This window comes from Jeotgalibacillus proteolyticus (genome assembly GCF_002926065.1).
Classification (GTDB): Bacteria; Bacillota; Bacilli; order Bacillales; family Jeotgalibacillaceae; genus Jeotgalibacillus; species Jeotgalibacillus proteolyticus.
This window is the reverse complement of sequence record NZ_PREZ01000001.1, coordinates 346,030-461,372: the sequence shown is the minus strand read 5'-3', so window position 1 is coordinate 461,372 and position 115,343 is coordinate 346,030. Positions and strand designations below refer to the sequence as shown.

The window sequence follows — 115,343 nt, the reverse complement described above, 5'->3', positions numbered from 1 at the left end:
CGATAAAGTCAACATTGGTTAAACGATTCAGCCAGTAAGGAACATCATAAGAGACTTCGGGCCCACCTAAAATAATTTTTGTGTCCGGTGAAATTTTTTTAAAGAGATCTATGACTTTTATTGTCTCTTCTATATTCCATATATAACAGCTGAACCCCAGAATATCAGGTTTTTTTGCAAATAAATCAGCAACAATATTCATTTCGGGATCTTTAATCGTATATTCACTAAGTTCAATGGAAAATTCCGGTTCAGCATACGACTTTAGGCATCGAATAGCTAGGTTCGTATGAATAAACTTTGCATTAAGCGTTGATAAAACAACATTCATTTATAAAACTCCTTCATTAAGGCTATCTTTTTTATTTTACATGAGGGATACTTAAGACACAACTGAATTAAAAAAACAGGAAACAGTCCCGATTAAGAAAAAATAAAGATCACGCAAAGCGTATTAAAGACCTGATAGGATTCTTCTGAATAATGTGTAAAAATTAGAAAAGTAGTTTCCTTCTTTCTTATTAAATGTTAAAATTGGGAAAAGAAAAACAGCCCGAATTGGACTGTTTTGTACGAGAGGGTATTTTTAATCAAAGTTTTTTTAAACGGTTTGCTTTTAACTCAATTAACGGCTGAGCAACAGCTGTAATCCAGTTGGTTGAAAGGATGATTGTTAATACCCATGATGCAGCCATTATCAGCACGAGGGAAACATAAGGATGAATAACAATATCTATCAGATTTTCCCTGAAAAGCTGAATAATAAAGCCGTGGAGCAGATAAACATAGAGCGTATTTTTACCCCATTTAGTATAAAAATATTTTTTGTCTGGCACAAGGGAGAAAAACGAAGCGACAAGCCAAACATTAATCGCATAAATGGTCATTCGAATAAATGGGCTGATCTCAACTGCCGCTCCAATGTTTTCATAGGAATGAGAGCCAAGAAGCCATTGTGTGCTCCAATTTGGTAGGAGCATCATGAACAGCAAAACCACGGTTAAAGAAAAAAAGGCTGCTAACCGAAATGGTTTTCTTTTTAATGCATAAATATGATTTCTTTTTGCATAGTATCCTAAAAGAAAGAATGGAAAAAAGACAAATGTTCTGGAGATACTTAAAATTTGCGAAAAATCATTTACGAATCCGATTAAGAGCCCCAACGCAATACTGAGTGGCAGGGCTGTTTTCCAGGATAACTTCAAAACATCCACGAATAAAATCAAAAGCAGACTCCAGAAAAACATACTTACTAAAAACCACAAAGACCATTGGGGATTAAAAGGGTCGACCACCAAGGATTGTTCGTTCCTCAAGAAATAATAGTAAATAGTATAAATGGTTTGAAAAATCAAATATGGTATGATCAGCTTTTTAACTAACTTCCGGATGTGGCCTTTTTCGTGAATACCCTTGGCAAAATAACCTGCAACAAGTATAAAAGCAGGCATATGGAAAAAGTAAATTGTCTTGTAAAGTGAAAGAAGTAAAGGGTCTTCAGCAATATAAGGCTGGATTGCATGACCAAATACTACTAAAAATATTAATATGAATTTAGCATTATCAAAGAAATAATCCCTTTTAGACATAATACACCTACTTTTCTGATTAGATCTTACCAAAGCTATTACCCATTTTATCAGGAATCGAACCTGGTTGTAGCAAACGGGTTTGAATGTGTTTTAACTGTAAAAATGCTTACATATGGAAGTTGAGGTGATGACTTTGCAACAATTTGGAAAGCTTCAGGAAAATTGGTCCATAAAAGATACTCTTCAGCCGTTTGTAATGGAGGAAGTAACACTCCAGATTCTAATGAATATGAGCGAAGGAGTTATCTTGTTTAATGACAAAGGAAAAATCCTGCTATATAACTCAACTGCAAATCATTATCTGCAAATAGACACACCATCACATATGATCCAATCCATAACAGACTTAATGCCGGGAGAAGACCATGCCGGGTTTTACCGGAAGCTATTATCTCTTCTTAAAGTTAAAAAAATGACCGATCACTTTATCTTCCAGGTAGATGATCAAAAGAGACTTAGCTGCACCTGTGATCTGGTACTGATTGAAGGTGGCTCTGTTGTTCTGTTAATCATCCGTGAATTCAAAGAACTACTTGAAGATTCTTTAAATTTAACTGGAATGATCGAACAGGTTTTTACAAAATCTCTTCATGGCCTTCTGCTATCCGATGCATCTGGTAATATCATTAAAATGAACGAGCAGGCTGGCCAATTTTTGTCAATGAATTTACCTTCTGAAAATGTTCATCTTAACATTTTTAAGGAAAATGAGAGCACCTTAACAATGAATAAGGATTTTCAAGAAAAATTATCTCCCTACTTGAAGCAGGAGCATGTGCAGGCAACTATATGCAAGTTTAAGGATCAGTTCTATGAAGTAGTAACAGAACCAAATATAGCAGAGGGTTACTCCTTGACTGTCATGCGAGATGTTACTGAAATGGTTAAAATGATGGAGCAGTTAAATAAGCACGATACTTTAAAGATCGTCGGGCAGCTTGCTGCAGGTATAGCCCACGAAATACGCAACCCAATGACTGCCTTAAAAGGTTTTATTCAGCTGCTTGAATCCAGTGTGAAAGAAGATCACAGCATGTACTTTTCCGTCATCATGTCTGAGCTTCAGCGAATCGAGACCATTATGACCGAATTTCTCATGCTTGCAAAACCAAAAGCAAGCGCTTTAGAATATATCAGCCTGCCAAGTATTATAAAAGAAACGGCAGATCTAATGCAAGCCCAAGCTACATTATACGACATCGAACTCACCGTTGAATGCTGCGATCAGGGAGCCAGGCTATTTGGTGATGCCAATCGGTTAAAACAGGTGTTTATTAATCTGATTAAAAACTCGATTGAAGCCACATCTGATGGCGGTAAAATAACGTTACGCTATCATTCTGATTCAAGTGCACAGCATATTACTGTAAAAGACTCAGGCTGCGGTATTTCTGAAGAACAGCTTGAAAAAATAAACCAGCCCTTCTACACGACAAAAGAAAATGGAACAGGACTGGGGTTAGTGGTAAGCTTAAAGATAGTAGAAGAGCATGGAGGAAGGGTAGAGGTCAGCAGTCAAAAAGGGCTTGGCACCACATTCCATTTGCTTTTTCCTAATAAAGAAGGTGAAGAAAATGTATCAGAAAACAGTTAATAGTCCACTTGGAAATCTTAACATTATCACCGATGAGGAAGTGCTTCTTAAAATCGTCTTTGAAGAAGACAATGGCAACTGGACCAATGATTTCCATCCGCTTCTTGTAAAGGCTGAGAGACAGCTGAATGAATACTTTTCAGGTAAAAGAAAAACCTTTGATCTGCCAATAGCATATGAAGGAACAATTTTTCAAAAAGAAGTATGGACTGCTTTAAAAGACATTCCTTATGGAACGACATTGTCGTATCAGGAACTCGCAGGAAACATAAAACGGGTGCGGGCTGTTAGAGCTGTTGGGCAGGCAAATAGAAGAAACCCTCTGCCTATCATCATCCCTTGTCATAGGGTAGTAGGGAAAAATGGCTCCATGACCGGCTATGCAGGCTCTCAAACTGATAAAAAAGAAATCTTATTAAATCTTGAAAAACAATTTATGTAAACATTAGTCCTGAGAATGAGATGGAAATCTCTTAATCAGGGCTTTTTTGATTTGACAGAACTAATCTAATTTGATATAAATCTAATTAGATAAATATAAAAGGAGTGAAGAGATGCAGCTGGAAAAACAAATCGCTTTTTTAAAAGCACTTGGTGATCCAACACGGATGAAAATTGTTCATCTGTTATCGGGCTCCACCCTCCACGGTCAGGCGATCGCAGGAAAACTCGGCTTAACACCGCCTACCATTTCACACCACTTAACAAAGCTTAAAGAAAGCGGCGTAATTATATCGAGAAGAAATAAAAATACTATCTATTTTGAGCTCAATAAAAAGATGGTCAAGCAGCATTTAATGAGCATACTTTCCCTAATAGAGCAGGAGGAGCGTGAGGAAGTGGAGGAAAAAGAAAAGATATTAGGTAATTTTATTGATCAAAATGGGCGGTTGAAGACGATTCCTTCTCAAAGAAAAAAGAAGCTGATCGTACTCGAATATTTTGCTGCAAAATTAGAGCTGGGGAGAAAATATGAGGAAAAAGAAATTAATGAGTTTATAAAACAGTTTCATGAAGATTTTGCTACGATCAGAAGAGAATTCATAAATCACCAATTTATGTACCGGGATCAGGGGATCTATGAACTAAATCCTCGGGAGATGTGGTTAAATTAACGTATTTCATGAAACAGGCTCCCTGCCAAGCAAAAGGGAGCCTGTGTTTCTCCTAGGAATAAAAGGAGGTTCTACGGTCTTGAAAAACAGGAATTCTTGAACGTATTTCTTTAACGCGGGCTATATCAATTGTGGCAGTAACCATCTCTTCCTGAGTAGTGCCCTGAGCAAGTGTTTCTCCCCATGGATCAATGATGATAGAGTTGCCGCCAAAAGCATTATTCGGATCAGCGCCAATTCTGTTGCAGGCAAAGACATAGCTTTGATTTTCTATCGCTCTTGCTTTTAAAAGAGTCAGCCAATGATCGACTCTGGCCTCAGGCCATTCTGCAACGACTACGATTGCTTCAGCTCCTTCAAGAACCGGCTTTCTGATCCATTCAGGAAAGCGAATATCATAGCAGATGAATCCTCCAAAATGGATTCCCTCCAATAGAAAGGATGGGCTGTCCTCCCCAGGGGATAAATATTTATGTTCATCCATCAGCTTAAATAGGTGAAGCTTGCTGTACTGATGAACCAGATCCCCGTTTCGATCAACGACAATCATGGTATTATAGACAGAGTCACCTTTTTTATTAGCAACAGAACCTCCAATAATATTAACATTGTAGGTTTTGGCAAGCTCCTGGAGAAACTGGATCGACTCCTGTGCGTTTTCATCACCTATATCATCAAGCCTGGTGAGATCATACCCGGTGCTCCACAGCTCCGGTAGAATAATAAGGTCATAGCTATCATCAGCCGCCTTTAAAAACTGATCTTTTACATATTCTCTATTAGCCATAGGCTCGCCAAATTTAATATCAATTTGCAATAAGCCGATTTTCATATTATTACCTCCAGGTTTTAAAAGATTCTTTACAACCTTTTTTTTTCGTTATACCATGTGTTACAACTATTTGAAAGGAAAGTGTAGGTGTTTTGATGAAAAAGTTTGAAAAATCAGTTCGTTTAACTCAATTACCAGAGCAATTTTTTGCATCGCTTGCTAAAAAAGTAACAGAAAGAGTAATAGAAGGACACGACGTTATTAATCTTGGACAGGGAAATCCTGATCTCCCAACTCCTGATCATATCGTACAAAGACTGAAAAAAGCAGCTGAAAATCCGGTTAATCACAAATATTCTCCATTTAGAGGGATGGACTACCTGAAAAGAGCAGTCGCATCCTTTTACAAAAGAGAATACGATGTCGATATTAACCCGGAAACGGAGGTTTCCATTCTGCTGGGAGGAAAAGCAGGACTTGTTGAAATCCCGCAGTGTCTTGCGAATCCGGGGGATATCGTGTTAGTGCCGGACCCGGGCTATCCCGATTATTGGTCTGGTGTCTCACTGGCTGAAGCGGAAATGCATATGATGCCACTCCTTGAGGAAAACAATTATTTGCCGGACTACAGCAAAATCCCGGAGGAAACGGCACAAAAAGCAAAGGTAATGTTTTTAAATTACCCCAACAATCCTACCGGCGGAGTGGCTGATGAATCATTCTTTAAGAAAACGATTGAATTTGCAGATAAATATGATATCTGTATTGTACATGATTTCGCCTATGGCTCTATAGGCTTCGACGGAGTTAAGCCAACAAGCTTTCTTCAAGCTGATCGAGCAAAGGCAAATGGAATTGAAATTTATACGCTGTCAAAAACATTTAATATGGCAGGGTGGCGCATAGGATTTGCTGTAGGAAATGCTTCCGTTATTGAAGGACTTGACCTTCTTCAGGATCATTTGCATGTCAGTTTGTTCGGAGGAATCCAGGAGGCGGCTGAGGAAGCGCTGATTGCTTCATATGATGCTGCGGTTGAGCTGAAGGATACATATGAGAAAAGAAGAAATGTGCTGGTTGAAGAGCTGCAGGCAATAGGGTGGGATGTAAAGGCTCCTAAAGGCTCGTTTTTTGCCTGGTTTAAGGTGCCTGAAGGATTTACATCGACTTCTTTCTCAGACTACCTTTTGGAACATGCCAATGTAGTCATGGCTCCCGGGATCGGATTTGGCAAGTATGGGGAAGGGTATGTACGCGTAGGCATGCTTACAACAGAAGAGAGAATAAGAGAAGCTGCTCAGCGGATTAAAAAGCTGAATCTGTTTTAAATTTAATTTCTTATGTAAGCATGTAAGTAATCAGTGAAATAAGTGTTTCGTTAAACACACCTTCCCGTAATATTTAAATTTTGAAGAATAAACTCATCCTTACAAGTTGATTGGAATGGAAGGGGCTGACTCCTGCGGGAAGAAGCGGGAGCTTGAGATCCACTTGCGCAGCAAGTTAGCTCAAGCCCCGCCCCGCGGAAAGCATGCCCCTGCAATAAAAATCAACACGCTATTAAAAATGGTATTCACACATAGCATACTAATTACAAATCCTGAGTGTTTCGTTAAGCATATCCTCCTTTTAAATTAAAGGAGAAAATCAAAATATATAACTGTTAAAATATGAGATGTATTTGACTTCCTTTTATCCCAATCGCTATACTATTCAGTAGAGGAAAACGAAAAAGGACTGAGTAATATGACAAAATCCACGGATCATGAACAATCACTAAAATTATTTATCGTACTCTCAAGAGCCTATAAGGCAATGAATGAAATGAGTAATCGGTTTATTCAGGAGCAGGGGCTGAATCCCACTGAATTCGCTGTACTTGAATTGCTTTATCATAAGGGCAAGCAGCCGCTTCAGAAAATCGGAGGAAAAATCCTTCTAGCAAGCGGCAGCATCACTTACGTAGTAGATAAGCTTGAGAAAAAAGGATACATAAAACGCATTGCCTCTCCGGACGACAGAAGAGTTACCTACGCTGAAACCACAGAGAAAGGCAATGAGTTCATGGCGAGTATTTTTCCTAACCATGAAAAAAATCTTCATGACATGATGGCTGTATTAACTTCCGAGGAACAGAAGCAGGCTATTGAACTATTAAAGAAACTCGGTTTGTCGATAAGAGATCTTTCCTATTAATAATATTTTACGCTGTACCCATTTTAGGGACAGCTTTTTTTTTGAGGAATGATTTTGAAAAAGTAAATTAAATTAAAAAAGAGGAAATATGCTTTTTGAAGAGAATTACAAGTGGATGGGAATTATACGCAAACCAGGGGGAGTCATTGATGAAAACATTTGAGCACTATACATATAATCGGCCGATCTTTAAGGAAGAAAAAGAACGCTTTAATAGTCTGTTAGATAACTTTAAACATGCAGCCACAGTTGAGGAACAAACAGAAGCGATTAACGAAATTAATAAGTTTCGAAATCATATATCAACCCAGTTTAACCTTGCTTATATTAGAGCCTCAATTGATACCAATGATGAGTATTATCAAAAGGAACGGGATTATTTCGATGAAGTAGAGCCTCAGTTGACTGAACTGGTGAACGAGTATTATAAGGCGCTTTTACAATCTCCATGGCGTTCAGAGCTTGAAAAGAAATGGGGAAAACAGCTTTTTGGACTTGCTGATAAATCAATTAAAGCATCTTCTCCGGAAGTGATTTCGCTGCTTCAAAAAGAAAACAAGCTGACCTCTGAATATTCAAAGCTGGTTGCTTCAGCTGAAGTGGAGTTTAACGGAGAAAAGCTTACGCTCGCCCAGCTTTATCCCTATTCAGAATCAACAGACAGAGATATCCGCAAGAAAGCTACTTTTGCTAATTATGATTTCTTCAAAGGCCATGAGGAGAAATTTGATAATCTTTACGACCAGCTTGTGAAGGTTCGTCATGAAATCGCAGTTTCCCTCGGCTACAAAAATTTCGTGGAATTAGGGTACGTTAGAATGCACCGCTTGGATTACGATGCAAAAATGGTAAAGAACTTCCGGGACCAGGTACGTGATTTTATCGTGCCGCTTGCTGCCAAGCTTCGCAAGCGCCAGGCAGAAAGAATTGGAGTAGAGGATCTCATGTTTTGGGATGAGCCGCTTTCTTTTTTAACTGGCAATGCTATACCTAAAGGATCTCCAGAATGGATTATTGACAACGGTAGAACAATGTATGAAGAATTATCACCTGAAACTCATGAGTTTTTTTCCTATATGACTGACCGAAAGCTTATGGACCTTGAAGCGAAAAAAGGAAAAGAAGCGGGGGGCTATTGTACCTTTATAGAAGATTATCAGTCCCCTTTTATTTTCTCGAATTTTAATGGGACCTCTGGTGATATTGATGTGTTGACCCATGAAGCTGGACATGCCTTTCAGGTATTTTCAAGTCGTCACATCGAAGTCCCCGAATATTTATGGCCGACACATGAGGGTGCAGAAATTCATTCGATGAGTATGGAGTTTTTTACATGGCCATGGATGGAGAAGTTTTTCGAAGAACAGACAGAAAAATATAAGTTCGCACACCTAAGCAGCGGCATTTTATTTCTTCCTTATGGGGTTGCTGTTGATGAATTTCAGCATGTGATTTATGAAAATCCTCAAATGACTCCGGCTGAAAGAAAATCAGCGTGGAAAAAGATCGAGGAAATTTATCTTCCACACCGAAAATATGGTGGTCATTCTTATTTGGAAGCGGGGGGAGTATGGCAGCGCCAAGGTCATATTTATGAAGTCCCATTTTACTATATTGACTATACACTTGCTCAAATCTGTGCATTTCAATTTTGGAAGCGTTCAAGAGAAGACTTTCAGAAAGCCTGGGATGATTATCTTCACCTATGTAAAGTAGGTGGATCAAAGTCATTTACTGAACTAGTAAAAGAAGCAAATCTCATTTCTCCTTTTGAGGATGGATGTGTTGAATTTGTGATCGGTTCAATAGAAGAATGGCTTAATTCTGTTGAAGATGGTTCATTATAAAAAAAGAAGGTATTTGTCTTAAGACAAATACCTTCTTTACTTTTTATGCTTTTTTAATGACGATGTGGTCATTTTCAACTATAGCTTTTACCGATTTTATTTCAGGATAATCAAACATAAAGTCGGTAAGCCCGTCTTCAATATGCTCCTGAATGGCTCTTCTTAGCGGGCGTGCACCAAAGGAAGGGTGGTAGCCTAATTCAGCGAGCTTCGCTTTTACCTCATGTGTAACCTCTAAGCTCATTTCCTGTTCAGAAATAGAAACGGCCATTTCATTAATCATTAGATCAACAATACGCAGCAAGTCTTCTTTTGCAAGTGCTGAAAATTCAATAATGCTGTCAAAACGGTTAAGGAACTCCGGTTTAAAGAAGTCGCTCAATGAATCAAGAAGATTGGCTTCATTTAAGGCTTCGTTGGAACCAAAGCCAACTGCTTGTTTTTTCATGCCAACTCCTGCGTTACTTGTCATTATGATCACGGTGTCCTTAAAATTAACCGTGCGGCCCTGACTGTCGGTTAAACGGCCGTCCTCCATAATTTGAAGGAACATATGAAGAACGTCAGGATGGGCTTTTTCAATCTCATCAAGCAAGATGATGCTGTAAGGTGAACGTCTTACTTTTTCGGTCAGCTGACCGGCTTCATCGTGTCCAACGTATCCTGGAGGGGAACCGATTAATTTAGCTACGCTATGTTTTTCCATATACTCACTCATATCAAGACGAATCATATGATCTTTAGATCCAAATAGCTCTGAAGCGAGTGTTTTTGAAAGCTCTGTTTTACCTACACCCGTAGGTCCAACAAATAAGAAGGATCCGGTAGGGCGGTTTTTAGATTTAAGGCCGGCTCTGCTGCGGCGCACCGCTTTAGCCACTTTTCTTACAGCTTCTTTTTGTCCGATAACCCTATCATTCAGGCTTGACTCAAGACGCTGCATTTTCAGCTGCTCATCTTCTTCAAGCTTACCGATTGGAATACCGGTTTTTTGTTCAATAAGCTGCTGAATAATTTCTTTGGTAACAACCGGTCTAACTAATGATTCTTCGTTATTCAGCTGTTTTTCAAGCTGTTCTTCTTCATCACGAAGCTGTGCAGCAAGCTCATAATTTTCTTTTTCAAGTGCATCTTTTTTCTCTTTATTAATTTCTTTAAGGCGCAGGTTAATGGAATCTTTATCTTCAATATCGATTGTCAGATTTAGCTTAGAACCAGCTTCATCCAAAAGGTCAATTGCTTTATCCGGAAGGAAACGGTCCTGAATGTACCGATGTGAAAGCGTAACTGCTGCTTGGAGTGCTTCATCACTGTATCCGACCTCATGGAAGTTTTCATAATGAGAAGCAAGACCGTTTAAGATAGTTTGAGCTTCTTCCACAGAAGGTTCATTTACCTGTATCGGTTGGAATCTCCGTTCAAGTGCTGCGTCTTTTTCAATTTTGCGGTATTCCTTTAAAGTCGTTGCGCCTACAAGCTGCAATTCACCGCGTGCTAGTGCCGGTTTTAAGATATTACCTGCATCCATGGAGCCTTCTGCAGAACCTGCTCCTACGATCTGATGAATTTCGTCTATAAAGAGAATAACGTTTTTACGTGATTGTAATTCGGAAATTAGCTGCTTCATCCGTTCTTCAAATTGACCGCGTATTCCTGTGTTAGAAACGAGTGATGCAACGTCAAGAAGGATCACTTCTTTAGATTTAAGCTTAGCCGGTACTTTACCTTCAGAAATCCGCGTAGCTAAACCTTCAGCCACGGCTGTTTTACCGACTCCAGGCTCCCCGATTAGAACAGGGTTATTTTTATTACGGCGATTTAATACTTCAATCATCCGGTCAATTTCTTTATCCCGGCCAATTACCGGATCAATAAGACCGGCTTTTGAAAGATGTGAAATATTGCGGCCGTATTGTTCTAAAAGCCCTTCCTGCTGTTTGGGACGTACTGATTTATTGGCAGAAGAAGCTTTCCCCTGATTAAATGAAGAAAGAAAATCATCAAGCGGTGATTCATTATTCGGTTTGCTTGATCCATTCATGGCAGAATGAAGCTTTGCTCTTTCTTCTCTATAGCAGGCGGAGCACAAGTTGAAATCCTGCTGTTGACTATTTATTTGTAGACGTAGCTGAACATTCGCTTGATTCGATTGGCATTTTTCACAAATCATTGTAACTCCTCCTTAGAATCATTATTATTTATTAAATGTTTTGTCATTGTATAAGATCAGTCCCAGACTGTCTAATAATATGTTTGTTTGACTATTATTGACCTTATATACATAGTATAATTTGACCTTTTTTGACTTTCAAGTATTTTGCTTATTATTACTACCCATTATTTTATGAGATTCTCTTTTCTTACCCGAATGAGAAGCAGCCAAACAAAAAAAGCTCTGCACGTTTAATGCAAAGCTTTATAAGTTTTTATACTATTCAATTGTTTCAGCCATCTTAAGAAATGCATCGGTTGAGCCAAAGTCTTTTGTTATCGTTATGGAAATGGCCATTACTTTATTGTTCTTTTCAAAGTAAAAAGAAAGTGTTTCTTCAGAATCAGAGGACGATTGGTAGCCTGCAGTATTGTCTGGAAAAGAATATTCTTCAGAGGGCTCCCATGCTTCCGGTATTTCTGAAGAGGAAGCTTCAGCGTAAGAATAAGCCAGGCTGTCAAGCTCTTCCTCCTCTGCTGTATCAGCAGGGTAAGATTGTATTTGCATCATCTGTGAAGCATCCTGATCATATACGATCTGATCAGTTCCCAGCTCAGAACCAGTAAAGGTAAAGCCGTCAATTACATAAAGACTATAATTATTTTCTCTGCTTTCTTGAAGAAAAGCTGTTTTTTCTATTTCTTCACCGTGAAGCTCAAATTGCACTAACTGCTCGAGCAGCCTGATTATGGAATCTTCCTCTATTTCCTGCCCGGCATCTTCTGTTTCTTCCTGTTGCCCGTTTTCTTCCTGATTTTCAGAACCCCTATCAGCGCTGCTTTGATTGTCTGTTCCGCAGGCGGTTAAACAAAGCAGCAGGAGAACAGCTGCAATATGAAACAGGTGATGTTTTATCATCTAATCCCTCCAATATAAATAGCTTAGTTACTGGATTAGACGGCTAACTGCATCGTTGGTTTCATTATTACAGAAAAGCGAAACTGAAAAATAGGAAGTCGAATGTCAGGTGAGAAAGAATGACCATTGGCACACTGCGTTTCCATGCATACAGAATACCCCAGAAAACAGAACCGAAAAATGCTGCTGCAACCCATATCCATTCTCCTGAATAATAAAAGACTGAACCGGCAAGGAGGGCAGTTATAAGAATTGTCACTGCTTGAGAAAAATGCTTATGAAGGATTCTTTGAACAAACCCTCTCCAAAATATTTCTTCTGCGGGTATGATAATGAGAATTAATAAAAGCCATTTCCACGTATTATCCGGATGCAGCTGATTAAACAGGGAATCCGCTGACCGGTCTAAATTTCCAGGTAATATAGAAAGAAGCTGATAGCCTAAAAAGAATAAGCCGTACAAGACAATTCCGGATACAATGCCCGCCAGAAAATAACGGCGTTGAGGGAGTGGCTCATCAAGTCCTGATTTTGTAATGCTCAGAGCAATCATCACTAGAGCAGTACCGGAATACAAATACCAGAATATATTTTTATCAAAAAAAGTTATGAACATTAAAAGCTGAATGATCAGCATACTAGTGATCAGCCACCAAAGTTGTTTATTCAAAATGGAAACCTCCTATAAGTCTGAAGCCATCAGGTAATCTCAAGAACGTGAAAGCATAAGGTCCATTCTATCAAAAATAGATAAAATTATATAGTGTAAATAGTATTGTAATGCATAGTACCTCTAAATAGTAGAAGTTACTTTACTTGTTGCGTGTAAAACGAACGATTATAGTGTAAATAAATAGATATTTAGAGGAGGTTTTTATTTTGGAATCACAAGAAATTGAGAGCCTTTTAAGTAAGCTCAGAAGCGGGGATATTACCCGGCTGGAGGTCGCTAAGGAGGATTTTTTAGCCTTTCGGGAACAGTTAGTGAATGCAGAAGATTTTAAGCATTTTCGCGGAATTGCACAGCGTAATGGCGGCGTTACATACGAATACCTGGAAAAGCCAAGAAGCTAAGGAGCTGATTAGTTTGAATGAACCAAGAATAGTAATTGTAACCGGAGCAGCAATGGGTATCGGGCTTTCCATTTCAAAAGCTTTCCTATCTAAAGGCGACCATGTTTATTTGGTTGACAGAGAGGAAAAAGAGCTTTCAGAGCAGGTACACCGGCTTAAAGAAGAAGGCTATACCGCCTTTGGAAAAACCTGTGATGTAGGGAGGCTTGAAAGTGTTTCTGAACTGATTGAAGGGGTGATACAGCAATCCGGCAAAATTGATGTCTTAATCAATAATGCGGGGATGTCCGCTTTTAAGTCTATTTGGGAGGTCACAGAAAGTGATTGGCTTGAGATATTAAACAGCAATCTTTCAAGTGTTTTTTACTGCTCCAGAGAAGCAGCCAGGCATATGAATGGAGGTGCCATTGTCAACCTCTGTTCAACGCGTGCGTTTATGTCAGAAGAAAACACCGAGGCATATTCCGCTTCTAAAGGAGGGATCCATGCCTTAACCCATGCACTGGCGGTATCCTTAAGTGAGAAAAATATTAATGTAAATGCAATAAGCCCCGGTTGGATTGCAACAGAAAATTATGAGGATTTAAGAGATGTCGACCATAGTCAGCATCTTTCTAACAGAGTAGGAAAGCCTGAGGACATTGCCCGGGCATGCCTTTTCCTTACCGATCCGGAGAATTCATTTATTACAGGAGGAAACCTGGTCATTGATGGCGGGATGACAAGAAAAATGATTTATAAACATTAAATTGAAGGATTAGTTTTAAAATAAAGCAGATTTAGCAATAGACATGATGAAAAATAATGAATTATTTTTAACAATTGCTTCAAAATTTTCCTGCGGCATGTCATGTCTTATAGCAAAATCGTTGTGATTCAAGGGTTTACATGCTATTCTTAAATCTTAGAAAGATAAATTAAAATTCATCGTATTAAACAAACAATATTATTTTATTGACGGAGTGTATCTTATTCGTTAATTTAATATGGTGATGTTTAAATACAAGATAAAAGGAGAAGATTTATCATGGCACAAAAGCAGTTTACAGTAAAAGCAGAAACAGGAATCCACGCACGTCCGGCAACCATTTTAGTTCAAACAGCAAGCAAGTTTGACTCAGATGTTCAATTGGAGTACAAAGGCAAAAAAGTAAATCTTAAATCAATCATGGGCGTTATGTCTCTTGGCGTAGGTAAAGATGCAGAAATCGTTATCCATGCTGATGGCAGTGACGAGCAGGAAGCAATTAATAGCCTTGAAGAAACTTTGAAAAACGAAGGTTTGGCGTAAAATGTCTTCTATTTTAAAAGGAATTGCAGCGTCAAGCGGCATTGCAATTGCTAAGGCTTACCGGCTTGTAGAGCCGGATTTGTCTTTTGAAGAGACAAAAGTAGAAAATTCCGGAATGGAAGTTGAACGCTTTCAGGAAGCGCTGTCAGTTTCACGTTCAGAGCTGGAAGCAATTCGGGATCGCGCCAAGGTAGACCTTGGTGAAGACAAGGCTGCGATCTTTGAAGCACATCTTCTTGTTTTGAGCGATCCGGAATTAACAGGTCCGATCGAAGATAAAATTAAGCTGGAATCAGTAAATGCTGAAGCTGCTTTGAAAGAAACAGCGGATATGTTTATTACCATGTTTGAACAAATGGATAATGAATACATGAAGGAAAGAGCAGCTGATATCCGTGATGTAACCAAGCGTGTGCTTTCTCATCTTTTAGGTGTGAAAATTATTAATCCAAGCATGATTTCTGAAGAAGTAATCATTATTGCCGAGGATTTGACTCCATCAGACACGGCCCAGTTAAATCGTCAATATGTGAAGGGATTCACAACGAATATTGGCGGACGTACTTCCCATTCAGCAATCATGGCCCGCTCGATGGAAATTCCTGCTGTTGTTGGAACTAAGGAAGCAACAGTTGAAATTGAAAACGGCGATTTAGTCATTGTAGATGGATTGAACGGTGAAGTACATGTAAACCCTACAGAGGAAGTTATTGAGCAATATAAAAAGGAACAGGCTGGATTTGCTGAGCAAAAAGCTGAGTGGGCAAAGCTTGTAAATGAAGAAACTGTAACGAGTGATGGACAGCATGTAGAGCTGGCTGCAAATATTGGAACTCCTGCTGATCTAGAAGGAGTTCGTAATAATGGAGCAGAAGGCATCGGTCTTTACCGTACTGAGTTTCTTTATATGGGCAGAAACGAACTTCCAACCGAGGACGAGCAGTTCGAATCCTATAAAGCTGTACTCGAAGGAATGGAAGGAAAGCCGGTTGTCGTGCGAACGCTCGATATCGGTGGAGATAAGGAGCTTCCTTATTTAAACCTGCCTCATGAAATGAATCCATTTTTGGGCTTTAGAGCGATTCGTCTTTGCTTAGAAGAGACAGATCTATTTAAAGTGCAGCTGCGGGCCCTTCTCCGCGCAAGTGTATATGGCAACTTGAAAATCATGTTCCCGATGATCTCAACCTTAACTGAATTCCGTAATGCGAAAGCTCTTTTACTTGAAGTAAAAGAAGAGCTCGTTCAGGAAGGCGTTTCTGTTTCTGATGACATTGAAATTGGAATAATGGTTGAAATTCCATCTACTGCTGTCATGGCGGATCAATTCGCCAAAGAAGTGGACTTCTTCAGCATTGGAACAAATGACTTAATTCAATACACTATGGCAGCTGACCGGATGAATGAGAGAGTTTCTTATTTGTATCAGCCGTATAATCCTGCCATTTTACGCCTGGTTAAAATGGTTATTGATGCTTCACATAAAGAAGGCAAGTGGACTGGTATGTGCGGTGAAATGGCTGGAGATGAAATCGCAATTCCACTACTTTTAGGTCTTGGACTTGATGAATTTTCGATGAGTGCAACTTCTGTACTTCCTGCCCGTTCTCAGCTGGCAAAGCTTTCTAAAACAGAAATGGAATCACTTGCGCAGGAAGCGCTTGGGCTTTCAACCAACGAAGAAGTTATTTCTATTGTAAAAAACGCAATTAATTTGTAATACAACTGTTACAAAAAATGAGAATAATTTCGCAGAATGCGGGAAGTATAAGTAGTAGTACAAGCATACTTTTTCATTCTGATTTCCCTTTTTTGGACCGGATAACCCCCATTATCCGGTTCCTTTTTTTATTTAAACGGGTTTTTCCACTCCATAAGAACTGCATGGTCTGCTGATTCTTTATCCTCTATATACCCGGGCAAAAGACCGACCGGAACTCTTCCTGCTCCTATTAAAAAACTAAAAACTGAATCCCGCAGTTTTCCTTTTTTTAATTTTTCATAGTATTCTTCTGGAGATAATTCATGTGAGTATTTATAGTAGCCCGGTATTCTGCATCCGCCTGCAAGCCGGTCCGCATTCAAATTAACCACCGTTTCATAGGCAGCATTCATTAACTCCTTCCCAAGCCCAAGACCCCGGAAATCAGGGTCTACACATAAGTCAACTACATAAAGAGTGGACCCTTCAGGAGTGTGATTTCTAATAAAACCCGAATTGGTTATTTCATCCCATGTATGAAGTTCACCAGGTTTCAGGTCAACAAGGAGCGTTGTCATAGATCCTGCCATTGCCCCATCAACTTCAACACAAAAGGCACCTTCAGGAAACCGCGTTACATGTTCAGCTATTTGTTCTTTAGACCATAATAATTCCTCAGGGAAAGGAGGGGGAAAGGCATTTTGCTGAATATGGATGAGCTTATTAGTATCCTCAATTGTATAATTTCTTACTGTAATTGGCTTAAGCTCATTTTTTACATAAGCTAAAAAATCTTTTCTCATAGTCTTCACCTCTGACGTTATTATTATCTATTATCCTATCACAGGCAGTATAACTGTTTGCAATTTTCTAATTAAAAAGGGAAGATAAAAAGGAGGAGGGATTTGAATGGCAGAGTATAAAATTGGATTTATTGGAACTGGTGTCATGGGGAGAGGGATACTATCTCACTTACTTGAGGCTTCATTTGAGGTATATGTTTATACCCGAACGAAGTCTAAGGCAGAGTCGCTGCTTGAGCATGGAGCGAAGTGGCTTGATTCCCCTTTAGAGATAGCCCAAACATGCAACTTGATTTTTACAATGGTGGGATATCCCGAGGATGTTGAGGAGGTCTACCTGGGAGAAAATGGCCTGATTAGCAATGCTGAAAAAGGAACAATTCTTGTTGATCTGACAACCTCGACGCCAAGCCTGGCTGAAAAAATTGCAGCCAGTGCAAAAGAGCATGATGTAACAGCTCTTGATGCCCCTGTATCCGGCGGAGATATCGGTGCCAGAAATGGCACATTATCCATCATGGCAGGAGGGTCCAAAGAGGAATTTGACAAGGTAGAAGAGGTGTTTGGCTATTTTGGTGAAAATATTGTGTATCATGGGCCTGCAGGCTCCGGTCAGCATGCAAAAATGAGTAATCAAATCGTTATTGCCTCTACCATGATCGGAGTGTGTGAATCATTAGCCTATGCAAAAAAAGCGGGATTGGATCTAGACCTCGTCTTAAAAAGCATCTCAAAAGGGGCTGCCGGAAGCTGGTCTCTTTCCAACCTTGCACCGAGGATGCTTAAAGGAGACTATGAGCCGGGGTTTTATGTTCGCCATTTTATTAAGGATCTTAAAATCGCGCTTGAAGAGTCTGAGAAAATGAATTTAAGATTGCCTGGTCTTAATCTTGCGAAGGAATTATATGATGACATCGCAGGGGAGGGTCATGACGGAAGCGGCACTCAGGCATTAATAACCTTTTATACTTAAATTGAAAGAGGCTGGGACACATGTGAGAAGCTCCCTTTAAGGTAGACAGATTAAAAAATAAAAATCTGTTTACCTTGGGGGAATTTTTTTATGTCTACAAAAACATATTCTTATGAGTTCAAAAAGGACATTATCGAAGCTTTTGAAAAAAGAGAGTGCACCATAAGCGAGTTCTGCCTACAATACGATATCACTGAGATCTCATTAAGAAAATGGATTGAAAAATATGAGCGCTATGGGGTGGAAAGCTTACAGCGTTCAACCACCTGGAAACCCTACTCAAAAGCGTTAAAAGAAGCAGTTGTATTAGATTATCTTTCAGGCAAACATTCTCAGTATGAGATTGTCGAAAAATATGAAATCTCCAGTAGAGGTGTACTTCAGAAATGGATAAACAAGTATAATCATCATAGAGAATTAAAGGATACCTCAAAAGGGAGGACGAACTCTATGACGAGTAAAAGGAACACTACGTGGGAGGAACGGATCGACATTGCGCTGGATTGCTTGAAGAATGGAAAAAATTATCAGGAAACAGCGACGGTTCATCAGGTTTCGTATCAACAGGTTTATCAGTGGGTGAAGAAGTATGAGGACGGTGGGGAGGAAGCGCTGAAGGATCGACGCGGGAAGAAGAAACAAGAAGAGGAACTCACGCCAGAAGAGATAGTCAGCCGTCAAATGAAGAAGCTAGAAGAAGAAAATGAACGGTTACGTGCAGAGAATTTGTTTTTAAAAAAGTTAGAGGAGATCGAAAGGAGGCGAAAATAAGCCAAATCCGATTTGAGGATAAGTATATCGCCATTCAAGAGCTACACCACAATGAAAGGCTAAGCATTCGTTTACTTTGTGGCATTGCCGGTATTGCACGATCTGCCTACTATAAATGGCTAAACCGTACTCCTTCATCAAGCGAAACGCTGAATCAGGCCATCATCGAAAAGATGGAAGAGCTCTATGAAAAAGTGGACGGTATATTTGGTTATCGCCAAATGACCCTGCATCTGAATAAAGAGTTTACAGAGAACCTGAATCATAAAAGAATCTATCGATTGATGAAAGTGGCTGGATTACGCTCGGTTATTCGGATCAAAAAGAAGCAGTATAAACCTTCTTCCCCTCAACATGTGGCTGAGAATGTATTAAATCGTAAATTCACTGCCGAAAACCGAATGAAAAATGGGTAACGGACGTCACAGAGTTTAAATACGGTCAATCAAAAAAGGCCTATCTAAGCGCGATTCGTGATCTTTACGACGGTTCTATCATTAGTTATGTTCTGGGCCACTTCAATAACAATGACCTCGTTTTCAAGACATTCGATCAGGCTGTTTTACAGTTGATGGGTGAACAGCCTCTAATCCACAGCGACAGAGGGTTCCAATACACGTCTAAAGTGTTCAAACGTAAAATCGATGAAGCAGGCATGACACAGAGTATGTCACGGGTTGGACGGTGTATTGATAATGCGCCAATGGAGTCTTTTTTTGGCACAGTAAAATGTGAAAAGTATTATTTACATAAATATAGGACATATGAGGAGCTCATCACTGCGATAAAGGGCCTTAGCCCTATGGAATATAGAGCTAAAGCCGCTTGAATCCTTTTTATTATTTCCACTGTCTACTTGAGGGAGCAGTTCATGTTGTCTCAGCCTCTTTCCCCGGTTCATTGGGCTTCAGGGGGATGCTTTCCGCGGGACGGGGCTTGAGCTAACTTGCTTCGCAAGTGGATCTCAAGCTCCCGCTTCCTCCCGCAGGAGTCACCCCCTTACGCTCCATTCACCTCACGTTTCTAAAATTATTGTTAGGTCCCACCCTCTTTGATTTATTAATCTGATTCACTTAAATAACGTTCAATGCGCTTAAATGCCTCATGGATTTGGTCTTCGCTGCAGGCGTATGAAATTCGTACATACCCCTCGCCGTTCGGATCAAATGCAGTACCCGGTATTACACCTACCCCCGCTTTTTCAGCAAGCTCTACTGCAAAATCAAAAGAAGCTATCTCTATTGGAATTCCTGCCAGAAAATAAAAAGCACCATCGGGTTCAATTGTTTTAAAACCGAGTTTTCTTAAATAACTGCTGGTTAATTCCTTTCTTTTTTTATACGCTTCACGCATAGGAATAGCATCATCAATTCCTGCAGTGAACGCTTCTAAAGCGGCCATTTGTGAGATGGAGGAAGCACAGGAAACATTATATTGATGAACCTTTAGACATTGTGAAGCAAGCCATGCAGGAGCCATGAGGACACCAATACGCCATCCGGTCATGGAATGGGATTTTGAAAGCCCGTTTATCACAATGGTTCTGTCTTTTGCTATGGTGCCAATTGAGAAATGGTCCCGCCCGTAGGTCAGTTCACTATAAATTTCATCTGCAATAATCAGGAGGTCATGCTCCGATGCAACCCCGGCTATTTCTTCAAGCTCTTCCCCAGTAAGACTTACTCCGGTTGGGTTCGAAGGGTAAGGAAGAACAATACATTTAGTTTTCCCTGTAATGGACTTTTCAATTAAAGAAGCACTCAGCTTAAAGTTTTCAGTTGTAGTATCAATAAAAACAGGAGAACCTCCGCATTGATTAATAATCGGAGTATATCCGGGATAGACAGGGCTGGGCAAAATAACCTCATCTCCTGGGGACAGTATGGTTCTCAGGGCAGTATCAATTGCCTGGGAAGCCCCATTTGTCACGATAATTTCAGAGTCAGGAGTATAGTCAAGCTTATATTTTTTATTCATATACGTACTGATTGCTTGTCTTAGTTCGATGTATCCTGCGTTATGGGTGTAGGATGTATGATTTTCTTCTATTGCTCGTATCGCTGCACTTTTAATATGTAGGGGTGTCTCGAAATCCGGCTGGCCAATTGTAAGTGAAATCATTCCCTCTATATGCTGAATCCGGTTAAAAAATTGTCTGATTCCTGAAATCTGCATGTTTTGAACGTTTAGATTAATTTTAGAATTCAAGAAATGTACCTCCTTTTTATGCTACTAAGCTAGTTTATCATAGTTTATTCACTGTAAAAGTCATCGGGGTGCCAGTCACTAAATGAATGGTCAGGATTAAAAAAATGTATTAAGGCTATATCATATTATAGAAGTTTTTTGAAAGGAAGAATAGTATGATAAGAGCCATTGGTGTACAGCAGGACGGAACATTTCGAAGTAATTTGTCTATTGAGGAAATTAAACAGCATGAATTTCGGTGGTTTTGGGCTGATTTTAGTGAGCCAACGAGTGAAGAAAAAGATTTGTTTTCCACTACTTTTCATTTTCACCCTCTAGCGATAGAAGACTGCCTGGAAAAAGGCCATCAGCGTCCGAAAATGGATGATTATAATGACTATCTGTTTTTGTTGATTCATAGTCTTGCAAAAAAATCTTATGATGCAAGAAAGCTGAATTTATTTATGAATGAAAAAATGCTCGTCACTTTTCATTATGAACATCTTCAAAGTGTGGAAGATGTTTTTCAATCTAATGCTAATGGACTATTCTCAGAAGATCATGTTCCACTTAGATTCATGCATGCAATTCTCGACCGGATTGTGGATGAGTATTTCCCTTATGTATATGGAATAGAAGACCATTTGAATAATATAGAAGAAAGGACCGACGAGAACGCTACATATGATGTTATGGACAGATTATTTGATGTAAGGCATGATATGCAGAAGATAAGACGTTCACTAATTCCTCAACGGGATGTATTATACCGCCTATTGAACTCAGTTAATATCTCGCTTGACAAGGAGCAGCAATTTTATTTTCAGGATATTTATGACCATGTAATTAAGCTTGTTGAAATGCTGGAGTCTTACAGGGAATTTTCTTCGGATATCCGGGATAATTATATATCCGTTAGCTCGGATAAAATGAATAATATTATGATGACATTGACGGTTATTACGACTATTTTTATGCCTCTTACTTTCATTGCAGGGCTATATGGTATGAATTTTATTAATATTCCTGAATTAGAATTTCAAAACGGGTATTTCGTAGTATTAGGCGTGATGGGATTTATTGCGATTGTGATGTTTCTTGTTTTTCGAAAAATCGGCTGGCTTAGATTTTCACGGTCCCACAAAAAAAGAAGAAGACGTATTTTCTTACGGTGAACAGATCCTTCGATAGGGTCTGTTCTTTTTGTTTTCATTAAAAAATATCTTATGTAAAAAAGGTGTAAATAAGCAGGGAAATGGACTGGGTTAATGGAATAGGTAGAGCAGATGAATGGAGGGAGTTTATGTCAATAAACAGTCGAACTGCAACACAACCGCCAAGAAGCGGCTGGCAGCTTTATTTCTCACTGCCGATCTTATCATGGGCTTTATATGATTTTGCCAATACTATTTTTTCCTCCAATATTAATACCATTTTCTTTCCGTTTTATTTGGATGCCGTTATAGGTACGAATGCAGAAATGAGCCAGGTGGCAAGTACATTTATCTCTTATGCTAATGCTCTTGCCAGCTTTTTTTTAGTTGTGTTCTCTCCTTTATATGGGGTATGGATCGACCGGACGGGTCAGAAAAAAAGCTACATCGTCTGGTTTACTGCTATATCGATTGCAGCTACCTTCTTAATGGGTGCGTTTGCCCTCGCTAATAACAACCAGGAGTGGTTTGGACTTCCTGCTGTGCTGTTTTTAGTCGTCATCATGTTTGTAATAGCAAAATTCTTTTTTAACTCCTCTTTAGTATTTTATGATACGATGCTGAGCGATCTCGGCTCTAAAGAAGAAATTCCACTTATTTCAGGTTATGGTGTGGCAGTGGGCTATTTAGGGACGGTTGTCGGGCTGTCGGTCTATTTGTTTGTTCAGGAAGGAAGCCCTGAACAGGCATTTATCCCAACAGCGGCTTTGTACCTTATCTTCTCGCTTCCATTGTTTTTTTTCCTGAAGGATCCTCCTAAGAAGCAAACGCAGAAAAAGTCTTTTTTATCAGGGTATAAAGAGATTTATACTACATTTAAAGAAATGAGGCAGTACAAAAATATTTTCACCTTTATGGCTGCTTATTTTTTTCTTAACGATGCTATCGCAACGACTATCGCCATTATGGCTATTTACGCTACTGCTGTCGTAGGTTTTAACGGAGGTCAATTTATTATTCTTTATTTAGGCTCTACAATTGCTGCTATTATCGGTTCTTTTATATTCGGATACATTACAAAGAAAATCGGATCTAAAAAAGCAATCATTGCTGTTGCTATTATCCTTATTACAGCGCTGACCATTGCTGCTGCTGCTGTTGCTCAGTGGATGTTTTGGATTGCTGGAAGTTTGATTGGCATAGCCCTGGGTTCCATGTGGGTGACCTCAAGAACACTCATCGTAGAATTAACTCCGGAGGAAAAGAGAGGACAGTTTTTTGGACTGTTTGCGTTTTCCGGTAAGGTCTCTTCTATTATAGGACCTTTAGTATATGGAACCATTACGCTAACATTAAGAGAATATGGTGAATTTGCAAGCAGAGTTGCCATCTCTTCGTTAATCGTTATGGCATTAATAGGTCTGATTATCTTATTTAAAGTAAAATCCCCTCAACGGGCATACTAAGTGTTCAGCAAATTACTTGACTAACCCTGGAAGCCATTACTATAATGTAAATTGTGTTTTTTAATAATTATTTTAATCTGAGGTTGAAGATTACTCTCATTAATAAACTTGAGGGATTTTTATTTTGTAATGCTTAGGGAGGGCTTTGATAATGAAACTAAGAGCACAAATGCCAGAGTTAACTGGTGCAACAAAATGGTTTAACGGAGAAGTCAGCAGAGATGAACTCGTTGGTGAAAAACCTACACTTATCCATTTTTGGTCTGTGAGCTGCCACCTTTGCAAGGAGGCTATGCCTGAGATTAATGAATTGCGTGATGAATATGAAGATGATTTAAATGTAGTCGCTGTTCACATGCCTCGTTCTGAGGATGATTTGGACCTTGGCGTAATTGAACAGGTTGCACTTGGTCATGATATTTCTCAGCCTGTCTATGTAGATAGTGATCATAAATTAACTGAAGCGTTTGAAAATCAATATGTCCCCGCTTACTATGTATTTGACAAAGAAGGTCAGCTCCGTCACTTTCAGGCGGGCGGAAGCGGGATGAAGATGCTTCGTAAGCGTCTGAATCGTGTGTTAGGAACAGAAGAAAAGAAATAATCATAAACAAAAAATCAGCTGGGGTCCCACTCAGCTGATTTTTTGTTTGCAGACGTTATTCTCCGAGCCGTTTAAATACCGGCTTTTGATAGCTTCTTTTTTGTGCAGGCTTAATAGGGGTTCCTCTAAGACCGGTATAGGATTGAAGAATTGTTTTCGCTTCGCGTAAACCCATTCTTGTTTTAGGATTTCTGTAAGAGTCAGTTAATTCACCTAAGTGGGGGAGAGAGCTGAAGTCTTCTTTTTTAGGAGGCAGATGAAAAAAATAATCGCCGCACTTAACTAACAGATCTGAACGCTGTTGGCTATTGCCGGGATTCCTTGAAAATTGAAGCCCAATTTTTTCAGCCTTCCGTTCAGTCAGCAGTTTGTTTAACGCTTCTTTTTTCAGCTGGTACAGGAATTTAGGGTCAGATGCCGTTTTAGCATGTTTATTTACCGTGAAAATTGCCTGAGAAATTGAAGCAATATTTATATGGTTAGGGTCATGTTCATTCATGCCATCATTCCTTTATAGTATGATTTTTTTAAATTATAGCCCCTTATGAACATTTTGAAAAGAGCTGACCCTTACATATGAATGATAATATCAAACTTTTCCACGGCTCAGACAGAGGTTTGACTTTCCTCCAGTTCTCTGTATTGACAATTACTTCCCTGTGCTATACGGTTACTGTAGTGAAAAAAGTATGCCAAAGAAAAAGGAGCAAGTTTAATCGTGAAAAAAGGCATTAAATTAGATATTCTTCGTATTCCAGCAAGTCATGGGACAATTATTGTATATACTGAAGGTTTTGAAGAACCGAATAGTAAAGGAAGAGTTTATGCGGAGTTGAAGGGTCATTCTGTAACAGCAGTGGGCCACCATCGAAAACGCACAATTGTACGTGCGATCGCACAGCTTCATCAGCGTTTATCACTATCACAGGATTTTTCACAATAATGAACCTGAAAGCCCGTAATCTTAATGGATTACGGGCTTTGATTATTTTAAGAATTTAGCGTATACTTTAATGAGTGAATATTCATTCATTTAAAAGGGGGAGAAATATGGTCAGCAAAGTGTACATAATTACAGGCGGCTCAAGCGGGATGGGGAAATATATGGCTAAGAGGCTTGTTTTGGATGGCCATTCCGTTTTGATAACGGGACGAAATGAAAGCAGACTGCAGGAAGCACAGGAAGAATTGTCTAAGGATGCCTCCGGAAAAATTGAGATATTTCAGATGGATGTCAGAGAGCCCGAAATGGCAGTTGGAATGGTAGAAAAAGCAGTAGAGCATTTTGGGCGACTGGATGGATTAATTAATAATGCAGCAGGAAATTTTATCTGTCCGGTTGAAAAAATGTCGCCGAACGGATGGAAGTCAGTCATTGATATTGTTTTAAACGGTACTTTTTATTGTTCTAAGGCCGCTGGGGACTATTGGATTAAAAATAATATTAAGGGCAGTATGATTAATATGGTTGCAACCTATGCATGGGATGCAGGTGCGGGTGTGGCCCATTCTGCAGCTGCAAAAGCTGGTGTGCTTTCGCTTACAAGGACTCTGGCAGTAGAATGGGGTCATAAGTACGGTATTCGGACAAACGCGATTGCACCTGGTCCTATTGAAAGAACAGGAGGTGCTGAAAAGCTTTGGGAATCTGAGGAAGCGGCTAAAAGAACGATTCAGTCAGTACCCTTAAAAAGGCTTGGCACCCCTGAAGAAATAGCTGCTTTAGCTGCCTTTTTGTTTTCTGATGATGCAGCTTATATTAATGGAGAATGCATTACGATGGATGGCGGTCAATACCTGAATTCATTCCCTTTTTAGGTTGATTGAGATGAATAATCTTTAAAAAATAAACACATCCTATAAAAAAAGGATGTGTTTAAAATGACTGCTTTTTATGCAGGGTTGATCATCATATTAATCATGACTGGTATTGCAGGAATTGCTTTAACCTTGAGGATCGCCAACCTTAAATCAAATACCGAAGATGGCAGAGATGAGTCGGTCTCAGGCGCGGTAAGAAGGCATTCAATTGTCCTGAACCCGATTTTTTTAACTTATGTTATTGCAGGAATTTTGATTATGGGATACGTGGTGTACTTAATCATGATTACGTAAAAGCCGGCAGGAGGGGAGCTCCCTATCTGCCGGTTTTTTTAATCACACGGAATTTTTAAGCAAGCAGCCAATTCATCAAGGTTAAAGCCTCTTATTACATGGTCGTTATCCACAACTATGGTTGGGGTAGAATAAGATTGAAGCTTATTAATCATATATTGTTTGGAGTTTTCGTCTTTTTTAATGTTTATTTCCTGAAAAGAAATTTCGTATGCCTGCAAAAACTTTTTAACGATTTCACACGGCGGGCATTGTGGCTGAGTATACAAAACCACCTTATGCATTTCCTTCACTTCCTGACTGTAAATAATTTTGAACCTATACTTAGTTTGTCGTATGAATGGATTTGTGTCAAAATATATGCAGACACAAAAATAATTCAATGGTAAATAAAGACTGCTTTTTTTAAGAAACAAACGGTATGATCTTATAGGAAGTTGTGGTATAGTATACCTTGTTTTGTAAAGAGGATATTTGGGGAAAAGAAATACTACATAGCTGTTCCCGACGTTCAGCTGAGAGCAGGGCTATATACAAATGCAGGAGTGCTGATGATTAATTGTCTATGAGTTTAATCGTCTGAGCAGACGCACTAATATACAACCTCTGAAGACAGCAGGTATACAAAAACTCTGCTATAAATTTATTTGAAGGGAGAATTCCTTATGTCACAATCACAATTAATGGGCATTATTCAGCGCTTGAAAACGCTGCAGGAACAAGATGATTCAGGAGACGTACAATCAAGATTTTTTGAGGTAAACGGAAGAAGAGTTTGTCAGGTTAAATATTTTTCTGGCAACGATACGTTCGAGCTTGAAGTATACGATAAGGATAATAAAGCACAAAAATATCCTTTCGATAATATTGATATGACAGCTATTGAGATCTTTGAACTGCTTCAGGAAGAAAACGAGAGATAAGAATGGCAGCCGGCTACCGGCTGTTTTTTTTTTATGTCGTCACGCTGTCTTCAGGTTCGGTCTTATCCTTTTATTGTGGTATGATTAAATAGGAATGTTTTAGAAAAAAGGGGTTATTAAACATGATTTCTATTGATCATAAAGATTTTTTAGAAACGTCTATTAAAGAGTTTGTTATACCGTCAGAAAAAATAGCGCATGTACAGCCTGGCAATACAATAGAACACGCACTGCTGCTATTGACGAAAAGCGGTTATTCAGCCATACCGGTACTCGACATGGATTATCGTTTAAAAGGATTAATCAGCACACAGATGATTACCGACTCCATTTTAGGACTTGAGAAAATTGAATTTGAACGGTTGGATGAAAAAAGAGTTGATGAAGTGATGGAAAAAGACATCCCTCATTTGAAAATGACAGACCAATTTCAATATGCACTGAATTTACTCGTTGATCATCCTTTTCTATGTGTAATGGGTAAAGATGGCTACTTTCAGGGGATTATGACCAGAAGGGTAATGCTTAAGCAGCTTCAAAGGCATATTCATATGCAAATTCAGCGCACGTAGCTACAGGAGAACTTTATGGATCAAACTGATAATAATACACAAATTAAACAAAAGTATCGTCCGTTTATTCTGGCGTCCGTCATGCTGGCTATGTTCGTTGGGGCAATTGAGGCAACAATTGTTTCAACAGCTATGCCGGCTATTGCTGCGGATCTGGGTGGCTTTCAGCTTTATAGCTGGGTTTTTTCCTCTTACCTTCTTATGAGTACAGTCTCTGTTCTTATCTATGGTAAGCTTTCGGATTTATTTGGCCGCAGACCTGTCATGACGTTTGGTATGGTTCTTTTTTTAATTGGATCCATTTTGTGCGGATTTGCCGTTTCAATGGAGTGGCTCATTGCATTTCGATTTATACAGGGTATTGGGGCTGGTGCTGTACTGCCGATTGCCACTACAATAGTAGGGGATATCTATACAAAAGAAGAACGGGCGAAAATTCAAGGGTATTTATCAAGTGTTTGGGGCATTTCGGCGATTATGGGCCCGGCAATAGGCGGCCTGCTTGTTGAAACAGTAGGCTGGCAATATGTGTTCTGGGTTAATATTCCGCTTGGCATTCTGTCCCTGACCGGCCTTTGGATTTTCCTAAAAGAGGATATTGAAAAGAAGAAACGTTATGTTGACTATAAAGGTGCCGCTTTTCTAACTGCAACCTTAACAATTTTATTGTATTTATTGGTGGAAGGCGGAGTCTCAGTTTCCTGGACCTCCTGGATCGTCCTGGCTCTTATCGCTGCTGCCCTAATGTTTCTTACTTTCTTTATTCGGCATGAGCTCACAGCTGAAGATCCGATGATGCCCTTTTCCATCTGGAAAAATCGATCCATTTTTATCGCTAACGTAGTGTCCCTCGCGACTGGGGTGCTCCTGATTGGAATATCGAGCTATCTCCCGGCTTTTGTTACAGGTGTGATGGAGCAAAGTGCCCGTGTGGCGGGCTTTACTTTAACAGCTATGTCGATCGGCTGGCCGATATCAGCCGTAGTCGCAGGAAGACTGCTGATTAAAATCGGTTACTATCGGACTTCTTTAATCGGAGGCTGCGCACTCGTAACAGGAGCTGTCTTTTTTGTGCTGATGGATCCTTCCTACGGACCACTGTGGGCTGCAATGTCTTCCTTTTTTGTTGGAGTTGGAATGGGCCTTACCACAACCTCTTTTATAGTTTCTATTCAAAGTGCTGTTCCGTGGAACCAGCGCGGAGCTGCAACTGCTGCTAATATGTTTATGCGAAACCTTGGAAGTACAGTAGGTGTAGCTCTTTTGGGAGGTATTCTTAATTCTCAGCTGCGCAGTTCATTTAAAGAAAGCAGCCTGGAAGAAGTGAGAAGCTTTGATGTAAATGCTGTAAATGAACTTCTTACCGCAAGAGGGAGGGAATCATTGGATCCTTCTGTTTTAGATGTTTTACAGCAGGCAATGACAACAGGATTGAATTCTGTCTACCTGGTCGTGTTCCTGTTTGCTGCAATCAGCCTGGTGCTTATCTTGTTTTTACCAAAAAATGATCGCTCATCATAAGGAGTTTGACTATATGAACCGTTCTGATTACCGTCTGCTGGTTATTCTGGCACAGGAAATGAATATGAGAAAAGCAGCTGACCGCTTATTTGTCTCACAGCCAGCCCTGTCCCAGAGGCTTCAATCGATTGAAAAGGAATGGCAGCAGCAGCTTTTTCTCCGCTCTCAAAAAGGGGTAACATTAACCCCTGCCGGAGAGGTTGTTGTTCAAATGGCTAAAGAGATCCTGGCAAAGGAAGAATCCATCAGTGAGCAGCTGCAACTAATGGATTCAAAGGTTTATGGAACATTAAAAATTGCCTGCGCTTCGATTGTCGGGCAAAATTGGCTGCCAAAAGTTTTAAAGAGTTTTGTCGAGGCGAACCCGCAGGCAAGAATTTCTCTTATTACAGGCTGGAGCAGCGAGATCCTTCAGGCTGTTTACGACGGAGAAGTTCATGTAGGAATTATAAGAGGGACTCCTGATTGGAAAGGCCCGAAAATGCACTTATTTCAGGACCAGCTCTACCTCGTAGATAAGGAAATCGAACGCCTTGAAGATCTAAATAAAACGACAAGACCTTTTATCCAGTTCAAAAGTGATTCTACCTATTATCAGGAAATTCAGGATTGGTGGAATAAGCATTTTAAAATTTCACCGAGGCAAAACATTTTGGTGGACCAGATTGAAACCTGTAAGCAGATGGCGTTAAACGGGATTGGCTATGCTATTTTGCCGTCAATAACGCTGACAGGAGCTGAAGGGGATATTCATAAGATACCGCTTCAGTCAGAAGAGGACAGTACGCTTAAAAGAGATACATGGCTTTTGGGTTATCAATCTTCGTTTGAATTGCCGCAGGTAGAAGCCTTTTCAAAAGTGGTGCAGGAATACCTGGATGAAATGACGATTGAACCTTAACGAATTACTTGTTTTCGTTTACTTTTATCTGTTAAAGTAGAAGAGCATGATTCTATGTGCAGTTTATTTTCGAAGGGAGACATATCATTATGAAACAAATGGATGCAAACGAAATTATTTCCTACATACAAAATGCTAAAAAGTCTACTCCGGTTAAAGTGTATTTAAAAGGAGTGGACCTGGACGCTCTTTCTTTTGGAGAAGGCGTTCAAACATTTTTGTCTCAAAAATCGGGTGTTGTTTTTGGTGAATGGGCAGAAATTTCAGAGGTAATCAATCGCAATAAATCTGCAATCGAAGATTATGTAGTTGAAAACGACCGACGCAATTCAGCTATTCCTCTGCTTGACCTAAAAGGAATAAAAGCTCGTATTGAGCCGGGCGCGATCATTCGTGATCAAGTAGAAATCGGAGATAACGCGGTTATTATGATGGGCGCTTCTATTAACATTGGCTCTGTAATTGGAGAAGGCACAATGATTGATATGAACGTGGTGTTAGGCGGCAGAGCTACAGTAGGCAAGAATTGTCATATCGGTGCAGGTTCTGTACTTGCAGGAGTGATTGAACCACCTTCAGCACAGCCTGTAATTGTCGAAGACGATGTAGTTATAGGAGCAAATGCTGTTGTTCTTGAAGGAGTTACTGTTGGAAAAGGCGCTGTTGTAGCAGCTGGAGCAATCGTTATTGAAGATGTGCCTCCATATACTGTAGTTGCAGGAACACCAGCTAAAGTCATCAAGGAGATTGATGAAAAAACAAAATCTAAAACGGAAATTAAACAAGAACTCCGTCAGCTATAAAAGACTAAAGACGCAGAATTTGTTCTGCGTCTTTCTTTTTATACAATGAAAATGAATCACTTCAGCATGATACCAAGCTTTTGATAATAGAGGAGTGAATGTAGTAATGAATCCATTCGTAGGAATTAGAAGAGAGCTTCATAAAATACCTGAAACAGGCTTTCAGGAGTTTAAAACTCAGGCTTATTTACTTAATTACTTGTCAAGCCTTCCGCAGGAGCATATTGAAATAAAAAAATGGGAAACAGGTATCTTTGTATTCGTCAAAGGAACTGCACCGGTAAAAACAGTGGGCTACCGCGCCGATATTGATGGTCTGCCCATTATGGAACAATCGGGACTTGAATTTTCATCAGAACACCCAGGCTTCATGCACGCATGCGGCCATGATTTTCATATGTCTATTGCACTTGGTTTATTAACGGATGTTGTAACTTCCCGGATAGAAAACAATATGCTTTTCCTGTTTCAGCCTGCTGAAGAAGGGCCTGGGGGAGCAAAAGAAATGCTTAAAACAGATATTATGAAAGAATGGTGGCCTGATGAAATCATGGGTCTTCATATTGCCCCGGAATATAAAGTGGGGGAGATCGCAACAAAGCCAGGCTTATTATTTGCGAATACCTCAGAGCTGCATATTGAACTAAGAGGGAAGGGCGGTCACGCAGCCTATCCTCACAAAACCAGGGATATGATTGTGGCGGGTGCGCATTTGATCACACAGCTGCAGTCCATTGTCTCACGAAGTGTTGATCCGCTTGATAGCGGGGTCGTTACTGTGGGGAAGCTTGAAGCGGGAACGGTCGGTAATATAATTGCTGAGACGGCAGTATTAAGCGGTACGATGAGAACCTTAAACCCTGAAACGATGATCATTCTAAAATCAAGGGTAGAAGCAATTGTAAAGGGGATTGAAACAGCATTTGAGTGTGAGGCTTCAATTGGTTTTAACCAGCCGTATTATCAGGTATACAACGATGAAGCGCTGGTATCTGAGTTTATGGATTATGCAGCCTCATCAACCTCTGTAAGAGTAATTAAATGCAAAGAGGCTATGACAGGCGAGGATTTTGGATATTTTCTTAAGGAAATCCCAGGTTTTATGTTTTGGCTGGGAGTTGATTCAGAGCATGGCCTGCATCATGCAAGACTTAACCCAGATGAAGAAGCTATACCTGTTGCAATTGATTTAATTAGCGGGTATGTAAGAAAATAAAAAGGGGCTGGGACAAATATGTCTCAACCACCTAAACCCGGTTCACTGCGCTTCAGGCGGACGCTTTCCGCGGGGCGGGGCTTGAGCTAACTTGCTTTCAGCAAGTGGATCTCAAGCTCCCGCTTCCTCCCGCAGGAGTCGCCACCTTCCGCTCCGTTCACCTCACGTTTTAAACTTATTGTTCTGTCCTAAACTCTTTTTAACTGAAAGTCACTTTGTAAGGTTAACCTGATGTGGAAACGGGATTTCAATGCCATTTTGATCAAAGGCTTCCTTAATCTCTTTTCTAAGCGCCCGTTCAACACTCCATTGCTCCATATTTCGTGTTTTAGCAATAACGCGAAGCACAACGTCAGAATCACCCAGATCCTGCACGCCAATAACATCTGGTCCTTCAATGATCGCATCATTTTCAGCGGCAATTTTAGCACATACGGACTGCATTACAGTGATTGCCTCGTTTACGTCATCGTCATAGGAGATTCCAATATCAACAAGTGCCTGCATATTTCCTCTGGAGTGGTTGCTCATCCCGTTTATTTCTCTATTTGGAACATAATGAAGTGTTCCGTCAAAGCCGCGGATTTTCGTTTGTCTTAACCCGACTTCTTCACATATCCCGGAAAATTCTCCGGTTGTAATATAGTCGCCAACATCAATTTGTTTTTCTAGCAATATGAAAAACCCTGTAACCACATCACTGACCAGACCCTGAGCGCCAAAGCCGATGGCAAGGCCAATAATTCCGGCACCTGCTATCAGGGCAGTCACGTCATAATTAAAAACCTGAAGCACCGTTACAACTAAGATAAAAATAAGGCCATAGCCAAATACATTTTTCGTTAATCCTTCTAAGGTTTTTGCTCTATTTACAGAGACATTTTCCTTTTCCTGATATCGTTCAAATGTTGTTGAAATGACTCCATTGCCTATTTTTCGAACGATAATAAATGCAATGATAATGGCAACTACCTTTATAGCAATTATTCCGATTGTAATGAGGAGGGCACCCCAGTCATAATCGATCAGTCTTTGACTTACTACACTTAACAGTAAAATTCCTTGCAATTTTCTCACCCTTTCCCATTTCAGCCTCGAATGTCTGTAAATCCCTCCTTTCTTTTCCCTATCCATTTTAAAACAAACACATTGTTTTTCGTATAGCGATAGAAAGACCAGGTTAATAATGATTATCAGATAAGGCTAATAATTGACTACATATGTCGATTATATTATCATGTGAGTTGTGAGATTTTCAATGAGCGACGGAAGCTCATGACCGATTCAAATTATTTGGAGGGATTTACAATGGCAGAACGTATGGTAGGAAGACAAGCACCGCGCTTTGAAATGGACGCAGTACTTGCTAATAAAGAATTTGGTAAAGTAAGCCTTGAACAAAACATGAAGGATGACAAATGGACAGTATTATTTTTCTATCCAATGGATTTTACATTCGTTTGCCCGACTGAAATCACTGCGATGTCAGATCGTTATGACGAATTTGAAGATCTGGATGCTGAAGTAATAGCTGTTTCTACTGATACAATCCACACGCACTTAGCTTGGATTAATACTGAGCGTAAAGACAATGGTCTTGGCGATCTTAACTACCCGGTTGCTGCTGATACAAATCATCAGATTTCCCGTGATTACGGTGTATTAATAGAAGAAGAAGGAGTTGCACTACGCGGACTGTTTATTATCAGCCCTGAAGGTGAACTTCAATATCAAACCGTTTTCCATAACAATATCGGCCGTGACGTAGACGAAACACTACGCGTCCTTCAGGCATTACAAACTGGCGGACTTTGCCCTGCAAACTGGAAGCCAGGTCAAGCTACACTATAATCTCATTCCTATGAATGCAAAAGGATCAGTCAAAAGACTGATCCTTTTTTTGCATGGAAAAGGTAAGCTGACCATAGTCCATTTAGCTGAAAAATGCTTATTTTAAAAAAATTCAAATAGTAGTGGTATTATATTTCGAAAACCGATATATTTAATAATGTGTTTTTATTGTGAAAGGAGGAAGAGCATGGACATCTTTCAAAAATTAAAAGATTTTTATTGGCCTCATCGAAGGTACTTCATTATTTCGATTGTATTCCTGTTCCTGCTGACGGGGATTACGGTGGTATATCCGGTCATTTTGCAGCTGACGATTGACGAGGTAATACTGGAAGGGCGGTATTCATTAGTTCCGTATCTTGCACTCGGTTTCGTTGCCATCATGGCAATAAAGGGAGTGGCAACCTACATATCCCAATATAATGGGGACATTTTTGGCATTATTTCTGTCTATGATTTGCGAAATAAGCTGTATACGAAATTACAGCGCCTTCCTTTTCAATATTATGATAATGCCAAAACCGGAGACCTGATGTCGCGTTTGACCGCTGATGTGGAAATGTTCCGGTTCTTTTTATCATTTGGCTTTGCAGAATTAATAAGACTGGTGCTCCTGCTTCTCGTTACCATTAGTGTAATGGCCTACTATTCTATTCCCCTGACACTCGTTACCTTGTGTACGATTCCGTTTTTAGCTGTTGCCGTTTACCAGTTTGATAAAAAAGTTCACCCGGCATTCCGTAAAGTAAGGAAATCCTTTGGCCAGCTGAACACGAATGTTCAGGAAAATATAAGCGGAATTAACACAGTGAAGTCTTTATCCAGAGAAGAGCATCAAATTGGTAAGTTTAATGATTCGAATGGCGATTATAAAGATAAATACATAATGACAGCTGGAATATGGGCAAAATATTTTCCGTTAATGGAGTTCCTCGGTAATGCCAGTGTCGTGCTTCTTCTCGGATACGGAGGAACTCTGGTCGTTAACGGATCATTGACTCCCGGCGAGCTGACAGCATTCTACAGTCTGGTAGGCTTTATTATTTGGCCAATCATGAACCTTGGATTTACAATCAATCAGTTTTCGCAATCAAAAGCTTCCGGTGAACGTTTACTGGAGATTTTAGAAGCCAATGAAGCGATTAGTGATAAAGAAAACGCCATACCTTTACTAAGTGGTAAGGGAGATGTTGTTTTTGATAATGTAACGCTTCAATATACCTCAGAGGATGAAAAGGCATTGGACCAGGTTTCTTTTAAGGTGGATAACGGGAAAACCATCGGCTTAATTGGAGCCACAGGATCAGGGAAGACGAGTGTCACTCAGCTGATGACTAGATTTTACGAAGCCACTGAAGGAAACGTTTTGATTAATGAAGTCGATGTACGCGACTATACCTTATCTTCACTTAGAAAAAATATAGGGTTTGTTCTGCAGGAGTCCTTCCTGTTTTCGTCTACAATCAAAGCAAATATCGCATACGGCAGGCCCGATGTGTCGTTGGAAAAAGTTCAGGAAGCGGCAAAAAGAGCACAGGCTCACGATTTTATTATGGAGCTCCCAAATGGCTACGATACAATGCTTGGTGAAAGAGGGCTTGGTTTATCCGGAGGTCAAAAGCAGCGAATCGCCATTGCAAGAGCGATTTGTCTGGACCCAAGCATCTTAATACTGGATGATGCAACAAGCGCAGTGGATATGCAGACAGAAATCAATATACAAAAGGCCCTTTCAGAGGTAATGAAGGGGAGAACAACCTTTATTATTGCCCACAGAATTTCTTCATTAAAACATGCTGACGAGATTCTGGTTTTTGAAAATGGGAAAATTACAAACAGAGGAACACATGACAGTTTAATTCATGAACAGGGTCAATACCAAAGAATCTTTAATATTCAATATAAGGACCAAAAGAAAGTGTTGCAGCCGCAACCTGAAGCGAGGTGAGAGCATGAAAACTCAGGAACAGAAAAATCAGGTGATGAACCGCTTCCAGTACTCAACTGATCAGGTCATTGAAAAACCATTTAACTGGATGCAGCTGTGGAGACTTCTGCGATACCTGAAGCCTTATTCTAAAAAACTTCTTCCGCTCTCCATCCTGATGGTGCTGATTACTACGGCTATAAGGCTCGTTATTCCGATCATCATCGGAATTTATGTAATTGGAGATGCGATTGAAAATGGAAACAGCAATTGGCTTATGACCCTTGTAGGATTAGTAGCAGCTATGTATCTTGTTAACTATGCCGCTAATATTTTCCGTATTAAGTGGATGAATATTTTAGGTCAGAGTGTCATTTATGATCTAAGAAAGCATCTTTTTACTCATGTTCAATGGCTGAGCAACCGGTTTTTTGATCAGCGTTCAGCAGGTTCAATTCTTGTAAGAATAATGAACGACATTAATTCACTGCAGGAGCTATTTACAAATGGAGTTATCAATTTATTAATGGATGCTCTCATGCTGATCGGGATATTCATAATATTATTTACCATTAGCCCGGAGCTTGCACTCGCAGTAATGGTGATTCTTCCGGTTATGTTCTTACTCTCAACAAAGCTGAGAAGGCAAATAAGAAGATCCTGGCAGACCGTGCGCTTAAAGCAATCAAAGCTAAATTCACATTTGAATGAAAGCCTGCAGGGGATGAGAGTAACACAGTCATTCACTCAGGAAGATGAAAATGCCCAGTTTTTTAACGGGGTGAATACGGAAAACTTTGAGAGCTGGAGAGAGGCGACAAAGAAAAATGCTACATTTCGGCCGTTAGTGGAAATGACTAATGCAGTCGGTTCAGCCATTTTAATCTGGTACGGTGCCTCGCTTATTCAGGCTGACAAACTGGCGCTTGGTGAGCTAGTCACCTTTGCCTTTTTATTAGGGATGTTCTGGGAGCCTATTTCGAGACTGGGAATGGTGTATAACCAGCTTTTAATGGGAATGGCTTCATCTGAAAGGATATTTGAATTTCTGGATGAGCAGCCGAATGTAGCAGAAAATAAAAATGCGAAAACGATAAAGCAAATCCAGGGTGATATCACCTTTGAAAAGGTCGATTTTTCTTATTCAAATGACCGTAAAGCACTGGATTCTGTTTCATTAGATATAAAAGCTGGGGAAACCATTGCGCTTGTCGGCCATACGGGCTCAGGAAAAACAACAATTGCCAACATGATTACCCGTTTTTATGATCCAACAGGAGGTAAAATAAAAATGGATGGGCATGATCTGCGGGATATTTCTCTAAGGAGTCTAAGATCGCAAATTTCGATTGTGCTGCAGGATACATTCATTTTTTCCGGGACGATTAAGGATAATATCCGATTTGGTCATCCCCACGCAACCGATGAGCAAATAATGGATGCATCTAAGGCAGTAGGGGCAGATGGCTTTATTAAAAAGCTGCCAAATGGATATGACACGGAAGTAGAAGAAAGAGGTAATATTTTATCAGTTGGAGAAAGACAGCTGATATCGTTTGCACGGGCGCTGCTAGCTGATCCCCGGATCATCATTCTCGATGAGGCGACCGCTTCGATTGATACGGAAACCGAGGTCCAGATCCAACAGGCGTTGACTACCTTATTGAAGGGCAGAACAGCCATTATTATTGCCCACCGGTTATCAACGATTCGTGATGCTGACCGGATATATGTGCTTGATCACGGGCGGCTTATGGAATATGGAAATCATCATGAGTTAATGCTGCAAAACGGCATTTATCATAAGCTGGTTCAGTCACAATTTGCCATGCTTGAGGCTTTATAGAGAAAGAAACCCTTTAGTCAAAAGACTAAAGGGTTTTTAAATGCAATGAATAATTCCTTAAAATCATTTATTGACATAAAAGTTTGTGAAGTATGTCACAAAAAGTTCATGTTCAATGGATCACAAACTACCTTAATATTTTATAATAAAGGTATTGTAGTGATATAGTTAATATATCAGATAAGCAAGTCTTAAGGAGGGAAAGTTCTTGGTGGAATTAGATAGCGCAACGCTAAGTCGCATACTAACAGCAAGCACCTTAATGTTCCATGCCATATTTGCCACAATTGGTGTTGGTATTCCTATATTCATCATGCTGGCAGAATTTCTGGGAATAAAACGAAAGGATCCTCAGCTTTTAATTCTCGCCAGACGATGGGCAAGAGGGTACACCATTACTGTAGCTGTCGGGGTTGTAACAGGTACAGCGATCGGATTGCAATTATCGTTACTATGGCCAAGCTTTATGCAATTAGCCGGTCAGGTTATCGCTTTGCCATTGTTTATGGAGACTTTCGCATTCTTTTTTGAAGCAATATTTTTAGGCATTTACTTATATACATGGGACCGTTTTAAAAATCGCTGGCTTCACTGGCTGTTAACAATCCCAATTGTGATCGGCTCGACATTGTCAGCATTCTTTATTACATCGGTCAACGCTTTTATGAACTTCCCGCAAGGCTTTGAGCTTGTGAATGGAGAAACAGTTAATATTGATCCTTTAGCGGCAATGTTTAATCCAGCCACATGGCCGAAGGTTTTTCATGTAGTTATGTCTGCGTACATGACTGCAGCCTTCATATTAGCTGCGATTACGGCTTTTGCTATTTTGCGGAAAAAGGGCACTGAATATCATAAGAAGGCACTAAGAATAACGATGATTGCAGGTCTGGTCTTTGCTGCAGGTACAGCATTGGCAGGGGATTTATCTGCTAAATATTTAGCAGAACATCAGCCTGAAAAGCTGGCAGCTGCTGAATGGCATTTTGAAACTGAAACAAACGCTGACTTAATTTTATTTGGCACTATTAATGAGGACAGAGAGATAAGCAATGCAATCCGGATTCCCGGAATGCTCAGCTTCCTTGCAGGTAATTCATTTGACACAGAGGTTACCGGGCTAAATGAATTTCCTGAGGATGAACAGCCGCCTCTTTGGGTGCATTATGCATTTGATATTATGGTCGGGATAGGCATGTACTCCTTATTGATTGCGGGGGTCTTTATCATCCTAATGCTGTTTAAGCGATTTAATGAATGGAATAAACCGCTGTTATGGGGGATTGTAGCAAGCGGCCCGCTGGCAATGATCGCCATTGAATGTGGATGGGTCCTGGCTGAGGTTGGACGACAGCCGTGGATTTTAAGAGGATACATGCGAGTAGAAGAAGGAGCAACTACCTCAGGGGATGTCGGAATTGCTTTAGCGATGTTCCTGCTGCTGTATGGCGTTCTTGCTGTTTTCTGTGTAACTGTTCTGATCAAAATGTTCAAAAACAGACCGCCAGAAGCAGAAGTTGAAAAACGCTATCCAAACGGAACCATTGATTAATTTGATAGGGTGAGGGCATTCCTCACCCTTTTCCTTTAAAACCGTTTACAGTTGATCTTTACTAAGGAGGCTGACCATGAGCTTAGAGGTATTAGGTATTACAGTATTGTGGATCTTTTTATACGGATATTTAATTGTTGCTTCGATTGATTTTGGGGCAGGATTTTTTGCTTATTATGCGAGAATTACGAAGCGAGAGCACATTATGAGTAAATTAATCAGTCGTTACTTATCACCTGTATGGGAAGTAACCAACGTATTTTTTGTCTTTTTCTTTGTAGGGCTGATTGGATTCTTTCCGGACACAGCGTACTATTTAGGTACAGCTTTACTGCTGCCGGGGAGTGTAGCAATTATTCTCCTTTCAATTCGTGGAGCTTTTTATGCATTCGGAAACTATGGAGTCAGTAATAATACGTTTTTCCTGTTTCTATACGGAGCAACCGGCTTGTTGATTCCGGCGTCATTATCCACAGCGCTGACAATTTCAGAAGGCGGGTATCTTAACGTAACGGATAATGGGGTTGAATTCCTTGCAAAAGAATTATTTACAAGCCCTTATTCCTGGAGTGTTGTTTTCCTTGCAATTGTTTCAGTGCTCTATATAAGTGCAAGCTTTTTAACCTATTATGCCAACCGTGCAGAAGACAATGCCTCACGCGATATTATGAGAAAGTTTTCTTTATTCTGGAGCGCTCCTACAATTATAGCGAGTTTCCTTGTTTTTATCGGATTAAGGCGGCATAACCCAGGGCACTTTGAAAATGCACTTGATTTATGGTGGATGTTCGGATTATCCTTCCTGTTTTTTGCAATTGCCACCGCACTGGTCTACTTTAAAAAGATGTATGGACTTGCGTTTATTTCAGTGATGCTTCAGTTCTTTTTTGCTTTCTTTGGCTATGGGGCTTCGCATCTTCCGTATATCATCTATCCGTATGTAACGATCGAAGGCAGTGTCGTGAACGAAACAATGGGAACAGCTCTGGTGATCGTCTTTATCGCCGGTCTGCTTCTTTTAATCCCGTCTCTGTTTTTACTCATGCGTTTATTCCTGTTCGATGCAGATTATATCAAAGGAAAGAAATAATCGCTATCGCTTTTCAAGTTCTATGATAAAATGGGAGATACGAAAAGAGCTTGGTATGGGGGAATTAGCGTGAAAAAAGAGTTTGTTGTAATCGGATTAGGGCGCTTTGGCGGAAGTATTGTAAGAGAGCTGATTGAACAAGGCATGGACGTAATGGCTATTGATAAATTCGAAGATAAAATAGATCAGTTCGCCAATATCGCTACACACGCTGTAATGGCTGACTCTACTGATGAATCCGTCCTCAGGAGTCTTGGAATCCGGAATTTTGACCATGTTATTGTAGCGATCGGGGACGATATTCAAGCAAGCATTTTGACTACCCTGATGCTTAAAGAAATTGGCGTAAAAAAGATCACTGTGAAAGCTCAAAATGATTATCATGAGAAGGTTTTAAGGCGAATAGGGGCGGACAAGGTCGTTCACCCAGAACGTGATATGGGAAAAAGAATCGCCCACAACATAGTATCGAACAATGTGCTTGATTATCTTGAGCTTTCTGATGAACATTCCATAGTTGAGATTGTAGCGAATGACCATTTAATCGGAAATACCATTATTGGACTGGATATCAGGGCCCAATATGGAATTAATATTGTGGCAATAAAAAGAAAAGATGATATTATCGTATCTCCTCAGGCAACTGATGAAATTCAAAAGGAAGATATTCTGATAGTTATTGGAGCAGATACAGATATTAACCGATTCGAAAAGAAAGTAATGCAAAGCTCCTGACTAAACATTAAAAAGGATCCTCCGCAAAAAAGCGGGGGATCCTTTTATTATTATACCTCCATGATGATCGGTAAAATCATCGGACGGCGTTTTGTTCTTTCATAAAGGAAAGGCTCGAGTGTATCATTAATTTCGTTTTTTATTTCAGACCATTGACTTGTTTTTTTGCTAAGGACCTTATTCAGATGTTTGTTAAGGAGAGATTGCGCCTGATGAATCAACTCGCCTGACTCCCGCATGTAAACAAATCCTCTAGAAATAAGATCTGGTCCGGAGGCAATCCGGTGATCCTTCATATTAATACTGACCACTACTACAACCAGTCCTTCTTCTGATAGAATCCGGCGGTCACGAAGGACGATATTACCAATATCCCCTATGCCGCTCCCGTCGATATAAACAGATCCCGAAGGAATTTTCCCGGCTACATTTGCCTCATCGCTGCTCAAAGCAAGTACGTCACCATTGTCCATTACAAAGCAATTTTCCTCTGGAACATCACAATCCACTGCAAGGTTCACGTGCATTTTCTGCATTCGGAATTCACCGTGAATCGGGACAAAAAACTTTGGCTGAATTAAACGGATCATCAGCTTTTGTTCTTCCTGAGAACCATGACCTGAAGTATGAATATTACTTAATGGTCCATGGACTACATCAGCGCCTGCACGGTATAGAAGATTAATCGTGCGGTTTACACTGATCGTGTTACCCGGGATAGGAGATGAAGAAAATACGACAGTATCCCCAGGAATAATTTGAATTTGGCGATGTGTGCCATTTGCTATACGGGATAGGGCAGCCATTGGCTCTCCCTGGCTTCCGGTACACAAAATGACCACTTTATCTGCGGGAAGTCTGTTTAATGTATGGGCATCGACAAACGTGTCCTTGGGAGCATTAATATACCCCAGCTCATGTCCGATGCCAATCGCATTTTCCATGCTTCTTCCAAACACCGCAACCTTTCTGCCGTGCTTAACTGCAGCTTCTGTTACCTGCTGCAGACGATAAATATTTGAAGCAAATGTAGCAAAAATAATTCTGCCATTTACTTTTCGGAAAATGTCATCAATGCTTTCTCCGACTTTACGTTCTGACATAGTGAAATTAGGAACCTCACTATTCGTACTGTCTGAAAGAAGAGCTAAGACTCCTTCCTTGCCGATTTCGGCCATTTTAGTTAAATTAGCAGGCTCGCCTACAGGTGTAAAATCAAATTTAAAGTCACCTGTGTGAACAATATTTCCTGGCGGTGTTTTTACTACAACCCCATATGAATCGGGAATGCTGTGAGTCGTTCTAAAGAAGCTTACAGCTGTTTTGCGAAATTTAATTACATCATCTTCACCGATTGGATGAAGCTTGGCATTTCGCAAAAGGCCATGCTCTTCAAGCTTGTTTTTCAAAAGCCCTAAAGCAAGTTTTCCTCCATAGACAGGGATATTCACCTTGCGCAGCAGGTAGGGAATCCCGCCTATATGATCCTCATGACCATGCGTAATAAATAACCCTTTAATTTTATCAATATTTCGTTCGAGGTACGTATAATCAGGAATTACGTAATCTATTCCTAATAGCTCGTCCTCCGGGAATTTAATTCCGGCGTCAATCAGAATTATTTCATCCTGGAACTGAACCCCATACGTATTTTTTCCGATTTCACCCATCCCGCCGAGGGCAAACACAGCGGTCTGGTCATTCTTTACAAATTTCATTGGTTAAAGCTGCTCCAAACGGTAGTTCTCATGATTTTGCTCGTATTCAAGATATTTGCCCTCTAATTTTTGAACAAGCTCGATGTTGTAGTTTCTGTTTTTAAGTTTTAACCGCACGTCCATTTCAGAGTCAGCTTCTAAATAGAGTGTCTGTGTTTTCTCTCTTACAGGTACTTCAGTTGCGCTTTCTTGATAATAAACTTTATAAATCATCTTTTAATCTCTCCTTCAATTTTTCAAACTTATTTAAGGCGAAAGAGCATCTCTGCTTTTCACGTTTATTTAATTTGGGTAAGCACTAATAGTACTGTTATTACCATTTTCCTGCAGTTTATAACCTGGCTCTTTAAACAAAAGAACAGCCCTCCCAAATTGGAGGGCTTTGCAGGGGCTTAGGCGATCGTCTTCTTCCGTAGCATGTCTCTCCACTGTCGTGCAAGCTTTTTTCGTAGCTTCTTCAACATTGCGGATCACTCCTTACCCATATCATACCTTTTATCGGGCAATCTGTAAAGACGAGCTTCTTGACATTAAAAGCTGGAATGTAAGGGATCACAGGTTTTTAGGCTATAGTAAGCTTTTGGTATTTTCAATTGCAAGTATATTAATGAAGGAACTTGTTAGCAGGCTATACGGACAGCTTATCTTTCAATCGGGACAGAATTCTCGGGCTCGAAAAAAGGATCATTTGGATTAATATAATCATAAAACATAACCCCATTTAAATGATCGAGCTCATGTTGGACTGCGATAGCGGCAAGTCCCTTAAGGCGCAGTTTAACCGGTTTTCCATCAATATCAAAACCGGTTAAAGTAACACGGGAATACCGCGGAACATAGCCGGGGATGTTTCTATCCACTGATAAACAGCCTTCACCGGAGGTCAAAAATGTTTTTTCAACAGAGTGACTGACAACCTTCGGATTAAAAAGGGCGTAGCTGTGCTGACGTCCTGGTCCGTCCTCAAGATGAACAGCAAACATTCTTTTCGAGATATTGATTTGCGGAGCTGCAAGACCGATGCCGGGACGCAAGCCGTATTTCTCAGCGACCTCAGTGTTCTGGCTGTTTATAACATATTCAAGCAGCTCTTTTAAAATTTTTCGGTCCTCTTCTGAGGGAGGAAGCGGGACCTCTTTAGCAACCTGCCTTAAAGTAGGGTGCCCTTCCCGGATTATATCTTCCATCTTAATCATATTCAGATCCTCCTGCTATTACTTAAAATCAATTAGTGTAATCATATCAAAGAATTAATCAGAAAAAAATAAACAAAACGGAAATCCTGAAACAGAAAAACCAGTAATATCCTATAAAATCATTGCTTAATCATATAATCATCGATATTATAATAATTGTCATTATCTCAAGGGGGTACATAGAATCGTGAGAAAATCCATATTAGCAGGTGCAATATTACCTTCTCTTTTAGTAGCCGGGTGTGTCTTTGGAGGATCACCTGAAGAGGAGATTGGCGGTATATTAAATTCTACTGTCGAGAAAGAACAGGGCTTTGTTGATTCCCAGCAGCCTATTAAGGAACTGGAACAGGAAGAACAGGAATTATTTGATAATATTATGGCATTAAGCATAGAAGAGTTTGAGCAAATAGAGGGCTATGCTAATGAAGCACTGGAAAACCTCGACCAGCGTGAAGAACAGTTAACAGTTGAAACAGAATCAATTGAAGAAGCAAAAGAAGAATTCGAATCTGTTGGTGAACATGTTCAGGATGTTGAAGATGAAAATGTAAGAACTCATGTAGAAAATATGGTAGATGTCATGAACGAACGCTATCAGGTGCATGGGGAGCTGGTTTCTCAATATAACGAAGCCATTACATTAGACCGCGAGCTTTATAACCTGCTTCAGGATCAGGAGCTTGCACTTGAGGATTTGGAAGCGCATATCGAAAAAGTGAACGGTCAGTATGAATTAATTGCAGAGACAAATGAAACGTTTAATGCACTCACCGATGAATACAATTCCTTAAAAACCGAATACTTTGAAATGACGAGTGAAGAAGAGTAGGGATACCTGCTCTTTTTTTTAGTTTTGGGGAAGGTCAGGGCACAATTAGAGGAGAGGTATTCCAAGTTTATTAAAACAGGATACCTATTATGAATGAAGAAAACGAATCTTAACCTATTCCTGGACAAAAGCAAATGACTCATTCTTAAAAACTACACGGGAGGGGATAAACTGACAGCCATATAACAGTTTACTGTGTCACAATAAAAATAGTACAGTTTGAAGAGTTTTAGTAGTACAGAATTGGTGATTTTCGTATTTTTTGAATGTCCGAAAAAGAAAAGAAAAAAGCTAACACGTATGTGTTGACGTTGAGGTTTTTGTTATTGTAAACTTAATCAGGTAATGAACATTGTATCAGTAAATATTTAAAAATAATTGATACAGAAAAATAAATTATAAATGAAAATGTTTTTTTACAGCAGGTTTGTGGAAAAATAAAAAGTATGTCTACTTGTGTGTTTTTTCGGAGAGGCCCAAAGAAGTGCAGCTCCTATAAATTTCAATAACGGAAGGATAGGTGGATTTAATGGCTAAGAAAACAGCCCAGTTCGACGCAGTAAAAACGCTCGAAAAAATCGAAGATCAGTTTGAAATGTTTCAAATTCTTGATCAGGATGGAAATATCGTTAATGAAGATGCAATGCCTGATTTAAGTGATGAGGAGCTTCAGGAATTAATGCACCGCATGGTGTACACAAGAATTCTTGATCAGCGTTCTATTTCGTTAAATCGTCAGGGACGTCTTGGATTCTATGCTCCGACTGCCGGACAGGAAGCATCACAAATCGCTTCTCACTTCGCTCTTGAGCAGGAAGACTGGGTAGTTCCAGGTTATCGTGATGTACCTCAGATTATCTGGCACGGACTTCCATTATCTCAGGCGTTTTTATTCTCCCGTGGTCATTACTTAGGAAATAAATCACCTGAAGGCGTTAATGTATTGCCTCCTCAAATCATCATCGGAGCTCAATATGTACAAACTGCCGGAATCGCTCTTGGCCTGAAAAGACGTGGTAAGAGCTCTGTAGCAATTACGTACACAGGTGATGGGGGTTCTTCTCAAGGAGATTTCTACGAAGGAATCAACTTTGCTGGAGCATACAGCGCACCGGCAATCTTTGTCGTGCAAAACAATCAGTTCGCTATCTCAACACCAAGAGATAAGCAGACTAAAGGTAAAACAATTGCTCAAAAAGCAGTTTCTGCCGGAATTCCGGGAATTCTTGTTGACGGTATGGACCCGCTTGCAGTATACGTTGCGACAAAAGATGCCCGCGACCGCGCTGTTAATGGTGAAGGTCCAACACTGATTGAGACACTTTGCTACCGTTACGGCCCGCACACAATGGCAGGAGATGACCCTACCCGTTACCGTACAGACGAAATGGATACAGAGTGGGAAAAAAGAGATCCGCTTGTTCGCTTCAGAAAATTCCTTGAAGACAAGAATCTTTGGAATGAAGAAAGAGAGAACGAGTCAATCGAACAAGCAAAAGAAGAAATTAAAGAAGCCATTAAAGTGGCTGACGATACAGCAAAACAAAAAGTAACGGATCTAATGGAGATCATGTATGATGAAATGCCTTTCAACCTGAAAGAACAGTACGAAATCTACAAAGAGAAGGAGTCGAAGTAAGCCATGGCGCAAATGACAATGATTCAAGCCATCACGGACGCTTTACGCACTGAAATGAAGAACGATGAAAATGTACTTGTCTTTGGTGAGGATGTCGGTTTAAACGGCGGAGTTTTCCGTGCAACTGAAGGCCTTCAAAAAGAGTTTGGTGAGGACAGAGTATTTGATACCCCTCTTGCAGAATCAGGTATTGGCGGCCTTGCCATCGGTCTTGCACTTGAAGGCTACCGTCCGGTTCCGGAAATCCAGTTTTTCGGTTTCGTATTTGAAGTAATGGACTCTGTAAGCGGACAAATGGCTCGTATGAGATACCGCAGCGGCGGAAAATACTCTTCACCGGTTACAATCCGCTCACCATTTGGCGGCGGTGTTCACACTCCTGAGCTTCACGCTGACAGCCTTGAAGGGCTTATGGCGCAGCAGCCTGGATTAAAGGTCGTTATTCCTTCTACACCTAAGGACGCAAAAGGCTTGCTTATTTCAGCTATTCGCGACAACGATCCTGTGATTTTCCTTGAGCATATGAAGCTATACCGCTCATTCCGTGAAGATGTCCCTGAAGAAGAATACACAATTGAACTTGGCAAAGCTGATGTGAAGCGTGAAGGAACTGATCTTTCTATCATTACTTACGGTGCAATGGTACATGAATCACTTAAAGCAGCTGAAGCTCTTGAAAAAGAAGGACACTCTGTAGAAGTAATTGACCTTCGTACAATTCAGCCGCTTGATATTGAAACCATTATTGCATCAGTTGAAAAAACAAATCGTGCGATCGTCGTTCAGGAAGCTCAAAAGCAAGCTGGAATTGCTTCCAGTGTAGTAGCTGAAATTAATGATCGTGCTATCTTAAGCCTTGAAGCACCGGTTCTTCGTGTTACAGCAGCTGATACTGTGTTCCCGTTCTCTCAAGCGGAATCAGTGTGGCTTCCAAACGCAAAAGACGTTATTGCTACAGCTAAAAAGGTATTGGAATTTTAATAGAGATTCACACGAAACGGAGATTTTTCTCCGTTTCTAACGTAATAAGCAAAATTATGAATTATCAGGAGGGTGAAAACATTGTCATTTGAATTTAAATTGCCAGACATTGGTGAAGGTATTCACGAAGGTGAGATCGTAAAGTGGTTTATTACCAAAGGTGATAAAGTTGAAGAAGATGATGTTCTATGTGAAGTGCAGAATGATAAAGCAGTTGTAGAAATTCCTTCCCCTGTTGCAGGTACAGTCGAGGATATTCTTGTTGAAGAAGGCGCCGTAGCAGTAGTTGGCGATACACTGATTAAATTTGATGCACCTGGATATGAAAACCTTAAATTTAAAGGCTCAGACAGCGATGACGATTCTTCCAAAAAGGAAGAGCCTAAAGAAGAGTCTAAAGAAGAACCTAAAGAAGAAAAAGCTGAGTCTGTTCAGGAAGAATCTACTGATAACGTAGAAACATCACCTGCAGTTGAAAGCGATGTTGATCCTGACCGTCGAATCATTGCGATGCCTTCTGTAAGGAAATATGCAAGAGATAACGATGTTGATATCCGTTATGTATCTGGTTCAGGTAAAAACGGACGAATTTCCAAGGATGATGTTGATTCTTACCTAAGCGGGGATACAGCGTCTGAGGAAGCTTCAGCACCAGCAGAGGAAACTAAAGAAGCTTCAGCAAAAACGGAAGAAAAATCTTCATCTAAACAACAAGTGCCTGAAGGCCAGTATCCTGAAACCCGTGAGAAAATGAGCGGAATGAGAAAAGCAATTGCAAAAGCAATGGTTAACTCTAAGCAGACTGCACCTCACGTAACTTTGATGGATGAAATCGATGTAACCAAACTTGTAGCACACCGCAAGAAGTTCAAGGAAGTTGCGATGGAAAGAAATATCAAGCTTACATTCCTTCCATACGTAGTAAAAGCACTTGTTGCTGCACTTCGTGAGTTCCCGGCATTAAACACGTCGATTGACGATGATGCACAGGAAATTATTCAAAAGCACTACTACAATATCGGTATTGCTGCCGACACAGAAAAAGGACTTGTTGTACCTGTAGTGAAGGATGCTGACCGTAAATCCATCTTCAGCATTTCTGACCAGATCAATGAGCTTGCAACAAAAGCTCGTGACGGAAAACTTTCCGGTAACGAGATGAAGGGTGCTTCTTGCACAATTACCAACATCGGTTCTGCAGGCGGACAATGGTTCACACCTGTAATTAATCATCCTGAGGTTGCAATCTTAGGAATTGGTCGAATTGCAGAAAAACCTGTCGTAAAAAATGGTGAAATTGTAGCCGCACCTGTGTTAGCATTATCATTGAGCTTTGATCACCGTATTATTGATGGAGCAACTGCTCAGAATGCATTAAACCTTATTAAGCGTTTATTGAACGATCCAGAACTTTTACTAATGGAGGCGTAAAACCATGGTAGTTGGAGATTTCCCAATCGAAACAGACACACTTGTCATCGGATCAGGTCCTGGAGGTTATGTAGCAGCAATTCGTGCTGCTCAGCTCGGACAAAAAGTAACAATTGTAGAAAAAGAATATGTAGGCGGCGTTTGTCTGAATGTCGGCTGTATTCCTTCTAAAGCTATGATTACAATCGGTCACCGCTTTGAACAGGCTCAACATTCTGACGATATGGGAATTGTAGCTGAAAATGTAAAGCTTAATTTCGAAAAAGCTCAGGAATGGAAAGCTGGCGTTGTGAAAAAATTAACAGGCGGTGTTGAAGGTCTGTTAAAAGGAAATAAAGTTGAACTGGTACGCGGTGAAGCATACTTCGTGGACAGTGAAACAGTCCGTGTTATGGATGATAATTCAGCGCAAACGTACAAATTCAAAAATGCAATTCTTGCAACCGGTTCAAGACCGATTGAAATTCCTACTTTTAAATTTTCTAAACGTGTCCTTGATTCTACTGGCGCACTTGCATTAAAAGAGGTTCCTAAGAGCCTAGTCGTAATCGGCGGAGGATATATTGGCACTGAGCTCAGCACTGCTTATGCGAATATGGGTACTGAAGTAACCATACTTGAAGGTGCTGACGACATCCTTGGCGGATTTGAAAAGCAAATGACGTCTATCGTGAAAAAAGGCCTTAAGAAAAAAGGTGTTACTGTTATCACAAAAGCGATGGCTAAAGGCGTAGATGAATCGGATGAAGGTGTAACCGTCACTTATGAAGCGAAAGGCGAAGAAGTGAAGGTTGAGGCTGAATACGTACTGGTAACAGTAGGACGCCGTCCAAACACAGATGAAATCGGCCTAGAGCAGGTTGGTATTGAAATGTCCGACCGCGGCATCGTTAAAACGGATAAGCAATGCCGTACAAGCGTAAGCAATATTTTCGCAATCGGTGATATTGTTGATGGCCCACCGCTTGCTCATAAAGCTTCTTATGAAGGTAAAGTAGCTGCAGAAGTTATCAGCGGCGAAAAATCTGAAGTTGATTACCTTGCAATCCCAGCTGTGTGCTTCACAGATCCTGAGCTTGCAACAGTAGGTCATTCAGAAGCTTCAGCTAAAGAAGAAGGCATTGAAGTGACTGCAGCTAAGTTCCCATTTGCTGCAAACGGACGTGCTTTAGCACTTAACCAGACAGAAGGTTTTGTGAAGATTGTTACCCGTAAAGAGGATGGCTTGATTATCGGAGCACAAATCGCAGGAGATGGAGCTTCAGATATCGTTGCTGAGCTTGGCTTAGCGATTGAAGCTGGCATGACTGCAGAAGATGTTGCCATGACAATTCATGCTCACCCAACTTTAGGTGAAATTACAATGGAAGCAGCGGAAGTTGCATTAGGAACGCCAATCCATATTGTAAAATAAATCATATCCCTCCGGATCACACCGGAGGGTTTTTTTTATCAGGAAAAAATTTAAATATATGACAAACCATTACATTAAATGCTAATTGTGATAAAATAAGTTGGGAAATGTTATCGAAAGGTGAGGTTGGATGAAATACATAACAGCAATGGGCGTAACGAGTATTTTGCTTTTATCAGCCTGTTCAACAGACAAGGCAGAAAAGCAGGATGAGGGTGCAATTGAGGAAATGCCGCAGGGAGAAACGGATCAGGAGGTAGAAGAAGAGATTGTGCCGCCTGAAGAAGACCATGAGGAAGAAACAGAAGAAGCAGCTGGAGATGTACAGGTTGAAAAGCTGTATGAAATCAATGAAGTAAATTGGTCAGTGCAGCCTATCGGAGAAGCTGATCCTCAGGTCGCCCTGCTGACGATTGATGATGCGCCCGATAAATATGGGGTTGAAATGGCACACACACTTAAGGAAATGAATGTTCACGCAATTTTTTTCGTGAATGGACATTTTTTAGATACACCTGAAGAGGAAGAGAAACTTAAAGAAATACACGAGTTGGGCTTTCCGATCGGCAACCATACCTTCTCTCACCCAAATTTACGAGATTTGACAGAAGAAGAGCAAAGGGAAGAGATTGTGTCATTAAATGACCGTGTAGAAGAAATAATAGGAGAACGCCCTGTATTCTTCAGAGCGCCCTTTGGAGCCAATACGGACTTTACCGAACAGCTCGCTTTAGAGGAAGGTATGCTTCTGATGAACTGGACATACGGCTATGACTGGGAAGTTGAGTATCAGGATGCAGCTGCCCTTTCTGACATTATGGTCAATACAGAATTTCTTGCAAATGGCGCAAACCTTCTTATGCATGACCGTGCATGGACAAATGAAGCATTGCCATCTTTGGTGACAGGCTTGAGAAATAAAGGGTATGAATTTGTAGACCCTGCTGCCATTGTACGGCCTGGGGACGAAAATTAAAAAAATGATTGAAAACCCTCACTCCATAGGATAGAATAGCAGGGAAGCGCTTACAATCCTGTGGGGATGGGAGTAAGAAGCTCCGGGCTTGCAGATCAGCCAATTGACCGTCATGTATAATAATAAAAAAGAGGCTGCTATCAGCCTCTTTTTTATTTGATTGCACGATGCTCTTTAATTACTCTTAAATAGGATAGGGACTCATCCTCAGGCCCCTGAACCGGAAGTCCGGCTTCAATATTTTCATGAATGTAGGATAGGTTTTCCTGTGTAATAATTTCTCCAGGAATAAAAATCGGTATGCCCGGAGGATAAACCATAATAAATTCTGCGCAAATCCTTCCCACTGTATCACCAATCGGCAGTACTTCCGTTTCTGAATAAAATGCTTCTCTTGGTGATAAGGCCAATAAAGGTATACCTGGAAGTAAAACCTCTGGAGATTTAAAATCTTCACCATGCTCAAATGTTTTTGATAAAGACTTCATAGCTTTGATTAAAATATCCGCTTCATTCTTTGTGTCCCCTGGAGTGATGATACAAAGGATATTATAAAGATCGGAAAGCTCCACTTCTATATTATATTCATCTCTTAGCCATTTCTCCGCCTGATACCCTGTAATTCCAAGCTCTTTTACAGATATAATGATTTTCGTCGGGTCATAATCGAATGTAGCTTTAGTTCCGATAATTTCAGATCCGATACAGGTTAATTGATTTATCTGCTGCAGTTCAGATCTGATATATTGTGCCAGTTCAATTGTTTCTTCGATTAATCTTTCTCCTTCAGTTGCGAGTCTTTTTCTTGCCACATCCAAAGAAGCAAGCAGCGGGTAGGACGTAGATGTTGTCGTCAGCATACTTAAAATCGTTTGGACCCTCTTAGCAGAAACTAGTCCTTTTTTAAGGTTTAAAATCGAGCTTTGCGTCATAGACCCTCCAAGCTTGTGCACGCTTGTTGCAGCCATATCAGCGCCGGCCTGCATTGCTGAAACCGGAAGCTTTTCGTTGAAATGGATATGAACTCCGTGAGCCTCATCGACAAGAACAGGCACCTTATAGGAATGGGCAATCTCCACAATACTTCTTAGGTCTGCTGAAATCCCGAAATAAGTAGGATTAATAACAAGAATTCCTTTCGCATCAGGGTGCTGCTCCAGTGCATTAGACACTGAGTCCGGTGTAATTCCGTGAGAGATCCCGAGTTCCTGATCTACTTCAGGGTGAATGAATACAGGAATGGCTCCGCAAAAAACGATCGCAGACATGACGGACTTATGAACATTTCTTGGCACAATAATTTTTTCTCCAGGACCGCAAACGCTCATTACCATCGTCATTATAGCGCCACTTGTTCCCTGAACGGAGAAAAAGGTAAAGTCTGCGCCAAACGCTTTTGCAGCTAAATCCTGTGCATCCTTGATTAAGCTTTTTGGCTGGTGAAGATCATCCAGCGGAGCGATGTTAATTAAATCAATCGACAATATATTTTCGCCGACAAATTCCCTGAATTCAGGATCCATGCCCGCACCTTTTTTGTGACCGGGAATATGGAATTGCACAGGGTTATTAGCGCTATGCTTTTTTAAGCCGGTAAAGAGCGGCGTATCTTTTTGCGTTAATGTTTTTCCGGCTGAACGCCTGACGTCTAAAGTTGCTGAGTTTACCGATGTATCAGACAATTTTTATGTCACCTCATTAAGGGTATTTATTTTACGGAGTATAACAGAAGAATTATAGCATTTCTAACAGGGAAAGAAAACGAAAAAGAGACGATGCTTTTTTTTGCAGGATATTTTGAGTTAAGATCAATTTCCGGTACAATAAAGCTGAAAAGTTTTAATAAAGAAGGTGAAGAAATGGAATATCAATACCCAATTTCGATCGACTGGTCTACAGAAGAAATTATCGATGTCATGAAGTTTTTTGAAATGGTCGAAAAAGCATATGGATCCTCTGTTGATCGTGAAGAATTTATGAAGACCTACAAACGCTTCAAAGAAATTGTACCGAGTAAATCAGAAGAGAAGACTATTGATAAGGAATTTGAAGAGAATAGCGGCTTTTCAACTTACCGGGTCGTAAAAAAGGCGAAAAACACAGAACCGAATGAACGTTTTTCAATTAAAAAATAAAGGATTGGATCTATTTCAGATCCAATCCTTTATTTTTGTGCTGCCTTAAGGCTGTGGCGGTAGATTGGCAGCAGAGCTGAATATGTCTTTTTGATTTCCTCAATTAATTTTTCATTGTCCTGAACTGCATCATCAGATGGAAGGAATCTTTTGCCGACTAAAAACTCTGCCTTTTTCACTTTTTTAAAGCGCTCAAGGATTGAAAGGAAATCTTCTTTACCCATTTCATTTATTTTATCTGCCTCTTTTTTCATATGATCGGATGAAATCCAGCCGTCTTCAGGAAGTGACTGATAAACACTCTCCAAATCATCGATAAGGGCTTCAGCAATCTCTGCTTTCTCCGGCAGCTCATATATATAGGCAAGCCAGATAAACAAGTGATCATCCCATAAGCCCACTTGAAAATGAGGCAGTTTTTTATAGCCTCTTTTACTCGGGGAAATAGCCATCCAGGTGTCACTCGGAGGATTGACCGTTCTGCGGGCGTGACGGGCAATATGAAGGTGCATGTCTTCATTCAGTTCTTCTGTTAAAAAAGGCACCAATTCTTCTCCCAGTGCAGCAAACTTAGGCTGAATAACCGTCTGAATCAGTTCCATTCTTTCTTCAAGTCCAGGTACTTGGAAAATATCGAAATCCTTTTGCTCAAAACCATTTGTCATTAAATTTCTTCCTTTCTGTTGTGAAGCTTGGAGAGTCAAAAATATGCTCACCATCGTTTGAAGCCTGAATATTTAGGCTATACTATAAATAAGATTTTTGAGGGCCACTCAAAACAACAACTTTTAGCTATTGTAGCATAACTCTTTATTACGAATAAAATGATCCATCCCGCATAGAATGGATTAACAAGAAAAAACAACTAAATCTTGAAATAGCCGTCGATCGGTTAAGTTGGAGGGGGCAAGGAAATGAAACAGGTCATCCAGGTTACTAGAAAAAGAGATCTGAAATCAGAAAGAATGGCGATCCTGCGTTTGGAATTGGACTATGAACTTGCAGTACTTTTTGAAGCAATGGAAGAACAAAATGTCAGCTCAATGGATGTTTCTAAAGAAAAGCTTTCCGGAATCCGCAAAGAACTTATTGAACTTAAAGGCGGCGTGTAAAGGTTGTACTAATTTATAGGATCAAATAAAGACGAATGCTCTGTAAACCAGCGTATTCGTCTTTATTTCTTGCGGAGGATATTTCTTGCGGAATTATTTTATGTGAGCTACTCTTGAATGAAGATGATTTTCTGGAGGGTATTTGAATGACAGAAAACTGGAATGAGATTGATCGCTTTGCAAAGGATTTAATTCATCATGCAGGAGAAACCATAAAGAACTCCTTTAAAGACAAATTAAGCATTGAATCTAAAAGCAATGCCAATGATCTTGTCACAAATATGGATAAAGAAATCGAACAATATTTTGTGAAGGAGATCAGGAGGTATAATCCTGATCATAAAATTCTTGGAGAAGAAGGTTATGGTGATCAGGTCACATCCCATGAAGGGACAGTGTGGATAGTAGATCCGATCGATGGCACAATGAACTTTGTTCACCAGCAGCGTAATTTTGCTATTTCAATTGGCATTTACCATAATGGAATTGGAATGCTCGGTTATATTTATGACGTGGTTCTGGACGAGCTGTATCATGCTCATAAAGGGAATGGTGCTTATATGAATGAGGAGAAGCTGAAGCCCTTAAAGCCTGTCCCGGTTTCAGAAGCTATTTTTTCAATTAATGCAACATGGATAACGCCTCACGAAAAAGTTCCTTATCAGATCTTTGGGCCAATCGTACATGATGTTCGCGGGACACGGTCATACGGGTCTGCTGCATTAGAGCTGGCTTATGTTGCTGCCGGAAGGCTGGATGGATACCTGACTATGAGGCTTGCTCCTTGGGATATTGCAGGGGGGAAAATTTTAATTGAAGAGGTTGGAGGAGTCGTGACCAATCTGCAAAATCAAACTCATTCCCTTCTAGGAAAAGATTCATTATTTGCCGGAAATGCTGATGTGCATAATGAAATTTATCAGAATTATTTGCAGGGGAAACTATAAAAAAATGCTGAGCTTTACTGCTCAGCATTTTTTAATTCAGCAAGTTCTCTATGTTTTTTCTTCGTTTTAAACCCCATTCCAAAAACAGCTGTTAAAGCAATTAGTGAAATAACAGCACCAAGAAAGCTTCTTTCCCCGACTGCTATTCCTACTCCTGTCATTGCCAGGACTGCTGCAAATGCATATAGGATGAAAATTCCATTCCCTTTTTCCACGCCATCAACCTCCTTGATTTCCATTCTACATAATTAATTTTTGTATTTCCACCTTATATGATATAATAGTACAGTTAATAAAGCTTGGAAAAGCATTCAGGAGTGAAATAATGACAAAGTTAAGACAAGATCTTCGAAATATTGCAATTATCGCTCACGTAGACCACGGAAAAACGACACTGGTAGACCAGCTGCTTAAGCAATCTGGTATCTTCCGTTCAAACGAACATGTGGAAGAGCGTGCAATGGACTCAAATGACCTGGAAAGAGAGCGCGGTATCACCATTCTTGCTAAAAATACTGCGATTCAATACAAAGATACACGAATCAACATTTTGGATACACCAGGACACGCTGACTTCGGTGGAGAAGTAGAGCGTATTATGAAAATGGTTGATGGCGTATTGTTAGTCGTTGATGCTTATGAAGGCTGTATGCCTCAGACCCGTTTCGTATTGAAAAAAGCCCTTGAGCAAAATTTAACTCCTATTGTAGTAGTTAATAAAATCGACCGGGATGCTGCACGTCCTGAAGGTGTAATCGATGAAGTATTAAATTTATTTATCGAGCTTGACGCAAACGAAGACCAGCTTGAATTCCCGGTGATCTATGCTTCTGCCATTAATGGAACAGCAAGCATGAATCCTGAAAAACAGGATGAAACCATGGAATCTCTTTACGAGTCCATTGTTGAGAACATCCCTGCTCCTGTAGATAATAGTGAAGATCCATTGCAATTCCAAATTGCATTGCTTGATTATAACGATTATGTAGGACGTATCGGTATTGGCCGCGTGTTCAGAGGAACGATGGAGGTTGGCCAGCAGGTTGCGCTTATGAAGCTTGACGGTTCAGTCAAAAACTTCCGTGTGACAAAAATCTTTGGTTTCCTTGGCTTGAAGCGTGTTGAAATTCAAAAAGCACAAGCCGGTGACTTAATTGCCGTATCCGGTATGGAAGACATCAACGTGGGAGAAACGGTTTGTCCGATCGACAACCAGGATGCACTTCCGGTATTGCGCATTGATGAGCCGACTCTTCAAATGACATTTTTAGTGAATAACAGCCCGTTTGCAGGCCGTGAAGGAAAATTCGTCACATCCCGCAAAATTGAAGAGCGTCTGCGTGCTCAGCTTGAAACAGATGTGAGTCTGCGCGTTGAAAATACTGCTTCACCTGATGCATGGGTAGTTTCAGGACGCGGAGAGCTTCACTTGTCCATTTTAATTGAGAACATGAGACGTGAAGGATTCGAATTACAGGTATCAAAGCCTGAGGTTATCGTACGTGAAATTGATGGTGTTCGCAGTGAGCCGGTAGAACGCGTTCAAATTGATATACCAGAAGAATATGTAGGGTCTGTTATTGAATCAATGGGAGAGCGTAAAGGCGAAATGCTCGACATGATTAATAACGGAAATGGACAAGTTCGTCTTGTATTTATGATCCCTGCACGCGGATTAATTGGTTATACAACTGAGTTCTTAACACTTACACGCGGCTATGGAATTATCAACCACTCGTTTGACAGCTATCAGCCTATGCAAACAGGCCGTGTCGGCGGACGACGTGAAGGTGTTCTTGTTTCAATGGATAAAGGCCAGGCTTCTCAATACGCCATTCTTGGGGTTGAAGACCGCGGCACGATTTTTGTTGAGCCGGGTACAGAAGTGTACGAAGGAATGATTGTCGGCCAGCACACACGTGACAATGATTTAACTGTCAACGTGACAAAAATCAAAGCTGCAAACAATATTCGTTCTGCAAATAAAGAGCAGACAACGACTCTTAAAAAGCCTCGTATTATGACGCTTGAGGAATCTTTAGAGTATTTGAATGATGATGAGCTATGTGAGGTTACTCCGGAATCAATTCGTCTGCGCAAGAAGATTCTTGATAAGAGCGAGCGTGAGCGTTCTCAGAAAAAGAAAAAAACTGCTGAACAGGCATAATAGACGACAGGAGTGATTTTGCATGGTCAATGTGGAAGATCGATTATCTTTTTTTCCTGCGCTGTACCGTGTGGATGTCAATCCCGAGCTGGGCATGTGGTTTCTTTATATCACTATAATTGCTTTGTCGATTTTAGTTTATAAATTGGGCTTTGCTAAAAAGCTCCCGATTTTGAAATCGGCTGTCATCTACATTTTTCTTATTGCCGGGTGCACCGTTTTGACCTTCCTGGCAATATTTCTCCCTATAACTGAAGGGTTAATTATTGCAGCGTTAATTTTAGTCATTTACAAAATCCGATTGCGAAGAGAACAAGCAAAAGGAACAATTTAAGTACAAAAAAGCCTGTCCAATTTTCTATTGGACAGGCTTTTTCTTCTTACATAGCCGCGTTAGAAAAATATTTTTTAAAAATTTTAAAACCTTATAAGATCAAAGATGTAAACGCATACAATTAGATTAAATATTCTAATTTGTCTAAAAATTTAACCTTTAGCTGTTGACGCTATACTTTATCCGCGTTATGATTGTCAACAATTCAAGCGCATCAAGCTTTGAGAGGATGCAGCAAGGTAAGCTGGAAGGAGTGATTAAGGTGAGCGAACAGTTAATTTTTATGAATGGCGAGTTTGTGACAAAAGAAAATGCCAAAGTATCAGTTTATGATCATGGCTTTCTATATGGCGATGGGGTGTTCGAAGGGATTAGAGCCTACAATGGCAATGTATTCCGCTTAAATGAACATCTGGTGAGATTATATGATTCTGCAAAATCAATTTTACTTGAAATGCCTTTTTCGAAAGAGGAAATGAGCGAGATTGTACTGGAGACGTTGCGTAAAAACAATTTATCCGATGCATATATCAGACTGGTCGTATCCAGAGGGCCCGGGAATCTCGGATTAGATCCTTTTTCCTGTAAACAGCCGAATGTTATCGTAATCGCTGAATCCTTAGCACTTTTTCCGAAAGAGCTATATGAGAGCGGAATTGAAATTGTCACCGTGGCAAGCAGAAGAAACCGCTCGGATGTTCTTAGCCCAAAAGTAAAATCACTGAACTATTTAAATAATATACTTGTAAAAATTGAAGCTGGCCTTGCTGGCGTCCCTGAGGCGTTAATGCTTAATGATCAGGGTTATGTGGCAGAGGGCTCGGCAGATAATATTTTCATCATAAGAGATAAAAAAATTCTGACTCCTCCGGGTTACGTTGGAGCGTTGGAAGGGATTACACGCAACGCCATTATCGAAATCGCAAGAAAAAAAGGATATTCCATGGAAGAAGCCGTGTTCACAAGACATGATGTATATGTGGCAGATGAAGTATTCTTAACCGGGACTGCTGCTGAAGTTATCGCGGTAGTGAAAGTGGATGGAAGATCTATTGGCACAGGCAAACCTGGGGAAATCACGAATGAGCTTCTGCAATCCTTCAGGGATCTTGTTGTTTCAGATGGTATAAAGGTTTACGACCCGAAATTGAATGTTGGCTAGCATAAATTATTTAATACATTCATAAGGTAAAGCATTAAATTAAAGCTAAATCATTGATGAGGCAAAAGTGATCAAGCGTCTGCATTTACAGAGAGCCGGTTATGGTGGAAGCCGGTAATGCTGCTGATCATGACATCCCCTCGGAGTGGGGCACTGAACGTCATTTCCAGTAGGTGCATCCCGGACGTACATCAAACGTCCGTTATCAAAGAACAGAGTGTTCTGTTCGAGAGGCAGCAGCAGCTGTGAAGTAGGGTGGTACCATGAAAAGTCTTTTCATCCCTATACAAAAGGCAATCTTTTTGTATGGGCTGAAAAAGGCTTTTTTATTTTGTTTGACGCCATTTAGTCCATACGTCATAAATCATTGACTGAAAAAGGAGGCGCTATAAATGAGCGTAAATGTTAAGCACCAGGAAGCACAAATGATCGGTGGAGAACTACCAAAGGAAAAGCTTCAAGGGTCAGATGTTTTTATCCAGTCACTTCAAAATGAGGGTGTTGAAATGATTTTTGGATACCCCGGAGGTGCAGTTCTTCCAATTTACGATGCATTATATAAAAATCCAATCCCGCATATTCTGGCAAGACATGAACAGGGCGCCATTCATGCAGCTGAAGGATACGCCAGAGTATCAGGGAAAACTGGTGTTGTGATTGCCACTTCAGGACCGGGAGCTACAAACCTTGTGACAGGAATAGCAGATGCCATGATGGATTCACTGCCGCTTGTGGTGTTTACCGGTCAGGTAGCCAGCGCCGTTATTGGAACTGATGCCTTTCAGGAAGCGGATATTGTCGGTATCACTCAGCCGATCACCAAGCATAACTATCAGGTGAAAAAAGTGGAGGACCTCCCTAGAATCATTCATGAAGCATTTCATATTGCTTCTACAGGAAGACCGGGTCCCGTACTTGTTGATATTCCAAAGAACATTTCAAACGAAGTCTTTACAAAATCTGAAATCAAAGTAAAGGATCTGAATTTGCCAGGTTATCAGCCGACTACTTCACCTAATTTCCTGCAGATTCAAAAAGTAGCGCAAGCCCTGCAAAAAGCTCAGAAACCGTTAATTTTAGCGGGAGCAGGCATTCTGCATGGTAAAGCATCAAAGGAATTTGTAGAGTTTGTAGAAGCAACCGGGGTGCCGGTTACCAATACATTGCTGGGTCTTGGGACGATCCCGGGGGATCATCCTCAATTTTTAGGAATGGCCGGCATGCATGGAACCTATACCGCTAATATGGCCATTTGCGAAGCGGATTTGTTAATCAATATTGGAGCAAGATTTGATGACAGGCTCACTGGAAATCTAGAGCACTTCGCACCAAACGCATCAGTGGTCCATATTGATATCGATCCTGCTGAAATCGGCAAAAACGTAGAAACAGCCATTCCGATCGTAGCAGATGCAAAGGAAGCCCTCCAGGCCCTGCAGAAGCTTGAAATCGGTCAATTATCAATTGATAAATGGAACAAGCATTTAAACGAAATGAAGGAAAATTATCCGCTTCAATATAAAAGAAAATCAGAAAAAATGCTCCCGCAGGAAGTTATCGAGCTTGTTCATCGTCACACAAAAGGCGATGCAGTCGTAACGACAGACGTTGGTCAGCATCAAATGTGGGCTGCACAGTTCTACCGGTTTAATGACGCTGATAACTGGGTGACCTCAGGAGGACTTGGGACAATGGGATTTGGTTTTCCGGCAGCTATAGGTGCTCAAATGGCCAAGCCTGATAAAACAGTTGTTTCCTTTACAGGAGATGGAGGCTTTCAGATGACGCTGCAGGAACTATCCCTGCTTCAGGAAAGTCAGCTGCCTGTTAAGATCATAATCTTGAATAATCAGTGTCTTGGGATGGTCAGACAATGGCAGCAAACCTTCTATGAAGAAAGATATTCCGAGTCTTTATTGCCATCACAGCCTGATTTTGTGAAGCTTGCTGAAGCTTATGATATCGAAGGCTATAAAGTAGAGAATTACGAGGATGCAGATAAATTATTTGAAAAAGTTTTCTCTTCAAACCGTCCGGCATTAATCGATTGCCGGGTAGAGCAAATGGAAAATGTTTATCCTATGGTAGCACCTGGAAAAGGGCTTCATGAAATGATCGGGGTGAAAGGATGAAACGCGTAATCACAACAACCGTTATTAACCAAAGCGGCGTGTTAAACAGGGTAACAGGACTACTAATGAAACGCCAATTTAATATTGAAAGCATTACTGTTGGCCACACCGAACAAGCCGGAATTTCAAAAATGACATTTGTTGTTCATGTAGAGGATCAGAGAAAGCTTGAACAGCTTTTAAAACAGCTGCAAAAACAGATTGACGTTTTAAAGGTTAACGACATTACAGACAAAGCAATTGTGACAAGAGAGCTCGCATTAATTAAAGTCCTTTCGCCTCCTGGAGTCAGGAGTGAGATCACAAGCATTATTGAACCATTCAGAGCCACTGTGATCGATATGAGTAAAAATGTTATTACGGTACAGGTAACAGGAGACCCTGAAAAAATTGAGGCATTTATAGACCTGCTGAGGCCTTATGGCATTAAAGAATTAACCCGCACAGGAGCGACGGCGTTCGTTCGCGAAAACCAGAAAGCTCCTGCTCAGCAGCTGTCTATTTTATAAAAAATTTAAACAAAAACTAAAAAATGAACACTAACTAGGAGGAATTTTCAATGGCTAAAGTTTATTACAATCAGGATATCAATGATTCTCTATTACAGGGTAAAAAGGTAGCGGTAATCGGTTATGGCTCTCAGGGTCATGCACATGCCCAGAATTTAAAGGACCTTGGTCATGATGTAATCGTTGGAGTACGAAAAGGAAAGTCATGGGAGCAGGCTGAACGCGACGGACTGACTGTCCAAACCGTTAAAGAGGCTTCAGAGGCTGCAGACATCATTATGGTACTTCTTCCTGATGAACGCCAGACGGCTGTTTATGAAGAGGAAATTAAGCCGGGCTTACGAAGCGGAAAATCACTTGTTTTTGCTCACGGCTTTAATGTTCATTTTAATCAGATCGTTCCTCCATCTGATGTAGATGTATTTCTCGTTGCACCAAAGGGGCCTGGTCATTTAGTCCGCAGAACCTTTGAATCAGGTGCAGGTGTTCCAGCTTTATTCGCGGTATACCAGGATGTTTCAGGACAGGCAAAGGATGTGGCGCTAGCTTATGCTAAAGGCATTGGAAGCGCACGTGCTGGAGTTCTTGAAACGACCTTCAAAGAAGAAACCGAAACAGATTTATTCGGTGAACAGGCTGTACTTTGCGGTGGATTGACCTCTTTAGTAAAAGCAGGATTTGAAACGCTTGTCGAAGCAGGCTATCAGCCGGAGTTAGCGTATTTTGAATGTCTCCATGAACTGAAGCTCATTGTTGACCTTATGTATGAAGATGGATTATCAGGTATGCGTTATTCAATTTCTGATACTGCTCAGTGGGGTGACTTTGTGTCAGGACCAAGAGTTGTCGATCAGGATACAAAAGCCCGCATGAAAGATATTCTAACAGATATCCAAACAGGGAAGTTTGCAAAGGGCTGGCTTCTTGAGAACCAATTGAACCGTCCTGAGTTTTCTGCAATTGTCCGCCAAGAGGAAGAGCATCAGATTGAAAAGGTGGGTAGAGAGCTCAGAAGCATGATGCCATTTGTTAAAGCGGATAAAAAAGAACAAAAGGAAGTGGTCTTTAGTGCGGAAAATTGACATCTTTGATACGACACTTCGCGACGGAGAACAGTCTGCAGGGATAAATTTGAACACAGCTGAAAAGCTTGAGATCGCAAAACAGCTTGAAAAGCTCGGGATTGATGTAATCGAGGCAGGTTTTCCTGCCTCCTCCCGAGGTGATTTTGAAGCAGTTCAAAAGATTGCCCAAACTGTTAAATCTTCAACGGTGACCGGTCTTGCAAGAGCAGTTAAAAGCGATATTGACACTTCCTGGGAGGCACTTAAAGGAGGGGCAGAGCCACATTTACATCTGTTTCTTGCCACTTCGCCGATTCATATGACACATAAGCTTAAGAAAACACCTGATCAAGTCGTGGAAATTGCAGTTGATGCTGTCAGACATGCGAAAAAATATTTTCCGCTGGTTCAATGGTCTGCAGAGGATGCATCCAGGTCAGACCTTGATTTTCTTGTAAGGATTATGAATAAGGTTATTGAGGCAGGCGCTACAACCATCAATCTTCCGGATACCGTGGGCTACGCAACTCCTGCTGAATATGGAGCCATGTTTCGCTACCTTAAAGAAAATGTGAAAAATGTAGACCGTGTAAAATTATCTGCACACTGCCACAATGACCTTGGCATGGCGGCGGCTAATACCATCGCAGCGATCCAAAATGGAGCGGATCAGGTTGAAGGCACGATAAATGGGTTGGGAGAGCGTGCAGGAAACGCAGCTCTTGAAGAGGTAGCTGTTGCACTTCATATAAGAAAAGATGTGTACCATTTTGATACGAATATTCAATTTAATGAAATTAAACGAACAAGTCAGCTCGTAAGCCAGTTAACAGGGATGGCTATTCATGCCAATAAAGCGGTCGTAGGAAAAAATGCTTTTGCCCACGAGTCAGGGATTCATCAGGACGGCGTGCTAAAAGAGCCGACCACCTATGAAATTATTACACCTGAGCTTATTGGAGAGACCTCTAACCGAATTGTACTTGGCAAGCATTCCGGACGACATGCTTTTAAAGACAAGGCAATCGCTCTAGGTTTTGAATTGGATGATGAAAAATTAAATGAAGCTTTTGTAGCATTTAAAGAACTAGCAGATAAAAAGAAAGAGATTTCAGAGGATGATTTATATGTCATTCTGACTGATAAACAAACCCAGGACGACACGCCGGTGTATGAATTAAAATCTGTACAGGTTCAATATGGTAATGGAAGCATTCCAACAGCCTCTGTATCGGTAACAAATCCTGAAGGGGAATTTCTGCAGGAAGCATCCACAGGATCTGGCAGTGTTGAAGCGATCTGCAACACATTAGAACGTCTGGTAAAAGGGAAGGTTCATCTTCTTGATTACCGTGTTACATCGATAGGAAAAGGTCGGGACGCACTTGGTGAAGCGGTCGTAAACTTAACCTTTAACGGCAATTCTTCAACCGGCCGGGATGTTGCACAGGATGTACTGGAAGCGTCAGCAAAAGCATATTTAAATGCGATAAACCGCCAGCTTATCTATGAACGCAACCGGTCATTTGCTAAAACAGTTTAATCAATTGCAGGGAGGAATCACCATGGAAAAAACAGTAGCAGTTTTACAGGGCGACGGAATAGGAAAAGAGGTTACAAAATCTGCAGTTAAAGTACTTCAGGCTGTTGGCCGCCGGTTCGACCATTCTTTTCAGGTTAAAAAAGGAATGATCGGGGGAGAAGCGATTGACAATGCTGGTGATCCCCTTCCAAAAGAAACGGTGGAACTTTGTGAAAAAAGTGATGCGATTCTTTTAGGAGCAGTAGGAGGACCGAGATGGGATCAGAATCCTTCCCATCTGCGTCCGGAAAAAGGGCTTCTGGCTATTCGCAAGCATTTTGGACTTTTTGCAAATCTGCGCCCCGTGAAAGCTGTTCCGGGAATGGTAGATGCTTCTCCTTTAAAAGAACATTTGGTTGAACAGGTGGATATGATGATTGTCCGGGAATTAACCGGAGGCCTTTATTTTGGTGAACCGAAACGAAAATCGGCTAACGGGGCTGTGGATACGCTAACCTATTCCAGAGCAGAAATTGAACGGATTGTAGAAAAAGCCTTTGAGTTAGCAAGGGTGCGCAAGGGGAAGGTAACCTCTGTTGATAAAGCTAACGTGCTCGAATCAAGCAAGCTTTGGCGCGAGATAGTAGAAGAGAAAAAAGAATATTACCCGGATATTGAACTGGAGCACATTTTAGTGGATGCCGCTGCCATGAAAATGATCACTCAGCCATCTTCATTTGATGTTGTTGTTACGGAAAATCTGTTCGGCGACATCCTAAGCGATGAGGCTTCAGTCATTACAGGATCATTGGGCATGCTTCCATCAGCAAGTATCAGAAGTGACGGCTTCGGTTTATATGAGCCAGTACACGGATCTGCCCCGGATATCTCAGGTATGAATATTGCAAATCCGGCAGCGGCGATCCTGTCTGTTGCCATGATGCTAAAGTATTCATTTAATATGAGCACAGAAGCTGCTGCAGTGGAACAGGCAGTATACAGCGTTTATAAAGATGGATATTGTACAACTGATGTGCAAAAAGTTGGCCACAGAGTGCTTTCTACAACAGCATTTACAGATAAAGTAATTGAAGAGCTTGAAAGAGAGCTTGTTTCCGATCATATAATGTCAGCTTACGTGTAATACTGGGAGGTGTCTAAATGCCACAAACGATTATTGAAAAAGTATGGAAAGACCATATTGTGTATGAAGAAAAAGGAAAGCCGGATCTGTTGTATATTGACCTTCATTTATTGCATGAGGTAACATCGCCGCAAGCCTTCGAAGGACTGAGGTTAAATAACCGGAAAGTAAGACGTCCGGATTTAAGCTTTGCGACAATGGATCATAATGTACCGACTATAAACCGTACGAATATCACAGACCCGGTTTCGAAAAAACAAATAAAGACGCTTGCTGATAATTGCAGAGAATTTGGTGTTCCACTAGCGCATATGGACCATCCGGATCAGGGCATTGTTCATGTAATCGGTCCGGAGCTAGGCCTTACTCAGCCCGGTAAAACAATTGTCTGCGGCGACAGTCATACCTCGACTCATGGAGCCTTTGGGGCTTTAGCATTCGGGATAGGAACAAGTGAGGTTGAGCACGTTTTGTCTACCCAGACATTGTGGCAGTCAAAACCGAAAACGATGGAAATTAAAATTGTTGGAGAGCTAGGGTTCGGCGTGACAGCCAAGGATGTGATCCTTGCTATTATTTCAAAATTTGGTGTAGATGTCGGAACGGGCCATATTGTTGAGTACACCGGAGATGCGATTAAAGGGCTCTCAATGGAAGAGCGGATGACTATTTGCAATATGTCCATCGAAGCGGGAGCCAGAGCAGGCTTAATCAGTCCGGATGAAAAAACAGTAGATTACCTGAGAGGACGGGCACATGTGCCGGAAGGAGAGGAATTTTCAGCACTTAAAGATAAATGGCTGAATTATGCTTCGGATGAAGGCGCTGTGTATGATAAGACGCTTGAAATCCATACAGACGAAATTGAACCCTTTGTCACTTGGGGAACGAATCCTTCGATGGGTTCAGGTATATCATCCTCCATCCCGTATGCCACAGACTATCAGGAATCTTCAGAACAGCAGGAATTAAAACAGGCATTGAAATACATGGATCTTGAGGAGGGGACACCTCTATCTGCCATCGAAATTCAACATGTGTTTATTGGCTCCTGCACTAATTCAAGACTGAGTGATTTGCGTCAGGCAGCTAAGCTCATAGAGGGCAAAAGAGTCCATCAGGACGTTAGGGCAATTGTGGTGCCGGGATCATTTTCGGTAAAGCTGCAAGCTGAAAAAGAAGGCATTGACAAGATTTTTATGGATGCCGGATTTGAATGGAGAGAGTCAGGCTGCAGCATGTGTCTGGCAATGAATGACGATATAGTGCCGCCGGGTGAACGCTGTGCTTCTACCTCCAACCGAAATTTTGAAGGCAGGCAGGGTGCAGGGTCAAGAACCCACCTTGTCAGCCCGGTAATGGCTGCTGCGGCTGCAATTCATGGACATTTTGTAGACGTCCGGCATATGCTGAACGTTCATGCATAGAATGGAGGGTTAGAATGGAGCCGATTAATAAGCTTACAAGTATTATCACCCCTCTTGACCGGGTGAACGTTGATACAGATCAAATTATTCCTAAACAATTTTTAAAAAGAATAGAGCGTACAGGATTTGGAGAATTTCTCTTTTATGGATGGCGCTTTAAAGAAGACGGGTCCAAAAATGAAGATTTCGTTTTAAATGACCCTCTTTATGAAGAATCTACTATCTTATTGGCTAGCCATAATTTTGGCTGCGGCTCTTCAAGGGAGCATGCACCGTGGGCACTCTTGGATTACGGATTTAAGGTAGTCATCGCACCCAGCTTTGCAGATATCTTTTATAATAACTGTGTAAAAAACGGGATTTTGCCTATCCGGTTAAATGAAGAAACCGTTGAAATTTTGCTGAAAGATAGCAAAGGGAAGAAAAATCAATTGAGCATTGATTTAGAAAATCAAACGATTGAAAGTATTAGCAGCGGCAGGGTTACATTCGATATTGATCCCTACTGGAAAGAGATGCTGCTTAACGGTTGGGATGAAATTGCATTAACATTTCAATTCGAAGATCAGATCGTTCAGTATGAAAAATCACATTCATAAAAAACGTTTATTTGAGAGGATGATCAACTTGGGAATTCACATGACACAGCGAGCTTATTTAAAGCAGCAGAACGTTTAAGCGAAGTTGTCCACCGCACACCATGCAAGCAGTCCAGTACGCTGAACCAAAGGACAGGCAATACAGTTTGGATGAAGCTTGAGAATCTTCAAAGGACTGGATCTTTTAAGCTGCGGGGAGCGTATAATAAGATCTCCCAGCTTACTGATTTGGAATGTAAAAGAGGAATCATTGCGGCATCCGCGGGCAACCATGCACAAGGAGTAGCTCTGGCCGGAAAAGAAAAAGGTGTTCAGGTGACCATTTTTATGCCGACCACCACACCATCATCCAAAGTTAGTGCAACCAGAGAGTATGGAGCCAGGGTTGAGCTTGTCGGTGAAACGTTTGATGAAGCCTATGAGGCGGCTTGTATTCAGCAGGAGAAAACAGGAGCTACATTTGTTCACCCTTTTAACGATATGACCATTATTGAAGGACAGGCAACGGTTGCACTTGAAATGCTCCAACAGAAACCGGATTTAGAAGTAATCCTTGTACCGGCAGGAGGAGGCGGACTTTTAGCAGGAACAGCCTTAGCGGTTAAAGCGATCAGACCTGATGTAAAGGTGATCGGGGTACAGGCAGCCTCGGCTCCGGCTATCGCTTCTGCTTATCACGGTCTGGATGAGAGGCTGATTCCGTTTAATCCTACAATCGCTGAAGGCATAAAGGTGAAATTTCCGGGCAGTTATACGACAGAAATTATCAAATCTCATGTAGATGATATGATTACTGTCTCTGAAGCTGAAATTGCAAACGCAATACTGTTTATGCTTGAGCGCGAGAAGCTTCTTGTAGAAGGCGCAGGTGCTGCTGGTGTGGCAGCTTTACTAAGTCATCATCTTCCCGCTAAGGATCTTAAAATAGGCGTAGTAGTAAGCGGAGGGAACTTCGACGTGGCAAAATTAGAGGATTGCAGAAAAATCATCGAAAATGACCATGCGAATAAAAAACGGGAGCAATATATTATTTAACAACTTAACAAATGAATAAAAAAGGGCGCCTTATCAGGCGTCCTTTTTTAGCTGTACTAGTTAATTATTTTTATGATCAGCAATCCAGTAAAAAAACGGAAGGGAAAGAAAATAAATAAAATGAGCTGCTGCCCACAATCCAAATGCCTGGATATTTGCCGGATCAGGAACATCTTTTATTGCTAAAACTGCCAGCGGAAAATACAGAAAAACAGTAGGGAAAGTAAGAATGAAGGCCAGTATAAATTTGGATTTAATTCGATTAGATAAGTATTTTTCAAGAATGAAAACATACAGCAGTCCAATGATGACGGCAATAATCTGATGAAAAAAGAACTCAATCCATTCAGGCCATATATAGTCACCAAGCAGAGGAATAAAATCTACATTTAAAAAAAGAGTATATACCTTTACAGAACTAAGCGATTCGAACCATTTCATCATAAGTCCCAAAACAAATCCAGAGCAGATCCCAAGAAAGGTTCCTCTAAGAAGCATTAAAAATCTTCCTCAATCTGCTGGGAGCTTTTATATAATTTAAAATTGCCAGTAGCAATTCTTTTCTTTGTTTTTTCTTCAATCCTACGGTTACAATCAGAGCAGAGGTAGGTATGGATTGGACGGTTGCGTAATTTTTTTGCAAGCGGACTGAAATCCTCTATTGATTCAATTTTATCGCATATAAAGCACTTGACTCTCATCTAAAACACCTCCAAAAACCAGACATTTATTACTAGTATAGCATGACTTCAATTGGGGAATGAAACGTGCGAAGGGAAATTTTGACCTATCGGAGAAATTCCTCTAAAAATAAACAGTTTTTGTATTATAATATCAGTATATAAGGAAGGTGATGAAGGTGGCAAATCGCGTTGAGGATCGACTATCACAGGAGCTATTTGAGGAACTTTTACAGGAACGGTTCGTTCAGTTATCTACAGTTGATTTTAAGACAGGAGGACCCAATGTCAGTGCCCTTTCCTGGGTTCATGCCAAGGATGAGTTTACCATTTTATTTGCAGTAGACAACCGTTCAAGGATTATCCAGAATATCGCCAGGCAGCCGATTGTGGCATTAAATATTATTGCGAACGAAACCTCTTATTCAATTGGTGGCAGGGCATCGGTTCAAGGAGAGGCATCTTCACTAATCCCGATAAATTTGACAATTATCAAACTGGAGATTGAGGAAGTGCGTGATATTATGTTTTATGGAGCCAAAATCGTCTCAGAACCCAAATTTAATAAAACGTATGATGAAGAAGCTGCAAAAAAACTTGATGAACAGGTTTTAACTGAATTAAAAAAGCACTGACATGATCAATCATGCCGGTGCTTTTTTCATTAAGATATGATTAGCTTTTCAACATGTTTAATTGGATTGGAGCGATTGGAGCCATCAGAAAACAATACATGAACGGGTCCATCCTCTGTAAGCGGCTTACCTTCCTTTGAGAAGGCAAGAATAAGCGTTTTAGCCTCCTCTAATGAAAACGAATGAGAACCGTCTGAAGTTTGTACAGTAAGCTCAGCAGCTTCTGCTTCCGGTTCGGCATTTTCAATAAAAGGCTTTAAAGGAATTCCGAATGTGCCGGTAATTAGCTTCTGTCGTTCGTATTTTCTTTCTGTTTTTAAGGTAGGGGGGTAAGCAGCCCCTTCCTGTATTTCACGGGAGAAGTGAGAAGCTACTGCTTTTGTATATTCCTCCAGCTCATCTTTTTGTTCGACTTCTTCTTCAAAATAAGTAAGCAGATCTATTTTACGGTCATCTAAAATCCAAACACCCGGATCCAGGGTGATTTTGAATTTTACCAGCCCTTCGATTGGTATTGTTCCATTCATTTTATTACCCCCTTATGAATTTACATCCTACAATCGAAAGTATACAACGTATCAACTGGAGTGTCACATTCAAAGCAGTAAAAAAATCATGAATTTAACACAATCTAAGCCCCGGAGAAGCTTGCATTTTAGGCTTTAAACCGCTACACTTTATAAAAGAGCAAAGAAAGCTGAAAAAGAGTGTAACATCCTTTTTTTAAATAAATGGAAAGTAATTTGCATGGAATGGGGGGATCAATGTGACATCAGAAACTAAAATCGACCATCGTGAAAAAGCATACATGCTTTTACGCAAGGACGCCGAAAAAATTGCCCAGCTTATTAAAGTTCAAATGGACAACCTGACGATGCCCCAGTGTCCATTGTACGAAGAGGTTTTAGATACGCAAATGTTTGGGTTATCCCGTGAAATAGAGTTTGCTGTACGACTCGGGCTTGTGGATGAAATGGATGGGAAGACTCTTATGGATTCTCTTGAAAGAGAGCTTTCAGTCCTGCATGAAGCATTCACAAAAAAATAATGGTTTACCTGCTCAAACAATGGATAAAGATTGTTTGGGTTTTTTTATATCAAAAAAGCAGGTATTTTGACGCTTAAGATCGAAATATAAAATCTAGATAGGACTGATATGAATGTCAACCATTCTGAGAAGAATGTTTAAATCCTACGATTATTCCCTTCTTGTTACATATCTTCTTTTGGGGATATTCGGGGTAGTAATGGTATACAGTGCAGGAATGGTTTATGCAGTAGAAATACTCGATCAGCCTTCTGACTTTTTTTACAGGCTTCAGTTAAGAAATTTAATCATTGGTTTTATCGGCTTTTCTTTAATGGCACTCATTCCGTACAAGCTTTACCGTGAAAAGTTTATGATGGTCCTTATTCTGATAGTAATGTTTACGCTTTTAGGGGCAGTGCAGATTTTTGGAGCAAATATTAATAATGCACAGAGCTGGCTCCAAATCGGTTCTTTTCAATTACAGCCATCTGAGTTTGCAAAGCTTGGAATTATTGTCTATCTTTCTGCTATTTATGCAAAAAAGTATGCTTATATTGATGAATTTAACAGAGGGGTGATGCCCCCTTTGACAATCCTGATCGTAACATGCTTTATGGTTGCACTGGAGCCGGATTTTGGGACAGCCGCCATTATTTTCTGCATAGGAATGAGTGTGATCATTTCCTCGGGTATGCGGCTGAAAAGCATGCTTAAGCTTGCGGCAATTGGAGCTGCTATCGTCGCTTTTTTAAGCAGTCTTTTGTTTTTATTTCAAAAGGATGGATTTGATAAGATTTTTTCTGAGGAGAGACTTGGAAGAATCGCTGCTTATACAGATCCTTTTGCTCATATTAGCGACAACGGCTGGCAGCTCGTAGGCTCCTATTACGCTATTGGAAACGGAGGGCTTTGGGGAATCGGATTAGGACAGAGCATACAAAAGCTTGGCTATCTGCCTGAACCCCACACTGATTTTATTATGGCAATCATCGCAGAAGAATTGGGAATTGCCGGTGTAGGATTTGTGGTGATTGGACTTGCTTACATTGTGTTAAGAGGAATTACGATCGGCATAAAAAGCAGGGACCGTTTTGGCAAAATGCTTGCGATCGGCATTTCAAGCATGATCGGAATCCAAACCTTTATTAATCTTGGAGGGATGTCCGGAGTTATCCCTATAACGGGTGTGCCGCTTCCTTTTATTAGCTATGGCGGATCTTCTTTAATTCTCTTATCATTAGCTATGGGGCTATTGCTGAATGTCTCAATGTTTGTTAAATACGAGGACCGCTACAGAAATGCAGAGCAGAATCCAACATCATCGGTGCAGACTGCAAACTATCAGGCAGCAGCATCAAAGCAGCATCGTAAAACAAACAGAGGGTAATATGTTCTGTCTTTTTTCACATCCAAAAGGAGGTAGTTTTTTTGAAAAAAATCAAAAAAATTCTTGTGGCTAACCGAGGGGAAATTGCAATACGTGTTTTTCGTGCCTGTACTGAGCTGAACATAAGAACTGTTGCTGTTTATTCAAAAGAGGACAGCGGCTCGTTTCACCGCTTTAAAGCGGATGAAGCTTACATAGTAGGAGAAGGAAAAAAACCGATAGACGCCTATTTGGATATTGACGGAATTATTGAGATTGCCAAGCGGGCTCATGTGGATGCTATTCATCCAGGTTATGGTTTTCTTTCTGAAAATATTCATTTTGCCAGGAGATGTGAAGAAGAAGGGATTATTTTTATCGGACCAACATCCCATCATTTAGATATGTTTGGGGATAAGGTTAAAGCAAGGCAGCAGGCTGTAATAGCTAATATTCCGGTTATTCCCGGAAGCGATGGTCCTGTGGAAAGCATCGATGAGGTTGTACAATTTGGGGAAAAGCACGGTTTTCCTTTCATTATAAAAGCTTCTTTAGGCGGCGGCGGACGTGGGATGAGAATTGTGCGCTCAGCTGGAGATGTAAAGGAATCCTATGAACGCGCTAAATCTGAAGCAAAGGCTGCCTTTGGTAATGATGAGGTATATGTTGAAAGATTTATTGAAAACCCTAAGCATATTGAAGTTCAGATCCTTGGCGATCAGGACGGGACAATCATTCATTTATATGAGCGGGATTGCTCCATTCAACGCCGTCATCAAAAAGTAGTAGAAGTTGCACCTTCTCTTGCTTTGTCTGAGACACTCCGTGATGAAATTTGTGATGCAGCTGTTAAGCTTGCCAATAATGTAAGCTATATAAATGCAGGAACTGTTGAATTCCTGGTAGCGAATGGGGAATTTTTCTTTATTGAGGTAAATCCCCGTGTGCAGGTTGAGCACACCATTACAGAAATGATTACAGGAATTGATATTGTTCAATCTCAAATATTAATTGCTGAAGGACATGCCCTGCACAGCAAAAAGATGTCGATCCCGGAGCAGGATAAAATCCAGCTGAACGGATATGCGATTCAGTCGCGTGTAACGACAGAAGACCCTTTAAACGGGTTTATGCCTGATTCGGGGCGTATTATGGCCTATCGTTCCGGCGGAGGCTTTGGTGTAAGACTTGATGCAGGGAATGGTTATCAGGGCGCTGAAATTTCCGCTCACTACGATTCGCTTCTGGTAAAGGTTTCCACCTGGGCGCTGACATTTGAACAGGCAGCTGCCAAAATGGTAAGAAATCTGCAGGAATTCAGAATTAGAGGGATAAAAACTAATATTCCTTTCCTTGAAAATGTTGTGAAGCATGAAAACTTCCTGACAGGTGATTATAATACCTCATTTATTGATTCAACACCTGAACTGTTCTTTTTTCCAAAGCGGAAGGACAGAGGAACAAAAATGCTTTCCTATATTGGAAATGTAACTATTAACGGATTCCCCGGCGTTGAAAAAAGAGCGAAGCCTGAGTTTCAAAAGCCAAGGATTCCTAAAGTGAATTTACTGGAAGCCCCTCCAAACGGCACCAGGCAAATCCTGGATGCAGAAGGAGCAGAAGGGTTAGTTAAATGGGTTAAAAATCAAAAAGATGTTCTTATGACCGATACGACCTTTAGAGATGCTCACCAGTCTCTGCTAGCGACACGTGTCAGGACAGTTGATCTGAAAAATATTGCAGATGCCTCAGCAAGAATGCAATCGGATTTATTCTCGTTTGAAATGTGGGGAGGCGCAACCTTTGATGTTGCCTACCGTTTTTTAAAAGAGGATCCTTGGATGAGACTTTTAACGCTGCGTGAAAAAATCCCGAATGTGCTTTTTCAAATGCTCCTTCGTGCTTCAAATGCGGTGGGGTACAAAAATTATCCGGATAATGTCATTAAAGAATTTGTTCAAAAATCTGCTTATGCAGGCGTTGATGTGTTTCGGATTTTTGACAGCCTTAATTGGGTTAAAGGGATGGAAGTGGCGATTGAAGCGGTGCGCGATTCCGGAAAAATTGCTGAAGCAGCGATTTGCTACACAGGGGATATCCTTGATCCCACCCGTTCAAAATATGATCTGGACTACTATAAAACGCTGGCAAAAGAATTGGAAGCGCAAGGAGCTCATATTTTAGCAATTAAGGATATGGCCGGGTTACTAAAGCCTGAAGCAGCCTATAGACTTATTACTGAATTAAAAGAAACAACAGAGCTTCCGATTCATTTGCATACTCATGATACAAGCGGCAATGGTATCTTTCAATATGCAAAGGCGATTGAAGCAGGGGTAGATATTGTTGATACAGCCTTGGGTTCAATGGGGGGCTTAACATCCCAGCCAAGTGCAAGCACACTGAGCTATGCACTTTCAGGGTCAAACCGGGCCTTAAGAGTGGACGAAGACCACTCAGAAACCCTTTCCCATTACTGGGAGGATGTCAGAAAATATTATCATGACTTCGAAAGCGGCATGAATTCTCCTCATTCTGAAATTTACAAGCATGAGATGCCGGGAGGACAATATAGTAATCTGCAGCAGCAGGCGAAAGCAGTCGGACTTGGTGAACGCTGGGAAGAAGTAAAAAATATGTATGCACGCGTAAATCAACTGTTCGGTGATATCGTAAAGGTTACTCCTTCCTCAAAGGTAGTAGGCGATATGGCTTTATTTATGGTTCAAAATGATCTGAATGAAGAAACGGTCATTGAAAAAGGAAGATCCATTGATTTTCCTGACTCTGTAATTGAACTGTTTTCAGGCTATCTTGGCCAGCCGCACGGCGGTTTTCCAAAAGAGCTGCAGACAGCTGTACTGAAAGGGAAAGAGCCGATTACCGTAAGACCTGGAGAGCTGTTGGAGGCTGTTGATTTTGATAAAATTAAGGAAAGCCTTTTTCAGGAATTAGGGCGTCCGGTTACCCATTTTGACGCATTGGCTCATGCTCTTTATCCAAAGGTGTTTAAGGAATTTGCCGATACTCAGCAGCAGTTTGGAGATGTATCGGTTATTGACACACCAACCTTCTTTTTTGGAATGAGGCTGGGTGAAGAAATAGATGTCGAGATCGAAACCGGAAAAACCCTTATTCTTAAGCTTGTTTCGATAGGAGAAGCAAGACAGGACGGAACGCGGGTGCTTTACTTTGACTTAAATGGACAGCAGCGTGAGGTCGTAATAAAAGATGAAAGCATTAAGTCGACTGTGGCTGTAAAACAAAAGGCTGATCCGAAAAACGATGAAGAACTTGGTGCAACTATGCCTGGAACTGTGCTGCAGGTTGTTGTAAAAGCAGGGGATGAAGTAAAACAGGGAGAGCATCTCATTATTACTGAAGCCATGAAAATGGAAACAACTGTACAGGCCCCATTTGATGGAACGGTAGATGGAATCTTTGTTGAAGCAGGCGAATCGTTAAAGCCTGGTGATCTGCTGTTAAAGCTTAAAAAGAAATAAAAAAAGGCGGGTAGTGATTTTCACTACTCGTCCTTTTTTTTGCTATTAACCTTTGCCCGGGACATGAGAAGCAGAAAATAACTTAACAGTCCAAACAACAGGGAGATTATAAGTGCGTGGGATAATGCCAATACTAAATTAAGTCTTGTAATAACAACAAGAGCTCCTGTTACAACTTGTCCAAGTACAAGCCCAAAAGCAATCATCCACCCATAGTAGATGACCTTTTGGTGTTTATAATCACGGTATGCAATGTAAGCCAGGTAGCAGATCCAGATAAAGATAAATGCAGCTGCCATCCTGTGGCCCATCTGAAACCACTGTGATGGGTTTAGCGGGAGGGTGTTCCATTGACTATTTACACAAAACGGCCAGTCGGGACACGCAAGGCTGGAATTTGTATGACGGACGAATGCACCGGAATAAACAACGACAAAGATATAAGTCATTAAGCCGTAGGCGTGATACCTCATGCGTTTATCAATAACGATCAATTCTGCATTAAATTTCCGGTCAACCTCGAATATAAGCAATGTTAAAAGCAGCACTGCTGCAAAGGAGATGAGCGAAATACCAAAATGAAGTGCTAAAATAACATCCGAGTGCCCCCAAACCACAGCTCCTGCACCAAGAAGTGCCTGAAGCATTAAAAAGAAAAATGCAAGGATGGCTAAAAAATTTGTTTCCCTTTTATGTCCAATTGCTCTCCAGGACCAGACAGATAAAATTAATACTAGGATTCCCGCAACAGCAGAAACCACCCGGTGGGAAAGCTCTACAATCGTTTCAAATAGCAGTTCATCGGGGATTACCTGTCCGTGGCAGAGCGGAAAAGATTGCCCGCAGCCGGCTCCTGAGTCTGTTTTTGTTACTAAAGCCCCTCCTAAAAGAACAAGGAGCATTACGATACTTGTAAGGACGGCTAAAAATTTCAAAGCCTTTGACTGCAAAAGTTTCACCTTCTTAATCAATTTATTCTATTTACTTAATCATAAAAAAAAGAATTTCATCCACATATTGTAAAAAACAGTATTGTAAAAGCATCATTCTTATTATGGTACAGATGCGTGCAGGATGGTACCCTTTTTTAGGATGTGACACAGTTTATTCAAAATGAGAGACAAATTATATTCACATTCATATCGGCTCCACAATTTTTAAAGTTATTTAAAGATAACTTCTTATTGTGGTATTATAAGAAGGCTCTTCTGAGATGTGAAGGAATTGTTACATTTCTTTAAAATGTAAGTTAGACAAGTTGTCTGAATTTCATTTTAAATATAGAAATCATGTTCGCTATCCTTTATAGTAGATGTAGTAAATTGTATTAGCAAGTATGGAGAGGAGGGGAAAATGTGTCAAATAGTCGAGTTGTGTCGGCTGTGAAAGGGGCAGATTTTTCTGAAACAACTGCTTGGAAAGATTTCCTCGCTCTAATTAAAATTGGAATCGTTAATTCTAATTTTATTACTACCTTTACAGGGCTATGGTTGGCAATGTATTTTACGAACGCCAATTTCCTCGGATCATTGGATATTATGCTTCTTACATTAATTGGTTCCTCATTAATCGTAGCAGGTTCTTGCAGCATTAATAATTATATTGACCGGGACATTGATCATTTGATGGAGCGTACGAAAAACCGCCCTACTGTAACAGGCAGAGTCCAGCCATCAAGAGTACTGGTACTGGGTCTTGTTCTGATTGCTGCCGGACAAATCATGCTGTTTATGACTACTTTTACAGCAGGATTGATTGGATTAATCGGGGTTGTCAGCTATGTAGGCCTTTATACGATGTGGTCTAAAAGAAGATATGTCAGCAACACGATTGTAGGAAGTGTATCAGGAGCAGTACCGCCATTAATTGGCTGGGCAGCAATTGATCCAGGGCTTGGAATGATTCCACTGGCACTGTTTTTAATTATGTTTGTGTGGCAGCTTCCTCATTTTTATGCAATTGCAATGAGAAGGGTTGAAGAGTACCGCGCAGCAGGAATACCAATGCTTCCTGTGGTTAAAGGCTTTGCAGTAACAAAAAAACATATGCTTTTTTGGATTATCGCACTTCTGCCTCTGCCGTTTTTATTGACAGAGCTTGGCGTGATCTTTCTGGTGCTGGCAACAATTTTGAATTTAGGCTGGTTAGCGCTTTCACTTTCAGGGTATCGAATGAAAGATGATCACAAATGGGCTACCCTCATGTTTGTGTATTCGCTGAATTATTTAACCATTTTATTTGTCGGAATGGTTCTCATCACCTTCATTTAATTCTCAGGAATTCTTTCTTCATAAGAAATCCATATAGATCATTTTCTCCAATACTTAAGAATATTTGAATGAAAGAGGGGTTTAATTAAGCTATGAAAAATGGGCTAAAGAAATGGCGCCTTTTGTCGTTGTTTACGGCGTTAGCGTTTATTCTGTCCGGCTGTGGAGAGCCGTTCGTATCTGCCCTTCAACCTGCAGGTGAAGTGGCTCGGCAGCAATATAACTTAATGATACTAAGTGCTGTTATCATGGTTGTTGTAATTATTGTAGTAGCAATTGTATACATTATTGCCATTACGAAATTCCGCCGCTCGAAAATAGGAGAAGATGTTATTCCTAAGCAGGTGGAAGGAAGTCATACACTTGAAATTATGTGGACAGTTATCCCGATAATCCTGGTTCTAGTGTTAGCGGTACCAACTGTTTATGTGACATTTGCACTTGCCGATCAGGCAGAAATGGAAGAAGTGGACGAAGAAGGCAATAGAACTGCTTTAGTTATTGATGTTCGTGCCAATCTCTACTGGTGGGAGTTCGCTTATCCGGATCAGGGAATTGTAACGGCACAGGATTTAGTCGTTCCTACAGATCAGAATGTGTATTTTAATGTAATTGGGCATGATGTAAAGCACTCATTCTGGATTCCTGCTGTTGGCGGTAAGATTGATACCAACGTAGAAAATGTGAACACCTTTTACTTAAACTTTGACAGCGAAGCTGCTGAGAATGTAGATAATTTATTCTACGGGAAATGTGCCGAGCTTTGCGGACCTTCTCACGCCTTAATGGACTTTAAAGTTCAAACAATGTCCGGCGACGAGTTTGAAGAATGGGTAACTGCGATGCAGGAAGTGGCAGAAGAAGAGCAGCAGCCTGAAAATGAACTGCAGGCAAGAGGGCAGGAGGTTTATCAGGATCAGGGCTGTATTGGCTGTCATGCTGTTGACCCTACCCAGCAAATTGGTTCTTCTACAGGACCAAACCTTACTACCTTCGGTGAACGGTCATATGTTGCAGGAATTCTTGACAACAGAGATCCGGATCTTTCTCAGGAGGATAATATTAAAGACTGGATCCGTAATTCAGATTCACTGAAGCCGGGTAATAAAATGCCTGTTTACAATGAAGATGATTTATCTGATGAAGATCTGGATGCTTTAACTGAATACTTAATGAGCTTAAAGGTTTTTAGTGAATAACTTAGAGATTGAACAAGGGAGGTAAAATAAGTGAGTACCGTTGCACAAAAAAAGGGATTCTTAGCAGTCCTGTGGGATTACCTCACAACGGTCGACCATAAGAAGATTGCCATACTTTATCTTACTTCTGGAGGTTTTTTCTTCCTGGTCGGCGGTATAGAAGCCATGATCATCCGTATTCAGCTGGCTGTTCCTGACAACAACTTCGTTAGCGCAGGACTATACAATGAATTGTTAACAATGCATGGAACAACAATGATATTCCTTGCAGCCATGCCGCTGTTATTTGGTTTTATGAATGCAATTGTACCTCTCCAAATAGGAGCGCGTGACGTTGCTTTTCCGTTCTTAAACTCACTGGGCTTCTGGCTGTTTTTCTTTGGAGGAGTTTTTCTTAACCTTTCATGGTTTTTAGGAGGAGCGCCTGATGCGGGCTGGACATCTTATGCGTCGCTGTCCATTGCCTCTGAGGGACATGGAATTGATTTTTATGTTTTGGGTCTTCAAATATCAGGAGCCGGGACATTAATATCCGGGATTAACTTCCTTGTAACCATTATTAATATGCGTGCGCCAGGGATGACTTATATGCGTATGCCGCTGTTTACCTGGTCTACATTCGTAGCATCGGCACTAATTTTATTTGCATTCCCGCCACTGACAGTTGGACTTTTTCTAATGATGTTTGACCGTATGTTCGGTGCGAATTTCTTTGATGCCTCAATGGGAGGTAACACGATTATCTGGGAGCATCTTTTCTGGATTTTTGGACACCCTGAGGTTTACATCCTGATTCTTCCGGCATTCGGAATCTTCTCTGAAATTTTTGCTACCTTCTCAAGAAAGCGTCTTTTCGGTTACGCAGCAATGGTTTTTGCAACAGTATTGATCGGTTTCCTTGGCTTCATGGTTTGGGCCCACCATATGTTTACTGTAGGTCTTGGCCCAACAGCTAACGCGATCTTTGCCGTAGCTACAATGGCAATTGCCGTTCCGACAGGTGTTAAAATCTTTAACTGGATGCTGACTATGTGGGGCGGAAGCATCAGCTTTACAACCCCTATGCTTTACGCAGTTGCCTTTATCCCTTCCTTCACAGCAGGTGGAGTAACAGGGGTAATGCTTGCGTCAGCAGCAGCTGATTACCAGTATCACGATACGTATTTTGTTGTAGCTCACTTTCACTATGTAATCATCGGTGGGGTTGTACTTGGATTGTTGGCAGGAACACATTTCTACTGGCCAAAAATGTTTGGAACCATGCTAAATGAGTTCCTTGGAAAAATAACATTCTGGCTATTCTTAATCGGTTTCCATGCTACATTCTTTATCCAGCATTTCCTTGGACTTATGGGTATGCCGCGTCGTATTTGGAAGTTCCTCCCTGGTCAGGGTCTGGACATGCCGAATCTGATCAGTACAGTAGGTGCGTTCTTTATGGCTGTCGCTGTTATTGTACTGCTTGTCAATATCGTCATTACTCAGGTTAAAAATGTACGGGTCGGAAACGATCCATGGGGAGACGGACGTACGCTAGAATGGGCGATTCCATCACCGCCGCCGTTTTATAACTTTAAGCAGCTTCCACTAGTCCGCGGACTTGATCCTTACTGGATTGAAAAAATGGAAGGCAACACGAAAATGACTCCTGCTGAGCCATTATCTGATATTCACATGCCGAATAATTCGTTTATTCCATTTGTGATGTCTCTTGGATTATTTATTGCGGCATTTGGTGCGATGTATCAGGTTAGCTGGCGTGCTTCAGAAGGAGAGAGTTTTGTCTGGGCATTACCGGTATTAATTATTGGTATGCTGATCACGATTGGTGCAATGGCCGTCCGTTCACTTAAGGATGACCATGGGTATCATATTCACAAAGAAGATTTACTAGATGACGAAGAAGGGGGCAGGGAATAATGGATACACAGGAAAAATTCACATCCAGAACATGGCCTGAATCCCCTGAGAAAACGACCCTTGAAGGCAAAAACAAATTTTTAGGATTTTGGCTATTCCTTGGCGGGGAAACCGTTCTTTTTGCTTCCTTATTTGCAACGTATCTTGCGTTAAAAGACAAAGTCCCTGGCTCGGACCATTATCTGGCTATTGACATGTATGAATTGCCGCTTGTTTTTATCATGACGATGCTTCTTTTAACTTCATCATTAACAAGCGTGTATGCGATGTATCATATGAAAAACTATAATTTCCAAAAAATGAAGATTTGGCTGGTTGTGACAATCGGTCTGGGTCTTGCCTTCCTTGGCTTTGAAATTTATGAGTTTTACCACTATGTACATGAATATGAGCATACATTTACAAGCAGTGCATTCGGATCAGCTTTCTATACACTTGTAGGCTTCCATGGAGCCCACGTAGTTGTCGGACTTGGATGGTTCATTTTATTACTGATTAGAAATACCAACCGTGGCCTGAATCTTTATAACGCACCGAAATTCTTTGTAGCATCACTTTACTGGCATTTCATTGACGTTGTGTGGGTATTTATCTTTACGGTTGTATACTTAATGGGAATGGTGGGATAAACTGATGGCGACTCAACAATCAACTTCAGCGAACCCGAAAGTGAACTATAAGTACAGACGCAAAAAGGCAAAGCAGGAAATGCGCCAGCATGTAACTTCTTTCGCCTTGATGATCTTTATGACTCTAATTGCATTTATAGCAGTTATGGCAGGCTTTGATAAAATATATGTTTATCCAATCCTGCTGGTGCTTGCAGCGATGCAGGTTGTCCTTCAGCTGTACTATTTCATGCACATGAGTCATAAAGGCCATGGAACTGTGGCACTGTTTCTTTATTCAGGTGTGCTGGTTGCATTTATAACGGTATTAACATTTGTAACCATTGTTTGGTGGTAAGAAAAAAGGACTGTCGAGTACACTCGGCAGTCCTTTTACATTGTTAATGTTGAGGAATACTGTTATGACAAGGGATAATGCGGCAGAAAAAGCCATTTTTTAAGAGGGAATAAAAGATTGTCAACACTTTGTCATCTAACAGCGTTGTTTAACGTATAAAGCCCCGATATAATATAGATAGAGTTTTAAGTGAAAGGAAGGTGCCAGATGTCAATTAAGATTTTTGGTTTCCAGGCTCTCTGGAGTCCTTATTTTTTTGTGAGCCTGGCTGTTCTTACGGTTCTTTTCTTCTTGTTGGCCACAAAATGGAGACACCGCTTTAAAGACAGTGAGCCGCTGACCAGAAAGCAAATTATACTGTTCGCTTCTGCTATGCTGCTTACATACATTGTAAAAGGCTCTCCACTTGATGTATATGCTCATATTTTGTTTGCCGTTCACATGGCTCAAATGGCATTACTATACCTTGTTATCCCGCCGCTTCTTATTAAGGCAATTCCGGCTTACATGTGGAAAGCTGTTATAAATATCCGAATTATCCGGCCGTTGTTCAGGTTTTTCACTCAGCCGATTATCGCATTAATATTATTCAATGGTATCTTTTCTGTGTACCATATGCCAATCGTATTTGACGCAGTAAAAGTTGATGCAGCCCTGCATGGCGGATACACAACATTATTGTTAATGCTATCCTTGTTTATGTGGTGGCCTTTAGTTAATACAGTAGAGGACGAATACAGACTGAGCGGAATTAAGAAGCTCGGGTATATATTCGGAGCAGGAATCCTTCTTACTCCTGCCTGTGCCTTAATTATTTTTTCCGACTCGCCAATGTACAGCACCTTCTATCATGGAGGATCGTGGCTTCAGGCAATGGCATTATGTGTTCCGGCTGGAACGCTTGACAGCCTTTCTTTCAGCGGACTAACCGGCCCAGAATTATTCAGCTCAATGGACCCGCTTTACGATCAGCGACTGGGCGGAATTGTAATGAAAATTATACAGGAAATTGTATACGGCATTGTGCTCAGCCAGGTATTCTTTGAATGGTACCGGCGTGAAAAGGAAGAAGGCGAAAAGTTCAACGCGGCCTTCTATGAAGCTAAACGTGTCTAACAGATTGGATTATTTAATGGAAAGAGGACATTACAGATGAATTTACCGTTACTGCCTACCCTCAGTACATTTTTTATTGTCGTGAGTGCAATATTAGTGGCTGCGGGATGGGTGCTTGTCAGCAAAGGAAAGATTGAAGCTCATAAAAAAACGATGTACGCTGCAGCTATAGCTGCTCTTACGTTCTTTATCATTTATGCCAGCAGAACGATCTTCGTCGGTAATACTGCTTTTGGCGGGCCTGATAATATGAAGATTTACTACACGGTTTTCTTGATATTTCATATTACTCTTGCTACTACCGGAGCGGTTTTTGGGTTAGTGACAATTTGGCTTGGATATAAAAATAACATCGCAAAACACCGAAGAATTGGCCCTATTACCTCTGTCATTTGGTTTTTTACTGCCACTACCGGGGTAATGGTGTATTCACTGCTATATGTACTGTATGAGGGCGGAGAAACTACATCTGTTATTAAAGCGATTCTTGGAACATGAGAAAAAGAGGTCACCTTCACCAACAGGGGAATGTGATCTCTTTTCATTGTTAAAACTTAAAATTCATCTTAATAATGCCTGCTTCTTTTGAAGAGTTAAAAACGATAAGTATAAGAGGGCCGATAATAAATCCCAGCAGACCAAATAGCTTCAACCCTATAAACATCGCAATCAGAGTAGCAAGCGGAGAAAGTCCGATATGGCTGCCCATCACTTTAGGTTCTATAATTCTTCTGATAAGTAAAAGCACGATTGCAAGGATGGAAAGCTGGATCCCTTGTTCAATATCTCCTGATATCAGCTGGAAAATGGCCCACGGACCAAGGACTGCAATAGAACCGATAATGGGAATCAGATCAATAATCCAAATCACAATAGCCATAATTAAAGCTACCTCAGGTGCAATCAGATAAAGGCCGATTAAGGCTCCTGCTAAAATTAACAGACTGACAAGGAATTGAGCTTTGGCAAAACCCCAAACCACTTTTGAAAGTCTGGCTGTCATAAAACGGACTTTTTCTGCAGTACGTTCATGAAAATACGAGTAGATTCCAGTTCTTATCTTCGGCAGGTCAATCATTATCAGGAACAGTGCAATTAAGTACACGATAAAGCTGACCAGGTATTCGGGAATATTTGTGACTACTCCGGTAAGTGTTTCTGCATTGATAAATCCTGTTATACTCGTTCTGAAATCAACCAGGAAGTTTTCCATTTCCAAACTCATCTGCTCGAGTACCTGCTCCGGGACCTGTGCAAATGCAATCGTTAAATCAGCTTCAAAGCCAGCCCACCACTCAGTAACCTCATTTATGTATTCAGGGAGATTCTCGACAAATTGAATGGCCTGCCCGACAAGGCGGGTAATGGAGAAGTAAAGAATAAAGCTTAAGGAAGCGATAAACAGAATGAAGACAGCCCCCACTGAGAGTTTTCTATTTATTTTTAGCCTCTTTTGAAAGAATTTAACGAGCGGCTCTACTAATAAGGCAGATATAAGGGCCATAATTAAAGGAACCGATACGGGTAAAATAAAATAGAGAATTAAAATCGTCACTACAGTAAATAATACGATTGCACCATTTCGTTTATTGAAATACTTTGACAATTTAGAACCCCTTTCATACAGATTGATTTGTCATATTATAATCAGGTTATATTCGAAAAATGAAGAAGCAGAAAGGGTATGCTCCTTAAACTGACGGGGAAATGATAAGTAAAATTTGGAATATAAAGCGATGGTTATAATAAAAGAGCCATAAAAATGGCTCTTTTCAACTACTTATTCAGTAATCAGAGATAATTCCTCATAAACAGCAGCCAATATTTTTTCACATGTTTGCACAAGGTGATCAGGAAACTCTTCACCCTCGCCATATTCAACACCATGAGGATAATAATGCTTGCCAAGAAGAGGTGTAAGCAGTTTTACATCTGCATCATGTGCACCAATATCTCCATCATCAGTATAGCCAAAGACACGTAAATAAAACGTACCTTCTCTAATTTCAAATTTGCGGTCATATGTTACCCGTTCCCAATCCCATTGACCGGCACGGATAAGACCGTGTTCTTTCATTATTTCATCTAATCTGTCTACTTCTATAAGCAATGTCTCAAAGCCTGTATTTTCAAAGCGCATCGCAAAAATTCCCTCCTGTGATTCCTGACTTGGAAATAAATTAATCGTCTCAATTTAATAATAGTCGAAAAAAATAGAAGTTGCAATTATGTCAGGAATATTAATTAAGATATTTGTGGCAAAATCATGAATTAGAGCGGGGTACAATCAACCTGTCCAACAATATTATTGAAGTGTATAATTAATAATAAACGTATAGAGAGGAGGAATGAAGATGAAAGCTTTTATGCGAATTATGGTGGTCATTATCATCATTTTTCTAATTGGCTTTTATAATACTCCTACTGTACAGGAAAATGAATTAGTCCAAAACGAAGTGGCGGACCGTTTGCGTGAAGAAACAGCCCAGCCGCTGCCGCCTGCTATGTCTGACAGTCTGACCAGACCTAAATCCGGCGTCTCTATTTTTATAGGGCAGCCGACAGAGCAGCTTACAGCCCAGTGGGGTGAGCCTGACAGAGTTGATGCCGGTTATTACGGTCTTGAATGGTTTATTTACAACAGAGGAAATGAAGGGTATTTCCAGGTTGCAGTTAAAGAGGAGGAAGTAAAGTCTATTTTTATTCTCGGGGATGCAATCGATGTTTCACCTTTTTATATCGGTCAGCCTCTTGAAGAAATTTACCGTTTTACGATGATCAACAGTGAGATTGTGGTGGAAAATGAAAAGGGGACTTATCAGTTTGAATTAAATGAAGAAGACTTAAATACACGATTGCTGGTACCGTTTGGAGACATATTTGCGCAAATTTTTATCGACCGGGTGGACGGAACTGTTTTTGGTATTTATTTTCTCGATAAAGATTCCCTTATTGAGCAGCGGCCATATGAACTTGTCTATCAGGGGGATATTCCTAAAACACCGATTGAACAGGAAAACCAGCTGGAAATTAATCAGGCGGTTGAACAGCAGATTTTTGATATGACTAATATCATCCGTCTTAAAAATGGGCGCGATGAGGTAGTCTGGGAGAGTGAGGTAGCCGAGATTGCAAGATATCATAGCCAAAGCTTGTATGAAGAGGATTTATTTACAGGTGAAAATGCTGGAGGAACACTTGCTGAAAGGCTTACAGTGGCATCTCTGGAATATGAAGAAGCGTCTGAGAATATTGCCATGAATTATACACATTCCTTTGCTGTTATCCACGCCTGGCTGAACTCTCAAGAGCATAGAGAGACCATTTTAAAGCCTCATTTTACGCATCTCGGTGTAGGTGTGTATTATCTGTATTTTACACAGGATTTTATTAAAAGAGAAGAAGAGGAAAATTCAAACGAAAACGCATCTATAAAAGAATAGATGCGTTTTTATTATGGCAAGGTGAGTAAATAAAATGTCCCTGTAGCATGAGCAAGCCTTTTGCCTTCAGGGCTGAAAATGACGCCTTCAATAACCATGGTTTTATTGCCCTGATGAATAATATGCGCTTCTGCTGCCATTTCTTCTCCCTGTACCGGAAGTAAATAATGAATAGTTAACTGGCTGGTAACTGCACCATATCCCTCAGGTGCTAATAGATTGGCAAGGGTTCCCATAGCTGTATCGAGAATAGTTGCAGTCATCCCGCCATGTACGATATCCAGAGAGTTATTTAACGCTTTTGTGATGGGAACTTTTACTGAACAGGAAGAGGGGGTAATTTCCTTTTTCATGTTTAGAATTGCTCCTACATATGAGCTGTAATAGCCTTCATTTTTTCCTTTAAGACCCAGCAGAATATGGTGCAATACGTTTAAGTCATCTTCTGAGCCTTGTGCCAGCAGCTCTTCTGTCAGTAATCGCAGTTCGTCCTTCATTTCTTTTTTTCCTCCTTAACCATTACCTGCCTTTCATCATATCATATAGCATATGGATGACCTATCTGCTATGGGGAGGTCTGTCATTCCTTGAGAGAAGGGAGAGAGTATCATGGAGGAAAGAGAAAAAAAGCTTCAGGATTTCAAAGCTTTTATCGTAAAGCATCCTCATATTGTGCAAAAGGTAAGAAAAGGGGAAAGCACCTGGCAAAATCTATTTGAGGAATGGTATTTATTTGGGGAAGACGATAAAAGATGGAAAAAGGACTCAGAGGAAGAAGCTAGTACAAAGCAGTCCAATCAATGGCTTCAGACCGTAAAAAAGAAAATCCAATCTCTCGATGATGATCAGATTGAACAATACGTAGAACAATGCAAAGACGCGCTTGAAATGGTTTCTGATTTATTAGCTCAGTTCCAAACGAAAAAGCCTGATCAGGAGATTACTAAAAATCAATCGTACATGACATACTGGAAATAAAAAGAATTATTTTTCTCTTTGCTCCTTTCGTGTTAGAATACATTCACGGAGGTGCAAAAATGCTGGCTACCATTGAAAGAATTGAATTACTTGACGCATGTGACGAATTAACGCAGATGATTATGGAATCAGAAGCTACTATTCATTATTTAACTATATATAAAAAATTAAAATCATCGAAGGAATCGATGGGAAAAATAAATCGCTTCGTAAAATTAAAGGAATTGTACGAAGAGGTTCAACGCTTTGGAAGATATCATCCAGATTACACCAGAGTGATGAAGGAAATCAGAGAAACAAAAAGAGACATGGACATGGATCTAAATGTTGCTCAGTTCAGGATTGCCGAAAATCAATTGCAATCCATGCTCGATGAAGTAAGTCAAATTATTGGGTATTCTGTATCGGAAAATGTAAAGATTCCTACTGGAAATGGTTTTTTCGACTCCGGTTCAGGCTGCAGCGGCGGCTGCGGATCCGGTGGGGGCTGTTCCTGCTCAGCTTAATAACAGGTAACAGAAAAAAGCTAAGGTGGATTTTAACCACCTTAGCTTTTTTTGTCTGTTTTATTCCTCGTCTGATGAAATCAGCTCAAGTGCAATGTCAGGTCGATCGGTAACAATACCATGAGCGCCATAGCGAAGCAGGCGGTCCATCGTTTCAACATCATTTACTGTCCAGTAATCCACATGAATATTTAACGCAGTTAAAAATTCAATGAATCCTTGAGAATCAAGCGGGATGATGCCATGCTTTGTCGGAATCTGCAGCGCATCAGCACGCGGGTGGTATAAATGACCAAATCCGCTTTTAAATAATGTAAAAGCTTTGCGGGCTTCATTTTCTCCGGCACCGATTGCTACACGGTCCTGAGCGTAAAGAGAGAACCGGTCAATTTGTTCATCATAAAAGCTTGTAACAAGCACCCGGTCTTCAACACCAAGCTTTTCAATAAGCCGCCAAACCTTTGAGGGCATAAGGCTTCCTTCATACGTATCCGGATCTTCCTTCATGTCAATATTAACGAAATGCTCTGGAAATGCCTCAAGCAATTCTTTTAGCGTAATGATTTTTTCTCCCTTGCCTCTGTAGGATTGTTTCCCCTGGAGGTCACGGTGATGAAAGCCAAGATCGAATTTCTTTAATTCTTCAAGTGTATAGTCAGCGACTCTTCCTGCACCATCTGTTGTCCGGTCGATAAATCTGTCATGGAAGACAACAATTTGCTCGTCTTTTGTAAGGCGCACATCAATCTCAAAGCCTGTAGCACCCAGTTCAGCTGCATTTCTAAAAGCTGCCATCGAGCTTTCAGGAGCCAGATCTGAGCCGCCCCGGTGTGCATAAATTCGAGGCATTTCGCCTTCAAAGTATTTTTTAGATGGTCTTGGAGTTGGTTTGGAAGCTATTTTAGAACCAGCCCAGATTGCTGCTCCGGAAGCAGCGAGTGCCAATCCGATATTTGTTTTCTTTCCCATTAGAAAAATCCTCCGTTTCGTATGTAAATTTATTACCTTAATGGTAGCATGATACCCTTTGGACAACAAATGTAACCTTTTTTCTCACTATCTGAAACGGATGCAATCAGGACAGAGATTTCCACAGCAAAACATTTTTTCCTGCGGAACATAAAAACGGTGCCGGAAAACATGGTCATTTCCTGAAACCCTGACAGAAACTGTTTCAGCATGAAGTCTTTTACCGCGCATTGCTTTTCCGGCACACCGCTTTATTTCATAATGAAGGGAGCCTTGTGCGGCATCAGAAACCGAGACATATAAAAAGGGGATGCCTGCAACTTTTCTCCAATGAGCGGAATCGATTCCTTCCCGCTGGCTTAAACAGTCAATAAAGTTTTTCCAAATCAGGTCCACGTCCATTTTCAGGCCTCCGTTGATTGTAAGATTGCCGAGCAAGGTTTTTATGTGCTACAATTTTATCATCAGAAAAGCAGGTGAGGTTAAAAGTATGCTAATGGATCGGCAAGGACTAATAGTTTGGCTGCACAGCTTAAAGCATGCAAAAACGCTAAGAAGATTTGGTAATGTTCATTATGTTTCCAGGAAGATGAAATATGTATTATTATACTGCAATCAAGTCGAAGTTGAAAAGCTTGCAGATAAACTGTCTAATTACTCTTATGTAAAAAAAGTTGAAGTATCTGAGCGCCCGTTTGTTAAAACTGAATTTGAAAATGCAAAACCGGATAAGGCCAAGGAGTACGATTATAAAATGGGGCTTTAACGTAAAAAGACGGGAAGATATTCTTCCCGTCTTTTTACGTTAAAGGGCTCAGGTATCTATTCATCCGAAGTATACCGGTCAAATATTGAAAATAAAGGTCTTTTTCAGCAAATCTTCCTGAAGGCTGCACGTCAAGTTCTATTAAAGGAAGCGAGTGCTCTTCTGCCGCTTTTACAAACAGCTCAAACCGTTTATTTGGCGTGACTCTTGGGTCGGGAATACCTTCGCGGCAAATGTAGATCGCCTGAAAATTGCCAGGATCTGTTTTTTTCATGACAACAGCCACTGATGTGTTATTCTTGTCTCCATCTTTTGTATGCAAAGCCAGAAGACGTTCTGCTCTGTCTTTATTCGCTTTAATTAATTCAAGCATCTCATATAAGTCTGAAAAGCCTTCTCCTATTTCAATAAATCGCTGAATCATACTATCCCTTCCTTTCATTCTCAAGATAGTTTACCATTAGAATGTCGCTTTTCCTACACTATGTAATACATCTGTTCAAATAGAGATTGAGCAGCGTTAAATTGATCAAATAGCATTAAGGGGTATAATATGGTAGGATATGAACGATATAATTGATTAAGTGGTGATGAAATGAGGATTATTTCCGGAGAAAAAAAGGGAATTCATTTAAAAGCAGTGCCAGGCATGAATACACGCCCGACCACTGATAAGGTAAAAGAAGCAATCTTTAATATGATTGGCCCGTACTTTGACGGGGGAAGAGGATTGGATTTGTTTGCAGGCAGCGGCAGCCTAGGCTTAGAAGCTATGAGCAGGGGACTTGAACATGTAATCTTTGTGGACAGGGACCGTCAGGCAATTGGGACTATAAAAGATAATATCGAACGCTGCGGGTATTCAGATTATTCCGAGGTTTTTAGAAATGATGCAGAGAGAGCGTTGAAAGCGATTACAAAAAGAGGGCTGGAATTTACTACTATTTTTCTTGATCCTCCGTACAAGAAACAAAAATTAATTGAATTGATTGAAAAGATTGATCAGGACAAACTTCTTGCTGCAGGCGGAGTGATCATGTGTGAGCATTCCTCTGATACCCGGCTGCCTGAAAAAGCAGGCTCCTTTTCCTGCTTAAAATCAGAGGCTTACGGAGGAACCCTGATTACAATTTATACACATGCTGCTGCAGAGGAGGAATAGGGTTGGAAAAAAGAGCGGTTTGTCCGGGAAGCTTTGATCCCATTACATATGGACATTTAGACATCATCTCCAGAGGAGCGAAGGTATTTGATGAATTAAGAATTGTTGTTTTGAATAATTCATCTAAAAAGCCGGCTTTTTCTGTTGAGGAAAGAATTGCTTTAATTGAAGAAGTGACCAAGGATTTACCTAATGTAAAGGTAGAGTCCTACCAGGGGCTGCTTGTTAATTATGCAAGAGAGGTAAACGCGAATGTAATTATCCGGGGGCTACGTGCTGTTTCGGATTTTGAATATGAAATGCAGATAACCTCTATGAACCGGGTGCTTCACGAGGAATTGGAAACCTTTTTTATCATGACTAATAATCAGTACTCTTTTTTAAGCTCAAGTATTGTAAAAGAGGTAGCGAAGTATGGAGGAGATATTTCTGAATTAGTCCCGGCACAGGTAGAGAAGGCACTGCAGAATAAATTTTCAAAACGATAAAAACATGGAGCCAGCCTTAAGAAGGTTAGCTCCATGTTATTTTTTTATGTCCTGCAGAGCGAACCAGAATAAAAATCGAGATGACTATGGCGCCGATGCTTATTAGAGGACCAAAGACAATCAGCCAGTTTATAATTTGAAGAGAAAGCGGTTGGATTGATGAGATGGATACTTCTGATCCTAAAATAGGCAGAGCAAGTGACGAGGTCATATGTATGGCAATAAGAAACAATGCCGGGGCAATAATCATATGTAAAAGGCGCGCTAAAAAGTATGGTCCATATTTGATTGGCGAGTTATGAATACAGGCAATAATTTGAGCGTGTATGCAAAATCCGCCAAACGAGATAATGGAGAGAATAGCTGCACATTTAAACATCAGGCTATTAGGAGCCTCTGATAGAGAGGCAACTCCGTTTGAGATCTCTAAAATCCCAGCCATAAAGCCTTCTGCCCAGCCTTTGGGCTGATTCAGGTGTCCGCTGATAAGATCTAATAAATAAACCGGGACATGGAACACGTTGAATGTAAACGCCAAAGAACTGATAACGGAAAAAAACACGATCAATCCGCCAATAACAAGAAGCTGCTGAACTGACTTTGTAACGGCAGACTGCAGAACGGTACCGAATTGAAGCGGCGGCGGAGCGGTAGAAGAAATCAGATTAATCCTCTTTACAGATTGTTCTTTAATGACTCTTCCTGCAATCAATCCTATAATAATATTACTTAAATAATGAGATCCAAGCAGAAAAAAACCGAGCTCAGGAGCATTTAAAAGCCCTGCAGCTATAGCCCCCAGCACAAATACGGGACTTGAGCCATTTGTAAAACAAACCAGGCGCTGAGCGTCTGCGAGGCTAAGCTTGCCCTGTTCAAACAATTGAACAGATAATTTAGCGCCTACTGGAAAGCCGGAGGTAAACCCTAAAAGCAATACAATTGCACCCTGTCCTGAAACATTAAATAAGGGCTTCATTATCGGTTCAAGTACCTTTCCAAGGGCAGCTGTCCAGTTCGAATGGGTCAAGAGGTCTGCTACGATAAAAAATGGCAGCAAAGAAGGAAAAATTATCGTCCACCAGAGCTCTAATCCGTTAATTGAAGCATTAAGTGAATCAGATGGGTGTACAATAAGACCAAGAAGACAAAAAAATACGCCAGCTGAAAATAGGTGAGCGTAAAGGCGCTGAGGCTTCATTTAAAACGTTCCTCTCTGTGAATAGATCAGGTTGGGCTTGAGTTATTTGTTATACAGTATGATTTTGCCAAGATAATAGAACGCAGCCTATGGGAGGATGCTTAATATGAAACCGAAGATTGGCTTGGCTTTAGGTTCTGGCGGTGCAAGAGGTTTTGCTCATTTAGGTGTTTTAAAGGTGCTTCATGACGAAAAAATTCCTGTTGATATGGTTGCAGGCAGCAGTATGGGTTCCTTAGTTGGAGCTATGTACTGCACCGGACATGATCTTGAGGATTTATATCGTCTTGCCCATACATTCAGAAGTAAGTTTTTTGTAGACATTACCGTACCGCGTATGGGGTTTATCTCGGGTGAAAAAATTAAGCAGTTTATTAAATTGTTTACTCACCAGAAAAAACTTGAAGAGCTTCCTATCCCACTTGCTATCGTGGCAACAGATATTGTCAAAGCAGAACGTGTGGTCTTTACCACCGGGCCAGTCGATGTGGCTGTAAGAGCAAGCATTTCTGTTCCGGGTATTTTTGTTCCTGAAAAAGTGGATGGACGGCTGCTGGTAGACGGTGGAGTGATCGACCGAGTTCCATCATCAGTAGTAAGAGAGATGGGGGCGGATATCGTAATAGGGGTGGATGTATCACAGGTAAAACGCAATGCTGAAATAAGTACAATTTATGATGTTATTATGCAGAGTATAGATATTCTCCAATCAGAGGTGTTACGATATAAATTATCCACAGCTGATGTTCTAATGAGTCCAAAGGTAGAACAATTTGGAGGCAAAACATTTCAGCAGGCGGCTGATATTATTCTCTTGGGTGAAGAAGAAGCTAAAAAGGCTTTACCCGCGATTCATTCAGCCATTGATCATTGGAAGGAGCGGCACACAGTAAATGAAGAATAAATTGTGGCTTTCAGCTTTTATAATGGCAATTGTTTTTTTTATATTTGCAAGTTTTTATTCACTCCCGTTTTACGTCCAAAAGCCCGGAAGCGCCTTTGCTTTAGATGATATTGTTGAGGTTGAGAACAGAACCGAAAGTGCAGGAGAGTTTTCGTTAATGACTATCTCACAGGTTCAGGCAAATATATTTGCCTATCTGTGGGCAAAGTTCGATGATTACCAGGTGGTTTTTCCTGTGGAGCAGGTAAGGAATCCTCATGAAAGTGATGAGGAGTATTCGGTCAGGCAGCTTTATTTAATGGACAACTCAGCCACTCAGGCGATAGAGGTTGCATTTAAAAAAGCAGAGGCTGAGTATTCTTACACCTACAGAGGAGTTTATGTATTAAGTGTGTATCCGGATATGCCTGCAGAGGATGTACTTCGCGCAGGAGATCGAATCACTTCCATTGACCAGACAGCTTTTGAGTCCTCAGAGGAGTTTATTGACTATGTGGCCACAAAAAAAGAAGGGGATGTCATTTCCATCAGAGTGGACCGCGATGGCCAGATTATTGAAGAAGAGCTTCCCTTAAAAGCCTTTCCTGAACAGCCGGAACAAATAGGCCTCGGTATTTCGCTCGTCGATGACCGTACAATTGAGACCGATCCTGTAGTAAGTATTAACTCCGACGGAATTGGGGGACCTTCTGCCGGACTAATGTATTCATTGGAAATTTACGATCAGCTTCTCGATGAGGATTTGACGAAGGGATATAATATTGCGGGGACCGGCACGATTTCTGCAGATGGTACAGTGGGCAGAATTGGCGGCATTGAGCAGAAAATTGTTGCTGCTGACCGGCAGGGGATTGAGATCTTCTTTGCTCCGAAGGATAAGCTGCCTGAAGAAGCAGTGAGAGAGAATCCTTCCGTTCAAACAAACTACGATGCAGCGGTAGAAACGGCGAAGGATCTTGGAACAGAAATGAAAGTCATTCCTGTGGAAACGTTTGATGACGCCCTTGATTATCTTGAAACACTTGAAGAAAAATCGTAATAAAAGCCCTGACTCAATTGAGTCGGGGCCCTTTAATAGAAGCGGTCTAAAGCTGAATAATAGGCGGGTTCGTATAGTCTGCAAGAAGAAGGGAGCTTCTGGCTGCTTTATTCGTAACACCCATAGCGTATACTCTTCCTGCTTTAAGATCCATGGATAGCAGCTGTTCATCATTTCTCCCGACCCGGCTAATAAGAGGGAGTCCAAACTCTTTTTTCCTTCGCTGCAGGTAGCTTCTTCCCGGCTGGCTCATACCAAGGAGGCGGAGGTAAGCAGGGGCGGTGTTACCTGAAAAATCTTCCTTTTTAGTATGATTGATAAGGTGGGTGAAGATTCGCTGCAGCCTGGTCCATGTATATCTTTTCGTTTTTACAGCCTCCATAAAGGAAGTGAATGAGTCGGCTTTTCTGGCTGCATCTATCAGCCGGTATTCAATTCCTTCTTCCATTTCATAGTACGTTCTCAGCTCTTCAGGAGATTGAGAAAGGATGCTGTATTGAAGCAAAGCCCAATAGTCTTCCCATGAGTGATATTGTTTTACGTGGTTATAGTACTGCAGAAGTCCACTATAGGTCTCAGGCGGAACATGGCCAGAAACAGATGTAATACCGTCTTCATAAATCGCTTTTCTAATACTTGTTGCACTTGAGATTTTCTCCTGGTGAAGCTCAGCCTGATGGTAGCCTGAAGCCTGGCGTTTTATCGTGAAAGGTGTAATGCCTGGAGCATATTTATGTATAGCTTCAATATATTGAAAACCGAGCATGTTATTGGGCTGAGATAAATCTAACGCACTACCTTGGTTATCCGCTAATAAATCATAGCTTTTTGCAGTTGCTGTCGGGTAGCTGAGACCGTCTTTGCTAAGCTGTTTGATTTTTTCATTTAATAGTTGCTCATTATTATTTTTCCAGGCGACCATATTGATGAAGGGAGCGACTGTTCCATCCTCGCTTCCGAAACATAAAGTATCGCAGCCAATTGCGTCTAAGAGTCTGACAGCACCTGAGGCGAAATGAGTCGCGTGTTGAACGGCAAAACAAAAAGGCAGCTCGATGACAATATCGACACCTGAAGCTAATGCCATCTTCGTCCTTGCCCATTTGGAGACCAGGGCAGGCTCCCCGCGCTGCAGAAAAGGTCCGCTCATAACAGCAATGACAATATCTGCGCCGGTTACTTTTTTTGTTTCGTTCACATGCAGTAAATGTCCGTTATGAAAAGGGTTATATTCTACTACAATACCTGCTGCTTTCAAAATATCTCCACATCCTTACCCTCGAGAGTATTTTTCCCTTTAAGCAAAGGTTCATTTAGGTTATAATAGCATTTGAAGTCGATGGGTGGAAGCATCGATCTTTTTATTTAGTAATGATTTTGTACCTGAATACAGCTGTTGTTCAATCACATTTTTTTCAATGAGTGAGTCATTTGGATGTATAATGGACAAGTTAATTATTAATAATAGCTTGTAAAGAAAAAATCTTGACATTCCCTATACAAGGGAATATAATCAACTTTGTGCCTTGAGGTGATGACATATGAAATGGTCAATCATTCAATTACAAAAATTTCGTAACGAAGCGTTCCAAATAAATGAAACGATTGAACTGAAAAAATTGCCTGAGCGCGATTCAGAGATCAGAGATGTCAGTCCTGTAAAGCTTACAGGCCGGGCAGATATCAGCTCTGCTAAGATCACGTTTCACTTACACATTGAAGCGACATTAACTCTTCCTTGTGCAAGAACGCTAGTTGATGTTCCATATCCGGTATCCCTTGATACGACCGAGACCTTTCTGCTCAATTCTTCCTATGTAACGGAAGAGGGCTTCGAAGATGAAACTCACCTTATTGAAGGTGATGTAATTAATCTTGAACCAATTATTGAGGAAATTCTTATTCTGCAGGTTCCATTACAAGTATTTAGCGATAAAGCAATGGAAGAAGAAGGCATGCTGAACGGCAAAGGCTGGGAAGTATTGTCAGAAGAAGAGCTTGAACGTGAAAGAGAACAGGAACAGGAAGAGCAGCCCAAAACGGATCCCCGTTTAGCTGATCTTGCGAAGTTTTTTGACGAAAAGAAAAATACGTAAAACATGAACCTTCACTGAACGTTCATTTTACAATCACTCTCTATAAGGAGGTGGGAAACATGGCGGTACCATTTAGAAGAACATCCAAAACTGCAAAGAGAAAGCGTCGTACGCATTTCAAATTGTCAGTGCCAGGTATGGTAGAATGCTCTAACTGCGGAGAAATGAAGCTTTCTCACCGCGTGTGTAAAGCGTGCGGACAATATAAGGGCAAGGAAGTAGTAAACAAATAATTGAACTTATTAAGTTCGGTAAAAAACCTGCATTAGAGGCCATGGCTCTATGCGGGTTTTTTATTGTGCTTATCTTTATGCTGGTCGCCCCTAAACACCGTTTCCGTTTTTAGTGGTATCCAGCTCCAGCAGGCAGGGGCTCGAGGTTTTAAGGCGCAGTGGCTTGATGGCAAAGAGCGCCATCATTCCACTGCGTCTTAAACTTGTCGCCCCTAAACGCCTGCTTCCGCTATTAGTGATATCCAGCTCCAGGCGCTAGCTCCTCGAGTCATAAGCCACCCTGCCCAGTAGGCAAAAAGCGCCTACTTGTGCAGGTCGTCTTATGCTTGTCGGAGCTGAACGAGCGCCTTCCGCTTTTAGTTATATCCAGCTGCAACGGGCAGGGGCTCGAGTCATAAGTCATCCCGCCCAATAGACAAAGAGCGCCTATCTGTGCGGGCTGCCTTATGCTTTTCACCCCTAACCGCCCGTTTCCGCTTTTAATGGTATCCAGCTGCAACGGGCAGCTCCTCGGATCGTAAGACGATCAGCCATTCAGGCAAAGAGCGCCTGATTGGCTGATCGTCTTACGTCTGTCGGAGCTAACCGCCCGTTTCCGCTTTTAGTTTATCCAGCTCCAGGCGCTAGCTCCTCGAGTCATAAGCCACCCTGCCCAGTAGGCAAAAAGCGCCTACTTGTGCAGGTCGTCTTATGTTTGTCGGAGCTGAACGAGCGCCTTCCGCTTTTAGTTATATCCAGCTGCAACGGGCAGGGGCTCGAGTCATAAGTCATCCCGCCCAATAGGCAAAGAGCGCCTATCTGTGCGGGCTGTCTTATGCTTTTCGCCCCTAACCGCCCGTTTCCGCTTTTAATGGTATCCAGCTGCAACGGGCAGCTCCTCGGATCGTAAGCCACTCATCCATTCAGGCAAAGAGCGCCTGATTGGCTGATCGTCTTACGTCTGTCGGAGCTAAACGCCCGTTTTCGCTTTTAGTTTATCCAGCTCCAGGCGCTAGCTCCTCGAGTCATAAGCCACCCTGCCCAGTAGGCAAAAAGCGCCTACTTGCGCAGGTCGTCTTATGCTTGTCGGAGCTGAACGAGCGCCTTCCGCTTTTAGTTATATCCAGCTGCAACGGGCAGGGGCTCGAGTCATAAGTCATCCCGCCCCATAGACAAAGAGCGCCTATCTGTGCGGGCTGCCTTATGCTTTTCACCCCTAACCGCCCGTTTCCGCTTTTAGTTTTATGTTACAATCGTTTTGACTAGCTTGCTACAGGGGGGATTTGCTTTTGATGGATTATAAGATTGAGCAGCTGGAATCTGTGCTGCTGTTTAAGATTGACCGTCCTGAAAAAAGGAATGCGATTAATTATGAGGTTATGGACGGTTTGAAAGAAGCATTGGAGCAAGCGAGGACAAATGATGAAATTAAAGTGCTGGTGATTACAGGCGCAGGAACCCAGTCATTTTGTTCAGGAGGCGATCTACAGGCTTTTCACGGATTGAAATCTCAATCTGAGGCTTATGAAATGCTTTCTAAAATGGGAGGAATTCTGTACGATCTATCTACACTTCCTAAAATAACTGTAGCTCTAATTAACGGCACAGCGATTGGCGGAGGGTGTGAAATTGCAGCGGCATGTGATTTTCGAATAGCCAGACCAAATAGTAAGCTCGGATTTATCCAGGGAAATCTGGCTATTACGACCGGATGGGGAGGCGGTACATTACTTTATGAAAGATTGGTTCCTTCACAGGCACTTCTTTTATTGACTACTGCAGGATTATACAAAACCGAGGAGCTCCATGATAAAGGATTCATCGATCATATTGTTCCAGGCCATACATTTAATGATGTAACCAATCTGCTCGAACCGATTCTTTTGAAAAATGTTCATGTACTGGTTGCGTACAAGCAAATATTAATTGAAAAATGGAAGCGGGGAGACTTGCAGGAAAGAATCAGATTAGAGATTTTAGCCTGTTCAAAACTTTGGGAAAAACCCGAGCATCATGAGGCGGTTGAAGGATTCTTGAATTCTTCTTCTCGTAAAAACACGAAATCTTAAAATTTCGTGTTTTTTTGTGTCTATTTTCTAGTGTAAATGCATAGACTAAAAGTAGATTCATAATACTAGGGGGTTATGGGATGACAAAACTTAGACAGGATGGCTGGACAAGAGAAGAAGACAAGTGGTTAGAGGAGGCTGTGCTTTCTCATATCAGAAATGGCAGCACGCAATTAAGGGCTTTTGAGGAAATAGCTCAAAAAGTTAACAGAACAGCTGCTGCATGCGGGTTCAGATGGAACTCTTGCATCCGCAAGGAATGTCAGCAGCAGATCGACCAGGCAAAAAAAGAAAGATATGCCAGCAGAAAAGCAGCCTCCGCCCAGCCAAAAGTTATTAACAACTCTCCGCTTGAATGGTCGGCAGATGAAATGACGAAGCAGCTATCAAAATGGATCGAACGGTTGTCCTCCTATGATCAAAATGCTGATTGGAAGGAAAAATATCAGGCTGCAAGTCATTCGTTAGAAACCGCTTTAAGAGAAAAAGAAAAGCTAGAAACGAAGATTCAGGGGCTTGAGGAAGATTACCGTGCACTGCTTTATCTTATTGAAAAGGCAAGGAAGCTCGGTGTTGCAGAGGGAAAAGAAGAAACTTATACAGAAGCGCCAGTATTTAAAATGGAGCCTAATGGTAACCTTTTTCGGATGAACAGAAGCAATTCAAGAGCTGAGCAAGGGGAAGCAGTGGATATATAAGTGGCGGATCATTCATAAAACCCGGATGGCGGTTTACCTTGACCATTATCCGGGTTTTTTATGTAAAAAAATGATCCCGAAGGTGGGATCATTTTACTTTTACTTAATGTTTTTGTTCTGTAACACCTTCAGGGTACCACACGAGCGGATTTTCGCCACGGTCCCTTTCCATATCATATGTTACTTTTTCAAAGCCCATTTTCTCCCAAAAATCATGAGACTGGACTCTTGGATTTGTTTTAATAGGGAGACCAAAGCTTTTTGCAAACTCCACCATTTGAGCTCCGTACCCTTTTTTCTGGTAATCCGGCAGAACTTCAAGCTTCCACAGCTCTAAATAATCCTGGGCAGGCTCAAAGTAAAGGTCAAAGCGTGAATCTCTCCGATAAAGATTCATTCTGGCAATTAACTTATTTCCAAGATAAATGCCATAGAAAGGGGATTCGCTTTCATTTTCAACCATATTTGATTCAAGCTCTTCTTTCATGGAAAGCTCCTGCAGACCTACCTCCCGGAACTTATTAAATTCTTCAAGTGTTTTGTAGTTTACCTTTAAATTTTCCACTTTAAATCCCATCCCGCAACACTCCTAACATACTATTCACCCAAAAATGCCTTTCATTTATTATAAAAACATTTTATGCGGTTGTTATTCCTATTATATAACAAGATAAAAAATTCTGCACATTTACACAGAAAGCGTTTACAATGTAATGGGGATAGGATTAAATTAATATATAGGAGATAGATGGAAAGGGGTATGGGAATGAAAAAGCTTTTAATAGCAAACAGGGGGGAAATTGCACTGCGCATTATCCGAACCTGTAAAAAGATGAAAATTCAAACTGTGGTTGTTTATTCAGAAGCTGATGCTGAACTTCCTTATATAAAAGAAGCGGATAAGGCGTATTTAATCGGTCCGCCGCAAGTATCTCAATCTTATCTTAAAATGAACGAGATTTTAGAAATAGCAAAAAAGGAAAAAGCAGACGCCATTCATCCCGGCTACGGTCTGTTATCAGAAAATGCCCAGTTTGCCAGAATGGTAGAAGAAGCAGGAATTATTTTTATTGGTCCTTCCCCAGCCATTATTGAATCTATGGGTGACAAAATTAAAGCACGAAAGACAATGATTGAAGCAGGAGTCCCGGTTGTTCCCGGGCAGGAAAACGAATCCGCCGATCTTGAGGCAGCAAAGCTTTTTGCAAGTGAGGCAGGCTACCCGGTCATGCTTAAAGCGAGCAACGGAGGCGGGGGTGTCGGAATGGTGCGCTGCGATAATGAGCAAGCGCTCACTCAGCATTTTGAGTCAACAAAAAAGCGGTCGCAGGCATACTTTGGATCAGGAAGTTTGTTTATTGAGAAATACATAGCAAATGCAAGACATATTGAAGTACAGATCTTTGGAGACACGAATGGAAATGTATTTCATCTTTTTGAACGAAATTGTTCGATGCAAAGAAGAAACCAAAAAATTATTGAAGAAGCCCCGTCCCCAAACCTCTCTCAGTCAGCAAGAGAGAATATTCTTGAAATCGCAGTTTTAGCTGCTGAATCAGTGGGATATAAAAATGCAGGTACGATTGAAATGATTGTCGATGAAGAAGAAAATGCTTACTTTCTTGAAATGAATACCAGACTTCAGGTTGAACATCCTGTAACAGAAATGATCACTGGAATTGATTTAGTCGAGTGGCAGATTAATACAGCACAGGGGCTGCCGCTTCCAATTCAAGATCAGCACGAGATTACAGAACAAGGTCATGCGATTGAGTACCGGGTGTATGCTGAAGATCCATTTACCTTTATCCCGTCACCGGGGCTGCTGAGTGAAATGGAGGTTTCAGCAGGTGAAGGAATAAGAGTGGATTATGGCTATCAGAAGGGAAACAAAGTTACACCTTTTTATGATCCTATGATTGCCAAAATTATCATCCATGCTCAGTCAAGAGAAGAATGCCTGGAGAAATCAAAAAAAGTGATGAAAGATAGTAAAATTGAGGGGTTAAAATCAAATATTCCTTTATTTACTGCTCTAATGGATGCCGAGGAATTTAAACGAGGCAATTACCATACACAAACACTACAAAACATATTAAAAGGAGAGAAAAAATAATGAAGGAAATTCAATCATCAATGGCAGGTACAGTATTTCAGCTTTTAGTAGGAGAAGGGGACAGTGTGACAGCCGGCCAGACGGTCATCGTGCTCGAATCAATGAAAATGGAAATTCCAGTAGAAGCACAGATGGATGGAACAGTAGGCGAGATAAAGGTAGCAGAAGGCGATTTTGTTAACGAAGGCGATGTATTAGTCGTATTGGCATAGTTTTTAAAGAAGGGGAGAGGTTACATGAAACAAAGTGTTGAGCGGTTGGAATCCATAACTCATACAATCAAAAGAGGCGGACATGCGAAATATCATGAGAAACAGGCTGAACAGGGAAAGCTCTTTGTAAGAAGACGTCTTGAATTGCTGCTTGATTCCGGCTCAATCCAGGAGGATGGATTATTTGCTAATCAGACAGCCGGGGATCTGCCTGCTGACGGCGTAGTGACAGGCACAGGAAAAATCAATGGCAGAACTGTTTGTTTTATGGCAAATGACTCAACGGTTAAAGCGGGTTCATGGGGTGCCCGCACCGTTGAAAAAATTATCCGGATTCAGGAGACAGCTGAGAAACTTATGGTTCCGCTTCTTTATCTTGTTGATTCAGCAGGAGCCCGAATTACTGATCAACTCGATATGTTTCCAAACCGCAGAGGAGCGGGAAGGATTTTTCATAATCAGGTAAGGCTCTCTGGAACGATCCCGCAAATTTGTCTGCTGTTTGGTCCATCAGCTGCCGGAGGCGCTTATATCCCTGCTTTTTGTGACATTGTGATTATGGTTGATGGGAATGCTTCTATGTATCTTGGATCTCCAAGGATGGCAGAAAAAGTAATTGGAGAAAAAGTGACACTTGAAGAAATGGGAGGAGCAAGAATGCACTGTTCGGTCAGCGGCTGCGGAGATATCCTTGTAAAAAGTGAGGAAGAAGCCATAGAGCAGGCAAGGAAATACCTCGACTATTTTCCAACAAATTTCCTTTCAGCGGTTCCGGTAATGGAGAATGTTTCTCCATCTCTCACCAAGTCTTTGAGTGAAATTATACCTGAAAATCAAAATGCCCCATTTGATATGTATCAAGCTGTTGAAGCGTTAGTGGATGGAGACAGTTTTTTTGAAATTAAAAAGCTTTTTGCTCCCGAACTTATTACTGGTCTGGCCCGTCTCAACGGAAAACCAATCGGCATAATAGCAAATCAGCCGAAGGTCAAAGGTGGAGTTTTGTTTGTAGATTCAGCTGATAAAGCTGCTAAATTCATTCAGCTATGTGATGCATTTAATCTTCCTTTATTGTTCCTGGCGGATGTGCCTGGATTTATGATCGGGACAAAAGTGGAAAGAGCAGGAATTATCAGGCACGGTGCAAAGCTGATATCAGCCATGAGTTCCGCTACTGTACCGAAGATTTCAGTTGTTGTCAGAAAAGCATATGGTGCAGGTTTATATGCAATGGCTGGACCTGCTTTTGAACCGGATTGCTGCATTGCCCTTCCGACAGCCCAAATTGCCGTAATGGGACCGGAAGCAGCAGTGAATGCAGTTTACTCCAATAAAATACAGGCAATTGAGGATCCTAAGGAACGGATTTCCTTTGTTCAGGATAAGCACCGTGAATACAAGGAGGAAATTGATATTTACAGGCTTGCCTCAGAACTCATTGTAGATGATATTGTAGAGCCGGACCTGCTTCGAAAGGATCTTATTAAGCGTTTTGATTATTACGCTGCTAAGAAGGTCCCGCCAGCACCCAAAAAACACTCAGTTTATCCGGTTTAACTAGTTACTAAATTGAACGAACTTTGCATCTGCTTGTCGAAAATCGGCAGAGATGTAAAGTTCTTTTTTGTCTGTTAATTTTTCTATAACATTTAAATCCAATTTGCTAAACTTAACTAGAGAGGGTGAAGGTAATGAAAATCACAGTAATCGGAGCGGGGGCTATCGGACTTTTATTTTCTGCAAGGCTTTTTTCAGCAGGTCATAAAGTTCAGCTTATTGCCCGTCAAAAAGATCAAAGCGAAAGAATTAATCAGGCTGGAATTACAGTCTTTTCAGAGAAAGGGGAGGAAAAGATGATGGTGCCTTCAGAGACTGGTCTTTCCTGCCTAAAAGAAAGTGATTGTGCAGTTATTACAGTAAAGCAGCATCAATTAGAATCTCTCCTCTCGGCTATTAACAGCATCCCAGTAACAACACCTATCATTTTTACCCAAAATGGTATGGGCCATCTTGAGCTGTTAGAGAACCTGCCCCATGAACATCTATTTGTCAGCACAGTGGAGCACGGGGCTGAAAAATTATCCTCTAATGAAGTCAGGCATAACGGAATAGGAACATGGAGGATAGCTTCCTTTAAAGGGGATTTATCTTTAGTCTTTCAGCTGAATAAGAAGGATGATTCTTTATTTCCAGTAGACTTTCATTCAGATTACTATTTATTACTAGGTAAAAAATTAATTAAAAATATACTTATCAATTCACTGACTTCTTTATTTGAAGTGAAAAATGGGGAACTGATCAGGAACCCATATTTAAATAAACTATTACATACTCTTTATCATGAAACGCTTGAAATTTTTCCTCATATGAAAGAAATAGTGACAGTAAAAGAGGTTGAAAGGCTTTGTGCGGCAACAGCATCAAATCAGTCTTCGATGCGGAAGGATCTTCTGTTAAAAAGGCAGACGGAAAAGGAAGCTATTATCGGCTTTGCTTTACGGGAAGCGACGAAGAAGAACATCACGGCTCCATTGCTGCAATTTTTATATGACGGAATAAGTGCAAAAGAATTTGGAGAGGGGATCAGGCATTGATCGAAGTGATTGCATTTTTTATGGCCCTTTTTATGGTCGCCCCGATTGTTGTTTATGTCCTCCTGTTTTCATTCGCTAAATTGATGACTAAACAGCATAAAAGAGCAGTCAATACTGCGATAATTGGGACAACCCCCTTTGTCATAGGGGCTGTTTATTTCTTAATTTTATCCATTTGGAACATTGATTTACTTTGGGCAATTATCATTACAATGGCTTTAATTGGAATTATCATTTCCTTTATTATATGGAAAAGGGAAGACGATTTAGATTGGCATAAAATTAATCGGGGGTTCTGGCGCATGAACCTGCTGGTGTTTTCTTTGACTCATTTAGGGTTAATTATTACGGGTATCGTACTATCAGTAATGGAAAGTATTTTAGTTTAACGAAGCAACTTCTTTCGTATTTTATTCCTCAGGTGCTATACTCTTTATGGACTATGTCGGATAAAGGGGTTTTAAGATATGCAATTGGAAAATATTAAGCTTCCTGCTATTCAGCCGTTTACCTCCGGCTATATGAATCAGGATGAAAAGATTCTTTCAAACTTTCATTACGGCTTTAACGGACCGGAAGCTTATGATATGCGAAAAAAAGAGCTGCTCGAGCGTTCATACAAGCGGGAAGAACTAGCTGACTGTATAGAAGATTATATGAGCTCACTCCCGGGTGGAGAAGCTGTTAAAAGTTCAATTGAAAAACTGAGAAATAATGGATTTGTCGTAATTGGCGGACAGCAGGCCGGGCTTTTAACCGGTCCTTTATATGCCATACATAAAGTTCTTTCAATAATCCAGCTTGCAAAAAAGCAGGAAGAGCTGCTTAATCATCCGGTCGTCCCTGTTTTCTGGATTGCTGGTGAGGACCATGATTATTTAGAAATTAATCATCTGTTTATTGAGCATAACGGAGAAATGAAAAAAGCAGGCTACCCTGAACGGGTCACGGATAAAAGGATGGCATCCTCTACTCCATTTGACAAGGAAACGATGAAAAAATGGGTGCGATCGATTCTCAGAGACTTAGGAGAAACATCAAATACCCTTCGTTTGATTGAAAAGTTGGATGCTGCTATTCAAAATTCGGCAACCATTACGGATCTTTTCGCTCATATTGTCATGGATCTATACAAGGAGGATGGTCTGCTTGTCATCGATGCTGCCAGGCCGGAGCTAAGAAAGCTTGAAACTCCTTTCTTTAAAGAGTTACTCCAAGCAAACGAGCAAATAACAGATCTCGTTCACAAGCAGCAAACGCTTCTAAAGAAAGAGGGCTTTACCCCTATGATCGAAGCGGCGTCTAACGCTGTTAACTTATTTATTACGATTAATAATGAACGGGTTTTGCTTTTTAGGACAGAAGACGGGTTTAAGGATAAAAATAATGAATACTTTTTTGAAAAAGATGAACTGCTCTGTTTAATGGATGAATCTCCTGAACGTTTTAGTAACAATGTTATTACCAGACCGCTTATGCAGGAATGGCTTTTTCCAACCCTTGCTTTTATTGCAGGTCCCGGTGAAATTGCCTACTGGGCTGAGCTGAAAACGGCTTTTGAGAAAATGGAAATGAAAATGCCGCCAATAATGCCCCGTCTGAATATTACTTTTGTGGAGCGGGATGTGCAGCAAAAGGTAAAGGAGCTTAACTTACATCTTCCCGATATACTGGCGGGTGGAGCTGATGAAGAGAAGAAAAGGTTTTGGGAAAGTGTTAAGGATGAAACACTTGAAAACTATATTAGGGAAACTGAGAGCTTCCTAAGGGAACAATATGAGTTAATAAAAGAAAAAGCTGCGGAGCTTCATCCTGGCCTCACGCCAATCGTTGATAAAAATTTAACGATTCATGAAAAGCAGCTTGACTTCTTAAAGAGAAAATCAGATGACTACATTTCACTTAAGCATAATGTGGTTCTGCGTAAATATGACCGTGTCACCGCTTCACTTAGGCCAAACGGAGGACCGCAGGAACGTCAATGGAATATTTTCTACTTTATTAATAAATATGGAGAAGATTTTATTCCCCAGCTTTCAAAAATTGATTTTAAATTTGACCATAGCCATAAGATCGTTTATCTCTAAAAACTGCCAGCCTTCAATTAAAAGGCTGGCAGTTTTTTGTGTTAAAAATAAATTGTTTGAATTTTCTTTCGAATTGTCTGTTTCCAAACATTACAGTTGTGTTAGAATAATGAGAAAGAAGTGGTGTGAAGTGGGGGAATGTGGTACATTTAGGTTGAGAGGTGGTAAGGTGCATGTTCATGGGGGAATATCAACATAATATTGATACAAAAGGGAGAATTATTATCCCTGCTAAATACCGTGAACATGTAGAAGACGTCTTTGTGGTAACACGGGGACTTGATCAATGTCTTTTTGGCTATCCTATGGAGGAATGGCGCCGCCTCGAAGAGAAAGTCCGCTCTTTGCCGGTTACTAAAAAAGATGCCAGAGCTTTTGCGCGTTTTTTCTTTTCTGGAGCTGTAGAATGTGAAATTGACAAACAAGGCCGAATCAATCTTCCTAAAAACCTGCTTGACTATGCAAAAATTGAAAAAGAATGTATGATACTTGGCGTATCAAGTCGAATTGAAATATGGGGACAATCTGTTTGGGAAGAGTATTTATCCCAATCAGAGGATTCATTTGCAGAGATTGCTGAGAACCTCATTGATTTTGATTTATAGACTTAGAAGAAGTATAGAGGTGACCCCACAATGTTCGACCACACGACGGTATTATTAAAAGAAACGGTTGATGGATTAAACATTAAACCGGATGGAATTTATGTTGACTGCACACTTGGAGGCGCAGGGCACAGTGAGTATCTCCTGTCTCAATTATCTCAAAACGGCCGATTATACTGTTTTGATCAGGATAAAACGGCTATTGAACATGCTAGTGAAAAATTAAAGCGCTACGCAGGTCAAGTAACATTTATTCAGGCGAATTTTCGTTTTTTAAAGCAGGAATTAGCCCGGCTTGGCGTTGAAGAAGTTGATGGAATCCTTTACGATTTAGGCGTTTCTTCACCTCAGCTCGACACCCCGGAAAGAGGGTTCAGCTATCATAATGATGCTCCGCTGGATATGAGAATGGACCAGTCTGCTGAATTAACGGCCAAAAAGGTTGTAAATGAATGGCCGTTTGAGGACCTAGTCCGGATTTTCTACCGCTACGGTGAAGAAAAATTTTCAAAGCAAATCGCCCGCAAAATTGAAGCGGCCAGAGAAAAAAAACCAATTGAAACAACAGGGGAATTAGTGGAATTAATTAAAGATGGGATTCCTGCTCCTGCCAGAAGAAAAGGCGGCCATCCAGCCAAAAGGGTTTTTCAGGCTATTCGGATTGCTGTAAATGATGAGCTTGGAGTTGTTGAGGAGTCGCTTGAACAGGCGATTGAGCTAATACGTCCCGGCGGCAGAATAAGCGTGATCACGTTTCACTCGCTCGAAGATCGAATCTGTAAAACGATATTTAAAAAAGAAGCCCAGGGTCCTGAACTTCCGCCCGGATTACCAATTATTCCGGATGAGTACAAGCCCGTCTTAAAGCTTATTACACGCAAGCCGATTACTGCCGGAGAGGTCGAACTAGAAGAAAATAACCGCTCGAGATCGGCGAAGCTTAGAATCGTAGAGAAAAATTAACAACAGATGATAAATGGGGGGGAATTAGAATGGCGAATACGGCCAGACAGTATAAGGAACATCAGACACAGGAACAGGTAAAGAAAGTAAGAGTCATAAGACGAAAGTCAGCGACCTTCACATTAGGGGAAAAAGTGATTGCAATGGTTTTTGTTGCCTTTGTCTGCTTTGCCAGTTTACAAATTATAACTGCTCAGGCGGAGATTTACAGCACGAATAAAGAAATCCAGGATCTTGAAGCAACAGTAGTCAGTCAGCAGAATATTAACAACGACCTCTCTATCCAGGTGAGCCAGATGAGTACATATGAAAGAGTATGGGAAAAAGCAAAAGAGCTGGGATTAACTCTAAATGAAACAAATGTGAAGGTTGTTCAGCAGCCATGATGCCTATTTTAAAAGCAATAAAACAAAATTGGGGAGCCTACCTGCTGTTTATGGTATTCGGTGCTCTCTTTTTTGTTTTACTCACAAGATTTTTAACACTTCAGATTACCGGGGAAGCAGAAGGACGGGATTTAGCAGCCCAGGCTCAGGCGCAATATGAAAGAGAACGGATCCTGGAAGCAGAAAGAGGGAAAATTGTTGATCGTAATGGTGATGTTATTGCCGAGGATACATCAACATACAAAATTGTGGCGATCTTAAATGAGGATATGACAACAAATGCAAATGACCCACATCATGTGGTGGATCCTGAAAAAACAGCATCCACTCTTGCGGATTATTTAGAAATTCCTCGCGAACAAATTTTATCCACTCTTAATGAGGGTGCGAAGGAAAACAGGTTCCAGGTGGAATTTGGAACCGAGGGCAAGGATATCCCGCTTGAAATAAAAAATAAAATCGAGGATGAAGACCTTCCGGGAATCTTTTTCCTGCAGGATTTAAAACGTTTCTACCCAAATGGAATATTTTCATCTCACTTGATCGGGTTTGCCAGACCGGAGGAACAGGATGACGGAACGGTTAACGCTGTCGGTCAAATGGGTATTGAAAAGAACTTGGATAATTATCTTAAAGGAACAAATGGTAAGTTTGAGTTTGAAACTGATGCCAGAGGCTATTTATTGCCTTCTTCCAATCAGAACATGAAAAAAGCAAAGGACGGCAATGATGTCTACCTGACTTTGGACAAAAAAATTCAAACCTTTTTAGAGGATGCTATGAGCCAGGTGGCTGAAGAGTACAGCCCTAAGCAAATGTATGGGATCGTCGCAGATCCAAAGACAGGTGAAATACTGGCAATGAGCCAGCGTCCGACTTTTGATCCTGACACCAGAGAAGGACTGTCGGATAATTGGTACAACCAGATCGTTGAAAGTACATTTGAGCCTGGATCCACCTTTAAAACCTTCTCACTAGCTGCAGCAGTTGAAGAAGGAGTATTCAATCCAAATGCAACTTATCCATCAGGCACATACGACGTACTAGGCACCTTAATCAGAGATCATAACAATGGAGCCGGCTGGGGCGAAATCAGCTATCTTGAAGGAGTACAGCGATCATCAAATGTTGCTTTTGCAAAGCTGCTTGACCTTATGGGCGAGGACCGCTATCAAAAATATTTAGAGGCTTTTGGATTTGGTGCTCAAACAGGGATTGATCTTCCAAATGAGGCGGCCGGGAATATTCTTTACCACTGGCCAATTGAAAAGGTTACGACGGTTTTTGGTCAGGGAACTACCGTTACCCCTCTGCAAATGATTCAGGCGCAAACGGCCATAGCAAGTGACGGGAAAATGAAAACACCTTATGTGATTTCAAAAATTGTTGATCCGAATACCAGTGAAACGGTTCATAAAGGAGAACCTGAGATTTCAGGTGAACCCATCTCAGCAGAAACGGCAGCAGCAGTCAGGGAATATCTCGCTTCAACTGTTACGTCGGAAAATGGAACTGGGCAGCCTTTTAAAATTCCAGGATATGATGTCTCAGGAAAATCGGGCACTGCCCAAATACCGGACTCTGCATCAGGCAAGTATATGCAGGGACGGGAAAATTATTTATTCTCATTCATGGGAATGGCTCCAGCGGATGACCCTGAATTAATTGTTTATGTTGCAGTTCAGCAGCCTTCTTTACCAGAGACTGAAATTGGTTCAGTTCCGGTTTCAAAGGTTTTCAATTCAGTCATGCAAAACAGCCTGAAATACATGAATATTCATCCTGCAGAAGCCTCATCAGCAGAGCCTGTTAAGATAGAGGATTATGAAGGGGAAAGCATCTCTCAGACAGAAGAATCCTTAAAAGAGCAAGGAGTAAACCCGATTATTCTTGGAACTGGAAGTAAGATAATTGGTCAATCAACCAGCAATGAGACTTTGCTTGCCGGGGAAAAGCTCATCCTGCTGACAGACGGTGATTTGACGATTCCTGATCTTACCGGCTGGTCTGTTAGAGATGTATTGAAAGTGGCTGGTTTAGCAGATCTTGAACTCAGTATGTCGGGCTCAGGCTATGCAACTAAACAAAGTATTGTTCCGGATGCACCAATCAATGGCAGTGAACCATTAATTGTTTCTTTTTCATCCAACGAGCATATGGTAAATCAGCAGCCAAGTGATGGAGATGAAGAGGAACAGTCAGAGGAACATATTGAAGAAGGAATCAACGTAGAAGAAGATATAGTACCACAGGATTAATAAGAAACCTTTTCTTTACGGTAAGAACGTAGAGAAAAGGTTTTTTTGTCATGTAAAAATCCCTCGCTTCATATAGTCCTATTAATACATAAGGGGAGGATTGAGCTCCTTGAAAAAGAAGACAGCACACAGAACCGTACGCAAAAGATTAGTAGCAGCATTAGTTCTTTTTTTGGTGGGGATAATTATTTTGGTTGGGAGGATGTTTATTGTTCAATTTATCTCCCATGAGACTCTCCTGACGAAAGCATTAAGCAGCTGGAGCAGAGAATTACCAATGGAAGCGGAGCGGGGGGCAATTTTTGATCGCGATGGAGAACCAATCGTTTTAAACAAGCTTGCTCCAAGCTTGTTTATTATTCCAAGGCAAATTGAAAATCGGAAGGAGACTGCCCAAACCCTGGCAGAAATTTTGGATATGCCGCTAGAAAAAGCGGTCGAATTTGTTGAACGTAAAGGATCGATGGAAAAGCTTCACCCGGAAGGACGCAAGCTGTCTTTTGAACAGGTGCGAAAAATTGAAGAAGCAAAGCTTAAGGGAGTGTACATTGCCGATGATTTTGAACGCCAATACCCTGGCGGCAAGTCACTTTCACATGTTCTCGGATTTATTGGAGTAGATAATCAAGGTCTCTCCGGGCTTGAGCTTATCCATGATGACATGCTTAATGGGGAAAAAGGAGCTATTGAGCTATATACAGACGCAAAGGGAAGAGATATGGAAGACATGACTGCTAACTACAGGCAGCCGGCAAAGGGAAATGATTTGTATTTAACGATTGATCAGGATATTCAGTCCATCCTGGAAAGAGAACTAACGAATGCACAGCTTCAATACGATCCTGATCAGATGTTTGCCGTTGCAATGAATCCGAAGACGGGAGAAATTTTTGGTATGGCAAGCCGGCCGGATTTTCATCCGCTGGCATTTCAAGAAACGCACCCAGATATCTATAATCGTATTTTACCTATCTGGAGCACATATGAACCGGGTTCTACTTTCAAAATAATTACACTTGCTGCTGCACTGGAAGAAGGCAAGGTCGATTTAGAGCGGGAACAATTTTATGATTCAGGCTCTGTTGAAATTGCAGGAACACATTTACACTGCTGGAAAAGGGAAGGTCATGGGCAGCAGACTTTTTTGGAGGTTGTACAAAATTCCTGCAACCCGGGTTTTATAGAGCTTGGTAACAGACTTGGAAAGGAAAAGCTATTTTCCTATATTAAGCAGTTTGGCTTTGGGCAAAAAACAGGCATTGACTTATTGGGGGAGGCAAACGGTATTTTATTTCCAATGGATCGTGTCGGGCCTCTGGAATTAGCCACGACCGCGTTTGGACAAGGGGTCTCTGTAACCCCAATTCAGCAAATAACAGCTGTATCAGCTGCAATTAATGGCGGCTATTTACCTACTCCCCATATCGCAAAAAAATGGACGAACGGAGAAACCGGGGAAATTATAAAAGAAATTGAGCCTAAATTAAAAAGAAGAGTCATTTCGGAGGATACATCCAAGCAGGTAAGGGAAGCCCTTGAAACGGTCGTAGCCCAGGGGACTGGCCGCGGCGCTTATGTTGATACCTACAGAGTAGGCGGCAAAACAGGAACTGCGCAGAAGGTAAAGGACGGAAAGTATATGGAGGACAGCTATATCGTTTCCTTTATCGGATTTGCTCCAAGCGATGACCCGGAGCTGATTGTTTATTTAGCTGTGGATCATCCGAAAAATACCGTCCAGTTTGGAGGTGTGGTAGCTGCTCCAATAGTCGGTAATATGCTTGAAGACGGTCTGCGTACACTCGGTGTTAAGCCGAGAGAAAAGCAGGTTGAAAAATCAGTAAGGTGGCTTGATCCTGTAACATATAAAGTACCTGATCTGATCGGGACTACAACCAAGGACCTAAAGGAAATGCTTTTGCCGTTAAAGCTTGAGGTTGAAGGAAAGGGTACAAAAGTCATCGAGCAGTCACCTAAACCGAATGTGACGGTGAATGAAGGGACCACCATCAGAGTCATGATGGGGGAGGGTGAATAAGTCGTGGTGCTGGATGGAAATTTAAGCTACAATAAGGAACATGTTAGATGTTTGCCGAGTTAGGAGCTGAAAAAATGAGACTTTCGGAGCTGGTAAGCTGTATCCCTTTTTATGAGTGGAAGGGACCAACTTCTGATCCAATTATTCATTCGATATCTCACCATCATAAAAGTGTTAAACAAGGAACTCTTTTTATTGCGTTAAAAGGAGAAAAAAGAGACGGCAGGGATTTTATTCAGCAGGCTGTTTTAAACGGAGCTGCAGCTGTTCTTTGTGACATCGAGCTTTCTTTATCCATCCCTGTTATCCAGGTGAAAAATTCCAGGCACGCCTTAGCCCAGATCACCAATTTGTTTTATGGCTATCCCAGTTACAAAATGAATGTCATCGGCATTACAGGAACGAACGGTAAAACGACCGTCTCGCATATGATTCAGTCAATCGTTGACTATGCTGGAGAAAAGACAGGCGTTATAGGCACTCTTTACATGAAGCAGGGAGCCCAAACCAAAACCTCCATCAATACGACGCCGGACAGTCTGCTGCTTCAGCAGACGCTTAGTGATTTTCTTGCCCATAACGTTACCACTTCGATTATTGAGGTCTCCTCTCACGGGCTTGCCCAGGGAAGGCTATTCGGCTGTGATATTGATATAGCAGTTTTTACGAATTTAACGCAGGACCATTTAGATTACCATGGAACAATGGATCACTACAGATGGTCTAAAAGCCTGCTGTTCTCTCAATTAGGCCACAATCATTTCATGGATCTTCCTAAATTCGCCATTGTAAATGATGATGATCCCTTTTCTGAAATGATTCGCCAGGCAACTTCAGCTCATATTATTTCATATGGACTAAATGAGCGTTCTGATGTTTATGCGAGCAAAATAACCTACGGGAGGCATTCGACCGCCTTTACCGCCCATACGCCAATCGGAACGATAAATATTAAAATCCCGGTAGTTGGCGTTTTCAATGTGTACAATGCACTTGCTTCCATTGCTGCTACCTTTGCTAAAAGAATTCCGCTGTCAGCCATTGCAGAAGGACTCAAGAACATGCAAAGTGTGCCAGGGAGATTTGAAATTGTCGAGGCTAATCAGCCTTTTACAATCATCGTAGACTATGCGCATACACCAGACAGTCTGGAGAACGTATTGCAGGCAATTGTAAAAATGAGGGCAGGCCGCACGTTTGTTGTGGTGGGGTGCGGGGGTGACAGAGATAAGACAAAACGGCCTCTCATGGCTAAAGTAGCATGCGGTTATGGGACGGACGTTATTTTTACAGCTGACAACCCGAGAAGTGAAGATCCTGCAGATATTATTAAGGATATGGAAGAAGGGGTTCCAGGACATAATTACTCAGTTATTCTGGATCGAAAAGAAGCTATTGCCTATGCCATAAGCCAGGCGAAAGAAGACGATGTGATTTTAATAGCCGGCAAAGGACATGAAAAGGTTCAGATAATCGGCAATGACCTGATCCCCTTTGACGATAAGGAAGTAGCCTTTGAGCTTGTAAAAGGGGCATTTTAATGCGTATCAGCTATTAAACAAAATGAAGTGTCTGTTCAATTCTATCCGTGCTTTAAGAGAGGGCTCTTAAGTACTGGAAAAATGAACGGCACTTTATTTATTTATTGAGCACTGGAAATTTTGAGTGAAAAAAACTTTACCTCAGGACATTTCACTACTATGATAATATGGGGACATTTGATTTGTTCAAAAGCAGGCAGATCATGTGATAAACTATTGATAAACTAACATATCGTTTTTGAATTAGGAGGATTTAGCATGTCGATTTTGGCTATATTCGCCTCGTTGTTTGGGGCGTTTTTTGTAACAGTCGCAGTATCACCATTATTTATTCCATATTTACGCAGGTTAAAATTTGGTCAAAGCATCCGGGAGGAAGGGCCGGAATCTCACCAGAAAAAATCCGGAACCCCGACCATGGGCGGGATAATTATCCTGTTTTCCATCATCGTAACTTCGCTTGCGGTTACTGCTTTCTTTAATGCGATGAATGTAACCTTGCTGCTTTTGCTTTTGGTAACAGTAACCTTCGGAATTCTTGGCTTCCTGGATGACTTTATCAAGGTTGTGATGAAACGGAATCTTGGG

At 41.0% G+C, this 115,343-nt stretch carries 115 protein-coding genes and 2 pseudogenes (2 of these 117 only partly in view); 86 read left to right on the top strand and 31 right to left on the bottom strand.

Features of this window, described 5'->3' with window-relative positions:
* Positions 1 to 331 carry the beginning of a B12-binding domain-containing radical SAM protein gene (locus C4B60_RS02390; RefSeq protein ID WP_104056361.1) on the bottom strand. The gene continues 1,391 nt to the left of window position 1, outside the view, so the window shows 331 of its 1,722 coding nt (coding positions 1-331); it begins with the start codon at positions 329 to 331; its stop codon lies beyond the left edge, outside the window.
* Between the two features lie 259 nt (positions 332 to 590).
* Positions 591 to 1,589: an acyltransferase family protein gene (locus C4B60_RS02385; RefSeq protein ID WP_104056359.1), complete on the bottom strand. Its 999-nt coding sequence runs from the start codon at positions 1,587 to 1,589 to the stop codon at positions 591 to 593.
* A 130-nt stretch (positions 1,590 to 1,719) separates the two neighbouring features.
* On the opposite strand from C4B60_RS02385, the gene C4B60_RS02380 reads away from it, so the two are divergent.
* The 3 genes from C4B60_RS02380 (at position 1,720) to C4B60_RS02370 (ending at position 4,301) form a co-directional block, all read left to right on the top strand.
* A complete protein-coding gene (locus C4B60_RS02380; protein WP_167578553.1) occupies positions 1,720 to 3,186 on the top strand; it encodes an ATP-binding protein in 1,467 nt (488 codons plus the stop codon).
* On the top strand, positions 3,167 to 3,628 hold the full coding sequence (locus C4B60_RS02375; protein ID WP_104056355.1) for a methylated-DNA--[protein]-cysteine S-methyltransferase: 462 nt from the start codon (positions 3,167 to 3,169) through the stop codon (positions 3,626 to 3,628). The genes C4B60_RS02380 and C4B60_RS02375 overlap by 20 nt, the downstream gene beginning before the upstream one ends.
* A 112-nt stretch (positions 3,629 to 3,740) precedes the next feature.
* Positions 3,741 to 4,301, top strand: a complete 561-nt coding sequence (locus C4B60_RS02370; RefSeq protein ID WP_104056353.1) for a DUF2087 domain-containing protein — start codon at positions 3,741 to 3,743, stop codon at positions 4,299 to 4,301.
* Between the two features lie 52 nt (positions 4,302 to 4,353).
* On the opposite strand, the gene C4B60_RS02365 is transcribed toward C4B60_RS02370, so the two are convergent.
* Complete coding sequence (locus tag C4B60_RS02365) at positions 4,354 to 5,133, bottom strand: carbon-nitrogen family hydrolase (RefSeq protein WP_104056351.1); 780 nt, start codon at positions 5,131 to 5,133, stop codon at positions 4,354 to 4,356.
* Positions 5,134 to 5,228: 95 nt separating this feature from the next.
* Here C4B60_RS02365 and C4B60_RS02360 point away from each other — a divergent pair, with 95 nt between their 5' ends.
* From C4B60_RS02360 to C4B60_RS02350, 3 genes are all read left to right on the top strand, one after another.
* Positions 5,229 to 6,401 carry a pyridoxal phosphate-dependent aminotransferase gene (locus C4B60_RS02360; RefSeq protein ID WP_104056349.1) on the top strand — a complete coding sequence of 391 codons (1,173 nt, stop codon included), beginning with the start codon at positions 5,229 to 5,231 and terminating at the stop codon, positions 6,399 to 6,401.
* A gap of 418 nt (positions 6,402 to 6,819) precedes the next feature.
* Entirely contained in the window at positions 6,820 to 7,269 is a 450-nt protein-coding gene (locus tag C4B60_RS02355; RefSeq protein WP_104056347.1) for a MarR family winged helix-turn-helix transcriptional regulator, read from the top strand.
* Between the two features lie 149 nt (positions 7,270 to 7,418).
* Positions 7,419 to 9,116, top strand: coding sequence for a M3 family oligoendopeptidase (locus C4B60_RS02350; RefSeq protein WP_104056344.1), 1,698 nt, complete (start codon positions 7,419 to 7,421; stop codon positions 9,114 to 9,116).
* Between the two features lie 43 nt (positions 9,117 to 9,159).
* On the opposite strand, the gene C4B60_RS02345 is transcribed toward C4B60_RS02350, so the two are convergent.
* The 3 genes from C4B60_RS02345 to C4B60_RS02335 form a co-directional block, all read right to left on the bottom strand.
* On the bottom strand, positions 9,160 to 11,286 hold the full coding sequence (locus C4B60_RS02345; protein WP_104056342.1) for an ATP-dependent Clp protease ATP-binding subunit: 2,127 nt from the start codon (positions 11,284 to 11,286) through the stop codon (positions 9,160 to 9,162).
* Between the two features lie 261 nt (positions 11,287 to 11,547).
* The gene (locus tag C4B60_RS02340; protein ID WP_104056340.1) at positions 11,548 to 12,186 is read right to left on the bottom strand and encodes a DcrB/PsbP domain-containing protein; all 639 of its coding nucleotides are present in this window, start codon (positions 12,184 to 12,186) and stop codon (positions 11,548 to 11,550) included.
* A 67-nt stretch (positions 12,187 to 12,253) separates the two neighbouring features.
* Positions 12,254 to 12,856, bottom strand: coding sequence for a CPBP family intramembrane glutamic endopeptidase (locus C4B60_RS02335; RefSeq protein ID WP_104056337.1), 603 nt, complete (start codon positions 12,854 to 12,856; stop codon positions 12,254 to 12,256).
* A 209-nt stretch (positions 12,857 to 13,065) separates the two neighbouring features.
* Between C4B60_RS02335 and C4B60_RS02330 the strand changes: the two genes are divergently transcribed.
* From C4B60_RS02330 to ptsP, 4 genes are all read left to right on the top strand, one after another.
* Positions 13,066 to 13,260, top strand: coding sequence for a hypothetical protein (locus tag C4B60_RS02330; RefSeq protein ID WP_104056335.1), 195 nt, complete (start codon positions 13,066 to 13,068; stop codon positions 13,258 to 13,260).
* Positions 13,261 to 13,273: 13 nt separating this feature from the next.
* Entirely contained in the window at positions 13,274 to 14,008 is a 735-nt protein-coding gene (locus C4B60_RS02325; protein ID WP_104056333.1) for an SDR family NAD(P)-dependent oxidoreductase, read from the top strand.
* A 279-nt stretch (positions 14,009 to 14,287) separates the two neighbouring features.
* Entirely contained in the window at positions 14,288 to 14,551 is a 264-nt protein-coding gene (locus C4B60_RS02320; RefSeq protein WP_104056331.1) for a phosphocarrier protein HPr, read from the top strand.
* Between the two features lies 1 nt (position 14,552).
* Positions 14,553 to 16,271, top strand: coding sequence for a phosphoenolpyruvate--protein phosphotransferase (ptsP, locus tag C4B60_RS02315; protein WP_104056329.1), 1,719 nt, complete (start codon positions 14,553 to 14,555; stop codon positions 16,269 to 16,271).
* Positions 16,272 to 16,399: 128 nt separating this feature from the next.
* Here ptsP and C4B60_RS02310 read toward each other — a convergent pair whose 3' ends face one another.
* Positions 16,400 to 17,056 carry a GNAT family N-acetyltransferase gene (locus tag C4B60_RS02310; RefSeq protein WP_104056328.1) on the bottom strand — a complete coding sequence of 219 codons (657 nt, stop codon included), beginning with the start codon at positions 17,054 to 17,056 and terminating at the stop codon, positions 16,400 to 16,402.
* Positions 17,057 to 17,162: 106 nt separating this feature from the next.
* On the opposite strand from C4B60_RS02310, the gene C4B60_RS02305 reads away from it, so the two are divergent.
* Together C4B60_RS02305 and C4B60_RS21965 are read left to right on the top strand one after the other, a co-directional pair.
* Positions 17,163 to 18,029: an NAD(P)-dependent oxidoreductase gene (locus tag C4B60_RS02305; protein WP_104056325.1), complete on the top strand. Its 867-nt coding sequence runs from the start codon at positions 17,163 to 17,165 to the stop codon at positions 18,027 to 18,029.
* Positions 18,030 to 18,119: 90 nt separating this feature from the next.
* Positions 18,120 to 19,629: pseudogene (locus C4B60_RS21965) on the top strand (IS3 family transposase).
* A 230-nt stretch (positions 19,630 to 19,859) separates the two neighbouring features.
* Here the strand turns inward: C4B60_RS21965 and C4B60_RS02285 are convergent.
* The gene (locus tag C4B60_RS02285; protein WP_104056316.1) at positions 19,860 to 21,008 is read right to left on the bottom strand and encodes an aminotransferase class I/II-fold pyridoxal phosphate-dependent enzyme; all 1,149 of its coding nucleotides are present in this window, start codon (positions 21,006 to 21,008) and stop codon (positions 19,860 to 19,862) included.
* A gap of 155 nt (positions 21,009 to 21,163) precedes the next feature.
* Between C4B60_RS02285 and corA the strand changes: the two genes are divergently transcribed.
* The 3 genes from corA (at position 21,164) to C4B60_RS02270 (ending at position 24,211) form a co-directional block, all read left to right on the top strand.
* Complete coding sequence (corA, locus tag C4B60_RS02280; protein ID WP_104056314.1) at positions 21,164 to 22,162, top strand: magnesium/cobalt transporter CorA; 999 nt, start codon at positions 21,164 to 21,166, stop codon at positions 22,160 to 22,162.
* Positions 22,163 to 22,290: 128 nt separating this feature from the next.
* Positions 22,291 to 23,607 carry an MFS transporter gene (locus tag C4B60_RS02275; RefSeq protein ID WP_104056312.1) on the top strand — a complete coding sequence of 439 codons (1,317 nt, stop codon included), beginning with the start codon at positions 22,291 to 22,293 and terminating at the stop codon, positions 23,605 to 23,607.
* Between the two features lie 151 nt (positions 23,608 to 23,758).
* Positions 23,759 to 24,211: a TlpA family protein disulfide reductase gene (locus C4B60_RS02270; protein WP_104056310.1), complete on the top strand. Its 453-nt coding sequence runs from the start codon at positions 23,759 to 23,761 to the stop codon at positions 24,209 to 24,211.
* Between the two features lie 55 nt (positions 24,212 to 24,266).
* On the opposite strand, the gene C4B60_RS02265 is transcribed toward C4B60_RS02270, so the two are convergent.
* Positions 24,267 to 24,710: a YkyB family protein gene (locus C4B60_RS02265; RefSeq protein ID WP_104056308.1), complete on the bottom strand. Its 444-nt coding sequence runs from the start codon at positions 24,708 to 24,710 to the stop codon at positions 24,267 to 24,269.
* A 219-nt stretch (positions 24,711 to 24,929) separates the two neighbouring features.
* Between C4B60_RS02265 and C4B60_RS02260 the strand changes: the two genes are divergently transcribed.
* The 3 genes from C4B60_RS02260 (at position 24,930) to C4B60_RS02250 (ending at position 26,326) form a co-directional block, all read left to right on the top strand.
* On the top strand, positions 24,930 to 25,154 hold the full coding sequence (locus tag C4B60_RS02260) for a hypothetical protein (RefSeq protein ID WP_104056305.1): 225 nt from the start codon (positions 24,930 to 24,932) through the stop codon (positions 25,152 to 25,154).
* 107 nt (positions 25,155 to 25,261) lie between these two features.
* Complete coding sequence (fadH, locus tag C4B60_RS02255; RefSeq protein WP_104056303.1) at positions 25,262 to 26,029, top strand: 2,4-dienoyl-CoA reductase; 768 nt, start codon at positions 25,262 to 25,264, stop codon at positions 26,027 to 26,029.
* A gap of 63 nt (positions 26,030 to 26,092) precedes the next feature.
* Positions 26,093 to 26,326, top strand: a complete 234-nt coding sequence (locus C4B60_RS02250; protein ID WP_104056300.1) for a hypothetical protein — start codon at positions 26,093 to 26,095, stop codon at positions 26,324 to 26,326.
* A gap of 38 nt (positions 26,327 to 26,364) precedes the next feature.
* Here C4B60_RS02250 and C4B60_RS02245 read toward each other — a convergent pair whose 3' ends face one another.
* On the bottom strand, positions 26,365 to 26,610 hold the full coding sequence (locus tag C4B60_RS02245; protein WP_104056298.1) for a glutaredoxin family protein: 246 nt from the start codon (positions 26,608 to 26,610) through the stop codon (positions 26,365 to 26,367).
* Between the two features lie 381 nt (positions 26,611 to 26,991).
* On the opposite strand from C4B60_RS02245, the gene C4B60_RS02240 reads away from it, so the two are divergent.
* The 6 genes from C4B60_RS02240 (at position 26,992) to C4B60_RS02215 (ending at position 32,262) form a co-directional block, all read left to right on the top strand.
* Complete coding sequence (locus tag C4B60_RS02240) at positions 26,992 to 27,249, top strand: YkuJ family protein (RefSeq protein WP_104056296.1); 258 nt, start codon at positions 26,992 to 26,994, stop codon at positions 27,247 to 27,249.
* A 122-nt stretch (positions 27,250 to 27,371) separates the two neighbouring features.
* On the top strand, positions 27,372 to 27,821 hold the full coding sequence (gene cbpB / locus C4B60_RS02235; RefSeq protein ID WP_104056294.1) for a cyclic-di-AMP-binding protein CbpB: 450 nt from the start codon (positions 27,372 to 27,374) through the stop codon (positions 27,819 to 27,821).
* 15 nt (positions 27,822 to 27,836) lie between these two features.
* Positions 27,837 to 29,342: an MDR family MFS transporter gene (locus tag C4B60_RS02230; RefSeq protein ID WP_104056292.1), complete on the top strand. Its 1,506-nt coding sequence runs from the start codon at positions 27,837 to 27,839 to the stop codon at positions 29,340 to 29,342.
* A gap of 13 nt (positions 29,343 to 29,355) precedes the next feature.
* Positions 29,356 to 30,243, top strand: a complete 888-nt coding sequence (locus C4B60_RS02225; protein WP_104056290.1) for a transcriptional regulator CcpC — start codon at positions 29,356 to 29,358, stop codon at positions 30,241 to 30,243.
* 89 nt (positions 30,244 to 30,332) lie between these two features.
* Complete coding sequence (gene dapD, locus C4B60_RS02220) at positions 30,333 to 31,046, top strand: 2,3,4,5-tetrahydropyridine-2,6-dicarboxylate N-acetyltransferase (protein WP_104056287.1); 714 nt, start codon at positions 30,333 to 30,335, stop codon at positions 31,044 to 31,046.
* Positions 31,047 to 31,152: 106 nt separating this feature from the next.
* Positions 31,153 to 32,262 (top strand): N-acetyldiaminopimelate deacetylase, encoded by a 1,110-nt coding sequence (locus C4B60_RS02215; RefSeq protein ID WP_104056285.1) that lies wholly within the window; start codon positions 31,153 to 31,155, stop codon positions 32,260 to 32,262.
* 210 nt (positions 32,263 to 32,472) lie between these two features.
* On the opposite strand, the gene C4B60_RS02210 is transcribed toward C4B60_RS02215, so the two are convergent.
* The gene (locus C4B60_RS02210) at positions 32,473 to 33,330 is read right to left on the bottom strand and encodes a mechanosensitive ion channel family protein (protein WP_245153846.1); all 858 of its coding nucleotides are present in this window, start codon (positions 33,328 to 33,330) and stop codon (positions 32,473 to 32,475) included.
* 240 nt (positions 33,331 to 33,570) lie between these two features.
* Between C4B60_RS02210 and C4B60_RS02205 the strand changes: the two genes are divergently transcribed.
* The 6 genes from C4B60_RS02205 (at position 33,571) to C4B60_RS02180 (ending at position 41,263) form a co-directional block, all read left to right on the top strand.
* Positions 33,571 to 34,113 (top strand): peroxiredoxin, encoded by a 543-nt coding sequence (locus tag C4B60_RS02205; protein WP_104056282.1) that lies wholly within the window; start codon positions 33,571 to 33,573, stop codon positions 34,111 to 34,113.
* A gap of 187 nt (positions 34,114 to 34,300) precedes the next feature.
* Positions 34,301 to 36,061, top strand: coding sequence for an ABC transporter ATP-binding protein (locus tag C4B60_RS02200; RefSeq protein WP_104056280.1), 1,761 nt, complete (start codon positions 34,301 to 34,303; stop codon positions 36,059 to 36,061).
* A gap of 4 nt (positions 36,062 to 36,065) precedes the next feature.
* Complete coding sequence (locus C4B60_RS02195) at positions 36,066 to 37,886, top strand: ABC transporter ATP-binding protein (protein WP_104056278.1); 1,821 nt, start codon at positions 36,066 to 36,068, stop codon at positions 37,884 to 37,886.
* A 211-nt stretch (positions 37,887 to 38,097) separates the two neighbouring features.
* On the top strand, positions 38,098 to 39,438 hold the full coding sequence (locus tag C4B60_RS02190; protein WP_104056645.1) for a cytochrome ubiquinol oxidase subunit I: 1,341 nt from the start codon (positions 38,098 to 38,100) through the stop codon (positions 39,436 to 39,438).
* A gap of 76 nt (positions 39,439 to 39,514) precedes the next feature.
* Positions 39,515 to 40,528, top strand: a complete 1,014-nt coding sequence (locus C4B60_RS02185; protein ID WP_104056276.1) for a cytochrome d ubiquinol oxidase subunit II — start codon at positions 39,515 to 39,517, stop codon at positions 40,526 to 40,528.
* Between the two features lie 69 nt (positions 40,529 to 40,597).
* Positions 40,598 to 41,263 carry a potassium channel family protein gene (locus C4B60_RS02180; protein ID WP_104056274.1) on the top strand — a complete coding sequence of 222 codons (666 nt, stop codon included), beginning with the start codon at positions 40,598 to 40,600 and terminating at the stop codon, positions 41,261 to 41,263.
* 50 nt (positions 41,264 to 41,313) lie between these two features.
* Here the strand turns inward: C4B60_RS02180 and rnjA are convergent, their stop codons facing one another.
* The 3 genes from rnjA to def form a co-directional block, all read right to left on the bottom strand.
* Complete coding sequence (gene rnjA, locus C4B60_RS02175; RefSeq protein ID WP_104056271.1) at positions 41,314 to 42,981, bottom strand: ribonuclease J1; 1,668 nt, start codon at positions 42,979 to 42,981, stop codon at positions 41,314 to 41,316.
* 3 nt (positions 42,982 to 42,984) lie between these two features.
* On the bottom strand, positions 42,985 to 43,194 hold the full coding sequence (locus tag C4B60_RS02170; RefSeq protein ID WP_104056269.1) for a DNA-dependent RNA polymerase subunit epsilon: 210 nt from the start codon (positions 43,192 to 43,194) through the stop codon (positions 42,985 to 42,987).
* Between the two features lie 428 nt (positions 43,195 to 43,622).
* Complete coding sequence (def, locus tag C4B60_RS02165) at positions 43,623 to 44,177, bottom strand: peptide deformylase (RefSeq protein ID WP_104056267.1); 555 nt, start codon at positions 44,175 to 44,177, stop codon at positions 43,623 to 43,625.
* Between the two features lie 187 nt (positions 44,178 to 44,364).
* Here def and C4B60_RS02160 point away from each other — a divergent pair, with 187 nt between their 5' ends.
* The 6 genes from C4B60_RS02160 (at position 44,365) to C4B60_RS02135 (ending at position 51,450) form a co-directional block, all read left to right on the top strand.
* A complete protein-coding gene (locus C4B60_RS02160) occupies positions 44,365 to 45,009 on the top strand; it encodes a YkyA family protein (RefSeq protein WP_167578552.1) in 645 nt (214 codons plus the stop codon).
* A gap of 529 nt (positions 45,010 to 45,538) precedes the next feature.
* Complete coding sequence (pdhA, locus tag C4B60_RS02155) at positions 45,539 to 46,648, top strand: pyruvate dehydrogenase (acetyl-transferring) E1 component subunit alpha (protein ID WP_104056263.1); 1,110 nt, start codon at positions 45,539 to 45,541, stop codon at positions 46,646 to 46,648.
* A gap of 3 nt (positions 46,649 to 46,651) precedes the next feature.
* A complete protein-coding gene (locus C4B60_RS02150; protein WP_104056261.1) occupies positions 46,652 to 47,629 on the top strand; it encodes an alpha-ketoacid dehydrogenase subunit beta in 978 nt (325 codons plus the stop codon).
* A gap of 81 nt (positions 47,630 to 47,710) precedes the next feature.
* Positions 47,711 to 49,060 (top strand): dihydrolipoamide acetyltransferase family protein, encoded by a 1,350-nt coding sequence (locus C4B60_RS02145; protein ID WP_104056259.1) that lies wholly within the window; start codon positions 47,711 to 47,713, stop codon positions 49,058 to 49,060.
* Positions 49,061 to 49,064: 4 nt separating this feature from the next.
* Complete coding sequence (gene lpdA, locus C4B60_RS02140; RefSeq protein ID WP_104056257.1) at positions 49,065 to 50,474, top strand: dihydrolipoyl dehydrogenase; 1,410 nt, start codon at positions 49,065 to 49,067, stop codon at positions 50,472 to 50,474.
* Between the two features lie 130 nt (positions 50,475 to 50,604).
* A complete protein-coding gene (locus C4B60_RS02135) occupies positions 50,605 to 51,450 on the top strand; it encodes a polysaccharide deacetylase family protein (protein ID WP_104056255.1) in 846 nt (281 codons plus the stop codon).
* 152 nt (positions 51,451 to 51,602) lie between these two features.
* Here C4B60_RS02135 and C4B60_RS02130 read toward each other — a convergent pair whose 3' ends face one another.
* Positions 51,603 to 53,132: an aminotransferase class I/II-fold pyridoxal phosphate-dependent enzyme gene (locus C4B60_RS02130; RefSeq protein WP_104056253.1), complete on the bottom strand. Its 1,530-nt coding sequence runs from the start codon at positions 53,130 to 53,132 to the stop codon at positions 51,603 to 51,605.
* Positions 53,133 to 53,309: 177 nt separating this feature from the next.
* Between C4B60_RS02130 and C4B60_RS02125 the strand changes: the two genes are divergently transcribed.
* Positions 53,310 to 53,585, top strand: a complete 276-nt coding sequence (locus C4B60_RS02125; protein ID WP_104056644.1) for a UPF0223 family protein — start codon at positions 53,310 to 53,312, stop codon at positions 53,583 to 53,585.
* A gap of 29 nt (positions 53,586 to 53,614) precedes the next feature.
* On the opposite strand, the gene C4B60_RS02120 is transcribed toward C4B60_RS02125, so the two are convergent.
* Positions 53,615 to 54,250 (bottom strand): YktB family protein, encoded by a 636-nt coding sequence (locus C4B60_RS02120; protein WP_104056251.1) that lies wholly within the window; start codon positions 54,248 to 54,250, stop codon positions 53,615 to 53,617.
* Positions 54,251 to 54,499: 249 nt separating this feature from the next.
* Here C4B60_RS02120 and C4B60_RS02115 point away from each other — a divergent pair, with 249 nt between their 5' ends.
* Both C4B60_RS02115 and C4B60_RS02110 read left to right on the top strand, forming a co-directional pair.
* Positions 54,500 to 54,697 carry a hypothetical protein gene (locus tag C4B60_RS02115; RefSeq protein ID WP_104056249.1) on the top strand — a complete coding sequence of 66 codons (198 nt, stop codon included), beginning with the start codon at positions 54,500 to 54,502 and terminating at the stop codon, positions 54,695 to 54,697.
* A gap of 146 nt (positions 54,698 to 54,843) precedes the next feature.
* A complete protein-coding gene (locus C4B60_RS02110; RefSeq protein ID WP_104056247.1) occupies positions 54,844 to 55,644 on the top strand; it encodes an inositol monophosphatase family protein in 801 nt (266 codons plus the stop codon).
* 14 nt (positions 55,645 to 55,658) lie between these two features.
* On the opposite strand, the gene C4B60_RS02105 is transcribed toward C4B60_RS02110, so the two are convergent.
* Complete coding sequence (locus tag C4B60_RS02105) at positions 55,659 to 55,859, bottom strand: YlaF family protein (RefSeq protein WP_245153845.1); 201 nt, start codon at positions 55,857 to 55,859, stop codon at positions 55,659 to 55,661.
* 110 nt (positions 55,860 to 55,969) lie between these two features.
* Here C4B60_RS02105 and typA point away from each other — a divergent pair, with 110 nt between their 5' ends.
* The 11 genes and pseudogenes from typA to C4B60_RS02050 form a co-directional block, all read left to right on the top strand.
* Positions 55,970 to 57,811 (top strand): translational GTPase TypA, encoded by a 1,842-nt coding sequence (typA, locus tag C4B60_RS02100; RefSeq protein ID WP_104056243.1) that lies wholly within the window; start codon positions 55,970 to 55,972, stop codon positions 57,809 to 57,811.
* A gap of 22 nt (positions 57,812 to 57,833) precedes the next feature.
* A complete protein-coding gene (locus C4B60_RS02095) occupies positions 57,834 to 58,145 on the top strand; it encodes a YlaH-like family protein (RefSeq protein ID WP_104056241.1) in 312 nt (103 codons plus the stop codon).
* 262 nt (positions 58,146 to 58,407) lie between these two features.
* Positions 58,408 to 59,307 (top strand): branched-chain-amino-acid transaminase, encoded by a 900-nt coding sequence (ilvE, locus tag C4B60_RS02090; RefSeq protein WP_104056643.1) that lies wholly within the window; start codon positions 58,408 to 58,410, stop codon positions 59,305 to 59,307.
* 392 nt (positions 59,308 to 59,699) lie between these two features.
* Complete coding sequence (ilvB, locus tag C4B60_RS02085; RefSeq protein WP_104056239.1) at positions 59,700 to 61,439, top strand: acetolactate synthase large subunit; 1,740 nt, start codon at positions 59,700 to 59,702, stop codon at positions 61,437 to 61,439.
* Positions 61,436 to 61,948 (top strand): acetolactate synthase small subunit, encoded by a 513-nt coding sequence (gene ilvN, locus C4B60_RS02080; RefSeq protein ID WP_104056237.1) that lies wholly within the window; start codon positions 61,436 to 61,438, stop codon positions 61,946 to 61,948. The genes ilvB and ilvN overlap by 4 nt, the downstream gene beginning before the upstream one ends.
* Positions 61,949 to 61,998: 50 nt before the next feature.
* The gene (ilvC, locus tag C4B60_RS02075) at positions 61,999 to 63,030 is read left to right on the top strand and encodes a ketol-acid reductoisomerase (RefSeq protein ID WP_104056235.1); all 1,032 of its coding nucleotides are present in this window, start codon (positions 61,999 to 62,001) and stop codon (positions 63,028 to 63,030) included.
* Positions 63,017 to 64,555: a 2-isopropylmalate synthase gene (locus tag C4B60_RS02070; RefSeq protein WP_104056232.1), complete on the top strand. Its 1,539-nt coding sequence runs from the start codon at positions 63,017 to 63,019 to the stop codon at positions 64,553 to 64,555. Before ilvC ends, C4B60_RS02070 begins: the two co-directional genes overlap by 14 nt.
* A gap of 22 nt (positions 64,556 to 64,577) precedes the next feature.
* On the top strand, positions 64,578 to 65,678 hold the full coding sequence (gene leuB, locus C4B60_RS02065; RefSeq protein WP_104056229.1) for a 3-isopropylmalate dehydrogenase: 1,101 nt from the start codon (positions 64,578 to 64,580) through the stop codon (positions 65,676 to 65,678).
* 17 nt (positions 65,679 to 65,695) lie between these two features.
* On the top strand, positions 65,696 to 67,105 hold the full coding sequence (gene leuC / locus C4B60_RS02060) for a 3-isopropylmalate dehydratase large subunit (RefSeq protein WP_104056227.1): 1,410 nt from the start codon (positions 65,696 to 65,698) through the stop codon (positions 67,103 to 67,105).
* Between the two features lie 14 nt (positions 67,106 to 67,119).
* Positions 67,120 to 67,704 (top strand): 3-isopropylmalate dehydratase small subunit, encoded by a 585-nt coding sequence (leuD, locus tag C4B60_RS02055; protein ID WP_104056225.1) that lies wholly within the window; start codon positions 67,120 to 67,122, stop codon positions 67,702 to 67,704.
* 93 nt (positions 67,705 to 67,797) lie between these two features.
* Positions 67,798 to 68,739, top strand: a pseudogene (locus C4B60_RS02050) (threonine ammonia-lyase); the annotation flags it as partial.
* Between the two features lie 60 nt (positions 68,740 to 68,799).
* Here the strand turns inward: C4B60_RS02050 and C4B60_RS02045 are convergent.
* Both C4B60_RS02045 and C4B60_RS02040 read right to left on the bottom strand, forming a co-directional pair.
* On the bottom strand, positions 68,800 to 69,237 hold the full coding sequence (locus tag C4B60_RS02045; protein ID WP_104056221.1) for a hypothetical protein: 438 nt from the start codon (positions 69,235 to 69,237) through the stop codon (positions 68,800 to 68,802).
* Positions 69,237 to 69,440, bottom strand: a complete 204-nt coding sequence (locus C4B60_RS02040) for a YlaI family protein (RefSeq protein ID WP_104056219.1) — start codon at positions 69,438 to 69,440, stop codon at positions 69,237 to 69,239. Before C4B60_RS02040 ends, C4B60_RS02045 begins: the two co-directional genes overlap by 1 nt.
* 158 nt (positions 69,441 to 69,598) lie before the next feature.
* Here C4B60_RS02040 and C4B60_RS02035 point away from each other — a divergent pair, with 158 nt between their 5' ends.
* Positions 69,599 to 70,054, top strand: a complete 456-nt coding sequence (locus C4B60_RS02035) for a pyridoxamine 5'-phosphate oxidase family protein (protein ID WP_104056217.1) — start codon at positions 69,599 to 69,601, stop codon at positions 70,052 to 70,054.
* 29 nt (positions 70,055 to 70,083) lie between these two features.
* Here C4B60_RS02035 and C4B60_RS02030 read toward each other — a convergent pair whose 3' ends face one another.
* Complete coding sequence (locus C4B60_RS02030) at positions 70,084 to 70,581, bottom strand: hypothetical protein (protein WP_104056215.1); 498 nt, start codon at positions 70,579 to 70,581, stop codon at positions 70,084 to 70,086.
* Between the two features lie 239 nt (positions 70,582 to 70,820).
* Here C4B60_RS02030 and C4B60_RS02025 point away from each other — a divergent pair, with 239 nt between their 5' ends.
* The 3 genes from C4B60_RS02025 (at position 70,821) to pyc (ending at position 75,953) form a co-directional block, all read left to right on the top strand.
* Positions 70,821 to 71,102, top strand: a complete 282-nt coding sequence (locus tag C4B60_RS02025) for an Fpa/YlaN family protein (RefSeq protein ID WP_104056213.1) — start codon at positions 70,821 to 70,823, stop codon at positions 71,100 to 71,102.
* Positions 71,103 to 71,223: 121 nt separating this feature from the next.
* The gene (locus C4B60_RS02020) at positions 71,224 to 72,471 is read left to right on the top strand and encodes an FtsW/RodA/SpoVE family cell cycle protein (RefSeq protein ID WP_104056642.1); all 1,248 of its coding nucleotides are present in this window, start codon (positions 71,224 to 71,226) and stop codon (positions 72,469 to 72,471) included.
* A gap of 41 nt (positions 72,472 to 72,512) precedes the next feature.
* Positions 72,513 to 75,953, top strand: a complete 3,441-nt coding sequence (gene pyc, locus C4B60_RS02015) for a pyruvate carboxylase (protein ID WP_104056211.1) — start codon at positions 72,513 to 72,515, stop codon at positions 75,951 to 75,953.
* A gap of 23 nt (positions 75,954 to 75,976) precedes the next feature.
* On the opposite strand, the gene C4B60_RS02010 is transcribed toward pyc, so the two are convergent.
* Positions 75,977 to 76,888 (bottom strand): COX15/CtaA family protein, encoded by a 912-nt coding sequence (locus C4B60_RS02010; RefSeq protein WP_483413968.1) that lies wholly within the window; start codon positions 76,886 to 76,888, stop codon positions 75,977 to 75,979.
* A 420-nt stretch (positions 76,889 to 77,308) separates the two neighbouring features.
* On the opposite strand from C4B60_RS02010, the gene cyoE reads away from it, so the two are divergent.
* The 7 genes from cyoE (at position 77,309) to C4B60_RS01975 (ending at position 83,922) form a co-directional block, all read left to right on the top strand.
* On the top strand, positions 77,309 to 78,223 hold the full coding sequence (gene cyoE / locus C4B60_RS02005) for a heme o synthase (protein WP_104056209.1): 915 nt from the start codon (positions 77,309 to 77,311) through the stop codon (positions 78,221 to 78,223).
* Positions 78,224 to 78,315: 92 nt separating this feature from the next.
* Complete coding sequence (gene coxB / locus C4B60_RS02000) at positions 78,316 to 79,422, top strand: cytochrome c oxidase subunit II (protein WP_104056207.1); 1,107 nt, start codon at positions 78,316 to 78,318, stop codon at positions 79,420 to 79,422.
* A 30-nt stretch (positions 79,423 to 79,452) separates the two neighbouring features.
* A complete protein-coding gene (gene ctaD, locus C4B60_RS01995; RefSeq protein ID WP_104056205.1) occupies positions 79,453 to 81,342 on the top strand; it encodes a cytochrome c oxidase subunit I in 1,890 nt (629 codons plus the stop codon).
* Positions 81,342 to 81,971, top strand: a complete 630-nt coding sequence (locus C4B60_RS01990; protein WP_104056203.1) for a cytochrome (ubi)quinol oxidase subunit III — start codon at positions 81,342 to 81,344, stop codon at positions 81,969 to 81,971. Before ctaD ends, C4B60_RS01990 begins: the two co-directional genes overlap by 1 nt.
* A gap of 4 nt (positions 81,972 to 81,975) precedes the next feature.
* A complete protein-coding gene (gene ctaF / locus C4B60_RS01985; RefSeq protein ID WP_104056201.1) occupies positions 81,976 to 82,308 on the top strand; it encodes a cytochrome c oxidase subunit IVB in 333 nt (110 codons plus the stop codon).
* A 207-nt stretch (positions 82,309 to 82,515) separates the two neighbouring features.
* Positions 82,516 to 83,424: a cytochrome c oxidase assembly factor CtaG gene (gene ctaG, locus C4B60_RS01980; RefSeq protein WP_104056199.1), complete on the top strand. Its 909-nt coding sequence runs from the start codon at positions 82,516 to 82,518 to the stop codon at positions 83,422 to 83,424.
* A gap of 36 nt (positions 83,425 to 83,460) precedes the next feature.
* Positions 83,461 to 83,922: a DUF420 domain-containing protein gene (locus C4B60_RS01975; RefSeq protein WP_104056197.1), complete on the top strand. Its 462-nt coding sequence runs from the start codon at positions 83,461 to 83,463 to the stop codon at positions 83,920 to 83,922.
* A 49-nt stretch (positions 83,923 to 83,971) separates the two neighbouring features.
* On the opposite strand, the gene ytvI is transcribed toward C4B60_RS01975, so the two are convergent.
* Both ytvI and C4B60_RS01965 read right to left on the bottom strand, forming a co-directional pair.
* On the bottom strand, positions 83,972 to 85,030 hold the full coding sequence (ytvI, locus tag C4B60_RS01970; RefSeq protein WP_104056195.1) for a sporulation integral membrane protein YtvI: 1,059 nt from the start codon (positions 85,028 to 85,030) through the stop codon (positions 83,972 to 83,974).
* A gap of 174 nt (positions 85,031 to 85,204) precedes the next feature.
* A complete protein-coding gene (locus C4B60_RS01965) occupies positions 85,205 to 85,564 on the bottom strand; it encodes a YugN family protein (RefSeq protein WP_104056192.1) in 360 nt (119 codons plus the stop codon).
* Positions 85,565 to 85,778: 214 nt separating this feature from the next.
* On the opposite strand from C4B60_RS01965, the gene C4B60_RS01960 reads away from it, so the two are divergent.
* Positions 85,779 to 86,867, top strand: a complete 1,089-nt coding sequence (locus C4B60_RS01960) for a CAP domain-containing protein (protein WP_167578551.1) — start codon at positions 85,779 to 85,781, stop codon at positions 86,865 to 86,867.
* Between the two features lie 11 nt (positions 86,868 to 86,878).
* On the opposite strand, the gene C4B60_RS01955 is transcribed toward C4B60_RS01960, so the two are convergent.
* Complete coding sequence (locus C4B60_RS01955; protein WP_104056187.1) at positions 86,879 to 87,364, bottom strand: PaaI family thioesterase; 486 nt, start codon at positions 87,362 to 87,364, stop codon at positions 86,879 to 86,881.
* Between the two features lie 112 nt (positions 87,365 to 87,476).
* Here C4B60_RS01955 and ylbD point away from each other — a divergent pair, with 112 nt between their 5' ends.
* Together ylbD and C4B60_RS01945 are read left to right on the top strand one after the other, a co-directional pair.
* Positions 87,477 to 87,845 carry a spore coat protein YlbD gene (gene ylbD / locus C4B60_RS01950; RefSeq protein WP_104056184.1) on the top strand — a complete coding sequence of 123 codons (369 nt, stop codon included), beginning with the start codon at positions 87,477 to 87,479 and terminating at the stop codon, positions 87,843 to 87,845.
* A gap of 59 nt (positions 87,846 to 87,904) precedes the next feature.
* A complete protein-coding gene (locus tag C4B60_RS01945; RefSeq protein ID WP_104056181.1) occupies positions 87,905 to 88,351 on the top strand; it encodes a YlbF/YmcA family competence regulator in 447 nt (148 codons plus the stop codon).
* 60 nt (positions 88,352 to 88,411) lie between these two features.
* On the opposite strand, the gene C4B60_RS01940 is transcribed toward C4B60_RS01945, so the two are convergent.
* Both C4B60_RS01940 and C4B60_RS01935 read right to left on the bottom strand, forming a co-directional pair.
* A complete protein-coding gene (locus C4B60_RS01940; RefSeq protein WP_104056178.1) occupies positions 88,412 to 89,320 on the bottom strand; it encodes a glycerophosphodiester phosphodiesterase family protein in 909 nt (302 codons plus the stop codon).
* Positions 89,321 to 89,407: 87 nt separating this feature from the next.
* The gene (locus tag C4B60_RS01935; RefSeq protein WP_104056176.1) at positions 89,408 to 89,722 is read right to left on the bottom strand and encodes a hypothetical protein; all 315 of its coding nucleotides are present in this window, start codon (positions 89,720 to 89,722) and stop codon (positions 89,408 to 89,410) included.
* Between the two features lie 88 nt (positions 89,723 to 89,810).
* On the opposite strand from C4B60_RS01935, the gene C4B60_RS01930 reads away from it, so the two are divergent.
* Entirely contained in the window at positions 89,811 to 90,086 is a 276-nt protein-coding gene (locus C4B60_RS01930) for a YlbG family protein (RefSeq protein ID WP_104056640.1), read from the top strand.
* 34 nt (positions 90,087 to 90,120) lie between these two features.
* Here C4B60_RS01930 and C4B60_RS01925 read toward each other — a convergent pair whose 3' ends face one another.
* Positions 90,121 to 90,510 (bottom strand): DUF7147 family protein, encoded by a 390-nt coding sequence (locus tag C4B60_RS01925; RefSeq protein ID WP_104056173.1) that lies wholly within the window; start codon positions 90,508 to 90,510, stop codon positions 90,121 to 90,123.
* Positions 90,511 to 90,681: 171 nt separating this feature from the next.
* Here C4B60_RS01925 and rsmD point away from each other — a divergent pair, with 171 nt between their 5' ends.
* Together rsmD and coaD are read left to right on the top strand one after the other, a co-directional pair.
* Positions 90,682 to 91,248, top strand: coding sequence for a 16S rRNA (guanine(966)-N(2))-methyltransferase RsmD (rsmD, locus tag C4B60_RS01920; RefSeq protein WP_104056171.1), 567 nt, complete (start codon positions 90,682 to 90,684; stop codon positions 91,246 to 91,248).
* Between the two features lie 2 nt (positions 91,249 to 91,250).
* The gene (coaD, locus tag C4B60_RS01915; RefSeq protein WP_104056168.1) at positions 91,251 to 91,736 is read left to right on the top strand and encodes a pantetheine-phosphate adenylyltransferase; all 486 of its coding nucleotides are present in this window, start codon (positions 91,251 to 91,253) and stop codon (positions 91,734 to 91,736) included.
* A gap of 25 nt (positions 91,737 to 91,761) precedes the next feature.
* Here coaD and C4B60_RS01910 read toward each other — a convergent pair whose 3' ends face one another.
* Positions 91,762 to 92,937, bottom strand: a complete 1,176-nt coding sequence (locus tag C4B60_RS01910) for a nucleoside recognition domain-containing protein (protein ID WP_104056166.1) — start codon at positions 92,935 to 92,937, stop codon at positions 91,762 to 91,764.
* A gap of 97 nt (positions 92,938 to 93,034) precedes the next feature.
* On the opposite strand from C4B60_RS01910, the gene C4B60_RS01905 reads away from it, so the two are divergent.
* On the top strand, positions 93,035 to 93,841 hold the full coding sequence (locus C4B60_RS01905) for a patatin-like phospholipase family protein (RefSeq protein WP_135122088.1): 807 nt from the start codon (positions 93,035 to 93,037) through the stop codon (positions 93,839 to 93,841).
* Positions 93,831 to 94,880, top strand: a complete 1,050-nt coding sequence (locus C4B60_RS01900; RefSeq protein WP_104056162.1) for a SepM family pheromone-processing serine protease — start codon at positions 93,831 to 93,833, stop codon at positions 94,878 to 94,880. Before C4B60_RS01905 ends, C4B60_RS01900 begins: the two co-directional genes overlap by 11 nt.
* Before the next feature lie 46 nt (positions 94,881 to 94,926).
* On the opposite strand, the gene C4B60_RS01895 is transcribed toward C4B60_RS01900, so the two are convergent.
* Positions 94,927 to 96,138 (bottom strand): nucleotidyltransferase, encoded by a 1,212-nt coding sequence (locus tag C4B60_RS01895; RefSeq protein WP_167578550.1) that lies wholly within the window; start codon positions 96,136 to 96,138, stop codon positions 94,927 to 94,929.
* 60 nt (positions 96,139 to 96,198) lie between these two features.
* The gene (locus tag C4B60_RS21325; RefSeq protein ID WP_167578549.1) at positions 96,199 to 96,372 is read right to left on the bottom strand and encodes a hypothetical protein; all 174 of its coding nucleotides are present in this window, start codon (positions 96,370 to 96,372) and stop codon (positions 96,199 to 96,201) included.
* Positions 96,373 to 96,421: 49 nt separating this feature from the next.
* Here C4B60_RS21325 and C4B60_RS01890 point away from each other — a divergent pair, with 49 nt between their 5' ends.
* From C4B60_RS01890 to C4B60_RS01875, 4 genes are all read left to right on the top strand, one after another.
* The gene (locus tag C4B60_RS01890) at positions 96,422 to 96,976 is read left to right on the top strand and encodes a YceD family protein (RefSeq protein ID WP_104056158.1); all 555 of its coding nucleotides are present in this window, start codon (positions 96,422 to 96,424) and stop codon (positions 96,974 to 96,976) included.
* A gap of 59 nt (positions 96,977 to 97,035) precedes the next feature.
* Positions 97,036 to 97,209 (top strand): 50S ribosomal protein L32, encoded by a 174-nt coding sequence (gene rpmF, locus C4B60_RS01885; protein ID WP_104056156.1) that lies wholly within the window; start codon positions 97,036 to 97,038, stop codon positions 97,207 to 97,209.
* A gap of 1,271 nt (positions 97,210 to 98,480) precedes the next feature.
* Positions 98,481 to 99,257: an enoyl-CoA hydratase/isomerase family protein gene (locus C4B60_RS01880; RefSeq protein ID WP_209020050.1), complete on the top strand. Its 777-nt coding sequence runs from the start codon at positions 98,481 to 98,483 to the stop codon at positions 99,255 to 99,257.
* 80 nt (positions 99,258 to 99,337) lie between these two features.
* Positions 99,338 to 99,955 carry an RsfA family transcriptional regulator gene (locus C4B60_RS01875; protein WP_104056152.1) on the top strand — a complete coding sequence of 206 codons (618 nt, stop codon included), beginning with the start codon at positions 99,338 to 99,340 and terminating at the stop codon, positions 99,953 to 99,955.
* Between the two features lie 103 nt (positions 99,956 to 100,058).
* On the opposite strand, the gene C4B60_RS01870 is transcribed toward C4B60_RS01875, so the two are convergent.
* On the bottom strand, positions 100,059 to 100,532 hold the full coding sequence (locus C4B60_RS01870) for an N-acetyltransferase (RefSeq protein ID WP_104056149.1): 474 nt from the start codon (positions 100,530 to 100,532) through the stop codon (positions 100,059 to 100,061).
* 189 nt (positions 100,533 to 100,721) lie between these two features.
* On the opposite strand from C4B60_RS01870, the gene C4B60_RS01865 reads away from it, so the two are divergent.
* The 13 genes from C4B60_RS01865 to mraY form a co-directional block, all read left to right on the top strand.
* On the top strand, positions 100,722 to 102,071 hold the full coding sequence (locus tag C4B60_RS01865) for an acetyl-CoA carboxylase biotin carboxylase subunit (RefSeq protein WP_104056639.1): 1,350 nt from the start codon (positions 100,722 to 100,724) through the stop codon (positions 102,069 to 102,071).
* On the top strand, positions 102,071 to 102,283 hold the full coding sequence (locus C4B60_RS01860; RefSeq protein ID WP_104056146.1) for an acetyl-CoA carboxylase biotin carboxyl carrier protein subunit: 213 nt from the start codon (positions 102,071 to 102,073) through the stop codon (positions 102,281 to 102,283). The genes C4B60_RS01865 and C4B60_RS01860 overlap by 1 nt, the downstream gene beginning before the upstream one ends.
* A gap of 24 nt (positions 102,284 to 102,307) precedes the next feature.
* Positions 102,308 to 103,840: an acyl-CoA carboxylase subunit beta gene (locus tag C4B60_RS01855; protein WP_104056144.1), complete on the top strand. Its 1,533-nt coding sequence runs from the start codon at positions 102,308 to 102,310 to the stop codon at positions 103,838 to 103,840.
* A gap of 134 nt (positions 103,841 to 103,974) precedes the next feature.
* A complete protein-coding gene (locus C4B60_RS01850; protein ID WP_104056142.1) occupies positions 103,975 to 104,877 on the top strand; it encodes a ketopantoate reductase family protein in 903 nt (300 codons plus the stop codon).
* Between the two features lie 5 nt (positions 104,878 to 104,882).
* On the top strand, positions 104,883 to 105,266 hold the full coding sequence (locus tag C4B60_RS01845; protein ID WP_245153859.1) for a DUF3397 domain-containing protein: 384 nt from the start codon (positions 104,883 to 104,885) through the stop codon (positions 105,264 to 105,266).
* A 78-nt stretch (positions 105,267 to 105,344) separates the two neighbouring features.
* Complete coding sequence (gene bshC / locus C4B60_RS01840; RefSeq protein WP_104056138.1) at positions 105,345 to 106,964, top strand: bacillithiol biosynthesis cysteine-adding enzyme BshC; 1,620 nt, start codon at positions 105,345 to 105,347, stop codon at positions 106,962 to 106,964.
* Positions 106,965 to 107,137: 173 nt separating this feature from the next.
* Positions 107,138 to 107,569 carry a division/cell wall cluster transcriptional repressor MraZ gene (mraZ, locus tag C4B60_RS01835; protein ID WP_104056135.1) on the top strand — a complete coding sequence of 144 codons (432 nt, stop codon included), beginning with the start codon at positions 107,138 to 107,140 and terminating at the stop codon, positions 107,567 to 107,569.
* A 30-nt stretch (positions 107,570 to 107,599) separates the two neighbouring features.
* Entirely contained in the window at positions 107,600 to 108,532 is a 933-nt protein-coding gene (rsmH, locus tag C4B60_RS01830) for a 16S rRNA (cytosine(1402)-N(4))-methyltransferase RsmH (RefSeq protein WP_104056133.1), read from the top strand.
* Between the two features lie 29 nt (positions 108,533 to 108,561).
* The gene (gene ftsL, locus C4B60_RS01825) at positions 108,562 to 108,918 is read left to right on the top strand and encodes a cell division protein FtsL (RefSeq protein WP_104056131.1); all 357 of its coding nucleotides are present in this window, start codon (positions 108,562 to 108,564) and stop codon (positions 108,916 to 108,918) included.
* Entirely contained in the window at positions 108,915 to 111,176 is a 2,262-nt protein-coding gene (locus tag C4B60_RS01820) for a penicillin-binding protein (protein ID WP_245153844.1), read from the top strand. Before ftsL ends, C4B60_RS01820 begins: the two co-directional genes overlap by 4 nt.
* Before the next feature lie 109 nt (positions 111,177 to 111,285).
* Positions 111,286 to 113,214, top strand: a complete 1,929-nt coding sequence (locus tag C4B60_RS01815; RefSeq protein ID WP_425331140.1) for a stage V sporulation protein D — start codon at positions 111,286 to 111,288, stop codon at positions 113,212 to 113,214.
* A 74-nt stretch (positions 113,215 to 113,288) separates the two neighbouring features.
* On the top strand, positions 113,289 to 114,755 hold the full coding sequence (locus C4B60_RS01810; protein WP_104056637.1) for a UDP-N-acetylmuramoyl-L-alanyl-D-glutamate--2,6-diaminopimelate ligase: 1,467 nt from the start codon (positions 113,289 to 113,291) through the stop codon (positions 114,753 to 114,755).
* Between the two features lie 258 nt (positions 114,756 to 115,013).
* Positions 115,014 to 115,343, top strand: the 5' end (the start) of a protein-coding gene (gene mraY / locus C4B60_RS01805) for a phospho-N-acetylmuramoyl-pentapeptide-transferase (protein ID WP_104056127.1). Its footprint extends 645 nt past the window's final position; 330 of the gene's 975 nt are visible here — the first part of the coding sequence; it begins with the start codon at positions 115,014 to 115,016; the stop codon falls past the right edge of the window.

Bases quoted from the DNA above. Each gene is read 5' to 3' on its own strand.
- C4B60_RS02095 (WP_104056241.1), top strand. From the start codon at position 57,834: ATGGTCAATGTGGAAGATCGATTATCTTTTTTTCCTGCGCTGTACCGT.
- C4B60_RS02265 (WP_104056308.1), bottom strand. From the start codon at position 24,710: ATGAATGAACATGACCCTAACCATATAAATATTGCTTCAATTTCTCAG.
- C4B60_RS02355 (WP_104056347.1), top strand. From the start codon at position 6,820: ATGACAAAATCCACGGATCATGAACAATCACTAAAATTATTTATCGTA.
- C4B60_RS02135 (WP_104056255.1), top strand. From the start codon at position 50,605: ATGAAATACATAACAGCAATGGGCGTAACGAGTATTTTGCTTTTATCA.
- C4B60_RS02115 (WP_104056249.1), top strand. From the start codon at position 54,500: ATGAAACAGGTCATCCAGGTTACTAGAAAAAGAGATCTGAAATCAGAA.
- rpmF (WP_104056156.1), top strand. From the start codon at position 97,036: ATGGCGGTACCATTTAGAAGAACATCCAAAACTGCAAAGAGAAAGCGT.
- C4B60_RS01905 (WP_135122088.1), top strand. From the start codon at position 93,035: ATGCTTAATATGAAACCGAAGATTGGCTTGGCTTTAGGTTCTGGCGGT.
- C4B60_RS01975 (WP_104056197.1), top strand. From the start codon at position 83,461: ATGAATTTACCGTTACTGCCTACCCTCAGTACATTTTTTATTGTCGTG.
- lpdA (WP_104056257.1), top strand. From the start codon at position 49,065: ATGGTAGTTGGAGATTTCCCAATCGAAACAGACACACTTGTCATCGGA.
- C4B60_RS01960 (WP_167578551.1), top strand. From the start codon at position 85,779: ATGAAAGCTTTTATGCGAATTATGGTGGTCATTATCATCATTTTTCTA.
- dapD (WP_104056287.1), top strand. From the start codon at position 30,333: ATGAAACAAATGGATGCAAACGAAATTATTTCCTACATACAAAATGCT.
- fadH (WP_104056303.1), top strand. From the start codon at position 25,262: ATGGTCAGCAAAGTGTACATAATTACAGGCGGCTCAAGCGGGATGGGG.
- C4B60_RS02385 (WP_104056359.1), bottom strand. From the start codon at position 1,589: ATGTCTAAAAGGGATTATTTCTTTGATAATGCTAAATTCATATTAATA.
- leuB (WP_104056229.1), top strand. From the start codon at position 64,578: ATGGAAAAAACAGTAGCAGTTTTACAGGGCGACGGAATAGGAAAAGAG.
- C4B60_RS02350 (WP_104056344.1), top strand. From the start codon at position 7,419: ATGAAAACATTTGAGCACTATACATATAATCGGCCGATCTTTAAGGAA.
- C4B60_RS01930 (WP_104056640.1), top strand. From the start codon at position 89,811: ATGCTAATGGATCGGCAAGGACTAATAGTTTGGCTGCACAGCTTAAAG.
- rnjA (WP_104056271.1), bottom strand. From the start codon at position 42,981: ATGAAATTTGTAAAGAATGACCAGACCGCTGTGTTTGCCCTCGGCGGG.
- leuD (WP_104056225.1), top strand. From the start codon at position 67,120: ATGGAGCCGATTAATAAGCTTACAAGTATTATCACCCCTCTTGACCGG.
- C4B60_RS02195 (WP_104056278.1), top strand. From the start codon at position 36,066: ATGAAAACTCAGGAACAGAAAAATCAGGTGATGAACCGCTTCCAGTAC.
- ftsL (WP_104056131.1), top strand. From the start codon at position 108,562: ATGGCGAATACGGCCAGACAGTATAAGGAACATCAGACACAGGAACAG.
- C4B60_RS02245 (WP_104056298.1), bottom strand. From the start codon at position 26,610: ATGCATAAGGTGGTTTTGTATACTCAGCCACAATGCCCGCCGTGTGAA.
- pdhA (WP_104056263.1), top strand. From the start codon at position 45,539: ATGGCTAAGAAAACAGCCCAGTTCGACGCAGTAAAAACGCTCGAAAAA.
- ilvN (WP_104056237.1), top strand. From the start codon at position 61,436: ATGAAACGCGTAATCACAACAACCGTTATTAACCAAAGCGGCGTGTTA.
- C4B60_RS02205 (WP_104056282.1), top strand. From the start codon at position 33,571: ATGGCAGAACGTATGGTAGGAAGACAAGCACCGCGCTTTGAAATGGAC.
- C4B60_RS02150 (WP_104056261.1), top strand. From the start codon at position 46,652: ATGGCGCAAATGACAATGATTCAAGCCATCACGGACGCTTTACGCACT.
- C4B60_RS01865 (WP_104056639.1), top strand. From the start codon at position 100,722: ATGAAAAAGCTTTTAATAGCAAACAGGGGGGAAATTGCACTGCGCATT.
- ptsP (WP_104056329.1), top strand. From the start codon at position 14,553: ATGTCTTCTATTTTAAAAGGAATTGCAGCGTCAAGCGGCATTGCAATT.
- C4B60_RS02305 (WP_104056325.1), top strand. From the start codon at position 17,163: ATGGCAGAGTATAAAATTGGATTTATTGGAACTGGTGTCATGGGGAGA.
- C4B60_RS02275 (WP_104056312.1), top strand. From the start codon at position 22,291: ATGTCAATAAACAGTCGAACTGCAACACAACCGCCAAGAAGCGGCTGG.
- C4B60_RS01875 (WP_104056152.1), top strand. From the start codon at position 99,338: ATGACAAAACTTAGACAGGATGGCTGGACAAGAGAAGAAGACAAGTGG.
- C4B60_RS02230 (WP_104056292.1), top strand. From the start codon at position 27,837: ATGGATCAAACTGATAATAATACACAAATTAAACAAAAGTATCGTCCG.
- C4B60_RS01870 (WP_104056149.1), bottom strand. From the start codon at position 100,532: ATGGGATTTAAAGTGGAAAATTTAAAGGTAAACTACAAAACACTTGAA.
- C4B60_RS02120 (WP_104056251.1), bottom strand. From the start codon at position 54,250: ATGACAAATGGTTTTGAGCAAAAGGATTTCGATATTTTCCAAGTACCT.
- C4B60_RS01910 (WP_104056166.1), bottom strand. From the start codon at position 92,937: ATGAAGCCTCAGCGCCTTTACGCTCACCTATTTTCAGCTGGCGTATTT.
- ylbD (WP_104056184.1), top strand. From the start codon at position 87,477: ATGGAGGAAAGAGAAAAAAAGCTTCAGGATTTCAAAGCTTTTATCGTA.
- C4B60_RS02185 (WP_104056276.1), top strand. From the start codon at position 39,515: ATGAGCTTAGAGGTATTAGGTATTACAGTATTGTGGATCTTTTTATAC.
- C4B60_RS01850 (WP_104056142.1), top strand. From the start codon at position 103,975: ATGAAAATCACAGTAATCGGAGCGGGGGCTATCGGACTTTTATTTTCT.
- coxB (WP_104056207.1), top strand. From the start codon at position 78,316: ATGAAAAATGGGCTAAAGAAATGGCGCCTTTTGTCGTTGTTTACGGCG.
- leuC (WP_104056227.1), top strand. From the start codon at position 65,696: ATGCCACAAACGATTATTGAAAAAGTATGGAAAGACCATATTGTGTAT.
- C4B60_RS02225 (WP_104056290.1), top strand. From the start codon at position 29,356: ATGAACCGTTCTGATTACCGTCTGCTGGTTATTCTGGCACAGGAAATG.
- C4B60_RS01890 (WP_104056158.1), top strand. From the start codon at position 96,422: ATGAAATGGTCAATCATTCAATTACAAAAATTTCGTAACGAAGCGTTC.
- C4B60_RS01900 (WP_104056162.1), top strand. From the start codon at position 93,831: ATGAAGAATAAATTGTGGCTTTCAGCTTTTATAATGGCAATTGTTTTT.
- C4B60_RS02110 (WP_104056247.1), top strand. From the start codon at position 54,844: ATGACAGAAAACTGGAATGAGATTGATCGCTTTGCAAAGGATTTAATT.
- C4B60_RS01955 (WP_104056187.1), bottom strand. From the start codon at position 87,364: ATGAAGGACGAACTGCGATTACTGACAGAAGAGCTGCTGGCACAAGGC.
- C4B60_RS02170 (WP_104056269.1), bottom strand. From the start codon at position 43,194: ATGATTTATAAAGTTTATTATCAAGAAAGCGCAACTGAAGTACCTGTA.
- C4B60_RS02040 (WP_104056219.1), bottom strand. From the start codon at position 69,440: ATGAGAGTCAAGTGCTTTATATGCGATAAAATTGAATCAATAGAGGAT.
- C4B60_RS01855 (WP_104056144.1), top strand. From the start codon at position 102,308: ATGAAACAAAGTGTTGAGCGGTTGGAATCCATAACTCATACAATCAAA.
- C4B60_RS01945 (WP_104056181.1), top strand. From the start codon at position 87,905: ATGCTGGCTACCATTGAAAGAATTGAATTACTTGACGCATGTGACGAA.
- ctaG (WP_104056199.1), top strand. From the start codon at position 82,516: ATGTCAATTAAGATTTTTGGTTTCCAGGCTCTCTGGAGTCCTTATTTT.
- C4B60_RS02375 (WP_104056355.1), top strand. From the start codon at position 3,167: ATGTATCAGAAAACAGTTAATAGTCCACTTGGAAATCTTAACATTATC.
- C4B60_RS02045 (WP_104056221.1), bottom strand. From the start codon at position 69,237: ATGCTTCTTAGAGGAACCTTTCTTGGGATCTGCTCTGGATTTGTTTTG.
- C4B60_RS02370 (WP_104056353.1), top strand. From the start codon at position 3,741: ATGCAGCTGGAAAAACAAATCGCTTTTTTAAAAGCACTTGGTGATCCA.
- C4B60_RS02250 (WP_104056300.1), top strand. From the start codon at position 26,093: ATGACTGCTTTTTATGCAGGGTTGATCATCATATTAATCATGACTGGT.
- ctaF (WP_104056201.1), top strand. From the start codon at position 81,976: ATGGCGACTCAACAATCAACTTCAGCGAACCCGAAAGTGAACTATAAG.
- ilvC (WP_104056235.1), top strand. From the start codon at position 61,999: ATGGCTAAAGTTTATTACAATCAGGATATCAATGATTCTCTATTACAG.
- C4B60_RS02360 (WP_104056349.1), top strand. From the start codon at position 5,229: ATGAAAAAGTTTGAAAAATCAGTTCGTTTAACTCAATTACCAGAGCAA.
- C4B60_RS01860 (WP_104056146.1), top strand. From the start codon at position 102,071: ATGAAGGAAATTCAATCATCAATGGCAGGTACAGTATTTCAGCTTTTA.
- C4B60_RS02215 (WP_104056285.1), top strand. From the start codon at position 31,153: ATGAATCCATTCGTAGGAATTAGAAGAGAGCTTCATAAAATACCTGAA.
- C4B60_RS21325 (WP_167578549.1), bottom strand. From the start codon at position 96,372: ATGTCAAGATTTTTTCTTTACAAGCTATTATTAATAATTAACTTGTCC.
- mraZ (WP_104056135.1), top strand. From the start codon at position 107,138: ATGTTCATGGGGGAATATCAACATAATATTGATACAAAAGGGAGAATT.
- cbpB (WP_104056294.1), top strand. From the start codon at position 27,372: ATGATTTCTATTGATCATAAAGATTTTTTAGAAACGTCTATTAAAGAG.
- rsmH (WP_104056133.1), top strand. From the start codon at position 107,600: ATGTTCGACCACACGACGGTATTATTAAAAGAAACGGTTGATGGATTA.
- C4B60_RS02380 (WP_167578553.1), top strand. From the start codon at position 1,720: ATGACTTTGCAACAATTTGGAAAGCTTCAGGAAAATTGGTCCATAAAA.
- ilvB (WP_104056239.1), top strand. From the start codon at position 59,700: ATGAGCGTAAATGTTAAGCACCAGGAAGCACAAATGATCGGTGGAGAA.
- C4B60_RS02345 (WP_104056342.1), bottom strand. From the start codon at position 11,286: ATGATTTGTGAAAAATGCCAATCGAATCAAGCGAATGTTCAGCTACGT.
- C4B60_RS02310 (WP_104056328.1), bottom strand. From the start codon at position 17,056: ATGAGAAAAGATTTTTTAGCTTATGTAAAAAATGAGCTTAAGCCAATT.
- C4B60_RS02240 (WP_104056296.1), top strand. From the start codon at position 26,992: ATGTCACAATCACAATTAATGGGCATTATTCAGCGCTTGAAAACGCTG.
- C4B60_RS02125 (WP_104056644.1), top strand. From the start codon at position 53,310: ATGGAATATCAATACCCAATTTCGATCGACTGGTCTACAGAAGAAATT.
- typA (WP_104056243.1), top strand. From the start codon at position 55,970: ATGACAAAGTTAAGACAAGATCTTCGAAATATTGCAATTATCGCTCAC.
- C4B60_RS01990 (WP_104056203.1), top strand. From the start codon at position 81,342: ATGGATACACAGGAAAAATTCACATCCAGAACATGGCCTGAATCCCCT.
- C4B60_RS02320 (WP_104056331.1), top strand. From the start codon at position 14,288: ATGGCACAAAAGCAGTTTACAGTAAAAGCAGAAACAGGAATCCACGCA.
- C4B60_RS01925 (WP_104056173.1), bottom strand. From the start codon at position 90,510: ATGATTCAGCGATTTATTGAAATAGGAGAAGGCTTTTCAGACTTATAT.
- C4B60_RS01940 (WP_104056178.1), bottom strand. From the start codon at position 89,320: ATGGGAAAGAAAACAAATATCGGATTGGCACTCGCTGCTTCCGGAGCA.
- C4B60_RS01820 (WP_245153844.1), top strand. From the start codon at position 108,915: ATGATGCCTATTTTAAAAGCAATAAAACAAAATTGGGGAGCCTACCTG.
- C4B60_RS01965 (WP_104056192.1), bottom strand. From the start codon at position 85,564: ATGCGCTTTGAAAATACAGGCTTTGAGACATTGCTTATAGAAGTAGAC.
- C4B60_RS02365 (WP_104056351.1), bottom strand. From the start codon at position 5,133: ATGAAAATCGGCTTATTGCAAATTGATATTAAATTTGGCGAGCCTATG.
- C4B60_RS02340 (WP_104056340.1), bottom strand. From the start codon at position 12,186: ATGATAAAACATCACCTGTTTCATATTGCAGCTGTTCTCCTGCTGCTT.
- rsmD (WP_104056171.1), top strand. From the start codon at position 90,682: ATGAGGATTATTTCCGGAGAAAAAAAGGGAATTCATTTAAAAGCAGTG.
- corA (WP_104056314.1), top strand. From the start codon at position 21,164: ATGATAAGAGCCATTGGTGTACAGCAGGACGGAACATTTCGAAGTAAT.
- C4B60_RS01880 (WP_209020050.1), top strand. From the start codon at position 98,481: ATGGATTATAAGATTGAGCAGCTGGAATCTGTGCTGCTGTTTAAGATT.
- def (WP_104056267.1), bottom strand. From the start codon at position 44,177: ATGATTAAGATGGAAGATATAATCCGGGAAGGGCACCCTACTTTAAGG.
- C4B60_RS01810 (WP_104056637.1), top strand. From the start codon at position 113,289: ATGAGACTTTCGGAGCTGGTAAGCTGTATCCCTTTTTATGAGTGGAAG.
- C4B60_RS02030 (WP_104056215.1), bottom strand. From the start codon at position 70,581: ATGAATGGAACAATACCAATCGAAGGGCTGGTAAAATTCAAAATCACC.
- bshC (WP_104056138.1), top strand. From the start codon at position 105,345: ATGCAATTGGAAAATATTAAGCTTCCTGCTATTCAGCCGTTTACCTCC.
- C4B60_RS01935 (WP_104056176.1), bottom strand. From the start codon at position 89,722: ATGGACGTGGACCTGATTTGGAAAAACTTTATTGACTGTTTAAGCCAG.
- C4B60_RS02270 (WP_104056310.1), top strand. From the start codon at position 23,759: ATGAAACTAAGAGCACAAATGCCAGAGTTAACTGGTGCAACAAAATGG.
- C4B60_RS02200 (WP_104056280.1), top strand. From the start codon at position 34,301: ATGGACATCTTTCAAAAATTAAAAGATTTTTATTGGCCTCATCGAAGG.